Consider the following 115343-nt stretch of genomic DNA (forward strand, 5'->3'; position numbering starts at 1 on the left):
GACAACTCGACGTACGACGTGGAGACCACCGCCCGGGTCCTGGACGACGTGCTCGCCCGCTCCATCGCCTCCCCGCCCGCCTGGTAGCGACCGCCGCCACGGCGCCGCAGTGCCCGTCCCCCCGGTCGGCTGCGCTGGCCGGGCGGGGAGCCGCCCCCGCTCGTACGCTCGGAGCATGTCTGAGGTGCACGCCGTCCGACGCGGGCTGCTCCGCGACCGGTGCGCCGCCGCGGGGTCCGCGGCCGCCCTGGTCTCCCGCCCCGCCAACGTCCGCTATCTCGCGGGCGGAGCGCCTCCCGGCGCCGTGCTGCTGCTCGGCCCCGGCGAGGCCGTCCTGCTCTGCCCCCGCGCCCCGACCGGTGAGTCCGGCCACGGGCGGCCCGACGAGGCCCTCCGGGTCGATGTCCTGCCCGTCCCGGACGAGGACCCGGTGGTGGCCGCCGCCGGCCTCGCCGCCGCCTCGGGCGCCGATTCGCTCGCCGTGGAGGAGCACGACCTGACCGTGGCCCGCCACCGTGCCATGGGGCAGGCCGCCCCGCGCCTGCGCCTGGCCGATCTGGGCTTCACCGTCGAGCAGCAGCGGATCGTCAAGGACGAGGAGGAGATCGGCTGTCTGCGGATCGCCGCGGAGATCACCGACCAAGCCCTCGGCGAACTCCTCGAATCGATCCTGGTCGGCCGCACCGAGCGCCATCTGGCGCTGGAGCTGGAACGCCGCCTGGTCGACCACGGGGCGGACGGCCCCGCCTTCGCCACCTCCGTGGCCACCGGCCCCAACTCCGGCCAGGGACGCCACCGGCCCTCCGACCGCAGGGTGGAGGAGGGGGATTTCCTCTCCGTCCGGCTGGGCGCCAGCTACCACGGCTACCGGTGCGAGATCGGCCGGACCTTCGTCATCGGCACGGCCCCCGCCCAGTGGCAGATCGAGCTCTACGACCTCGTTTTCGCCGCTCAGAGGGCAGGGAGGGAGGCATTGGCGCCGGGCGCCGCCTACCGCGACGTGGACCGTGCGGCCCGGCATCTGCTGGAGTCCGCGGGACACGGAGAGGGCCTCCAGCCGAGGACCGGGCACGGTGTGGGGCTCGAAATCGAGGAGGACCCGCAACTGGCACCGACAGCCATGGGTAAACTGGACGCTTGTGTGCCGGTCACCGTCGAACCGGGGGTCCACCTCCCGGGCCGGGGCGGTGTCCGGATCGATGACACGCTCGTCGTGCGCCCCGAGGCGGACGGCGGACCCGAGCTACTCACCATGACGACCAAGGAGCTGCTCGCGCTCTAGCGCGCGTTCCCGGTCGTTCCACCAGCTTCAGTCCAGGAGATTCCGCAACCGTGGCTTCCACGAACGACCTCAAGAACGGCCTGGTGCTCAAGCTCGACGGAGGCCAGCTCTGGTCCGTCGTCGAGTTCCAGCACGTCAAGCCCGGCAAGGGCCCCGCCTTCGTGCGCACCAAGCTCAAGAACGTGCTCTCCGGCAAGGTCGTCGACAAGACGTTCAACGCCGGCGTGAAGGTCGAGACGGCCACCATTGACCGCCGCGACATGCAGTTCTCGTACATGGACGGCGAGTACTTCGTCTTCATGGACATGGACACGTACGACCAGCTCATGGTCGACCGCAAGGCCGTCGGCAACGCCGCCAACTTCCTGATCGAGGGCTTCACCGCCTCCGTCGCCCAGCACGAGGGCGAGGTGCTCTACGTCGAGCTGCCCGCCGCGGTCGAGCTGAACATCCAGCACACCGACCCGGGCGTCCAGGGCGACCGCTCCACCGGTGGCACCAAGCCCGCCACCCTGGAGACCGGTTACGAGATCGGCGTGCCGCTCTTCATCACCACCGGCGAGAAGATCAAGGTCGACACCCGCACGGGCGACTACCTCGGCCGGGTGAACAGCTAACCGTGGCTGCTCGGAACAAGGCCCGCAAGCGCGCCTTCCAGATCCTCTTCGAGGCCGACCAGCGCGGTGAGTCCGTGCAGAGCGTCCTCGCGGACTGGGTCCGGCACTCGCGGACCGACGACCGTCAGCCGCCGGTGGGCGAATTCACGATGGAGCTCGTCGAGGGGTACGCGCAGTACGCGGACCGGATCGACGACCTCATCGTCACCTATGCCGTGGACTGGGAGATCGACCGCATGCCGGTCGTCGACCGCAGCATCATCCGGCTCGGCGCGTACGAGCTGATCTGGATGGACGAGACCCCGGATGCCGTGGTGATCGACGAGGCGGTCCAGCTCGCCAAGGAGTTCTCCACCGACGACTCCCCGTCGTTCGTGAACGGCATGCTGGCCCGTTTCAAGGACCTCAAGCCGAACCTCCGCCGGGAGCAGTGACCTCCTGGCCGGAGCCGCTCGGCCCGCACGCCACGAAGGGCCCACGGTCAGCCGACCGTGGGCCCTTCGGCGTACCCGGTCCATCGACAGGTCCGCGGTCCGAGGTCCTGGGCGACGAAAACGCCGGGCCGGCGGGAACCCGAAGGCTCCCGCCGGCCCGGCGGCACGTTTCTGCTGTGGGGTCCGCGGCGGCGGGCTGCCCGGACCCCGGCAGGTCTCAGCTCTCGTCGTGGGAGACCGCGCGGCGCGCGTCCGCGTCCAGCACGCCCCAGCTGATCAGCTGCTCCGTGAGCACGGACGGCGACTGGTCGTAGATCACGGCGAGCGTGCGCAGGTCGTCCTGGCGGATCGAGAGCACCTTGCCGTTGTAGTCACCGCGCTGGCTCTGGATGGTCGCCGCGTAGCGCTGCAGCGGACCGGCCTTCTCCGGCGGGACATGGGCGAGGCGCTCCAGGTCCAGGACGAGCTTCGGCGGCGGCTCGGCGGCCCCGCCCGGAGTCGTACCGGGCAGCAGCTCCTGCACCGGGACCCCGTAGAAATCCGCCAGCTCGGCGAGGCGCTGTACGGTCACGGCACGGTCGCCGCGCTCGTACGAACCGACCACGACGGCCTTCCAGCGACCCTGTGACTTCTCCTCCACGCCGTGGAGGGAGAGGCCCTGCTGGGTGCGGATGGCACGGAGTTTGGCCCCGAGCTGTTTTGCGTATTCGCTGGACATATGGCTCCCCGGACGCTGGAACAGTGTGCGGCTCCGCCGCGTGGCTGGTAACTCACTGTGAGGTTACGCAGCGTTACTTGGATGCGTCAAGCCGAATGGTCCGGACCGGCACCTCCAGGGGGCGGGGCCAGGGCCGTACGCAAGCCCTGGTAACGTGGATGACGTAATTTCGACGTCCTTTAAGGTCCGTCCCGTGAGGCGGAGAAGGAGGTCCGTTTCTTATGGACGCACAGCACGACGACACCGGCAACGCGGCACGCCCCGTTCTCGAGGCACCCGACATCGCCCGTGTTCTGACCCGTATCGCCCACGAGATCGTCGAACGCGCCAAGGGCGCCGACGACGTGGTGCTGCTCGGCATTCCGACGCGGGGCGTCTTCCTAGCCCGCCGGCTCGCCGACAAACTCGAAGAGATCACCGGCCGGAAGATGCCGGTCGGCTCCCTCGACATCACCATGTACCGCGACGACCTGCGGCTGCGCCCCGCACGGGCCCTGGCCCGTACCGACATCCCCGGCGAGGGGATCGAGGGAAAGCTGGTCGTCCTGGTCGACGACGTGCTCTTCTCCGGCCGCACGATCCGCGCCGCACTCGACGCGCTCGGCGACATCGGTCGCCCGCGCGCCGTGCAGCTCGCGGTCCTCGTCGACCGCGGTCACCGCGAACTCCCGATCCGCGCCGACTACGTCGGCAAGAACCTCCCCACGTCGCTGCGGGAGACGGTCAAGGTCCAGCTCGCCGAGGAGGACGGCCGCGACGCCGTGCTGCTCGGCGTCCAGCAGGCCGCTCCCGCGGACGCGCAGTAGCCCGAGCCCTCCCGTACGCCCTTCCGGGGGACCGTACGGCTGCTCCCGCGCGCCCGCACGCCTGAACGCACGCCCTCCAGCCACCGGAGAACCCCAGATGAAGCGCCACCTCATCTCGGCCGCCGACCTCACCCGCGACGACGCCGTCCTGATCCTCGACACCGCCGAGGAGATGGCCCGGGTCGCGGACCGGCCGATCAAGAAGCTTCCGACCCTGCGCGGCCGTACCGTCGTCAACCTCTTCTTCGAGGACTCGACCCGGACCCGTATCTCCTTCGAGGCCGCCGCCAAGCGGCTCTCCGCCGACGTCATCAACTTCTCCGCCAAGGGCTCCTCCGTCTCCAAGGGCGAGTCCCTGAAGGACACCGCGCTCACCCTGGAGGCGATGGGCGCCGACGCCGTCGTCATCCGGCACGGCGCCTCCGGCGCCCCCTACCGGCTTGCCACCTCCGGCTGGATCGACGGGGCCGTGGTCAACGCCGGCGACGGCACCCACGAGCACCCCACCCAGGCACTGCTCGACGCCTTCACCATGCGCCGTCGGCTCGTCGGCGCCGACACCGGCCTCGGCCGCGACCTGGACGGCCGCCGGATCACCATCGTCGGCGACATCCTGCACAGCCGCGTCGCCCGCTCCAACGTCCACCTGCTCACCACCCTGGGCGCGCACGTCACCCTGGTGGCCCCTCCCACCCTGGTGCCCGTGGGCGTCGAACAGTGGCCCTGCGACGTCAGCTACAGCCTGGACGACGTGCTGGCGAAGTCCGATGCGGTGATGATGCTGCGTGTGCAGCGCGAACGGATGAACGCCGCGTACTTCCCGACCGAGCGCGAGTACTCCCGCCGCTACGGCCTGGACGGCCAGCGCATGGCGAAGATGCCCGAGCACGCCATCGTCATGCACCCCGGGCCCATGGTCCGCGGCATGGAGATCACCGCCGAGGTCGCCGACTCCGACCGCTGCACGGTCGTCGAGCAGGTCGCCAACGGCGTCTCCATCCGGATGGCCGTCCTCTACCTGCTGCTCGGCGGCTCCGACACCGCCCTGTCAGTCCCCACTCGTACCGAGAGCCCCGCCCGTACCGAGGCCACCGCCCGTACCGAGGAGACCAAGTAACCATGAGCAAGATCCTTATCCGCGGTGCGCGGATCCTCGGCGGCGAGCCGCAGGACGTGCTGATCGACGGCGAGACCGTCGCCGAGGTGGGCACCGGCATCGAAGCCCCCGACGGCACCACCGTCATCGAGGCGGCCGGCCAGATCCTGCTGCCCGGCCTCGTCGACCTCCACACGCACCTGCGCGAGCCCGGCCGCGAGGACTCCGAGACCGTCCTCACCGGCACCCGGGCAGCGGCGGCGGGCGGCTTCACCGCCGTACACGCCATGGCCAACACCTTCCCCGTCGCCGACACCGCCGGCGTCGTCGAGCAGGTCTGGCGGCTCGGCAAGGAGTCCGGCTACTGCGACGTCCAGCCCATCGGTGCCGTCACCGTCGGCCTGGAGGGCAAGAAGCTCGCCGAGCTCGGCGCGATGCACGACTCGGCCGCAGGAGTAAAGGTCTTCTCCGACGACGGCAAGTGCGTGGACGACGCGGTGATCATGCGCCGCGCCCTGGAGTACGTGAAGGCCTTCGACGGCGTCGTCGCCCAGCACGCCCAGGAGCCCCGCCTCACCGAGGGCGCCCAGATGAACGAGGGCATCGTCTCCGCCGAACTCGGCCTCGGCGGCTGGCCCGCCGTCGCCGAGGAGTCGATCATCGCCCGCGATGTCCTCCTCGCCGCCCACGTCGACTCGCGCGTCCACATCTGCCACCTCTCCACCGCCGGGTCCGTGGAGATCGTCCGCTGGGCCAAGTCCAAGGGCTGGAACGTCACCGCCGAGGTCACCCCGCACCACCTCCTCCTCACCGACGAGCTGGTCCGCTCCTACAACCCCGTCTACAAGGTGAACCCGCCGCTGCGCACCGAGGCCGACGTCATGGCCCTGCGCGAGGCGCTCGCCGACGGCACGATCGACTGCGTCGCCACCGACCACGCCCCGCACCCGCACGAGGACAAGGACTGCGAGTGGGCGGCGGCCGCCATGGGCATGGTGGGCCTGGAGACCGCGCTCTCCGTCGTCCAGCAGACGATGGTGGACACCGGCCTGATCGACTGGGCGGGCGTCGCCGACCGCATGTCGTTCCGCCCCGCGGCCATCGGCCGCCTCGAAGGACACGGCCGTCCCGTCTCGGCGGGTGAGCCCGCCAACCTCACCCTGGTCGATCCGGCATACCGTGGAGCAGTGGACCCCGCGGGCTTCGCGTCCCGCAGCCGAAACACCCCCTACGAGGGGCGTGAGCTGCCGGGCCGCGTCACCCATACCTTCCTGCGGGGCCGTGCCACGGTCGTCGACGGGAAGCTCGCGTGACAACACTGACCCCCCTGTACCTCCTGGCCGCCGAGCAGAAGTCGGCGGAAGTGACGGACTGGTCCGCCCGCATCGCCTGGGTGATCGGCCTGCTGGTCTTCGTCGCCCTCGTCTACTGGCTGATGCGCCAGGGCTGGAAGTGGCGCGAAAGCCTCCAGTCCGACCTGCCCGAGCTCACGGCCACTCCCGAAGGCTTTGGCGACGGTGAGGCGCTCCTCACGCTCACCGGGCGCTACCACGCCTCCACCACCGCCGGGCAGTGGCTCGACCGGATCGTCGCGCACGGCCTCGGCACCCGCAGCCGGGCCGAGCTCACGCTCACCGCACGCGGCCTGGACGTCGTACGCCCCGGCGCCAGCGACTTCTTCATCCCGGCCGAGGCCCTGCGAGAGGCCCGTCTCGACAAGGCACTGGCGGGCAAGGTCCTCCCCGAGGGCGGCCTGCTGATCATCACCTGGGCACATGGCGAGACCCTGATCGACTCCGGCTTCCGCTCCGACCACGCGGCCGAGCACCAGGCCTGGGTCGACGCGGTCGACCACCTCACCAGCACCACTACGGAAGGCACCGCACGATGACGATCTCCACCCGGGGAGCCCAGGCTCCCGCCGTACTCGTCCTGGAGGATGGCCGTGCGTTTCGTGGCCGTGCTTACGGGGCTTTGGGGGAGACCTTCGGGGAGGCGGTGTTCTCGACGGGCATGACCGGTTATCAGGAGACGCTGACCGATCCGTCGTACCACCGTCAGGTGGTGGTGATGACGGCTCCGCATGTCGGGAACACCGGGGTGAATGACGAGGATCCGGAGTCGGCGCGTATCTGGGTGTCGGGGTATGTGGTCCGTGATCCTGCGCGTAAGCCGTCCAACTGGCGTTCGCGGCGGTCGTTGGATGAGGAGCTGGTGGCGCAGGGGGTGGTCGGGATCAGTGGTGTCGACACGCGTGCGTTGACCCGTCATCTGCGGGAGCGGGGTGCGATGCGGGTCGGGATCTTCTCCGGCGAGGCGCTGGCCGACGAGGCTGCGCTGCTGGCCCGCGTCCAGCGGGCTCCTCAGATGGTGGGTGCGGACCTGTCTGCCGAGGTGGCGACGAAGGAGGCGTACGTCGTTCCGGCGATCGGGACGAAGAGGTTCACGGTCGCGGCGGTGGACCTGGGGATCAAGGGGATGACGCCGCGCCGGATGGCGGAGCGTGGCATTGAGGTGCATGTGCTGCCCGCGACGGCGACGCTGGAGGAGGTGTACGCGGTCCAGCCGGATGGTGTGTTCTTCTCCAACGGTCCCGGTGACCCGTCGACGGCCGATCATCCGGTCGCCCTGATGCGGGGTGTTCTGGAGCGGTCGACTCCGTTGTTCGGTATCTGCTTCGGCAATCAGATCCTGGGCCGGGCGCTGGGTTTTGGTACGTACAAGTTGAAGTATGGGCACCGGGGGATCAATCAGCCGGTGCAGGACCGCACCACGGGCAAGGTCGAGGTCACGGCACACAACCACGGCTTCGCTGTGGATGCGCCGCTGGACCAGGTCTCGGAGACCCCGTTCGGGCGTGCCGAGGTTTCCCACGTGTGCCTGAACGACCAGGTGGTGGAGGGTCTCCAGCTGCTGGACCGGCCGGCGTTCAGTGTTCAGTACCACCCTGAGGCGGCGGCCGGTCCGCATGACGCCGCGTACCTGTTCGATCGTTTCGTTTCTCTGATGGAGGGCCAGCGTGCCTAAGCGCTCCGATATCCAGTCCGTCCTGGTCATCGGCTCGGGTCCGATCGTCATCGGTCAGGCTGCCGAGTTCGACTATTCCGGGACCCAGGCCTGCCGTGTTCTGAAGGCGGAGGGCCTGCGGGTCATCCTGGTGAACTCCAACCCGGCCACGATCATGACCGACCCCGAGATCGCGGATGCCACGTATGTGGAGCCGATCACCCCGGAGTTCGTGGAGAAGATCATCGCGAAGGAGCGCCCCGACGCTCTGCTCCCGACTCTGGGTGGTCAGACGGCGCTGAACACGGCGATCTCCATGCATGACAACGGTGTGCTGGAGAAGTACGGGGTCGAGCTGATCGGTGCGAATGTCGAGGCGATCAACAAGGGTGAGGACCGCGAGCTGTTCAAGGGTGTCGTCGAGGCGGTGAAGGCGAAGATCGGGTACGGGGAGTCCGCCCGCTCGGTCATCTGCCACACCATGGACGACGTCATCGCCGGGGTGGACACCCTCGGTGGCTACCCGGTTGTCGTGCGCCCCTCGTTCACGATGGGCGGTGCGGGTTCCGGTTTCGCTCACGACGAGGAGGAGCTGCGCCGTATCGCCGGCCAGGGTCTGACTCTGTCTCCGACCACCGAGGTGCTCCTGGAGGAGTCGATTCTGGGGTGGAAGGAGTACGAGCTGGAGCTGATGCGGGACCGCAACGACAATGTGGTGGTCGTCTGCTCGATCGAGAACTTCGACCCGATGGGTGTCCACACCGGCGACTCCATCACCGTCGCCCCCGCCATGACCCTCACCGACCGGGAGTATCAGCGGCTGCGGGATGTCGGGATCGCGATCATCCGTGAGGTGGGTGTCGACACCGGTGGCTGCAATATCCAGTTCGCGATCGACCCCACCGACGGGCGGGTCATCGTGATCGAGATGAACCCGCGTGTCTCCCGCTCTTCCGCTTTGGCGTCGAAGGCGACGGGGTTCCCGATCGCCAAGATCGCTGCGAAGCTGGCCGTGGGCTACACGCTGGATGAGATTCCGAACGACATCACGGAGAAGACGCCGGCTTCGTTCGAGCCGACGCTCGACTATGTGGTGGTGAAGGCGCCGCGGTTCGCGTTCGAGAAGTTCCCCTCCGCCGACTCGACCCTCACGACCACCATGAAGTCGGTGGGCGAGGCGATGGCGATCGGCCGGAACTTCACCGAAGCCCTCCAGAAAGCGTTGCGCTCGCTGGAGAAGAAGGGCTCGCAGTTCGCCTTCACCGGTGAGGTCGGTGACAAGGCCGAACTCCTCGCGGAAGCGGTCCGGCCGACGGATGGCCGGATCAACACGGTGATGCAGGCGATCCGGGCCGGGGCGACGCAGGAGGAGGTCTTCGACGCGACGAAGATCGACCCGTGGTTCGTGGACCAGCTGTTCCTGATCAAGGAGATCGCGGACGAGCTGGCCGCTGCTGACAAGCTCGGCCCTGAGTTGCTGGCCGAGGCCAAGCGGCACGGGTTCTCGGACGCGCAGATCGGTGAGATCCGGGGCCTGCGTGAGGACGTGGTCCGCGAGGTGCGCCACGCGCTGGGGATCCGTCCCGTCTACAAGACGGTTGACACGTGTGCGGCGGAGTTCGCGGCGAACACGCCGTACTTCTACTCCTCCTACGACGAGGAGTCCGAGGTCGCCCCCCGCACGAAGCCGGCTGTGATCATTCTGGGCTCGGGTCCGAACCGGATCGGGCAGGGCATCGAGTTCGACTACTCCTGCGTCCACGCCTCCTTCGCGCTGTCCGACGCCGGGTACGAGACGGTGATGGTCAACTGCAACCCGGAGACGGTCTCCACGGACTACGACACCTCCGACCGGCTGTACTTCGAGCCGCTCACCCTGGAGGACGTCCTGGAGATCGTCCACGCCGAATCGTTGGCGGGCCCGATCGCCGGGGTGATTGTGCAGCTCGGCGGCCAGACTCCCCTCGGCCTCGCCCAGGCGCTGAAGGACAACGGGGTCCCGATCGTCGGGACCTCCCCGGAGGCGATCCACGCCGCCGAGGACCGTGGGGCTTTCGGCCAGGTCCTGGCCGAGGCCGGGCTCCCGGCGCCGAAGCACGGGACGGCGACCGCCTTTGCCGGGGCGAAGGCGATCGCGGACGAGATCGGCTACCCGGTTCTGGTCCGCCCCTCCTACGTTCTGGGCGGGCGGGGTATGGAGATCGTCTACGACGAGACCCGCCTGGCGTCCTACATCGCCGAGTCCACCGAGATCAGCCCCACCCGCCCGGTCCTGGTCGACCGGTTCCTCGATGACGCGATCGAGATCGATGTCGACGCCCTCTACGACGGCACGGAGCTGTACCTCGGCGGCGTGATGGAGCACATCGAGGAGGCCGGGATCCACTCCGGCGACTCGGCCTGTGCCCTGCCGCCGATCACGTTGGGCGGGTTCGACATCAAGCGGCTGCGGGCCTCGACCGAGGCCATCGCCAAGGGTGTCGGTGTGCTCGGGCTGATCAACATCCAGTTCGCGCTGTCCGGGGACATCCTCTACGTCCTGGAGGCCAACCCGCGCGCCTCCCGCACGGTCCCCTTCACCTCGAAGGCGACCGCTGTGCCGCTGGCGAAGGCTGCCGCCCGTATCTCCCTGGGTGCGACCGTCGCCGAACTCCGGGCGGAGGGTTTGCTGCCGAAGACGGGTGACGGGGGGACGCTGCCGCTGGACGCGCCGATCTCCGTCAAGGAGGCCGTCATGCCCTGGTCGCGTTTCCGGGACATCCACGGCCGGGGCGTCGATACCGTCCTGGGCCCGGAGATGCGCTCCACCGGTGAGGTCATGGGCATCGACTCCGTCTTCGGTACGGCGTATGCGAAGTCGCAGGCCGGGGCCTACGGGCCGCTGCCCACCAAGGGGCGGGCGTTCATCTCGGTCGCGAACCGGGACAAGCGCTCGATGATCTTCCCGGCCCGTGAGCTCGTCGCCCACGGTTTCGAGCTGATGGCGACCTCCGGGACGGCCGAGGTCCTCAAGCGCAACGGGATCAACGCCACCGTCGTGCGCAAGCAGTCCGAAGGGGAGGGGCCGAACGGGGAGAAGACGATCGTCCAGCTCATCCATGACGGGCAGGTCGACCTCATCGTCAACACCCCTTACGGCACCGGCGGCCGGCTCGACGGTTACGAGATCCGCACCGCCGCCGTCGCCCGCTCCGTCCCCTGCCTCACCACCGTCCAGGCCCTCGCCGCGGCCGTCCAGGGCATCGACGCCCTCAACCACGGCGACGTCGGCGTCCGCTCCCTCCAAGAACACGCGGAACACTTGATCGCGGCCCGCGACTAGCAGCCCAGCAGGGGGACACCGGAAACGGTGTCCCCCTCTCTGTGAGGACATCTCCCCATGTACAAGCTCTTCTTCCGGCTGGTCTTCAAGCGGATGGACCCGGAGCGGGCCCACTACGCCGCCTTCCGCTGGATTCGCCTCGCCGCCCGCATCCCCGTCCTGCGCACCTTCGTCGCGGCTGCTCTCGCGCCCCGCTACAAGGAGCTGCGCACCGAGGCGCTGGGCCTGCGGATGCACGGCCCCTTCGGGCTGGCCGCCGGCTTCGACAAGAACGCGGTCGCGATCGACGGCATGACGATGCTCGGCTTCGACCACATCGAGGTCGGTACCGTCACCGGTGAACCGCAGCCCGGCAACCCCAAGCAGCGCCTCTTCCGCCTCGTCGCGGACCGCGCGCTGATCAACCGCATGGGCTTCAACAACGAGGGCTCCGCCGCCGTCGCAGCCCGTCTCGCCGCCCGCAACCCGGTCTTCCGCACCACGGTCGGCGTCAACATCGGCAAGACCAAGGTCGTGCCGGAGGCCGAGGCGGCCGCCGATTACGTGAAGTCCACCGAGGCCCTCGCCGCCCACGCGGACTACCTGGTCGTCAACGTCTCCTCGCCCAACACGCCCGGCCTGCGCAACCTCCAGGCCACCGAGTCGCTGCGCCCGCTGCTGACGGCCGTCCGCGAGGCCGCCGACCGTACCGTGACCGCCCGCCGCGTACCGCTGCTCGTCAAGATCGCCCCGGACCTCGCGGACGAGGACGTCGACGCGGTCGCCGACCTCGCCGTGGAGCTGGGGCTCGACGGGATCATCGCCACCAACACCACCATCGCCCGCGAGGGCCTGGGCCTGACGTCCGACCCCGCTCTCGTCGCGGAGACCGGCGGGCTCTCCGGGGCACCCCTCAAGGCGCGCTCCCTGGAGGTCCTGAGCCGTCTGTACGCCCGTGTGGGGGACCGGATCACCCTGGTGGGGGTCGGGGGTGTCGAGAGCGCCGAGGACGCCTGGCAGCGCATCCTGGCCGGTGCCACCCTCGTACAGGGCTACAGCGCCTTCATCTACGAGGGTCCTTTTTACGCCCGCGCGATTCATAAGGGCCTCGCCGCCCGGCTGGCCGCATCCCCGTACGCCACCCTCGCCGAGGCCGTCGGCGCCGAGACCCGGAAGAAGGCCGCCCTGTGACACCCGAACCCTTCGGCGCACGACTGCGCCACGCCATGGACACCCGCGGGCCGCTCTGCGTCGGCATCGACCCGCACGCCTCCCTGCTCACCTCCTGGGGGCTGAACGACGACGTCGCGGGCCTTGAGCGCTTCACCCGGACCGTCGTGGAGGCGCTGGCCGACCGGGTCGCCGTCCTCAAGCCGCAGTCGGCGTTCTTCGAGCGGTTCGGGTCGCGCGGCATCGCCGTACTGGAGAAGTCCGTCACGGAGGCACGGGCCGCCGGGGCGCTGGTCCTGATGGACGCCAAGCGCGGTGACATCGGCTCCACCATGGGCGCCTACGCGGCGACCTACCTGGACAAGGACTCCCCGCTCTTCTCCGATGCGGTCACCGTCTCCCCGTACCTCGGGTTCGGCTCCCTGCGCCCGGCGCTCGACGCGGCCGCCGTCTCCGGTTCGGGCGTCTTCGTCCTGGCCCTCACCTCCAACGCGGAGGGCGCCGAGGTCCAGCGCGCCACCGCCGCCGACGGCCGCTCGCTGGCCCAGCTGATGCTCGACCACATGGCCGCGGAGAACGAGGGGGCGACCCCGCTCGGCTCGGTCGGCGCGGTGGTCGGAGCGACGCTCGGCGACGCGGGGGTGAACCTGGCGATCAACGGACCGCTCCTCGCGCCCGGCATCGGCGCCCAGGGGGCGACCGCCGCCGATCTTCCGGCGCTCTTCGGTGACGCGGTCGACAACGTGGTGCCGAGTGTGAGCCGGGGCGTGCTGCGCCACGGCCCGGACGTGTCAGGGCTGCGCGAAGCGGCCGGACGGTTCGCGGACGAGGTCCGCAGCGCCGTCTCCGGCAGTTGACCCTGGCACGTTTACAGGCCGTTGACGAATTACTGACCGGAAACCCGGTGGTTATGCGGCAAATGTCCTGGTCGGCCAAGGCTGACCAGGACTTTTCGTCTGTTCTCGCTGACTAGAGCGGCCTTGGCCGCTAGTCTCCGTCGAGAGCAGCCGAGCACAGTGTGTTCGTCGCTCACCTGGTGGAGGGCGTCCAGCTTCCCCACCGGTCCGTATCCGACAGATCGACATCCGAGGTGACGTAGGCGTGGCTCTTCCGCCCCTTACCCCTGAACAGCGCGCAGCCGCGCTCGAAAAGGCCGCCGCGGCTCGCCGGGAGCGGGCCGAGGTCAAGAATCGACTCAAGCACTCCGGCGCCTCCCTCCACGAGGTCATCAAGCAGGGCCGGGAGAACGACGTCATCGGGAAGATGAAGGTCTCCGCCCTCCTGGAGTCCCTGCCAGGCGTCGGCAAGGTCCGCGCCAAGCAGATCATGGAGCGTCTCGGCATCTCCGAGAGCCGCCGGGTCCGGGGGCTCGGCTCCAACCAGATCGCATCCCTGGAGCGTGAGTTCGGCGGCGGCGCCGCCTGAGGTTCTCAGGCACTCCTGAGAACCTGGATAATCGCCTCATGGCTGCAACATCCCGGGGGACGTCCCCCGTACCCCCGGACGTACGTCCGCGGCTGACCGTGCTCTCCGGCCCCTCAGGGGTCGGCAAGAGCACGGTCGTCGCTCATATGCGCACCGTGCACCCCGAGGTCTGGCTCTCCGTGTCGGCGACGACCCGCAAGCCCCGCCCCGGGGAGCGCAACGGTGTCCACTACTTCTTCGTCGACGACGAGGAGTTCGACAAGCTCATCGCCAACGGTGAACTGCTGGAGTGGGCCGAGTTCGCGGGCAACCGCTACGGCACACCGCGCCGCGCCGTGCTGGACCGCCTGGAGGCCGGTGAGCCGGTTCTGCTGGAGATCGACCTCCAGGGGGCCCGGCTGGTCCGCCAGTCGATGTCCGACGCGCGCCTGGTCTTCCTGGCCCCGCCGAGCTGGGAGGAGCTGGTGCGCCGGCTCACCGGCCGGGGCACCGAGGCGCCCGATGTGATCGAGCGCAGGCTCGCCGCCGCGAAGGTCGAACTGGCCGCCGAGGCCGAGTTCGATACGACGCTCGTCAACACCTCCGTCGAGGACGTGGCCCGTGAGCTGCTAACGTTGATGCTGCAGGCTTCCGACCACCCTGACAGCAGCGGCTGAACCCTACGCCGCGGCTGGCCCGGAGTCCGACCAGCAGTCCGACTCACCGGAATCCGCACTATCAAAGATTTCTTTGATCTTTACCCCCTTCGGAAGGCAGAGAGTGTCCTCTTCCATCACCACGCCCGAGGGCATCATCAACCCGCCGATTGATGAGCTCCTTGAGGCCACCGACTCGAAGTACAGCCTGGTCATCTACGCCGCCAAGCGCGCGCGTCAGATCAACGCGTACTACTCGCAGCTCGGCGAAGGTCTCCTTGAGTACGTCGGTCCGCTCGTCGACACCCACGTGCACGAGAAGCCGCTGTCGATCGCGCTCCGCGAGATCAACGCGGGCCTGCTGACGTCGGAGCCCATCGAGGGCCCCGCTCAGTAGCAGGACAGCACCTCGTTCCTCCTCTCAGGCCCGGCGGCTTGTCCGCCGGGCCTGAGGCGTGTCCGGGGCCGGGTGAACGCGTTCCGTGCGGTGAGGCAGCATGGGAGTCACGTTCTTACACAGCCGAGTTCTTACGTAGCCGAGTTCTTACGTTGCCGAATGCGGGGAGACGCAGTGGACAAGCCGAAGGTCGTCCTGGGGGTCAGCGGAGGCATCGCCGCCTACAAGGCGTGCGAGCTGCTGCGCCGGCTGACCGAGTCCGGGCACGATGTACGGGTCGTCCCGACCGCCTCGTCGCTGCACTTCGTCGGCGCGGCCACCTGGTCGGCGCTCTCCGGCCACCCCGTCTCCGACCAGGTCTGGGACGACGTGCACGAGGTCCCGCACGTGCGGATCGGGCAGGGTGCCGACCTCGTCGTCGTCGCTCCGGCCACCGCTGACATGCTGGCCAAGGCCGCCCACGGGCTCGCCGACGACCTGCTCACCAACACGCTCCTGACCGCCCGCTGTCCGGTGGTCTTCGCCCCCGCCATGCACACCGAGATGTGGGAGCACCCGGCCACCCGGGAGAACGTGGCGACCCTCCGCCGTCGCGGCGCGGTCGTCATCGAGCCCGCGGTGGGGCGGCTCACCGGCGTCGACACCGGCAAGGGCCGGCTGCCCGACCCGGGCGAGGTCTTCGAGGTCTGCCGCCGGGTGCTGGCGCGCGGGGTCACCGGGCCCGACCTCGCGGGCCGCCATGTGGTGATCAGCGCGGGCGGCACCCGTGAGCCCCTGGACCCGGTGCGCTACCTCGGCAACCGGTCCTCCGGCAAGCAGGGGTACGCGCTGGCCCGCACCGCCGTGGCCCGGGGAGCCCGCGTCACCCTGATCGAGGCCAACACCGGGCTGCCCGACCCGGCCGGGGCCGACGTCGTACGGATCGGGACGGCGATCCAGCTGCGGGAGGCCGTCCTGAAGGCGGCCGCCGACGCGGACGTCGTGGTGATGGCGGCGGCGGTGGCCGACTTCCGGCCAGCCGAGTACGCCCCTGGCAAGATCAAGAAGAAGGACGGCGAGGAGGCGCCCGTCGTCCCCCTGGTCCGCAACCCCGACATCCTCGCCGAGGTCGCCGCCGAGCGGGCCCGGCCGGGGCAGCTCGTGGTGGGTTTCGCCGCCGAGACCGACGACGTCCTCGCCAACGGCCGGGCCAAGCTCCGCCGCAAGGGCTGCGATCTGCTCGTGGTCAACGAGGTGGGGGAGCGCAAGACCTTCGGCTCCGAGGAGAACGAGGCGGTCGTCCTCGCCGCGGACGGATCGGAGACCCCGGTGCCGTACGGACCCAAGGAAGCGCTTGCCGACACGGTCTGGGATCTGGTTTCGGGAAGGTTCCAGGAGATGTGACAATCAACCCCCTGGGCGAGCCAGAACGGTACATAACGTGATGGAACAACCGCCCGGAAGGGTGGATTATCCTTCAGGTGTCCGCCGTGTCACGGGCTGTCGCGCTCCAAAGGGCGAGACGCATGCCCCGGCCGCCGGGTGTGACCGATAAACTGGTCGACGGTACGTACCGAGCGCAGCTCTCGGCCGTGCCACCCATGATCAGCCAGCAGCCGCTGCAACCCCAGGGAGCGATGTGTCCCGCCGTCTCTTCACCTCGGAATCTGTCACCGAGGGTCACCCCGACAAGATCGCTGACCAGATCAGCGACACGATTCTCGACGCGCTCCTGCGCGACGACCCCGCCTCGCGCGTCGCCGTCGAGACCTTGATCACCACCGGTCTGGTGCATGTCGCGGGCGAGGTCACGACCAAGGCCTACGCCGACATCCCCAACCTCGTGCGCAACAAGGTGCTGGAGATCGGCTACGACTCCTCCAAAAAGGGCTTCGACGGTGCCTCCTGTGGCGTCTCGGTCTCCATCGGCGCGCAGTCGCCGGACATCGCGCAGGGTGTCGACACCGCGTACGAGAAGCGGGTCGAGGGCGACGAGGACGAGCTCGACAAGCAGGGCGCCGGCGACCAGGGCCTGATGTTCGGGTACGCCTGCGACGAGACCCCGGAGCTCATGCCGCTCCCGATCCACATCGCGCACCGCCTCTCGCGGCGCCTGTCCGAGGTGCGGAAGAACGGGACCATCCCCTACCTCCGCCCCGACGGCAAGACCCAGGTCACCATCGAGTACGACGGTGACAAGGCGGTCCGCCTGGACACCGTGGTCGTCTCCTCGCAGCACGCCAGCGACATCGACCTGGACTCCCTGCTCGCGCCCGACATCCGCGAGTTCGTCGTCGAGCACGTGCTCACGCAGCTCGTCGAGGACGGCATCAAGCTGGACACCGAGGGCTACCGCCTCCTGGTGAATCCGACCGGGCGTTTCGAGATCGGTGGCCCGATGGGCGACGCCGGTCTGACCGGCCGCAAGATCATCATCGACACGTACGGCGGCATGGCCCGCCACGGTGGCGGTGCCTTCTCGGGCAAGGACCCGTCCAAGGTCGACCGTTCCGCCGCGTACGCGATGCGCTGGGTCGCCAAGAACGTGGTGGCCGCCGGGCTCGCCACCCGCTGCGAGGTCCAGGTCGCCTACGCGATCGGCAAGGCCGAGCCGGTCGGACTCTTCGTCGAGACCTTCGGCACCGCCGCAGTCGACACGGAGAAGATCGAGGACGCGATCGGTGAGGTCTTCGACCTCCGCCCGGCCGCGATCATCCGCGACCTCGACCTGCTCCGCCCGATCTACGCCCAGACCGCCGCGTACGGGCACTTCGGCCGCGAGCTCCCCGACTTCACCTGGGAGCGCACCGACCGCGTGGACGCCCTCCGCGCGGCCGCCGGTCTCTAGCAGCACCGCACAGTTCTCCAGCAGGACCGCACAAGTCATGACAGCGGGGCCCGGACACCGAACGTGGTGGCCGGGCCCCGCTGCTCTGCGGGCCGCCGCCGCTGTCAGTGCCGTCTGGTAGGAATTTGGCTGTGAGCAGCGAGAACGAGCAGTCCGCCGAACCCGGTGCCGGGGCGCCGGAGCAGCTTGCGCTGATCCGGGAGACCGTGCGCCAGGCCAAGGTGCCCCGCGCCAAGCCGCGCACCTGGCGGGGCGCCCCGCTCGCCGAGGAGCTGCCCGTGGCCCGGGTGCTGGTCAACAAGGGGGTCCTCCACCTCGACCAGTACTTCGACTACGCGGTCCCCGAGGAGCTGGACGCCGAGGCCCAGCCGGGCGTGCGGGTGCGGGTGCGGTTCGGCGCCGGGCGCCACAACGTCCAGGGCGGGCGGCGCGAGGGGGGCGGCCTGATCGACGGGTTCATCATCGAGCGCCGCGCCGAGTCCGACTACCAGGGCACGCTGGCCGCCCTCGCCTATGTGGTCTCCCCGGAGCCGGTCCTCGGGCCCGAGCTGCTCGCCCTCTCCCGCGCCGTGGCCGACCGGTACGCGGGCAGCCTCGCCGACGTCCTCCAGCTCGCCGTCCCGCCCCGCAACGGACGCGCCGAGTCCAAGCCCTCCCCGGAGCCCCTGCCGCCGCCCCCGCCCCCGGAGCCGGGCACCTGGGAGCGGTACGGGCAGGGCCCCGCCTTTCTCCGCGCCCTGGCCGAGGGCGGCGCCCCCCGGGCGGTCTGGACGGCCCTCCCCGGACCCCACTGGCCCGCCGAGATCGCCAGGGCCGTCGCGGCGACGCTCTCCTCGGGGCGCGGTGCGCTCGTCGTCGTCCCGGACGGACGGGTCGCCGGCCGCATCGACGCCGCCCTGACCGAGGTGCTCGGCGCGGGCCGGCACGCCCTGCTCACCGCCGACTCCGGGCCGGAGAAGCGCTACCGCCAGTGGCTCGCGGTGCGCCGGGGCTCGGTGCGGGCGGTCGTCGGGACCCGCGCCGCCATGTTCGCCCCCGTCCGGGACCTCGGCCTGGTCGCCGTCTGGGACGACGGGGACTCCAGCCACAGCGACACCAACGCCCCCTTCCCGCACGTCCGCGAGGTCCTGGAGCTGCGGGCCGCCCAGGGCCGGTGCGCCTTCCTGCTCGGCGGGACGAGCTGCACGGTCGAGGCCGCCCAGCTGGTCGAGAGCGGCTGGGCGCTGCCCCTCCTCGCCGACCGGGAGCAGCTGCGGCGGGCGGCACCCCTCATCCGTACGGTCGGCGACGGGGAGCTGGCCCGGGACGGCGCCGCCCGCTCCGCCCGGCTGCCCAGCCTCGCCTGGCAGACCGTGCGCGACGGCCTGCGCAGCGGTCCGGTGCTGGTCCAGGTGCCCCGGAGGGGGTACGCCCCCCGGCTCGCCTGCGAGCGCTGCCGCACCCTCGCCCGCTGCCGGCACTGCGCGGGCCCCCTGGAGGCCCCGGACCAGCAGGAACTGAACTGCGCCTGGTGCGGGCAGGCCGAGCGGGCCTGGCACTGCGCGGAGTGCGGCTCGAACCGGCTGCGTGCCCAGATCGTCGGCGCCCGCCGCACCGCCGAGGAGCTGGGCCGGGCCTTCCCCGCCGTGCCCGTCCGCACCTCGGGGCGCGACCACATCCTGGACGCGGTGCCCGCCGCCCCCGCCCTGGTCGTCTCCACCCCCGGCGCCGAGCCCGTCGCCGAGGGCGGCTATGCGGCGGCGCTGCTCCTGGACGGCTGGGCGATGCTCGGCAGGCCCGACCTGCGGGCGGGGGAGGAGGCGCTGCGCCGGTGGACGGCGGCGGGGGCGCTGGTGCGGGGGCAGGACGAGGGCGGCACGGTGGTGATCGTCGCCGAGCCGACGCTGCGTGCGGTGCAGGCCCTGGTCCGCTGGGACCCGCCCGGCTTCGCCCGCCGGGAGCTGGCGGACCGGGCCGAGCTGCGCTTCCCGCCGGTCTCCCGGATGGCGTCGGTGACCGGCCCCGCCGAGGCCCTGGCATCCTTCCTGGCCGCTGCCGGGCTGCCGCCGGAGGCGGAGATCCTGGGCCCGGTACCGGTCGCGTCGGCCGAGCCGGGGCGCCCGCGCAGACCGTCGGACGCGCCGCCGGGCGAGAGCTGGGAACGGGTCCTGATCCGGGTGGTGCCGGGGCGCGGAGCGGCCCTCGCGGGTGCTCTGAAGACGGCACAGGCGGCGCGCACGGCCAAGGGCGCCAAGGGCGGGGGAGAGCAGGTGCGGATCAGGATCGATCCGCCGGACATCGGCTGACGCATCGGCCGCGAGTTCGGCCGGGGGAGGTCGGCTGACGCATCGCCGAGTTCAGCCGAGAGACCGGCTGACACATCGCGGGGATCAGCCCAGAGACCGGTTGGTCCATCGGCCGGGATCAGCCGGGAGATCGGTCGGCCCTTCGGCTAGGCCGAGAGGTCAGCCGGGAATCCGTCCGGCTCCGGTCGAGGGTGGGGCGGCGGGCCGGGGAGCCCGCCGCTCCGGCGTCCCGCGCCCGGGCGCGGGGCTGCCCCGCCGTGCGACCGCCACGGTGGGGCAGAGGGACGTGCGTACGGTCAGCCGTTGCGCGGGCCGGGGAAGGCTCCGGGGCGCAGCTCCTCACGTACCGGCGGCTGGTTCACCGACGGCTGCGGCGGCATCGAGCGGGCCGCGGGCACCGAGGGCACCGGGGAGATGGCACCGCTGGAGGGCGACCCCGGCAGGCCGGTGCCCATGGAGACCGGGCGGGGCGTCGCGGGGGTGTCGGTGTTCGTCTCGGCGGCCGAGGACTGCGCGGTGGCCCGGCGCGATCCGTAACGGCGGTGCACCGCCTGCTTGGTGACGCCGAGTGCCGAGCCCACGGCGTCCCAGGAGAAGCCGAGCGAGCGGTCGAAGTCCACCGCCGCGGTGACCAGGGTCTCGACGCTGTCCCGCAGCTCCTGGGCGAGGCGGACGGTGGGGGCCGGGGCCCTGCCGTAGACGACGAAGCCCGCGGAGGGGCCGGAGCGGCGCGGGCGGTAGACGTTGCCCAGCTGGGCGGTGAGTGTGCGCAGCGCGTCCACCTGCCGCCGGACCCGCTCGATGTCCCGCACCAGGAGATGCAGGCTGGCCCGCGCTTGGGCGTCGTGGGTTGCGTGGTCGGCCATGAAGAAGCCTCTCGAACCGGCGTTGAAAGGGATCGGGCCGCATCGGGGCGGCCCGCTTCGGTCAATCTCCTTTGACCAACGCCCGAGCCGGGTATGTGGTCACGCTATCGGGGCGTATGTGCATATGCACGGGGCGTGCGCGGCGCGCGTGCGCCCCCTGGCCGCCGTGCGATCGCAGCAGGTGGAGAGGGTGCCTTCCGGGGTGAGCCCAGGGTCTGTCGCCGTACAGCCCCTAGACTGGTGTGCTGCTCGTCACCGTACGTCCTGGCCCCTCGCAGGGCCCGAGAGTCCGAGAAGCCCGAGAGGCAGTCAGCCACCCATGAAGCTCGTCTTCGCCGGCACCCCCGAGGTCGCCGTCCCCGCCCTGGACGCCCTGATCGCCTCCGACCGCCACGAGGTGGCCGCCGTCGTGACCCGTCCCGACGCCCCAGCCGGGCGCGGCCGCCGGCTGGTGGCCAGTCCGGTGGCCGAGCGGGCGGCGGAGGCCGGGATCGAGGTCCTCAAGCCGGCGAAGCCCCGGGACGAGGAGTTCCTCGCCCGGCTGCGGGAGATCGCCCCGGACTGCTGCCCGGTCGTCGCCTACGGCGCCCTGCTGCCCAAGGTGGCCCTGGACGTGCCCGCCCGTGGCTGGGTCAACCTGCACTTCTCGCTGCTGCCCGCCTGGCGGGGTGCGGCGCCGGTGCAGCACGCGGTGATGGCCGGGGACGAGGTGACCGGCGCCTCGACCTTCCTGATCGAGCAGGGCCTTGACTCCGGCCCGGTCTACGGGGTCCTCACCGAGGAGATCCGCCCCACCGACACCAGCGGCGACCTGCTCACCCGGCTCGCCTTCGCCGGTGCCGGGCTGCTCGCGGCCACCATGGACGGCATGGAGGACGGCACCCTGCACGCCGTGCAGCAGCCGCACGACGGCGTCACCCTGGCCCCGAAGATCACCGTGGAGGACGCCCAGGTGAACTGGTCGGTCCCCGCCCTGCGCGTCGACCGGGTGGTGCGCGGCTGCACCCCCGCGCCGGGCGCCTGGACCCTGTTCCGGGGCGAGCGGCTCAAGCTCGTCCAGGCGACGCCCGTCCTGGACCGCACCGACCTGGCGCCCGGCGAGCTGTCGGCGGCGAAGAACAACGTGTACGTGGGCACCGGCTCGCACGCCGTCGAGCTGCTCTGGGTCCAGCCGCAGGGCAAGAAGCCGATGAAGGCCGCCGACTGGGCGCGCGGGGTCCGCATCGTCCACGGCGAGCTGCTGGGGTCGTAGAACCTCGCGTACGAGGGGCCGGGGGCGGCCGCGTGCACCGTCCCCGCCTCCCGTTCGGGCGCCCGGGGACGGCGACGTACGCTGGGAGGGTTCGCCCTCTCACCATCTGCGGAGCACCTTTCACGTGAACGACCAGCCGCGTCGCCGTCCTGCCAAGCCCCACCGCCGCCCCCAGAAGGACCCCGTCCGGTTCCTCGCCTTCGAGGCGCTGCGGGCCGTCGACGAGCGGGACGCGTACGCCAACCTCGTGCTGCCCCCGCTGCTGAAGAAGGCCCGCGCCAAGGGCGACTTCGACGGCCGGGACGCGGCGCTGGCGACCGAGCTGGTCTACGGGACGCTGCGCCGCCAGGGCACGTACGACGCGATCGTCGCGGCCTGCATCGACCGGCCGCTCCGCGAGGTCGACCCGCCGGTCCTCGACGTCCTCAACATGGGCGTCCACCAGCTGCTCGGCACCCGCATCCCCACCCACGCGGCCGTCTCCGCCAGTGTGGAGCTGGCCCGGGTGGTGCTGGGCGAGGGGCGCGCGAAGTTCGTCAACGCCGTGCTGCGCAAGGTCTCCGCGCACGACCTGGACGACTGGGTGGAGAAGGTCGCGCCCTCCTACGAGGAGGACGCCGAGGACCATCTCTCCATCGTCCACTCGCACCCGCGCTGGGTCGTCTCGGCGCTCTGGGACGCGCTGGGCGGGGGCCGCGCCGGCATCGAGGACCTGCTCGAAGCCGACAACGAGCGGCCCGAGGTGACCCTGGTGGCCCGCCCCGGCCGCTCCACCACCGACGAGCTGGAGAAGGCCCTCGGCGACGAGAACTCGCTGCCGGGCCGCTGGTCGCCGTACGCCGTCCGGATGGCGGAGGGCGGCGAGCCCGGCGCCCTGACGGCGGTCCAGGAGGGCCGGGCGGGCGTCCAGGACGAGGGCAGCCAGCTGGTGGCCGCCGCGCTCGCCGCCGCCCCCGTGGAGGGCCGTGACAGCCGCTGGCTGGACGGCTGCGCCGGCCCCGGCGGCAAGGCCGCGCTGCTTGCCGCCCTCGCCGCCGAGCGGGGCGCCGCCCTCCTCGCCGCCGAGAAGCAGCCGCACCGCGCCCGGCTGGTGGAGCGGACGCTCGCCGGCAACCCGGGCCCGTACCAGGTGGTCACCGCCGACGGCACCCGCCCGCCGTGGCTGCCCGGCACCTTCGACCGCATCCTGATGGACGTGCCGTGCTCCGGTCTGGGCGCGCTGCGCCGCCGCCCGGAGGCCCGCTGGCGGCGTCGCGCCGCGGACCTGGAGAGCTTCGCCCCGCTTCAGCGCGGTCTGCTGCGCGAGGCGTTGAAGGCCGTACGGGTCGGCGGCGTCGTCGGCTACGCGACCTGCTCGCCGCACCTCGCGGAGACCCGCGTGGTCGTCGAGGACGTACTGAAGGGCCGTGGCGGGGAGCCGGTGGAGGCCGAATGGGTCGACGCCCGCCCGCTGATGCCCGGGGTGCCCGCGCTGGGTGAGGGGCCCGACGTCCAGCTGTGGCCACATCTGCACGGGACGGACGCCATGTATCTCGCTCTGCTGCGCAGGACCGGCTGAATATCGCTCCGACAGTCGTTCTCCCCGTACAGCAAAAGAACAGTAAAGCGCTGGCAAAATGCGCAGAATGTGCGAACTGTGATGGCCGGGTGAGGCTTTGGCGACCACCGAGGCGGGGAACCGGCGCGGAACGTGGCAGGCTTGGGTCATGGCGCAGATCAACCCCAGCATCCTGTCCGCCGATTTCGCGCGTCTCGCCGAGGAGGCGAAGGCCGTCGAAGGCGCGGACTGGCTCCATGTCGACGTGATGGACAACCACTTCGTGCCCAACCTGACGCTCGGCGTGCCGATCGTCGAGGCACTGGGCAAGGCCACGGACACCCCGCTGGACTGCCACCTCATGATCGAGGACCCGGACCGCTGGGCCCCGCAGTACGTCGAGGCGGGCGCCGGCTCGGTCACCTTCCATGTGGAGGCCGCGGCTGCGCCGGTGCGCCTCGCGCGGGAGATCCGGGCGAAGGGCGCGCGGGCGTCGATGGCGCTCAAGCCCGCGACGCCCATCGAGCCGTACGAGGACCTGCTCCCCGAGCTCGACATGCTGCTGATCATGACGGTCGAGCCGGGCTTCGGCGGCCAGGCCTTCCTGGACATCATGCTCCCGAAGATCCGCCGCACCCGGGAACTGATCGGCAAGCACGGCCTCGAACTCTGGCTCCAGGTCGACGGCGGGGTCTCCACCTCCACGATCGAGCGGTGCGCGGAGGCTGGCGCCGATGTCTTCGTCGCGGGATCGGCGGTGTACGGGGCCGAGGACCCGGCGGCGGCGGTGCGGGGTCTGCGGGCGCAGGCGGAGGCGGTCACGGCCGCCGCGCCCTGGGCATGCGGCCACTGAACAAAGGGCAGATGAACGCGGCCCGACGGGGCCGATCAAGGATCGCCGGATCTGACAGGATGAAGGCGTATCGGGGCGTGTGAACAGCAGTGAGGAGATCGCGGTGTCTGGCATCTCGGCGGGTCGGTCAGCCATGCGGATGGGACCCGCGGAGCTGGTGCAGGCGGCGGCCATGGCCCGCCGGTTCTACCTGGAGGGCAAGTCCAAGATCCAGATCGCCGAGGAGTTCGGCGTCAGCCGCTTCAAGGTGGCCCGGGTCCTGGAGACGGCCCTGGAGCGTGATCTCGTACGGATCGAGATCCGGGTGCCGGCCGAGCTGGACGCCGAACGCTCCGACGCGCTCCGGGCCCGCTACGGGCTGCGCCACGCGGTCGTCGTCGAGTCGCCGGCCGAGGAGCAGGAGGACGCCCCCGACCCGGAGAACCTGGGCGAGGTCGCGGCCGACCTGCTCGGCGAGCTGGTGGCCGAGGGCGATGTGCTGGGACTGGCCTGGGGCCGCTCCACCATCCATATGGCGGCGGCGCTCGACCGGCTCCCGCCCTGCACGGTCGTCCAGCTGACCGGTGTCTACGACGCGGGCACCGCCGAGCGCGGCTCCGTCGAGGCGGTCCGCCGGGCCGCCCAGGTCTCCGGCGGCGAGGCCCACCCCATCTACGCCCCGATGCTGCTGCCCGACCCGGCGACGGCTGCCGCGCTGCGCGAGCAGACGGGCATCGCCCGCGCCTTCGAGTACTTCGACAAGGTGACGGTCGCCGCGGTCTCCATCGGCTCCTGGGAGCCGGGTATCTCCACGGTCCACGACATGCTCTCCGACGGGGAGCGCGCCCACTACGCCTCCCTCGGCGTCGCCGCCGAGATGTCCGCGCACCTCTTCGACTCCGACGGCCGTCGCGTCGGCCGTGACCTGGGCGAACGCTGCATCACCGTGGAGGCGGACCGGCTGCGCCGGATCCCCGAGGTGGTGGCGATCGCGGGCGGCCTGCGCAAGGCGGCGGCCATCGGCGCCGTACTGCGCTCGGGCCTGGTCACCAGCCTGGTGACGGACACCGCCGCAGCCGACTACCTGCTGACCGAGTCGGCGGCCGGAGTCCGCCCGGCGCTGGAGCGGGCCGACCCGGACGGGGAGTGACCCGGACCGGAAGCTGACGCAAGGAGGCCGGGCACCCCTGGGGGTGCCCGGCCTCCTTGCGTCACGGCCTCAGACCTTGCGTCACGGCCTCAGACCTTGCGTCACGGCCTCAGCCTTGGCGCGGGGCTTCCGCCGCGCAGGGCGTGGCCTCCGCGTGGTCGGGCGCTATGCCCAGCACGGTCTCCTCCAGATACTCCTGCGGCTCCTCGTACTGCCCCACGTCGGCCGGGTTGTAGCGCGGGGTCTGGCGCGACCAGTCCAGGTTCCCGCGCATCCAGCTGCGCATCCCTTCGAGATAGGGCACCAGCAGACCGGTCAGCTCGGGATACAGCTCCAGCAGCTCGTCCTCGGCGGTCAGGAACCGCTCCGTCTCCAGCGCCAGCCGCTCCGCGACATGGTCCAGCGCCTGCTGCTCGCCCAAGCCCCGGTGGTGGCGGACCAGGTGGACGAGGTTGTGGATCTCGCCGAGCACCTGCTCCTTCTCGAAGGAGTACACGTCGTTGGCCCAGCACACGTGGTTGCAGGAGGCTTCCAGGGCGGTGATGAACCGGGGGTCGTTGTGGAGCGACTCCGGGGCCTCGATGCCGGTGACGATCTCTATGAGGTCCATGCAGACGTGGATGGCCCCGGTGTGCCGCCGCTTGGCGATGTACGTCTCCTCGGACGGCACCACGTCGTTCGCGCGGTTGCCCGCCTCCCAGGTGGTGGCCGTCGTGAGGTAGGTGATCAGATGCCAGGCGAACCGGGTCCGCCAGTGGGGCGCCGCGTTCGGCGTCGTACGTTCCCACAGGTCGGCCAGGGCGATCACGGCGGCCGGCAGCTCCTCGCCCGGCAGGGGGCCGGGGGCGGTGCCGGCCACGACGGCGCGCATCCGCTCGACCACGGCGCGTACCCGTTCGGGGGAGCGGCCGAGATGGCCGTCGTCGAGCTGGTCGTCGACGAGGAAGAGCCAGACGAACCAGTCGGCCACCAGATCGAGGTGTTCAGGATCGGCCGTCGGGTAGACCATGCCGACGAACGCGCCGAAATCGGCTTGTTCGAAGCGGTTCATCGCGGACTCGCGGTGCACCAGACCCGTCTGTCTGATCCAGGTGGCCAGGTGACCGCGTGTGTGCCCGACGTGCGGGTTGGTCCGCTGGGGGAACGGGCAGTAGATGTCCGGCAGTTCGCTGTCCACGGGCGGATCTGGATCCTCTCCGGTCAAACGGTGTGCCGAGGCTGCCGATGTGCCGGAGCGGCACCTCGGACACCCCCGAGACCTGCGGCTTTGAAGCTACCTGACCCCTTGTCACCGGGTCCAGGGATGATGATCACGAATGAATCGAATCCCGTTCGGGTAGGGTCCGTGGGTAAGGCAGGTTCCACTTGCCCGGGACCCCCCGACCGCCTCCCTGGAGGCCTCCAAGACCCATTTGGAGGAACAGACGAACGCGGGGGTCTTTTGCTGTGTCTTCGTGGAAACGACCTGCACCGTTTCGTATGAAAAAATGAGTGTTATGCGCTTTCTTGAGCCGGGCACCGGTCGCTACACAGACTCCTCCGTGGTTCCGTACGACCTCACGTACGACGACGTCTTCATGGTTCCGGGCCGCTCCGCCGTCGGCTCCCGCCAGGCCGTGGACCTCTCCTCGCCCGACGGCACGGGGACGACCATCCCGCTCGTGGTCGCCAACATGACCGCCATCGCGGGCCGGCGGATGGCTGAAACCATCGCCCGCCGCGGCGGGCTCGTCGTCATCCCCCAGGACATCCCGATCGAGGTCGTCACCGACGTCATCACCTGGGTCAAGACGCGCCACCTCGTCCTGGACACCCCGATCGAGCTGGCCCCCGGCCAGACCGTTGCCGACGCCCTGTCCCTGCTGCCCAAGCGGGCGCACGGCGCGGGTGTCGTCGTGGACGAGGACCGGCGCCCCGTCGGCGTCGTCACCGACCACGACCTGACCGGCGTCGACCGCTTCACCCAGCTCTCCGAGGTCATGTCCAAGGACCTGGTGCTCCTGGACGCGGACATCGACCCGCGCGACGCGTTCAACAAGCTCGACGGCGCCAACCGCAAGCTCGCCCCCGCCGTGGACAAGGACGGCCGTCTCGTCGGCATCCTCACCCGGAAGGCCGCCCTGCGCGCCACCCTCTACACCCCCGCCACCGACGACCGGGGCCGGCTGCGCATCGCGGCCGCCGTCGGCATCAACGGCGATGTGGCGGGCAAGGCCAAGCAGCTCCTGGACGCGGGCGTCGACACGCTCGTCGTGGACACCGCCCACGGCCACCAGGAATCCATGATCAGCGCGGTCCGTGCCGTACGGGCGCTGGACCCGCAGGTGCCGATCGTCGCGGGCAACATCGTCGCCGCCGAGGGCGTGCGGGACCTGATCGAGGCCGGAGCCGACATCATCAAGGTCGGCGTCGGCCCCGGCGCCATGTGCACCACCCGGATGATGACCGGTGTCGGCCGGCCGCAGTTCTCCGCCGTCCTGGAGTGCGCCGCCGAGGCGAAGAAGCACGGCAAGCACGTCTGGGCGGACGGTGGCGTCCGCCACCCGCGCGATGTAGCCATGGCGCTCGCCGCCGGCGCGTCCAACGTGATGATCGGCTCCTGGTTCGCGGGGACGTACGAGTCGCCGGGCGACCTCCAGCAGTCCGCCGACGGCCGTTACTACAAGGAGTCCTTCGGGATGGCCTCCGCGCGTGCCGTGAAGAACCGTACGTCGGACGAGTCCGCGTACGACCGGGCCCGCAAGGCGCTCTTCGAGGAGGGCATCTCCACCTCGCGGATGTTCCTCGACCCGACCCGTCCGGGCGTCGAGGACCTGATCGACTCGATCATCGCGGGCGTCCGCTCCTCCTGCACCTACGCGGGTGCGGCCTCCCTGGAGGAGTTCGCCGAGAAGGCGGTCGTCGGCGTCCAGAGCGCGGCCGGCTACGCCGAGGGCAAGCCGCTGCACGCCAGCTGGAGTTGATACCGGCGCTTCGTAACGCCCCCGCCCCTTCCGGCGATTCATACCGGGAGGGGCGGTGTCGTATACGGAGCCTTGTATCAGGGGTTGTATGACACCTTGTATACGGCCTTCCGAGGTGGCCGGGATCCCGCTTCAACTCTGTTCAAACATAAGTAATATGAAGCGCAATCAGCTGCCTCCCTCTCTGCGGTAAGGGATCTCATGTCCTTCTTCACTGACCTGGCCCATCAGTACATCGACGGCGAGTGGAGGCCGGGGAAGGGGTCCTGGGACATCATCGACTTCAACCCCTTCAACGGCGAGAAGCTCGCCTCGATCCCCGTCGCCACCGCCGAAGAGGTCGACCAGGCCTACCGTGCCGCCGAGCGCGCCCAGCAGGCGTGGGCCGACACCAACCCGTACGCCCGGCGCACCGTTCTGGAGAAGGCGCTGCGCATCGTCGAGGAGCGCGAGCCGCAGATCGCCGAGGCCATCGTCGCCGAGCTCGGCGGCACCCACCTGAAGGCCGGCTTCGAGCTGCACCTGGCCAAGGAGTTCCTGCGCGAGGCCATTCAGCTCGCCCTGCGCCCGGCCGGCCAGATCCTTCCCTCGCCGACCGAGGGCAAGGAGAACCGCGTCTACCGGGTGCCCGTCGGGGTCGTCGGTGTCATCAGCCCCTTCAACTTCCCCTTCCTGCTCTCCCTCAAGTCCGTCGCCCCCGCCCTCGCCCTGGGCAACGCGGTCGTCCTCAAGCCGCACCAGAACACCCCGATCTGCGGCGGCACCCTGCTGGCCAAGGTCTTCGAGGACGCCGGGCTCCCCGCCGGACTGCTCAACGTCGTCGTCACCGACATCGCCGAGATCGGCGACACCCTGCTGGAGCACCCCGTACCGCAGGTCATCTCCTTCACCGGCTCGGACAAGGTCGGCCGGCACGTCGCGACCGTCTGCGCCGCCAACCTCAAGCGCGCCGTCCTCGAACTCGGCGGCAACAGCGCCCTGATCGTGCTGGACGACGCCGATGTGGACTACGCGGTCGACGCGGCGGTCTTCAGCCGCTACATCCACCAGGGCCAGGTCTGCATGGCCGCCAACCGGATCCTGGTCGACCGGGCGGTCGAGGAGGAGTTCACCGAGAAGTTCGTCGCCAAGGTCGCCTCCCTCACCGTCGGGGACCCGGCCGACCCCGCCACCCAGATCGGCCCGCTGATCAACTCCTCGCAGGCCGAGTCCATCTCCCGGCTCGTCGACCAGACCGTCGAGGCCGGTGCCACCGCCCTGCTCCACGGCCGCGCCGACGGCAACCTGGTCAGCCCCTCCATCCTGACCGGCCTGGCCCCCGACTCCCCCGTCCTCCAGCAGGAGATCTTCGGCCCGGTCGCCCTGCTCGTCCCCTTCGACGGTGAGGACGAGGCCGTCCGCATCGCCAACGACACCCCGTACGGCCTCAGCGGCGCCGTCCACACCGCCAACATCGAGCGCGGCGTGCGGGTCGGACAGCGCATCCACACCGGCATGATCCACATCAACGACGGCACCGTCCACGACGAGCCGATCGTCCCCTTCGGCGGCGAGAAGAGCTCGGGCCTCGGCCGGCTGAACGGCGAGTCGATGGTGGAGGCCTTCACCACGCAGAAGTGGATCTCCGTCCAGCACGGCCGCTCGCAGTTCCCTTTCTGACCCACGGGCCACCTACTGCCACTGCGCCGGGCGCGCCCGCGACGGCGGCTCATGGTCTACTGCGGGAGGCGGCACCCGCCGCCTCCCGCCGGCCAGACCCACCGCAGAGAAGTGAACCGCCCGACGTGCGCCTGAACGACCTGGACGAACGCATCGTCCACGCCCTCGCCGAAGACGCCCGGCGCTCCTACGCCGACATCGGCGCGATCGTCGGCCTCTCCGCCCCCGCCGTGAAACGCCGCGTCGACCGGCTCCGCGCCGAGGGCGCGATCACCGGCTTCACCGTGCGCGTCGACCCGGCGGCGCTCGGCTGGGAGACCGAGGGGTTCATCGAGATCTACTGCAGCCGCAACACCTCCCCGGAAGCGATCAAGCAGGGCCTCGCCCGCTACCCGGAGATCGCCGCCGCCTCCACCGTCACGGGCGACGCGGACGCGGTGGTCCAGGTCTTCGCCGCCGACATGCGCCACTTCGAGCAGGTGCTGGAGCGGATCGCGGGGGAGCCGTACGTGGAGCGCACCAAGTCCGTACTGGTGCTCTCACCGCTGCTGCGCCGGTACTCGGCGGAGGCCCCGCCCGCCTAGCAGCAGGTGGCGCACATCACCGCGTTGACCTGCGGTGATGCCCCGACGCAACGTTTCGCCGCCGCAGGCCCTTCCGGCGCAACGAATCGACGGTCGGTGCGCAACACTCGCACCTTGTCCGGGCCCTCGGGCGCCACGTACCTTCGATACGTCTCCCCACCCCGCCCGCACCGTCCGAGGTCAGCCATGCCGCCGTTGCGTACCGCCCTGCTCCAGAGCTCCGGCCGGCCCGGTGCCGTCGCCGAGAACCTGAAGACGCTGGACGAGGCCGCCGCGCGCGCCGCCGGAGCGGGCGCCCGGCTGCTGGTCGCCCCCGAGCTGTTCCTGACCGGGTACGCCATCGGCGACGCCGTCCCCGAGCTGGCCGAGCCCGTCGACGGCCCCGGCGCGCAGGCCGTTGCCGAGATCGCCGTACGCCACGGCCTCGCCGTCCTGTACGGCTACCCGGAGCGCGACGGCGAGCGGATCTTCAACGCCTCCCAGCTCATCGGCCCCGACGGCGCCTCGCTGGCCAACTACCGCAAGACCCACCTCTTCGGCTGCTTCGAGCAGGAGTGGTTCACCCCCGGCGGGCAGACCGTCGTCCAGGCCGACCTGGACGGCATCCGCATCGGGCTGCTGATCTGCTACGACGTCGAGTTCCCGGAGAACGTCCGGGCGCACGCCCTCGCCGGCACCGACCTGCTGCTGGTGCCCACCGCGCAGATGCACCCCTTCCAGTTCGTCGCCGAATCCGTCATCCCCGTACGGGCCTTCGAGAGCCAGATGTACGTGGCGTACGTCAACCGCACCGGCCCGGAAGGCGAGTTCGAGTTCGTCGGGCTGAGCTGCCTGGCCGGCCCCGACGGCACCGTGCGCACCCGCGCCGGCCGCGGCGAGGAGCTCGTCGTCGGCGAGGTGGACCCCGAGTTCCTGGCCGCGTCCCGCGCTGCCAACCCCTACCTGCACGACCGCCGCCCCGGTCTGTACGGCTCCCTCGGCTGAGCCCGCCACCCCCACACCGTCTCCCTTCAGTCATCGCGCAAGGAGTCCGTACCCCATGACGTCCACGGTGCCCAACGCTGTCCAGCACACCGACGCGGCCGCCCCGCCGATCACCATGTTCGGGCCGGACTTCCCGTACGCGTACGACGACTTCCTCGCCCACCCGGCCGGCCTCGGCCAGATACCGGCGACCGAGCACGGCCAGGAGGTCGCCGTCATCGGCGGCGGGCTCTCCGGCATCATCGCCGCGTACGAGCTGATGAAGATGGGCCTCAAGCCCGTCGTCTACGAGGCCGACCGGATCGGCGGGCGGCTGCGCACCGTCGGCTTCGACGGCTGCGACCCCTCGCTCACCGCCGAGATGGGCGCGATGCGCTTCCCGCCGTCCTCCACGGCGCTCCAGCACTACATCGACCTGGCGGGCCTGGAGACCTCGGCCTTCCCCAACCCGCTCTCCCCGGCCACGCCCTCCACCGTCGTGGACCTCAAGGGCGAGTCGCACTACGCCGAGACCATCGACGACCTGCCCCAGGTCTACCGCGATGTGGCCGACGCCTGGAACGCCTGCCTGGAGGAGGGCGCCGACTTCTCCGACATGAACCGGGCGCTGCGCGAGCGCGACGTACCGCGCATCCGGGAGATCTGGGCCAAGCTCGTCGAGCAGCTCGACAACCAGACCTTCTACGGCTTCCTCTGCGCCTCCGACGCCTTCAAGTCCTTCCGGCACCGCGAGATCTTCGGCCAGGTCGGCTTCGGCACCGGCGGCTGGGACACCGACTTCCCCAACTCCATCCTGGAGATCCTGCGGGTCGTCTACACCGAGGCCGACGACCACCACCGGGGCATCGTCGGCGGCAGCCAGCAGCTCCCGCTGCGCCTGTGGGACCGCGAGCCGCAGAAGATCGTCCACTGGCCGCTGGGCACCTCGCTGGCCTCCCTGCACGGCGGTGAGCCGCGAGGCGCCGTGACCCGGCTGACCCGTACGGCGGGCAACCGCATCACGGTCACCGACGCCACCGGCGACATCCGCACCTTCCGGGCCGCCGTCTTCACCGGCCAGTCCTGGCTGCTGCTCTCCAAGATCGACTGTGATGACGCGCTCTTCCCGATCGACCACTGGACGGCGATGGAGCGCACCCACTACATGGAGTCGTCCAAGCTGTTCGTGCCGGTCGACCGGCCGTTCTGGCTGGACAAGGACGAGACCACCGGCCGTGACACCATGTCGATGACGCTCACCGACCGGATGACCCGGGGGACCTACCTCCTGGACGACGGGCCGGACAAGCCCGCCGTCATCTGCCTCTCCTACACGTGGTGCGACGACAGCCTGAAGTGGCTGCCGCTCTCCCCGAAGGAGCGCATGGAGGTCATGCTCAAGTCGCTCGGGGAGATCTACCCGAACGTCGACATCCGCGGCCACATCATCGGCAACCCGGTCACCGTCTCCTGGGAGAACGAGCCCTACTTCATGGGCGCGTTCAAGGCGAACCTGCCCGGCCACTACCGCTACCAGCGGCGGCTGTTCACCCACTTCATGCAGGACCGGCTGCCCGCCGACAAGCGGGGCCTGTTCCTCGCGGGCGACGACATCTCCTGGACGGCCGGCTGGGCCGAGGGCGCCGTACAGACCGCGCTCAACGCGGTGTGGGGCGTCATGCACCAGTTCGGCGGGGCGACCGACCCGACCAACCCGGGCCCCGGCGACGTCTTCGACGAGATCGCTCCGGTGGAGCTTCCGGAGGACTGAACCGGAAGACCGGGGATCAACGCGGGCGTCAGCGGCACGGGGTGAGCAGGAAGCGCACCACCAGCCCGGCGCCCGCGTCGGTCTGCTGCCGGAACTCCTCGGCCGACGACGGGAATCCGCGCAGCCGCCAGAGCACCCGGGCCGCCGACCAGGCGGCCTCACGGGCCCGCTCCAGGCTCCAGGAACTCACCAGGTGGGTCAGCGGATCCGCGAGCCGGAGCAGATCGGGGCCCGGCATCAGATCGTCGTGGATCCGCTCCTCCAGCAGCGTGAGGAGATCACCCACCCGCTCGTACTCCCCTTCCAGCTCCGGCGGGGCGCAGCCGAGCGTACGACAGCTGTCCACCACGGCCAGGGCGAGGTCGTGAGCGATGTGCGCATGGAGACCGCCGAGGGCGAACTGCACCGGGCGTACGCCGGGGTGGTGCCGGTACTGGAACAGCGGACGCCGGCACTCCGGCGGACGCCCGCCCGCCTCCGCCACACCGAGGGCCGACAGATAGCGCTCCGCGAGCCGCACCTCCAGCGTGCCGGCGGTCTCCCGGACGGTCGTCAGGCAGACCTCGTGGAAGACCCCGACACCGTCCCCGGGCGGCCACCGGTCGCGGAACGCACGCATCCGCTCGAACACCGTGTCCACCTCCGCCACGAGGGTGCCGGGAGCAGCCGGTTCCGCGAACTGTTCGATCTGCGCCATGTGCGGAGCGTGGCAGCCATAGGCTCGGCACGGCGCCGACCGGCCGAAGGTTCATCGGAACGGACGAACGACGGTGCCGGAAATGGGGTTCGAGGAGTGCCGGGCATACACGCACAACGCCGCATCACCCGCCGGGCACGCCGTCGGGCCGCCCGTCGGCACGGCCTGCTGGCCGTCGCGTCGGCCGTCGTGGCGATCGGAGCCACGGCCGGCCTGATCGAGGCCGGGCAGGACGGGCGCCGGACCACGGCCGTTCCGGAGCCGACGCCTCCGCCGGTCCTCCAGCCGCTGCCCGCGGTCCCGACCCCCACCACCGCGCCGCCGACCGCGTCTCCCCCCACCGCCCCCACGACGGCCCCGCCGCCATCACCGCGGCCCAGCGCCTCCCGTACGAGCGCCGCCCCCACCGCGACATCCGCGGCTCCCGCCCCGGCCCCCAGGAACAGCCTCTTCCGCGACCCGGGGTCCCAGGTCGTCCAGTGGGTGCGTGCCAACCCCGACGACCCGCGCCGCCCGCTGATCGAGTCCCGGATCGCGGCGCAGCCGGCGGCGGTCTGGTTCGCGCAGTACAACCCGGGGCAGGTCGCCGCGGAGGTCCGCGCCGTCACCCGGGGCGCGGCCGCCGCCGGGCGGACCCCGGTGCTCGTCCCGTACGCCGTACCCGACCGGGACTGCGGCGGCGCCTCGCAGGGCGGGGCGCCGGACGGCGCGGCGTACGACGCCTGGATACGGGAGTTCGCCAAGGGGCTCGGCGCGGGCCCGGCGATCGTGATCCTGGAACCGGACGCCATCGCCCTCTCCGACTGCCTCACCGCCGGGGCGCGCGCGGCCCGCTTCGCCTCACTGGCCCGCGCCGGAGCCACCCTGCGCGCCGCCAACCCGAAGGCCCGGGTCTACTTCGACGGAGGCCACTCCGGCTGGCACCCCGCCCCGAAGCAGGCGGCCGCGCTCCGGGCCGCGGGGGTGACCACCAGCGGCGACGGCATCTTCACCAACGTGGCCAACTTCCGCACCACCGCCGACGAGCGGGCCTACGCCCGCCAGGTGCTGGCCGCACTCGGCGGCCCCTCCGGCCTCGGCGCCGTCATCGACACCAGCCGCAACGGCAACGGCGCGCCCCCGCCCGGCCAGTGGTGCGACCCGCAGGGCCGGGCGCTGGGGCAGACCCCGACGACGCGGACAGGTGAGGACCGGATCGACGCGTACCTGTGGGTGAAGCTGCCGGGGGAGTCCGACGGCTGCTCGGGCGCGCCGGGCTCCTTCTCCCCGGAGTACGCCCACGGACTGGCCACCGGCTGAGCCCCGTAAGGGCGTTGAGGCCCTGCCGGTCCTGCGGCGGGCTCAGGACTTCCCGGGCCCGGGGTCCGTGTCGCCGGACTCCTCGTCGTACGCCGACGTGCCTGAGTCCAGCAGGGGTTCCTGGGTCTTCAGGTGCGCCGGGGCGAAGGCGCGCAGCACGTGGTAGCCGGTGATCACGACGAGGGTGCCGAGCGCGATACCGCCCAGCTCGAAGTTGTCGCCGATCTTCAGGCTGACCCCGCCGACGCCGATGATGATGCCCGCGGCGGCCGGGACGAGGTTGAGCGGATTGCGGAGGTCCACCCGGCCGTTGAGCCAGATCTGCGCACCGAGCAGGCCGATCATCCCGTACAGGATCACGGTGATCCCGCCGAGCACTCCGCCCGGGATCGCGGCGACGACCGCGCCGAACTTCGGGCAGAGGCCGAAGAGCAGGGCGAAGCAGGCCGCCGCCCAGTAGGCGGCCGTGGAGTAGACCCGGGTCGCGGCCATCACGCCGATGTTCTCGGAGTACGTGGTGTTGGGCGGGCCGCCCACGGCGGTGGAGAGCATCGACGCGGCGCCGTCCGCCGCGATGGCGGTGCCGAGCTTGTCGTCCAGAGAATCGCCGGTCATCTCGCCGACGGCCTTCACATGGCCCGCGTTCTCCGCGACCAGGGCGATCACCACGGGCAGGGCGACCAGGATCGCGGACCACTCGAAGGCCGGGGCGTGGAAGGACGGCAGACCGATCCAGTCCGCAGCGCCCACGCCCGACAGGTCCAGGCGCCAGTGGTCGACGGCCTCCGCGCCGCCCGCCGGGGAGTGGATCTTCCCGAACACCAGGTCCAGCACCCAGGAGAGCAGATAGCCGAAGACCAGTCCCAGGAAGATCGCGATCCGGGAGAGGAAGCCGCGCAGGCACACCACGGCCAGTCCGGTGAAGAGCATCACCAGCAGCGCGGTCCACTGGTCCTGCGGCCAGTACGTCGACGCGGTCACCGGCGCCAGGTTGAAGCCGATGAGCATCACGACCGCGCCGGTCACCACGGGCGGCATCGCCGCGTGGATGATCCGCGCGCCGAACCGCTGCACCGCGAGGCCCACGAGGAACAGCGCCGCGCCGACCACCAGCACCGCACCCGTGACGGTCGCGCTGTCACCGCCGCTCGCCCGGATGGTGGCCGCGACCCCGACGAAGGAGAGCGAGCACCCCAGATAGCTGGGCACCCGGCCCTTGGTGGCCAGCAGGAAGATCACGGTCGCGACCCCGGACATCATGATCGCGAGGTTCGGGTCCAGACCCATCAGGACCGGAGCGACGAACGACGCCCCGAACATCGCGACCACGTGCTGCGCGCCGAGGCCGAAGGTGCGGGGCCAGGAGAGCCGCTCGTCGGGGCGCACCACCGCCCCGGGCGCGGGGGTCTTCCCGTCGCCGTGCAAGGTCCAGCGCACGCCGAGGCTCATGGTTGCTCCCTGAAGGTCTGCTCGGTGTGCCGGCCGGTATGCGACCCGGTAATCGGTGTTCACCTGCGGAAAAGATCAGCGCCATGGTAGTGGTGCGGCGGGCGGCGGGCGTACAGAGGCCGCCCGCCGTACCGCCGCGTCCAGGGCTCAGCTCCCCGACGGGCTCTTCGCCGGCGCACCGCCCACCGCCGAGCCGGTCACCTTCCGGTCGCCCGCCCGCAGCACCCCGGCGCCCAGCACCAGGCCGAACGCCAGCACGGTCACCACGCCGAAGGACACCACCAGCGAGGTCGCCTCCGCCAGCGAACCGATCGCGGAGGGGGCTATCAGCCCCGAGGTGTACGTGATGGTCGCGACGCCCGCGATGGCCTGGCTCGGGTTCGGCCCGCTGCGCCCGGCCGCCGCGAAGGCCAGCGGCACCACGACCGCCACGCCGAGGCCCAGCAGCCCGAAGCCGCACATGGCCGCCGCCGGGGCGGGCGAGAACACCACCAGCAGCCCGCCCGTGGTGGCCAGTACCCCTCCCGCCCGTACGGTCCGCACCGCGCCGAACCGGTCCACGATCCGGTCCCCGGCCAGCCGCGCCACCGCCATCGTCAGCGCGAAGGCCGTGGTGGAGGCGGCCGCGACCCCGTCCGAGCTGCCCAGGATGTCCCGCAGGTAGACCGCCGACCAGTCGAGGCTGGCGCCCTCCGCGAACACCGCGCAGAACCCGACGGCCCCGATGATCAGCGCCGACTTCGGCGGCAGGGTGAAGCGCGGCGGCGGCTCCTCGTCCGGTTCGCTGCGCAGGTCCAGCACGCCCCGGCAGGCGAGCAGCCCCAGCGCCGTCAGCACCAGCGCGGCGAGGGTGTGGTGGAGGCGGGCGTCGGCGCCGATGTGGGCGGCGACCGTGCCCGCCGCCGAACCGATCAGCGCGCCCACGCTCCACATCCCGTGCAGCCCCGACATGATCGACTTGTCGAGACGGTTCTCCACCTCCACGCCCAGGGCGTTCATCGCCACGTCGGACATCCCGGCCGTGGCCCCGTAGACGAAGAGGACGGCGCACAGCGTCAGCAGGTTCGGCGCCAGGGCGGGCAGGACCAGCGCCAGCGTCCACAGGGCGAGCAGTCCGCGCAGGGCGGTCCGCGCGCCGAATCGGTGGCTGATCCGGCCCGCCAGCGGCATCGTGATCGAGGCGCCGATCGCCGGGAAGGCCAGCGCGAGGCCGAGCTGGCCCGCGCTCACCCCGGCGTGGTCCTGGATCCAGGGCACCCGGGTCGCGAAGCTGCCGGTCACCGCCCCGTGCACCGCGAAGACGGTGGCGACGGCGACCCTGGCTCGCTTCACCTGCTCCGTGCTGTAGACCGCGGCGGTCGGTTCCTTCGTCATGCGGTTGTGCCCTCCCCTGAGGAATCCGGTGCGCAGGCCTGTCCCGGCGCTGCCGCTCCCCATCGCGTCGCGTAAACTATCAGGAACCCTGCCTGATAAATAGTTCTTTCGGGAAACGCTCGCCGCCGACCCGGGAAAGAGGCACCGCAGTGGTCTGGAAGGATCCCGGTATGCCCGCATCACCGAGCACGGCTCGGGCCATCAACGACCGGCTCGCCCTGCGACTGCTCCAGCAGGACGGCCCGTTGACGGCCACCCAGCTCAAGACCCTCACCGGACTCTCCCGCCCCACCGTCGCCGACCTGGTCGAGCGGCTCCAGGGCGCCGGGCTGATCCATGTCGTCGGCGAGTCCGGAGCGGTCCGCCGGGGCCCCAACGCGAAGCTGTACGGGATCGTTGCCGACCGGGCCCATCTCGCCGCCCTCGACGTGCGCACCGGAAGCGTCTCCGTGGTGGTCGCCGACCTGCTGGGGGCCACGCTCGCGGAGGCCACCCTGCCCATCGCCGACGACACCGGGACCGGACCCGCCGTCGAACAGGCCGTCGCCCTCCTGGAGCGCACGGCCCGTCGGGCGGGGTCCGTACCGCTGCACAGCGTCGGCATCGGGGCCCCGGGCCTGATCGACCCGGCCACCGGCGAACTGCGCGACAGCTCCGGCCTGCCCGCCTGGCACCGGGGCCTGGTCCGGGTGCTCCAGCGGCGGCTGCCGGCGACCGTGCTCGTCGAGAACGAGACCAACCTCGCCGCCGTCGCGGAACACCGGGCCGGGGCCGCCATCGACCGCGAGACCTTCGTCCTGATCTGGCTGGGCCAGGGCATCGGGGCCGCCGTGATGCTCGACGGCAAGCTGCGGCAGGGCGCCTCCGGGGGCGCGGGAGAGATCGGCTTCCTGCCGGTGCCCGGGGTGGCCGGGCTGCCCTCGGCCGTCGACTGCGAGGGAGGCTTCTACTCCCTGGCCGGCTCGGCGGCCCTCTGCGAACTCGCCGCCCGGCACGGCATCGAGCCTCCTCCGGGCGCGGCCCAGGAGGCGACCGCCGTGGCCGCCGTGCACACGGCCCTGGATGCAGGGGAGCGCGGGCAGCCGTTCCTGAACGAGCTGGCCGACCGCCTCGCCCTCGGGGCCGCGGCCGTCGTCTCGGTCCTGGACCCCGGCTGCGTACTCCTGGCGGGCGCGGTCGGTGAGGCCGGCGGAGCCCAGCTCGCCGCCCGCGTGGAGGAGCGCCTCGCCCTGATGTCACCGCTGCGCACCGAGGTCCGGGCGGGGTCGCTGGGGGACGGGGCCGTACTGCGCGGGGCGCTGATCGCGGCCCGGGACGCGGCACAGGAGGCGCTGTTCGCACCGGGGGGCTGACCCGCATCACCGGACCGCCGCGTGGCGCTCAGCCCGTACGCCGGTGGTGCCGGGCCAGGAACTCCTCGAACGTCACGGTCCCCACCGCGTGCTCCGGGCTCAGATGGCCGCCGCCCCGGTATGCCGCGTACGCCTTCCCCGCCAGCCGCACCGGCACCACCCGCCGCTTGCGTCCCGTCGGACGGAGGTAGGCCGCGGCCACGCCGGTCAGCTCCCGGACCTCGGGCCCGCCCATGTCCGGCACCCGGCCCGCCGGCGGACCGGCGGCCAGGGCGGCCGGCCGGTCGGCGACCTCGCCGCTGTCGACGGGCTGGACCGACACCCCGGCGGGCACCGGCAGCACGGGGAGCTTCGCCGCGCCGGAGACGATGGACAGGACCAGGTCGTGGAACTGGGTGGTCCGCTGGGTCGTCGCGCCGATCCCGGAGTCCTCGATCATCCGCTCGACCCGGTGCTTGACCGTGTAGTAGCCGAGCGGCACCCGGTCCACGCCCACGATCGAGATGCAGACCAGATGGGGCACCCGGGCCCGCTTCGCGGCCTCGATGAGGAACCCCGCCGCCCGGTCGTCGCCGCCGCGGGGGGCGCCGGCGCAGTGGATGATCGCGTCCACCCCGTCGACCGCCGCGTCCAGCCCCCTGCCGTCGCGCAGATCGACGGCGTACGACGGGGAGCGCCGGCTGAGACCGCGTACATCGGCGCCTTGGCCGCGGAGCCGTTCGGCGACCTGACGGCCGAGCGTTCCGGTGGCGCCGGTGACCAGAATCGTCGTCATGGGGCCAGCCTGCCAGAGGCGGGATCCGGCCGCGGCAGGAGCGCGGGAAGCCCCGGCGGGGGACGCCGGGGCTTCGCGGTGCGGTGATTTCACGGTACGGCAGTGGGTTCTGGCCGTCCGCTCACCGCCGGACAGGTACTAGCAGGCGCCGAGGTCCTTCCAGACGCCCCATTCGCCGGTGGTGCCGGGCTTCTCGCCCTTCGTCCACCACGAGGCCTTCCACTGGTGGCCGTCCTGGCTGACGGTGGAGCCGCCGCCGTACTCGGTGGCCGCGTTCCACGCCGGGGCCGAGCAGGTGCCGCCCGGCTGCGTCGGGGTCGGCGTCGGAGTGGGGCCGGTCGGGTCCGGGGTCGGCGTCGGCGTCGGGTTCGTGCCGGTGCCGGGCTCGACCAGGGTGGTGCCACGGGCCAGGTCACCGGCGAGGGAGTAGGACTTGCCGCCGAAGGTCACGGTCCAGTTGGACGGCGTGGAGGTCGGCAGGTAGTAGACGAAGTCCAGCTCCACCGAGGCGCCGGGGGCCACCGTCTGCCAGGCCGGGAGCTTCAGGGAGACCCGGTTGTAGGGGCCCTTGAGCCCGCCGACGTTGTTGGCCGCCGTGTGGTCGCTGCGGATGATCGACGTACCGAAGCCGGACTGGTCCTTGGCGTTGGCCGGGGCGGAGGTGGAGTAGTCGAACTGGAACTCCGTACCGCCGGGCAGTGTGGCCTTGGTGCGGTTGGTGATCTTCAGCTTGGGGCTGATCGGGTAGTTGGAGTCACCGAGGGCGAACTGGTTGAACGAGACGTCGATGTCGACGGCCTGGGTCGGCAGGTCGACCGTGGAGCGCTTCGCGCCGTACGGGGTGGCCGACTTGAACGCGTCGTACATCGCCGTGGTCAGCGTGTTGCCGGTCTCGTACTGGCCCTTGGCCGCGTTCCACTGGTAGTCGCCCGCCAGCTCCCAGATCATCGTGCCGCCGATGCCCTTGTCGACCACGTAGTCGGCCTTGGTCTTGACGGACTGCTCGTCCTCGGTGGAGAGGAAGACCTTCTTCTGGGCGTTCCACAGCCACGGGGCGACCAGCGTCGAGTCGTACTTGCGGACGTAGGTGCCGGTCAGCTGGGTTCCGGCGGGGAAGCCGTAGTCGGTGAGGTAGTCGCCGACGATGCCCTTCTCCAGGTTCTTCGCGTGCCACATCGGGTTGGAACCGGCCGGCGACTCCTGGCCGTTGGTGTCCTTGTCGTGCCACAGGTTGTCGATGCCGACCGCGCCGTCACCGCACTTGGTCAGACCCGCGCCCGCCGGGCAGGTGGTCGTGGCGGCCTTGCCCCACAGGCCGTCGGTGCCGCCCTGGACGTTCTTGAAGCCGCGGGTGTAGTACGGCAGGCCGATGTTGATCCGGCCGGCCGGCATCGAGCCGCGGAAGTAGTGGTAGGCCCAGTCGGTGTTGAGGTAGCCGACCCCGCCGTACTGCGAGGTCGAGTACACGCCCGCCTGCGCCAGCTCGTTGTCCTTGCCGTCGTCGAACAGCTGGGCGTTCGGACCGACGTACTCGTTCCAGGCGCCGTGCAGGTCGTAGGACATGATGTTGACGTAGTCCAGGTACTTCTGCATCTGGTACGTCTCCATGCCCCGCAGCAGGTAGCCGGAGGAGGGGGCGGCGACGGTCAGCAGGTAGTGCTTGCCGTCGGCGGCGCCCGCGCGGTCGAGCTTCTCGCGCAGGGTCTTCATCAGGGCGTCGTACCCCTTGACCAGACCGGCGCGGCGGCCGTTGGCCAGCGTGTGGTCCATGGGGTTGCCCGCGTCCTTCATGGACGTCGCGTACTCGTAGTCGATGTCGACGCCGTTGAAGCCGTACTTCTTGATGAAGGAGACGGCCGAGTCGGCGAAGGTGTTGATGCCGTTCTGGTTGACCGAGCCGTCGGCGTTGGTCGCCATCGAGTAGAAGCCGCCGGAGTTGACGCGCTCGCCGTCGGGGCCGAAGTAGCCGCCGGTCTCGGCCCAGCCGCCCACGGAGACGAGGGTCTTCACGTCCGGGTGCTGCTTCTTGTACTTGGTCAGCAGGTTGAAGTGCCCCTTGTAGGGGAGCGTCGGGTCCATCTCGGCGCCTGCGACACCGGGCCAGGTCATCCCGGTGGAGGCGTTGTCGGCGCTGTCGGGGCCGACCGAGAGCTTGTTGGAGCTGTCGACGTGCGCGAAGGCGTAGTTGAGGTGCGTGACCTTGTCCCAGGGGATGTTCGGGACCAGGTAGGCGTCCTTGCCGTCCTTGCCGGTACGCCAGTTGGTGAAGTAACCGATGACGCGGCGCTTGTGGTCCGCGCCCATCTTCTCGCGTCCTTCACCGTCGTAGACGGAGCAGTAGGGGACGTCGACACCGGGGGTCTTGTAGAGGCCGTCGGGGCGGCAGGACTCCTGGTCGACGGCGGCGGCCGACGGGGTGGCGGCGAGGGAACTCATCAGCAGGCCGGCGACAGCGGCGCCGGCGGCGAGCAGCGTGGCTCTCGCTCTGGTGGGGGACAGCATGTGGACGTTCCTCCTGGGGAGGTCGGCAGAACACAACTGGCAAAAGGGGGTGGGTCGTGTCGGGGTCCCGGTGTGCGCACACCGTGGGACCGAACCTCGGAGGTGACGCAGAGATTAAGAGGACTAGACCAGTGCGTCAATAGGTCTGGACCTTTAGTGGTCAACTTTCTCGATGACTACGTTGTCGGCTTATCGCGGACTTCCCGCCGACATGCCGCCGACTTCCCCCGGGCCCGCCGCCGGCTTCCCCCGGACCTGCCGTCGGCTTCCCGCCGACGGGAACGCGCCAGGCGATCTGTGACCCAGCCCACAGGGCTCACCCGCATGGCCGAGGGGCGTCCGTGGCAGACTGGTTCCGTACCAGTAGCAGCGCACTCCGGGGTCGGTGCAATTCCGAACCGGCGGTTATAGTCCGCGACCCGTCCGCAGCCAGCGGCCGGTTGACCAGGTGGGATTCCTGGACCGACGGTTAAAGTCCGGATGGGAGGCAGTGCGCGGCGGGTCTTCATCGGTACGCCGCCGTAGGCGGACGCATGGCCGGGACTCTCCGGACCTCTGCGTCCCTTCTTCGGTTTTCGGCGTTTCCCCTGGTGAGCCGCTTCATCTGTCGTCATCGACAGGCCCCGGAGTCCGTGCCCGAAGAGGCAGGAGGACCCGGTGGCCACCGCAGCCGACATCACCGCCATGAGCCGAGCCATCACGCTCGCCGCTCGCGGTCTCGGCTCCACCAGCCCCAACCCGGTCGTCGGATGCGTCATCACCGACGCCGCCGGAGCCCTGGCCGGCGAAGGCTTCCACCAGCGCGCCGGAGGGCCGCACGCCGAGGTCCACGCCCTGCGCGCGGCCGGCGAGCGGGCCCGGGGCGGCACCGCCTACGTCACCCTCGAACCCTGTAACCACACCGGCCGCACCGGCCCCTGCGCCCAGGCCCTCCTGGATGCCGGGATCAGCCGTGTCGTGTACGCGGTCGGCGACCCGAACCCGCAGGCCACCGGGGGTGCCGACACCCTGCGCGCGGCCGGGGTCCAGATCGAGCAGGGCCCCCTCGCCGAAGAGGCCGAGGCGGGCAACGCCGCCTGGCTGACCTCGGTGCGCCTGGGCCGCCCGTACGTCCTGTGGAAGTACGCCGCCACCCTCGACGGCCGCATCGCCGCGGCCGACGCCACCAGCCGCTGGATCACCTCGCCCGAGGCCCGCGCCGACGTCCACCGGCTCCGCGCCGAGGCCGACGCGGTGATCGTGGGCTCCGGCACCGCCCGCGCCGACGACCCCCAGCTGGGCGTACGCGGCATCGACGGGGCCACCCAGCCGCTGCGGGTCGTGGTCGACACCGACGCCACCGCCGTCCAGCCCGGCGCCCGCGTCCTGGACGACACCGCGCCCACCCTGGTCGCGGTCGCCGACGGCGCCCCCGCGGACCACCTCCCCGAGGGCGCCGTACTTCGGCTGCCCCGCGCAGCCACGGGCTCCGGCCTGGACCTCGCCGCCCTCCTCGCCGCCCTGCACACCCGCGGCGTCCGCTCCGTACTCCTCGAAGGCGGGCCCACCCTCGCCGGTGCCTTCGTCGCCGCGGGAAAGGTCGACAAGGTCGTCGGCTATCTCGCCCCGGTACTGCTCGGCGCGGGCCCCGCGGCCCTCGGCGACGCCGGAATCACCACGATCTCGCGGGCGTTGCGCCTCGATGTGACCGAGACCGTCCGACTCGGCCCCGATCTGCGCATCACCGCCGTCCCCGCCCCTGCTCGGAAGGGAAACTGAGTGTTCACCGGAATTGTCGAAGAACTGGGTGAAGTCACCGCCGTCGAGGAACTCGCCGACGCCTCCCGCTTCCGGCTGCGCGGCCCCGTCGTCACCGACGGCGCCAAGCACGGCGACTCCATCGCGGTGAACGGCGTCTGCCTCACCGTCGTGGACACCGGCGAGGGCGAGTTCACCGCCGACGTGATGGCCGAGACGCTGCTGCGCTCCAGTCTCGGCGCCCTCACCACCGGCTCCCGGGTCAACCTGGAGCGCCCGATGGCGCTCGGCGGCCGGCTCGGCGGGCACATCGTGCAGGGGCACGTGGACGGCACCGGCACCATCGTGGAGCGCACCCCCTCGGAGAACTGGGAGATCGTCAAGGTCTCCCTGCCGCCCGAGCTGACCCGGTACGTCGTGGAGAAGGGCTCCATCACCGTCGACGGTGTGAGCCTCACCGTCGTGGACGCCGGACCGGACTACTTCACCATCAGCCTCATCCCCACCACCCTCGCGTTGACCACGCTCGGCCACAAGCAGCCCGGCGACCCGGTCAACCTGGAGGTGGACGTCATCGCCAAGTACGTCGAGCGGCTGCTCGGGGACCGGTCCGGGCAGGACCCGCGATGAACGCCGCCTCCTGGCTCAACTCCGAGGCCTTCACCGTGTTCGGCCAGCACATCAGATGGTCGGACATGATCGGCAACATCATCGGCCTGATCGCCCTTGCCCTCGGCTGGCGGCGCTCCATCTGGACCTGGCCCGCCCAGCTGCTCTCCGGCGCTATCCTCCTGGTCGCCTTCGCCTCCGCGCACCTCTCCGGCAGCGCGGGCAAGCAGCTGGTCGTCATCGTCGTGGCCCTGTGGGGCTGGTGGTCCTGGAACCGAGGCAGGCAGCAGGCCCAGGACGGCTCCATCGCCGTCCGCTTCGCCACCTGGCGCGAGCGCGGTGTGCTGATCGGCGCGGCGGCGCTCGGCACCCTCGCCGTCGGCGGACTGTTCACCGCGTTCCCGTCGCTCTCCTGGGACCCGTGGCCGGACGCGTACATCTTCGTCGGCACCGTCGTCGCGATGTACGCCCAGGCCCGCGGCATGGTCGAGTTCTGGTTCGCCTGGCTCCTGGTCGACCTCGTCGGCGTCCCCCTGAACTTCGCCAACGGCTTCGCCTTCTCCGGCTTCGTCTACATCATCTACGGCGCCCTCGTCCTGTGGGGCATGCGCGACTGGTGGCTGCGTACGCGGACACCCGCTCTGGAAGGAGCCACGGCATGACTGCTCAGCACACCTGGCTGCACCCCGGCCACGACCCGCTCGCCGAGAACCTCTCCCTGGACCCCGTCGAGCAGGCCATCCGTGACATCGCCGCCGGCCGGCCCGTCGTCGTGGTGGACGACGAGGACCGCGAGAACGAGGGCGACCTCGTCATCGCCGCCGAGATGGCGACCCCCGAGATCGTCGCCTTCATGATGAGCGAGTGCCGCGGCCTGATCTGCGCACCCATGGAGAGCGACGAGCTGGAACGCCTCGAACTCCCGCAGATGGTCGAGGACAACACCGAGTCGATGCAGACCGCCTTCACGGTCTCCGTCGACGCCTCCGCCGCCCACGGCGTCACCACCGGCATCTCCGCCGCCGACCGCGCCACCACCCTGCGGATGCTCGCGGGCGGCACCGCGGGACCCGGCGACTTCGTCCGCCCCGGCCACATCTTCCCGCTGCGCGCCCGCTCCGGCGGCGTCCTCGTCCGCAACGGCCACACCGAGGCCGCCGTCGACCTCGCCCGGCTCGCCGGACTCCGCCCCGCCGGGGCCATCGTGGAGATCGCGGGGGAGGACGGCACCATGCTCCGGCTGCCCGAGCTGGTCCCCTTCGCCCGCAAGCACGGCCTGACGATCATCTCCATCGAGGACCTGATCGCCTACCGCCGCAGCGCCGAGCCGACCGTCCGCCGCGAGGCGGCCACCCGGCTGCCCACCGCGTTCGGCGACTTCACCGCGTACGGCTACCGCTCCACCGTCGACGGCGTCGAGCACGTCGCCCTCGTCCACGGCGATGTCACGGAGGGCGGCGGCGAGGACATCCTGGTGCGCATCCACTCCGAGTGCCTGACCGGCGACATCTTCCAGTCCCAGCGCTGCGACTGCGGCCCCCAGCTGCACGCCTCCATGCAGCGCATCACCGAAGAGGGCCGGGGCGTCGTCGTCTACCTCCGAGGCCACGAGGGGCGCGGCATCGGCCTGCTCTCCAAGCTGCGCGCGTACGAACTCCAGGAGCGCGGCGTGGACACCCTCGACGCCAACCTGGAGCTCGGCCTGCCCGCCGACGCCCGCGACTACGCGGCGGGCGCCCAGATCCTCAAGGACCTCGGCGTACGCAGCCTGCGGCTGATGACCAACAACCCCGACAAGACCGCGGCGGTCCTGCACCACGGGCTCGCCGTCACCGGCCGGGAGCCGATGCCCGTACAGGCCGGCGAGCACAATCTGCGGTACCTGCGCACCAAGCGCGACCGCATGGGCCACGACCTGCCCTGGCTCGACGGCGCCCCCGCGTCGCCCTGCGCCAACCAGTAACGACCGACTACCACCACCACGCAACGAGCTTCAGGAGAACCATGAGCGGCAAGGGTGCACCCGAACTGTCCGTACGCAACTGCGCCGACCTGCGGGTGGCCGTCATCGCGGCCCAGTGGCACGAGAAGGTCATGGACGGCCTCGTCGACGGTGCCCTGCGCGCCCTGCACGAGCTGGGCATCGACGAGCCGACCCTCCTCCGGGTCCCCGGCTCCTTCGAGCTGCCCGTCGTCGCCAAGGTGCTCGCCGGCCGTGGTTACGACGCGATCGTCGCCCTCGGCGTGATCATCCGGGGTGGCACCCCCCACTTCGAGTACGTCTCCCAGGGCGTCACCCTCGGCCTCACCCAGGTCACCGTCGACACCGGCGTCCCGGTCGGCTTCGGCGTACTGACGTGCGACACCGAGGAGCAGGCGCTCGACCGGGCGGGCATCGAAGGGTCCAACGAGGACAAGGGGCACGAAGCGGTCACCGCCGCCGTGGCCACCGCGGCCACGCTGCGGACCGTCAGCGAACCCTGGCGCTGAGTACGCCCCGGCGACCCCGTATTCTGAGGACCATCATGGGACACAAAACCTTCGAAGAGCTCTTCGCCGAGCTCCAGCTCAAGGCCGCCGAAGGCGACCCCTCCACCTCGCGCACCGCCGAACTGGTGGACAAGGGCGTGCATGCCATCGGCAAGAAGGTCGTCGAGGAGGCCGCCGAGGTCTGGATGGCCGCCGAGTACGAGGGCAAGGAGGCCGCTGCCGAGGAGATCTCGCAGCTGCTCTACCACGTCCAGGTGATGATGGTCGCCCGCGGTATCTCCCTCGACGACGTCTACGCCCATCTCTGAGCCCGGCCCGAGCACCGTACGTCCCCCCGTTCTCCCTCCGCACAAAGGAACCTGACCTCATGCTGCGCATCGCCGTCCCCAACAAGGGTGCACTCTCCGGCTCTGCGATGGCGATGCTCCATGAGGCGGGCTACCAGCAGCGCAAGGAGTCCAAGGAGCTCGTCCTGGTCGACCCGGGGAACGAGGTGGAGTTCTTCTACCTCCGCCCCCGGGACATCGCGATCTACGTCAGTTCCGGCAAGCTCGACATCGGCATCACCGGCCGCGACCTGCTCCTGGACTCGGGCGCCGACGCCGAGGAGATCCTCCAGCTCGGCTTCGCCCGCTCCACGTTCCGCTACGCCACCAAGCCCGGCACCGCCGCGGGCCCGCAGGACTTCGACGGCATGACGATCGCCACCTCCTACGAGGGCATCGTCGCCGCCCACCTCACCGAGGTCGGCGTCAAGGCGTCGATCGTCCACCTCGACGGCGCGGTCGAGACCGCCATCGAGCTCGGCGTCGCCCAGATCATCGCCGACGTCGTCGAGACCGGCACCAGCATGCGCAACGCCGGACTCGAAGTGATCGGCGACCCGATCATGACCTCCGAGGCCGTCGTCATCCGCCGCAACGGCGCCCCCACCGACGACCCGAAGGTCCAGCAGTTCCTGCGCCGCCTCCAGGGCGTCCTGGTCGCCCGGTCCTACGTGATGATGGACTACGACTGCCGCGTCGAGCACCTGGAGCGCGCCGTCGCCCTCACCCCCGGCCTGGAGTCGCCGACCATCTCCCCGCTGCACCACGAGGGCTGGGTCGCCGTCCGCTCCATGGTCGCAGCCAAGGAGGCCCAGCGGATCATGGACGACCTGTACGAGCTCGGCGCCCGCGCCATCCTCACCACGGCCATCCACGCCTGCCGCCTCTGAGCGCCCCGGCCACCGCACCCCCGGCCACCGCACACCCCGAGAGAAGACCCCGATGTCCGCGCCCCGGCCCGAACTCCCCACCCTCCCGGTCACCTTCCGGCCCACCCTCACCCGGGTGGTCCTGCTGAGCGTGGGCCTGGCGATGTTCCTCGTCATCACGGTCATCGCCCTGATGCTGGAGCGGCTCAACCCGGGGGAGCGGGTCACCTTCATCTTCGTCGCCGCGCTCTTCCTCGGCGTCCTGACTCTGCTCAGCAGGCCCAGGGTCACCGCCGACGACACCGGGGTCACCGTCGTCAACATCACCCGGACCCGCAGGCTGGCCTGGGAGGAGATCCTCCGCGTCAACCTGCGGTCCGGCGACCCCTGGGTCTTCCTCGACCTCAGCGACGGCACCAGCATGCCCGCCCTCGGCATCCAGCCCGGCATGGCCAAGCAGCAGGCCATCCGCGACGCCCGCTCCCTGCGCGCCCTCGCCGAGTCCCGGTCCGCCGCCGGCGACGACACCCCCTGACCGGCGGAGCACCCGCGCCGCACGCGGCCGCGTTGTCTACTCTGGTGGACGGCGGCGCCCCGTGCGCCCCGCCCCGCCCGTTCCACGGCCCCCCACCCGGGGCCCGCGGGGCCTTCCTGCGACCCAAGGAGTGACTCCCTCCAGCAATGGACGGATCGTCCGGTAGTACCTGCGCCGCCCCTTCCCCGGAGGCGGCGGCCTCATGACCACCCCCCTGCTGCTCCTCGCGGCGGCCTTCCTCCTCATCCTCGCCAACGGATTCTTCGTGGCAGCCGAATTCGGGCTCGTCACCGTGGACCGGCCCGACGCCGAACGCGCGGCCGCCGAGGGCGACCGGCGGGCCCGTACCGTCGTCGAAGCCCTGCGCGAACTCTCCTTCCAGCTCTCCGGCACCCAGCTCGGCATCACCATCACCTCGCTGGTCGTCGGCATGCTCGCCGAACCGGCCCTCGCCCAGCTGCTCGCCGGTCCCCTCACCGCCACCGGACTGCCCGCGGGCGCGGTCCCCGGCGTCGGCATCGTCATCGGGATGCTCCTCGCCTCCGCCGTCCAGATGGTCGTCGGCGAACTCGTCCCCAAGAACTGGGCGGTCTCCCGGCCGCTCCAGGTCGCCCGCTTCGTCGCCGGACCGCAGGCCCGCTTCGCCACCCTGCTGCGGCCCGTCATCATCGCGCTGAACACGCTGGCCAACCGACTGGTCCGGCTCTTCGGCGTCGAGCCCATCGACGAGCTGGCCTCCGCCCGCACCCCGGGCGAGCTGGTCTCCCTGGCCCGCCACTCCGCCGAGGCCGGAACCCTGGAACAGGACACCGCCGACCTCTTCGTACGGACCCTCTCGCTGGCCGGACTCACCGCCCAGCACGTCATGACCCCCCGGGTGAAGGTCAGCGCCCTGCACTCCTCCGCGACCGCCGAGGACGTCCTCAACCTCACCCGCGCCACCGGCCTCTCCCGCTTCCCGGTCTACCGGGACCGCATCGACGAGGTCATCGGCATGGTCCACCTCAAGGACGCCCTCGCCGTCCCCGCCCACGAGCGCCTGCGCACCCCGGCCGGCACGATCGCCGTCGCCCCGCTCCTGGTGCCCGAGACCCTGCCCGTGGAGCTGCTGCTCCGGCGGCTGCGCCACGAGCAGCCGATAGCCGTCGTCGTCGACGAGTACGGCGGCACCGCCGGGGTCGTCACGCTGGAGGACATCATCGAGGAGCTCGTCGGCGAGGTCCGCGACGAACACGACGCGGAGGGTTCCGACCGCCCCGAACTCAGCCCCGCCACCGGTGAGGACGGCCGCCCGGCCTGGGACGCCGAGGGCAGCTGCCGGATCCCCACCCTGCGCCGGACAGGCCTGGAGCCGCCGGAAGGGCCTTACGAGACCGTCGCCGGGCTCGTCGCCGACCTGCTGGGCCGCATCCCCGCCCCCGGCGACCTGGCCGAACTCCCCGGCTGGCGGATCTCCGTCCGCCGGGTCGGCCACTACCGTGCCGAACGGGTCCGCTTCACCCGCACCGCCGACCCGCTGCCGGACCCGGCCGCACGACGCGGGCTGCCGAAGGCGTCCGGGCAGGGCACACCGGACGCATCCGCGCACGCCCTGCTGGAGGCCGTGCGATGAGCATGCTCCAACTCCTCTTCGCCGCCCTCCTCGTGCTGGCGAACGGCTTCTTCGTCGGCGCCGAGTTCGCCCTGGTCTCCGTCCGCCGCAGCCAGGTCGAACCGCTGGCCGCCCAGGGGTCGAGCCGGGCCCGCACGGTTCTGTACGGGCTGGAGAACCTGCCGCGGATGATGGCCGCCGCCCAGTTCGGCATCACCATCTGCTCGCTCACCCTCGGAGCCGTCGCCGAGCCGACCGTGGCCCGCCTCCTGGAGCCGGTCTTCCACGCGGCGCACGTACCCGAAGGGCTCATCCACCCGCTAGGCTTCGCGCTGGCGCTCGCCCTCGTGGTCGCCGCCCACCTGGTCATCGGCGAGATGGTCCCGAAGAACCTCGCGATGGCCGCCCCGGAGCGCACCGCGCTCTGGCTCAGCCCCGGCCTGGTCGGCTTCGCCCGGCTCTGCCGTCCGGTCACCACCGCGCTGGGTGCCTGCGCGACTCTGGTGCTGCGTCTCTTCGGCGTCGAACCGAAGGACGAGGTGGAGGCCGTCTTCACCAGCGAGCAGCTCAACCGGCTGGTCGAGGACTCCGGCCAGGCCGGGCTGCTCGGCCCCGAGGCCCAGGAGCGCCTGGAGGACGCCCTGGTCCTGGGCAGCCGGCCCGTCACCGACGTCCTGCTGGAGCGGGCCTCCCTGGTGACGGTGGACCCGTCGGTGACCCCGCGCCGGATCGAGGAGCTGACGGTACGGACCGGCTTCTCCCGCTTTCCCGTCTGCGCGGAGGGCGGCGGCCCCTTCATGGGCTACCTGCACGTCAAGGACGTCCTGGACCTGGAGGACGCCGACCGGCCGGTCCCGCAGCAGCTCTGGCGCCCGATGGCCGCCGTACGGGCCGAACTCCCGCTCGACGACGCCCTGACGGTGATGCGCCGGGCGGCGACGCACCTGGCCCAGGTCGCGGACGGATCGGGCCGCATCCTCGGCCTGGTGGCGATGGAGGACGTCCTGGAGACGCTGGTGGGCGAGGTCCGCGACCCGGCCCACCGGGTGGTGTCGGTGCCCCTGCGCACGGTGGACGTACCGGCGCCGGACGCCAGGGCGGGCAAGACCCTGGTGTCCTGAGGCGTACGGGGCCGGGCGGTCCGGAGAAGTCTCCGCCCCGCCCGACCCCGTACAGACCTTGCGTCCTCAGGCCCCGGCTCGGCCCCGTAAATGCCCCGCGTCCTCAGGCCCCGCCCGGCTCCTGCTTCCCCCGGCCCACCGGCCCGCGCCCGGACAGCACCTCGCCGTACGCCTGCATCAGGTCCGGCAGCCGCAGCGTGGACAGGTCGTCCCGGGTCAGCGTCCCCGCGTACCCCGAGAGCCGCAGATCGCGGTAGGCGCAGCTCTTCTCGTACAGCGTGCGCAGGAAGCGGCCGTTGCCCAGCTCGTCGATCCAGCCCTGGTCCACCACATGGCCGCTGATGGAGCGCAGCTCGTCCACCGCCTCCTCGTCCCACACGTCGTCGTTCTCGGCGGCCAGCACCGAGCCGATCGCGGTGAGTTCGAGCGGGCGGTAGCTGGGGAAGTCGACCCGGCTGGTGAAACGGGAGGAGAGCCCCGGGTTGGTGGAGAGGAGGCGGTCCATGCCCTCCGGGTAGCCCGCGAGGATGACGACGAGATGATCCCGGTTGTCCTCGGCCCGCTTCAGGAGGACCTGGAGGGCCTCGTCCCCGTACGCATCACCCTTGCTGTAACCGGAGTTGGCCAGGCTGTACGCCTCGTCGACGAAGAGCACCCCGCCGAGCGCCGAGTCGATCAGGTCATTGGCCTTCACCGCCGTCTGTCCCAGGAACTCGCCCACCAGGTCCGAGCGTTGGGCCTCGATCAGATGGTCGCCGCCGAGCAGCCCCAGGGCGTAGAACACCCGGCCCAGGATGCGGGCCACCGTCGTCTTGCCGGTGCCCGAGGGCCCCGAGAAGACGAAGTGCCGCTTGGGCGGCTGGACCGGGAGCCCCTGCTCGGCGCGCAGCCGGGCCATGTTCAACTGCGCGGAGAGCGCCCTCACCTGCCGCTTGACGGGCTCCAGGCCGACCATGCGCTCCAGCTGGGCCAGCGCCTCGGCCAGCAGGACCGGATCGCTCGGTCCGGCCGGGAAGGGGGGCGGCTTCCGGGTCCTCGTGCGACGTGCACCCTCGACGGGGACGGCCGGCGGTGGCGGCGGGTCCTCGCTGTCGCCGAGCAGTCCGGCGTCGCCCACCGCCCACGACTCACGGCCGTCCGCCAGCTCCGTGCCCAGCGCCGCGTCGCCGTCCACCAGCGCCTCCGCCCCCGAACCCGCCGCACCTCCCGAGCCGAAGCCGGTCAGCATCACGGCGGCCAGATCGGCGGACTCGTCGTACCCGTCGCCCTCGGAGATCGCCGCGAGGCGGGCCGAGGTGTCCATGAACGCCGGGTCGACCCGGTGCACCGCCCGGTACAGCGGCAGGGCGGCCGCACTGCGCCCGGTGCCCTCGTGGGCCCGCGCCAGCCAGTAGCGGAGCTCCTTGCGCTGCGGCTGCTCGCTGCGACAGCGCATCAGGGCTGCCGAGAGCAGGGGTTCCGCCTGCCCGTACATCTCCAGCCGGACCCGGGCCATACCGCCGAAGAGCCCCGCCTCTATGCCCAGCATCGGATCGTCGACGAGCTGCTCGGTGTACCGCACGAGCTGCTCCCAGTCCTTGACCAAATACGAGCGGCAGGCGTGCAGGAACCGCACCTGCGGGTCCGCGTCCACCGGCGGCAGCCCCGCCAACGCTCGGTCCAGCTCCGGCACATGGCGTCCGTCCAGCCAGTGCGAGGCGTGGGCGAGCAGCAGATCGCGCGGACTCTCCAGCAGCGGCTGCACCCACCAGCCCAGCCAGTACCAGGAGTTGAGCGGCCGCCGGTGCCGGGTCCGCTGTTCGCCGAAGCGGTCGCGGTGCCGGTACATGCGTAACAGAGCCGTGGCGGTGTCGATGCGCAGCGCATGGAGGCCGAGCCAGCCGTCCGCCATGCCGGGATCGATCCGTACCGCAGCTCTGAACTCCTCCTCCGCCTGCGGGTAGGCGCCCATCGTGTAGGCGTCCATGCCACGCAGCCAGGCGAGGTCGGCGGGGGCCTGTGCGCCCTGTGTGCCGATGTCCATCAGGTCCCCCACGCCAACCGTTCCCCCAGGATGTCCCGCCCGCACAGCATGCCCACCGGAGCGTGCCGAATCACTGCGCGGAGGAAGGGAATTGACCGCACCGAGGTGCATCGTACCTGCGCAGGTGGGAGTGGACGGGCGGAGGCGGATCATGCGGGCGGTGACCGAGGGTGAACGGGTCGCTCTGCGTGGTCGCCAGGCGGCGGTGCGCGCACAGGACGAAGCCCCCGATCACGGGGGAACAACCGGGGGCTTCGCGTCTGCGGGGGCTCCGAAAAGCCGCACAATGAGAACGTAAGACCAGTACGGCCCCCCGGTCAAGCCGAGTTGAGGCACTTCCCGGTCGATTTCCGACTGCTCAGTACGGGGGAGCGGCGCGCCTACCGTCGGTGACGAAACGGTTCGCTCCCGCTGTCGCCCCGGGCCCCTCCTGCCACGCGTACCCCTCCGTCAACTGGCGTACCAGGACATCGGCGTAGGGGCGCGAAGGGTCCTCGGCGAAGTGCGCCTCCTCGGCGGCGGTCCACCCGTCCCAGAACTCCGTGAGCCCCGCGCCGTCCCGCGCCCTGCCGCGCCCCCAGGAGACCGACCGCCCCAGCTCCATCCAGCAGAGCGCCGCCAGCCACGGCCGCACCTCCGCGCGGCCCGCACCGACGCCCTCGACCAGCACCACCGGGGCCGGCTCCAGGGTCCGCGCCGGGCCGAAGCGCCGCTCGGTCCAGTCGTACGGGGCGTACCGGGCCTCCTCGCCGCGCGAGAGGGGCAGGAGCACCTGCTCCCGCAGCCGCCCCACCCAGCCGAACAGCTCCTCGTGGGTGGCGAGATCGTCCAGATGGAGCACCGGCGCACTCCCGAGGGCCGCCGCGACCCGGGCGGCGAAGGTGCTCTTGCCGGACCCCGCGTGCCCGTCCACCGCGACGAGCCGGACCGGTCCGCAGGACGTCGGGAGCGAGCGCAGGGCGTCGGCGTGGCGGGCCAGGTCGTTCATGGCCCCAGGGTACGGGCCCGGCGCCGGCGGTCCCGGCCCGCCGCAGGTCATGCCAGTGGTCCAGACCCATATTGGTGGCGCGGCGCAGGTCGAATCACTGGCCCGACCGAGTCGGGAGGCGGGATAGTTGGCACACCGATCGGCATCCGCAGCCCTACTCCCCACCCATGACCGGGGGTCTCGCCCATGACCAGTCCGACCTCACGCAGGACCGTCCTGAACGCCGCCATCGCGGCGGCGGCAGGCGCGGGCGCCGCGTCATCCGCCGGACCCGCGGCGGCCGCGCCCGCATCGACGTCTTCCGTCCGGCCCTCCGCACCCCAGGCGGCAGCACGCCTCGTGGACAACCGTTTCTGGCACACGTACACCGACTGGCGCTGGGGCTCCGGCGACGGCACCCGGGTCCTCGCGGGTGTCCGCCCCGGTCTGCAGATCGCCACCCCGGCCGGCCGCACCGACTACACCGACCCGCACACCGGGGAGACGGCCGCCTGGGAGTACGCCACCTGGACCTCGCCCGTCCACCGCTCCGCGGTCCCCGCCACCGAGCTGATCACCTCCTGGAACGCCCGTACGCCCGCGGGCACCTGGATCGCGGTCGAGCTGAGCGCCACCTACGCGGACTCCACCGCCACCCCCTGGTTCGTGATGGGCCGCTGGGCCTCGGGCGACGGAGACATCCGCCGCACCTCGGTGGACGACCAGGGCGACCCGCACAGCTCCGTCTGGACCGACACCCTCTCCGTGGACGACGCGGCGAGCGGCGTACGGTTCGCCTCCTGGCGGCTGCGGCTGACGCTGTACCGCACCCCGGGCAGCCGCCTCACCCCGACCGTCTGGCGCGCCGGCGCGATGGCATCCGACGTCCCCGACCGCTTCACGGTCCCGGTGAGCACCCCGGTCCACGCCCGGGAACTGCGGGTCCCGCGCTACTCGCAGAACGTCCACATCGGCCAGTACCCGGAGTACGACAACGGCGGCGAGGCGTGGTGCAGCCCCACCTCCTCGCAGATGATCGTCGAGTACTGGGGCCGCCGGCCCAGCGCCGAGGACCTCGCCTGGGTCAGGCCGGGCCTGCCCGACCCCCAGGTCTGCCACGCCGCCCGGTACACGTACGACCACCAGTACGGCGGCTGCGGCAACTGGCCCTTCAACGCCGCCTACGCCGCCGCCTACCGGGACATGAACGCGGTCGTCACCCGCCTCGGCTCGCTCACCGACCTGGAGCGGCTGGTCCATGCCGGAATCCCCGTCATCACCTCGCAGTCCTTCCTTCAGGAGGAGCTGCCCGGAGCGGGCTACGGGACGGCGGGCCATCTGATGACGGTGGTCGGCTTCACCCCCGAGGGCGATGTGATCGCCAACGACCCCGCGTCCCCGGACAACGAGGCGGTGCGCCGCGTCTACGGGCGGCGGGCCTGGGAGAACATCTGGCTGCGCACCAAGCGCTACGACGCGAGCGGCCGGGTCAGGAGCGGTACGGGCGGGGTCTGTTACGTGTTCTGGCCGTCGGGTCCGACGCCCGGACAGCGCCGCGTCCTGCGCTCGCTCGGTCTGCTGTGAGCGAGTGCGGCCCCACGGCCGTCGCGACGGCCTGACGGCAGGGCTCAACCGGCCCACGGATCGTCGACTCGCAGGTCCCGAGCCTGGCGGTGGACACCGAGCCGTTGCGTGTACTCGTGCATCAGTCGCAGACCGAGCATCTGCCGTACCTCCTCGCCCAACTGGGGATAGGCGAACCGCACCACGCCGGCCGTACGTGCCTCAGCGTCGGAGAAGACGAACAAGCGCCCGAGCGGCCCCTTCAACAGCTGCGCCAGCTCGTACGGTGCCAGGTCGGCCATTTCCGCCAGTTCAGGCAGTGCGGGCGGCGGTCTGTCGCCGGCGGCGGCGATCAGGCCCAGGATGTCGCGATGGGCTTCGGAAAGGGTGAGCATGTTCAGCAGCTCACGTCTGACCTCGCGGGGCCATGCCGGAGCGGCGGAGGCGGGAGCGAGGAGTACGTCGGCACCGTGGCGCAACGGATGCCCCGCAGGCACGTCGTCCGGCAGCGGCACCTCCCGGCTGGTCACCAGAACGCGCAGGCCGGGCGGAGGGTTGCCCGGCAGCAGGGAGGCAATGCTCGGCAGGCCGGACGACGGTCCCCGGTCCTCGTCGATACCGTCCACGACGAGCAGCAGCCTCCGGCCTTCCAGGTGTGCTGTGCGGGCCGCGGTGTCCAGCAATCGGCGACGGAGCGTATCCACCGCTCCCGACGCTGTCGAGGAAGCGGCACGATCCTGGCCCAGGTACCAACTGAGCTCGTCCACGACGGCGTCCGTGAACGCGGCGGCGTCACCCCGGCCCGCCAATCCGCCGTTGACGAAGAAGGAGACCACATCCACATCGTGAGGAGGGTGGAGCGCGAACCACGCCGTCAGCGCGGTCTTGCCGGACCAGGGCCCACCCCGCCACATCGCATACGGCACATCACCACGGCAGAACTCCGCGAGTGCGGCCAGCTCCTCCTCCCTGCCGGTGAGGCGCTGGGGGGCGATGTCGTGCACATAGGTCATCTGAGGTGAGCCGGGATGGAACTCAGGGGCCGGGACCTGGGGCAGGTCGAGCGGTTCGGGGATACCCAGCAGTCCGAGGACGGGACCGGTGAGGAAACTGTCGATGCGGACAGCGCCCAGCGTTCCCGGACCCTCGGCCGGCAGGACCCTGTTGATGACCCCGATGAGCAGCCCGTCCGACCAGACGGGGCCACCGGACATGCCTACCCACGGATTCGCGCCGGCCGACTCAGGATGCGGCGTCGCGTCGAATCGGATGCTGAGCGTGCCACTGCTGATGTTCGTCAGACTCGATGTCGTTCCTTGCAGGTGAGCCAGATCCGAGCGGACCCTCTGCCGCTCCGGATGGTGCTTGAACCGGGGAAAGCCGACGGTCTCCACGTCCAGGACGGCGGCTTCGCGCGTCACCCGGCCGAAGCGCACCGGCGGGACGACCTCCGCCTCCGAAGGCGGCGAGAATCGCAGCAGGGCCACATCTGCGGCCTCGTCGAGCATCGTCACTTCGGCAGTGGTTTCCCACCGCACCGGTCCGAACGAGAAGCGGAGGGTGCACTTCTCCTTCTCGGCGACAAGGTGACCTGCGGTCAGCACGGTGTCGTACGACACCCTGTACCCCGTGCCGTAGGCGCTGTACCCCCTGCCGTGGGTGCCGTTCCTGCTCAGCACCTCCGCGATCCGGGCCGGATCGATGCCACCGGACCGCTCCGTCCGTGATGCCGGCGTGACGGTCGCGCCGGATGCCCGAGGTGGCTCCACCGTCCGGTCGCCCAGAGCGAAGAGCGTCACCGTGACCATCCCGTCCCGGAGCCTGACGACCGGCTCGGGGGCCCCCACCGTCCGGCAGTCCGCCACCGATCGCGGCAGCCCCGCGCCTACCGACTCCACGAGCTTCGCCCAGGACAGAACCCGGGCCAGGCGGAAGTTGCGCGGCTGGGACTGGCGTTCGAGTGCTCCGAGCCGCTGCTGGCCGTCCGGCACCGGATGGTCGCGGGTGCCCCACGCCCCCGGACTGATCACCTCGACCCGGTCGTCGTAGACGTGCACGGCGACACACGCGTCCGTGCGGGCGTAATCACGGTGCACCACGGCGTTGGCGATGATCTCCCGCGCCGCGATCATCGGGAAGCGGTACAGCGCGTCGGTCCGGGCGGCCTCGGTCGTCGGCAGTTCACCGATCCGGGCAGTCGAGGCGACGAAGTCACGTGCCTGAACGATCAGTTCGGGCAGAGTCCCGTGAAACTCCGTACTGGTCGTCGGATCCGTCTTGTCCGTACCCCGGAAGCGGACGCAGCGCACCATCGCCGTGGGCTGCACCGCGGTGGGATTCTCGCCGAAGAGCAGCGCCCCGGAGAGGGTCGGCACGCCGTCCTTCACCAGGCCGGAGCGCCCCAGGAACTCACTCGTCGTCAGCTGTGACGGATAGGCGGAGGTGACGTCCTCCCGCAGCTCGGCGCGGAAGTTCTGGACCCGGGTGTGGTCGAGGACGGCCTGCGGAGCAGCAGCTTCGAGCGGATCGACGCCGTCCCGAGGAGGAGTCCTCCGACGCGTGGTCGACGGGGAGGCGTACGGCTGGTGGTGGAGGTCCGGGCCGGACGGCTCCGCGGCAGGCGGCACCTCGTCGGTAGCGGCCTCCGGTGCGCGGCGGGCAAGGGGCACCGCCCCGGCGCCGTCGAACTTGCGTTGCGGCTCATGGCCGTCGAAGCGGGTGCCGGACACATGCCGGAAGAGGTCGTCGAGATCGACCGCGCCGTCCCCGTCACTGTCCCGGGCCTCGGTGAGCAGCCCTTCGACGAGCGCCTTCGTGAACGGGCTCGGCTCACCACGGGCCGACGCGTCGCCGGCCTGGTCCGCGGCGGACGCCGCCGCGATGACGAACCGGCCCTTGCCGGACAACCCGTCGATCAGTTCGCCACCCTTGAAGCCCCCGCCATGGCAACAGTCCAGGATCACCATCTTCACCTGGGCGAAGCTCCGCGTGATCATGCGGGAGAGGGTGCTCGACGCCACGGCGGACGAGTCCAGACGGCTCGTCCTGGTGTTGCCCGCACACAGGAACAACTCCTGGCTCAGGCTGCGTCCGTGTCCGCTGTAGTAGAAGAGCAGGACGTCGTCCGCCTCGGCACCGCTGAAGAACTCGTCGGCCGCCTCGAGGATCTCCGGCGAATCGGCCTCGGGCAGCAAGCTGACCTCGCTGCGGTCGAACAGCCCGGTGTCCGGATCCGTGAGCGCCTCCCGGAGCAGTACCCCGTCCGCCTTCGGTCCGTTCAGCTCCGTAAGTGCGCCGGGGTCCTTGGGATATCGGGAGTTGCAGACAATCAGGGCCCGATACATTCGATCCTGTGCACCCCCCCGGCCACCCATCATCCACACCTGCCGGGGTTCAGCTTAGGCGGGAAGGGGCAACCATGTCGCATGTGAAGGAAGTCGGCGTCGAGGGCCGGCTGGCCGGGCTCGACGGCGACCACGAGGCCGTGCTCGACGCGCGCGCCGAACTGACGGCCGATCTGCGGAGTGTGCCGGGGGCCCGGTTGATGGAGCGGGTCTCCCCGACCGGCGGAACCAAGGGCGTGGTGTCCGAGCTGGTCCTCGGTATCACCGGTGCGGGCGGCCTCACCGCGCTCGCCCAGATCGTGAAGGTATGGCTTCAGCGGGACCGAAGGCGATCGGTGACGTTGACCATCACCGAGACCCGGACGGGCAAGGTGGTCCGGGTCGAGGGCGACGCCGTCTCCAACGACGTTCTGGCGGCAGCCCTGAGCGCGCGGGAGGAGCCGCCGCCGGGAGAGGAAGAGCCAACGGCTCAGGCGTGAGAGCCCCTTTCAACGCCGGGCGGTGACCGAGAACTTCCCGGTCACCGCGAACACCGGCACCGCGGCGAACCGATGACGTGACCGCCAGGCTCTGCACGGCTCCGTTCCAGGAGGCGGCACGGAGAATCACTCGCCCTGTCGCGTCGGTGAGGAGCGCGCTCGCGCGGGGCCCGGCCACCGGGAGCCGCTCGGCCGGGGTGCCCCCGCCCGAGCGGCCCTGAGGACGTCACCGCGACAGCCGTGACACCCCGCGCACCACGACGAGGTGCCGGACCGTCAGGCGGTACGCCGTCGCCGGACCGCCCCGGCCACCACGTCGACCACGAGGAACCCGGCCAGGGTCACCCCCAGGAGCGGCAGCGCCCAGCCCAGGGCGATGACCGCAGGGATGCCCAGGACGAGGACCGGCAGCGGGAGCCGTCGCCACGCCCCGCGCTCGGGTGCCCGGCCGACGAGGGCCCGGCGGTCGTCGCGGGTGGGACGCCGCTGCCACCACATGCGGTAGCCCCGGACGATCACCGCAGTCAGGCCGAGCGCCACGAGCGCCAGCACGATCTGGTTGACGACCCCGAACAGCACGCCCATGTGCCCCTGCACGCCCAGCTTGCTGAGCTTGGACAGGGCCGGGTGGTCGGCCCAGTAGGTGCGCGAGGTGATCTCGCCGCTGGTGGTGTCCACGGCGACCCGGTCGTAGTGCACCGGCCAGACGTTGTCGTTCTGCGCCACGGTCCACGCGCTCGCCGCGTCCGTCGCGGGAGTGACCACCACCGTGCCGCCGAGACCTGCGGCCCGGGCCGCCATGAGGGCGGTGTCGAAGTCGGCCGGGTCGGCGTCGGCCGTCGTATCGCCGGAACCGCCGTGCTCAGCGTGTTCCGAGTGGTCCTCGGCGGGTTCCTGAGCACCCGGGAGTGCTGTGTCGAGGGCAGGGGCGTTGCCGTTCGCCGCGTCCAGCAGCCGCCCGAACCGCTCACCCGCGTAACCCGACCAGGTCAGGCCGGTGGCGCTCAGGAAGAGAAGTGCCAGCGCGAGCCACACACCGGTGGCCGCGTGCCAGCTGCGGGTCCGGCGCACCCCACGGGCCTTGCGGTCCGGAAGCAGCACGCCCCGCGCCGACTTCGCGCGCTGTCCCCGGCTGCGCCCGATCCACAGGACGAGGCCGCCCGCGACGGCCACCCACAGCCAGCTCGCGGCGACCTCGGAGTACAGGCGGCCGGTCTCGCCGAGGTGGAGGTTGCGGTGGAGGTCGTCGAGCCAGGTGGTGAGGGGTGTCGACCCGAACCAGGTCGTCAGCTCACCCCGCACCTCGGCGGTGTACGGGTCCACGAACACCGTGCGCTGGTTCTCGCCCAGCTCCGGCACCGCGAGCACCACCCGGGTGGTGTCCTCCGGGCCCGCCGGGGTGATCACCGACGCCGTGGTGCCCTCGGGGTACGCCGCCCGCGCGGCGGCTATCTGCTCCGCCAGCGGACGGGGCTCGTCCCCGACCCGCTCGACCCGCAGCCGGTCGCCGTACACGAGCTGGTCGAGCTGTGGCGTGAAGGTGTAGGCCAGCCCGGTCACCGCGGCGACCAGCAGGAAGGGGGCGACGAGCACACCGGCGTAGAAGTGGAGCCGGACCAGGAGGTGCCGTACGGCCTCCCAGGAGCGGGCCGGTCGCGGCTGGTCGGAGGCGGGTTTCGTGACGTCGTCGGGTCTGTCGGCGGCCGGTTCGCCGGTCGCGGTGCCGGTCGGATCGTGGTCGTTCTGCGGTATTTCTTCGGTTGTGTGAGACATGGGTGCTCCTCGGAGGGCAGGCCGCAGGGAGACTCCGTGGACCTGCCGGTGGGGGACCGGGTCCTGCCCGGGCGGTGGGAAGCGGTGGCGGCCGCGCCCTGATGGCTCCCGCACGCATGCCTCATGGACGCCCGATCACATCCGGCGTCCGCGGCTGGGTGGGGAGGCCGTCAGGCCACGGCCGCCGACGGCGGCCCACGCCGGTGGCGGGAGCGGGCGAGGAGCGCCCCGAACCGGATCCGCGCGACCACCGGCGGCGCCGGACGCAGCCGGGGAAGGCAGGGGAGCGACGGTGGAGGCCGGAGGGCGACGCGGGGGACGACCAGGGCCGCGAGGCGTCGCAGCACCCGCTCGCCGTGGATCACGCAGAGGGCCGTGCCGAGCGTGGCCGCCCCGTGCGCCAGGGTCATCCCGGCGTTCATGACGTGGCCGGCGCCCGTGCCCGTGCCGTGGCCGCCGGAGTGCCCGGCCATGGGGTGCTCGTGTCCGGCCGGCATGCCGGAGTGCTGGGTTCCGCCGGGCGCCGCCGAGAGGAAGTGGAAGGCGCCGTGCAGGGCGAACTGTGTTCCGCCCAGCACCAGCGTCACGACGTCGAAGCGACGTCGCCGGCCGCCGAAGAGAAGAGCCCCCTGCACGCTCAGGGCCAGGAACAGAAGGGCGAGCACCCCCGCGCCGGGCAGCCGTCCGCCCGCCGCGACATGGCTCACGGCACCGAGAAGCAGGCATGCGGAACCGCAGAGCAGGCCCCTGGCCGCTAGCGTCGGCCAGCCCCCCCGTGCACGCATGGAGACAAGGTAGCCATCCGCCGCGCACGCTCCGACCCGGGGTCCTTCGGCGCTGTCTGTTCCCACGCGGTCTCTTCCCATGGGGCAGTAGTCGGCCAGATGGCCGAAAAAGTTCCCGTACGCATTCCCGTACGGAATTCCCGTACGCATTCCCGTCGGCCGTCGTGTGGCGTCGCCCACAGCGGCCCCGGCCCGCCTCGGCCCCACGGGCCCCGGAACCCTTGCCGTATCAGGGGACCGGGCTGCCCCCGGGCCGGCCGGGCCGTGACCCGGATCTCGTTTCGCGCCGCGCGCTCCGCTGGCACTGTGGTCGGGTCACGGGGGGACCTCAGCCGGAGCCCGACGAACAGCGAGACGCCATGACCGCGACCACCGCCGCACAGAACGCCCACCACGCCCGCCGCGCCCGTACCGGGGGCCCGGACGACGACGGCCCCGGGCTGCTGGAGCACCTCGCGGGCTGGGCCCTCGTGGTCGTGCTCGCCATGTTCGTCACCCAGGCCGGGCTGATGTGACCCCGCCCCGGCCCCCGGAGCCGCGAAAGGGGTGGGGTGCCCGGCCGGCACCCCACCCCTGCGGTCCGCGTACTTCCGTGACCGGCTAGTCGATCGCCTTGATCAGCTCGCCGTTCTGGGTGTCACCGCTCAGCTCCCAGAAGAACGTGCCTCCCAGGTTCTGCTCGTTCTTGTACGTCATCTTGGTGCCGATGGTCTCCGGGGTGTCGTAGCTCCACCAGTCGTTCCCGCAGTGGGCGTACGCCGTACCGGCCACCGTGCCCGTGGCGGGGCAGCTGCTCTTGAGGACCTTGTAGTCCTCGATGCCCGCCTCGTACGTGCCCGCCGCCGCGCCGGTCGCGCTGCCACCCGGCTCGGACTGCGTGACACCGGTCCAGCCGCGGCCGTAGAAGCCGATGCCGAGCAGCAGCTTCTCCGACGGGATGCCCAGCGACTTCAGCTTGGAGATCGCGGCGTCGGAGTCGAAGCCCTCCGTCGGGATGCCCGGGTAGGAGCTGAGCGGGGAGTGCGGGGCCGTGGGGCCCTGGGCCGCGAACGCGCCGAAGAAGTCGTACGTCATCGGCAGGTACCAGTCGAGGTGGGCCGCCGCCCCCGCGTAGTCCACCGCGTCGATCTTGCCACCGTCGGAGCCGTCCGCGGTGATCGCCGAAGTGATCAGGTTGTCGTTCCCGAAGCTCTTGCGCAGCTCGCCGAGCAGCTCGCCGTAGGCGTCCCGGCCGCTCGTGTCACAGGTCAGACCGCAGGCGTTGGGGTACTCCCAGTCGATGTCGATGCCGTCGAAGACATCGGCCCACCGCGGGTCCTCCACCAGGTCGTAGCAGGACTGCGCGAAGGCGGCGGGGTTCTGCGCGGCCTCACCGAACCCGCCCGACCAGCTCCAGCCGCCGAAGGACCAGAGGATCTTGAGGTCCGGGTGGAGCTCCTTGAGCTTGCGCAACTGGTTGAAGTTGCCGCGCAGTTCCTGGTCCCAGGTGTCGGCGACCCCGTCGACGGACTGCTCGGCGGTGTAGGCCTTCTCGTAGTCGGCGTACGCGTCACCGATCGTGCACTTGCCGTTCTGCACGTTGCCGAAGGCGTAGTTGATGTGGGTGAGCTTGTCCGCGGAACCCGACGTCTCGATGTTCTTGACGTGGTAATTGCGTTCGTACGTGCCCCAGTTGGTGAAGTATCCGATCACCTTGTCGCCGGCCGCCGTGGGGGCGGCCTCGGCGGCGGCGGGGGCCGCGGCCGGCTGTGCGGCGGGTGCCGCGCCGGCCGGGGATGTGCCCGCGAGGCCGAGCAGGGTGGCGCCGAGCGCCGCCGTACAGGCGGCCGCGGCGAGCGCCCGGAGCCGGGCGCGGGGGCGGTGCGGTGTGAGCATCGTGGCTCCTCGTGGGGGAGGGCTGGTGCGTGGGGGGTGCTGGCCGAACTCCGGCCCGTACGTGCCCGGTTTGGCATGAACGCGGTAACGCGTCCGTAGAAGGACTAGACCAGTCGGGTCAATGGTTCGGACCAATTCGCCGATCTTCGGACCCCCTCCATCCCCTCCGACCAGGCCGTTACCCCGTGACGGAAGGCATCCGATCGGGCATACTCAACCCGCCACAGCCGCTGACCCGCGCCCCCCGAGACCCGGGAGGGCAGGATCGGCTGGGCAGTCTGTTTTTCCCGGCTCCGTTCCGGGAGATCACCCGGCGGCGCCTCTCACACCCGGAGCGCGCGACCGTCGCAACGCCCGACAGGGAGGAGAGCGCCGTCATGTCCGACCGTGCCCCGCAGCCGGTGGAACGCCGTCTGCCCACCGAGGAGTCCCGGCAGCTCGTCGCGCTCGTCCGCGACATCGTGTCCAAGGAGATCGCTCCCCGGGCGGCCGAGGAGGAGGACGCGGGCCACTTCCCGCGCGAGGTGTTCACCCTCCTCTCCGAATCCGGCCTCCTCGGACTTCCCTACGGCTCCGCCCACGGCGGCGGCGACCAGCCCTACGAGGTCTACCTCCAGGTGCTGGAGGAGCTGGCCGCGGCCCGCCTGACCGTCGGCCTCGGCGTCAGCGTCCACTCCCTCGCCTGCCACGCACTCGCCGGATACGGCACCGAGGAGCAGCAGGCCGCGCACCTCCCGGCGATGCTCTCCGGGGGCCTGCTGGGCGCCTACTGCCTCTCCGAACCCGCCTCCGGATCCGATGCCGCCTCCCTGCGCACCAAGGCCGTGCGCGACGGTGAGGACTGGGTCATCACCGGGACCAAGGCGTGGATCACCCACGGCGGCGTCGCCGACTTCTACACCGTGCTCGCCCGCACCGGCGTCGACGGCCCCCGCGGCATCACTGCCTTCCTCGTCCCCGGCGACGCCGAAGGTCTGAACGCGGCCCTCCCCGAGAAGAAGATGGGGATGAAGGGCTCGCCCACGGCCCAGCTCAACTTCGACGGCGTACGGGTCGGTGACGACCGCCGCGTCGGCGAGGAGGGCCAGGGCTTCGCCATCGCCCTGTCCGCGCTCGACTCCGGGCGCCTGGGCATCGCCGCCTGCGCGATCGGGGTCGCCCAGGCGGCCCTGGACGAGGCCGTCCGGTACGCCACCGACCGCCGCCAGTTCGGCCGCCCCATCGCGGACTTCCAGGGGCTGCGCTTCATGCTCGCCGACATGGCCACCCAGATCGAGGCGGGCCGGGCGCTCTATCTGGAGGCGGCACGGCTGCGCGACGCGGGGGAGCCCTTCTCCCGCCAGGCGGCCATGGCGAAGCTCTTCTGCACGGACGCGGCGATGCGGGTGACCACCGACGCCGTCCAGGTGCTCGGCGGCTACGGCTACACGCTCGACTTCCCGGTCGAGCGGCTGATGCGCGAGGCCAAGGTGCTGCAGATCGTGGAAGGCACCAACCAGATCCAGCGCATGGTCATCGCGCGCCACCTCGCGGGTCCGGAGACCCGCTGACCCGCAGCGGCCGGTCCGACCAGACGGGAAGCGCGGCGGCCTGGGTCCACTCCGGGTCGCGGTAGCCCGGCACGGTTCGGCCGCTGCTCCGCCAATGCCGCAGCAGGGCGCTGTAGATGGGCGGGTCGACGGGGGAGGCCATCGGCGAGTTCCCCGTCGACCGGGGCAGCGGCTGCGGCTGCGGAACCGATTCTTCGGGGGCCGGTGGAGCGAGACGGCGGCGACCCGAGCCGACTGGTGAATGCAGCGTCGTCATACGGGGTGAACGCGCCGGGGCGGGCCCGGGTCACTGCCGCGCCGATCCGAGTGCCAGTTCGGCGGGTGCCCGCAGGGGTGCCGGCCCCGGAGAACCGCACCGCCCGCACCACGCCGGACGGGCCGTCGTGGTGCGGGCAGAAGTGCACAGAGGGCCAGGAGCGGTTACGTACGGGCCGGGGGCGCGCCGCGCGAGTCCGTACGTACGGGGCCGGGGGCCGACGGCTCAGGCGGCCTCTCGCCGTATCCGGTCCACACGCAGCGGGCGGGAGCCCGGGCCCCCGGCGTGCGAGAAGGGCTGCATCCGCCAGTCGAGTCCCTTGGGGAGCGTCAGCAGCAGCGCCGCCTCCTGCTCCTGGGGCTCCAGCGTCTCGTCCGCGGGCCGGGCGTCCGCCACGACACGGCCGGTGCCGGAGCAGACGGTGAGCACGAACGGGTTCCACGGAGTGGGGCACCGGGCGTGCTCCGGCAGGACATCCTCGTCGGCCAGCAGCGCGATGGGCCGCGCGCAGTCCGGGCAGATCACCCGGAACATCTCGAACATGTCGTACACATCGGCGCCGTCGTCCTCGTCCGGATCGACAGGCTCCGGTTCGGTACGTCCGGTGAGCTTCAGGCTCTGCATGGGAATTCCCCCCTCGGGTGGGCCGGCAGGGCGCCACGGCCTCGACCACAGCAAGCACTTCCCTCCGTGCGTGGCCGGTAACCGCGAGGGACCCCGCTACCGACCCGTAGGTCTGTGGTGTTCGTCACATGCCCCCCGCAGGTGCCGTTCCGTGACCCGCACGACTGTGCCGACAGGCACCCGGGGCCATAGGTTGATCCGCATGGAGGAGCTGGACCGTCAGATTGTGGAGTTGCTCGTCAAGGACGGGCGGATGAGCTACACCGACCTGGGCAAGGCCACCGGCCTGTCCACCTCGGCCGTTCATCAGCGCGTGCGCCGGCTCGAGCAGCGCGGGGTGATCCGCGGCTATGCCGCGGTCGTCGACCCCGAGGCCGTCGGGCTGCCCCTCACCGCGTTCATCTCGGTGAAGCCGTTCGACCCCAGCGCACCCGACGACATCGCGGAGCGGCTCGCCGGGGTGCCGGAGCTGGAGGCCTGTCACAGCGTCGCGGGGGACGAGAACTACATCCTCAAGGTGCGGGTCGCGACCCCGCTGGAGCTGGAGCACCTGCTCACCAGGATCCGTACGCTGGCCGGCGTCTCGACCCGGACCACCGTCGTCCTGTCCACCCCGTACGAGGCCCGGCCCCCACGCGTCTGAGGGGCCGTCGGGCGCCCCGCGAGGGGGGTGCGGGCCGAGCCGCCTCCGGCAGGCGCGAGACTGGTCCCATGACCGAGAGCACCGCCCCCCAGAGCGCCCCCGAACACCGCACCCTGCTGCTGCGCGGGGGAGACGTCCACAGCCCGGCCGACCCCTTCGCGACCGCGATGGTCGTCGAACGCGGGCATGTCGCCTGGGTGGGATCCGAAGGGGCCGCCGACGCCTTCGCCACCGGCGTCGACGAAGTCGTCGACCTGGAGGGCGCCCTGGTCACCCCGGCGTTCACCGACGCCCACGTCCACACCACAGCGACCGGCCTGGCCCTCACCGGACTGGACCTCTCGGGCGCCCGTACGCTCCCCGAAGCCCTCGGCCTCGTCCGTGCGTTCGCGAACCGGCACACCGCCACCGACGTCCTGCTCGGGCACGGCTGGGACGCCGCACGGTGGCCCGAGCAGCGCCACCCCTCGCGCGCCGAGCTCGACGAGGCGTCCGGCGGCCGCGCCCTGTACCTGCCCCGGATCGACGTGCACTCGGCCGTCGTCACGACCGCCCTGCTCGACCTCGTCCCGGGCGTCACCTCGATGGCCGGACACCACCCCGACGCGCCGCTGACCGGCGACGCCCACCACGCCGTACGCGCCGCCGCGCACGCCGCGCTCACCCCCGCGCAGCGGACCGCCGCCCAGCGCGCCGCGCTCGATCACGCGGCCTCCCTCGGCATCGGCGCCCTGCACGAGTGCGGCGGACCCGAGATCTCCGACGAGGAGGACTTCACCTCCCTCCTGGCCCTCGCGGCCGAGCGGCCCGGACCCCGGGTCTTCGGCCTCTGGGCCGAGGAGATCGCCGACGGGAAGGGCGCCCGCCGGATCCGGGAGCTCGGCGCGATCGGCGCGGCCGGAGACCTCTTCGTCGACGGCTCCCTCGGCTCGCACACCGCCTGCCTCCACGAGCCGTACGCCGACGACCCGCAGACCGGCACCGCCCACCTGGACGCCGCCCGGATCGCCGCGCATGTCACCGCCTGCACCGAGGCCGGCCTCCAGGCGGGCTTCCACGCCATCGGCGACGCGGCCGTCACCGCCGTCGTGGAGGGCGTCAGGGCCGCCGCCGGGACGCTCGGCCTGGCCAGGATCCGCGCCGCCCGCCACCGGGTCGAGCACGCCGAGATGCTCACCCCCGAGACCGTCGCCGCCTTCGCCGAGCTGGGCCTCACCGCCTCCGTCCAGCCCGCCTTCGACGCAGCCTGGGGCGGCCCCGAGGGCATGTACGCCCGGCGCCTGGGCGTCGAGCGGGCCGCGACCCTGAACCCGTACGCGGCACTCCTGCGCGCCGGAGTGCCGCTCGCCTTCGGCTCCGACAGCCCGGTCACCCCCCTCGACCCCTGGGGGACCGTGCGGGCCGCCGCCCACCACCGCACCCCCGAGCACCGCATCTCCGTCCGGGCCGGCTTCACCGCCCACACCCGGGGCGGCTGGCGCGCCATCGGCCGCGACGACGCGGGGCTCCTGGTGCCGGGCGCACCCGCCGACTACGCCGTCTGGCGGACCGCCGAACTCCTGGTCCAGGCCCCCGACGACCGGGTCGCCCGGTGGTCCACCGACCCCCGCTCCGGCACGCCCGGGCTGCCGGATCTGACGCCCGGGGCCGAGCTGCCGGTCTGCCTGCGGACGGTGGTCTCCGGACAAACGGTCTACGTACGGCCGAACGAGTGACGTCGGAAGATTCCGTACCGCCGATCGATGGCCCGGGCACGCGTTCACGACCTGCGCAACCCCGGCACTGACCAGGCAATTTGGGCAAAAGCCGCAGGTCGCGCGGGTGTTGACAGAACGCGCCCACGGGCCGGTAGGTTCGGCCGGGTCCACCACAGGACGTCCGACCGGTTAAACCTCCACGCAGTCGTCGAACGCCGCTGGGTCATGGGGTGGTGTGCCGCACCGGCCCACCACCACTGACAGCCAGGTTCAGCGCCCGCGCCTCGGGGGCGAGGGAAGGTTTCAGCCGGACGGAGGGTGCGACCCGGGTGGGGCCCGGACGTTCAGTAGACAACGGCTTTCGGTCGACCCGCAGCCAGCGGGTCCCAGGTCGGCCCGAAGGGCGCCGGGCCCCGATCCGCAGTCCCGCACGGGTCGTCACGTGGATCCGTACGTGCTTCTGTCCGCAGTTCCGTCCATCTGCCCGGCCCGTGCCACGCGCCCACGCGACCGCAGCGGACTCCGGGGGCGGTCCGCTGGATATGGTGTCCCCCTGTGTACGGACTTTAAGGGGCAGCAGTGAACGACGGCGGTCAGAGGCAGTTCGGCCCGCTCGGCAAGGTCCTGGTGATCATTCCGACCTACAACGAGGTCGAGAACATCAGGCCGATCGTCGACCGGGTGCGCACGGCCGTGCCGGATGCCGACATCCTGGTGGCCGACGACAACAGCCCCGACGGCACCGGGAAGGCCGCCGACGAGATCGCGGCCGCCGACGAGCAGGTCCACGTCCTGCACCGCAAGGGCAAGGAAGGGCTCGGCGCCGCCTACCTCGCGGGCTTCGCCTGGGGCTCCGAGCACGGCTACGGCGTCCTCGTCGAGATGGACGCCGACGGCTCCCACCAGCCCGAGGAGCTGCCCCGGCTGCTCACCGCGCTCAAGGGCGCCGACCTCGTTCTAGGCTCCCGCTGGGTGCCCGGCGGCAGGGTCGTCAACTGGCCCAAGAGCCGCGAGGTCATCTCCCGAGGCGGCAGCCTCTACTCCCGCCTCGCTCTCGGCCTCTCCGTCCGCGACGTCACCGGCGGCTACCGCGCGTTCCGGACCGAGACCCTGGGGGGCCTCGGACTCGACGAGGTCGCCTCGCAGGGGTACTGCTTCCAGGTCGACCTGGCCCGCCGCTCGGTGGAGGCCGGCTACCACGTGGTCGAGGTCCCCATCACCTTCGTGGACCGCGAGATCGGCGACTCCAAGATGAGCCGGGACATCCTGGTCGAGGCGCTGTGGCGGGTCACCGGCTGGGGCATCACCTCCCGCGCCAACAAGGTCCTGGGCCGCAGGAAACCCTGACCCTCCACGGACGTACGGGCCGGTCCATGATCACCCCCTTACGCCGCTTCCACCTCCGTACGGGCACACTGGGTGCATGACGACCGGCACTCCGCCCCCGACCCGTCCCCGGCGCTCGCGCGCCCGTAGATTCCTGCCGCTGGCCCTCGCCGCCTGGCTGGTCCTGGAGATCTGGCTCCTGACCATGGTCGCCTCGGCGGCCGGCGGGCTCACGCTCCTGCTGATCCTGGTGGCCGGGGCGGTGCTCGGCACCGTGGTGATCAAGCGCGCCGGACGCCGCGCCTTCAAGAACCTGACCGAGACCCTCCAGCAGATGCCGGGGCAGCCCGGCGCCACCGAAGCCCCCCAGGTCACCGGAGGCAAGGGCGCCAAGGGCAACGGGCTGCTGATGCTCGGCGGGCTGCTGCTCCTGATCCCCGGCCTGATCTCGGACGCGGCCGGTCTGCTCCTGCTGGTGCCGCCCGTGCGCACCCTGATCAGCCGGCGGGCGGAGCGGTCCCTGGAACGCCGGATGCGGGCCGCGTCCCCCGGGAGCCTGTCGGACGCCTTCCAGCAGGCCCGGATGCACCGCCCGGACGGAAGGGTCGTCCAGGGGGAGGTCATCCGCGAGGACGGCACGCAGTCCCCCTCCGGCCCCGACGACGACCCCCGGGGTCCGCGCCCGCCGCTCACCCCCTGAAGCCGGACGCGCCAGGAGCCTGACGCCGGACATGCCAAGAGCCGCGGGGGGGCGCCCCCCCCCCCCCCCCCCCCCCCCCCCGCGGCTCTTGTGCTGTGCTGTTGTCGCGCTCAGTGCGGTGATACGCGGTGCGGTGGTGTCTCGCGGTCAGGCAGACTTCCTGCTGTCCCGCGGGTGCACGGCGATGTTCATGGCTCCGGAGCGCAGAACCGCCAGCCTCTCGGCCAGCACCTCCTCCAGCTCCTCGCGGGTGCGCCGCTCCATGAGCATGTCCCAGTGCGTGCGCGCAGGCTTGCCCTTCTTCTCCTCGGGGCCATCCCCGTCCACCAGGAGTGCCTGGGCGCCGCACGCCTTGCACTCCCACTCCGGCGGAATTTCCGCCTCTACCGAGAACGGCATCTCAAATCGATGTCCGTTCTGGCATGCGTACTCCACCGCCTGGCGCGGGGCCAGATCGATGCCGCGGTCCGTCTCGTAGCTGGTAACCACAAGTCGCGTGCCGCGAAGAGCTCGCTCACTCATGAATCGTGCCTCCCGGGCTTGTCGCCCACAGGACAAAATGTCGCTGTCGTCGTCATCCGGTCAACGTCCGGTCGCTGGCAAAGATTCCCGTCGCCGGTCATGCGTCGCCCGTTCGTGCCGCTGCTTTATCTGGGTTGAGTACCCAACCCTGCCCGGTTTGTCACCTCTGGTGGGCTTTGTCACCCAACGGTTGAGCTGCTTCCACTCGCAGTAACGGTCCTCCGGGCAGGCCAAAGGCGTACACTACCGGCCTTTGACTTCAACGTCTAAATCCGTTCCGGTAGGGGATTGCCCGCGGCCGCGATCGCACGCTGTACCGGGACCCGCGCGAGCAGCACGGCGCCGAGGGCGAAGAACACGATCAGGGAGATGATCGCCTCCCGGTAGCTGCCGGTCAGCTGGTACGCCAGACCGAACACCAGGGGCCCCAGCCAGCTCAGTCCGCGGTCGCTCATCTCGTAGGCCGAGAAGTACTCCGCCTCCTTGCCGCGCGGCACCAGATGGGAGTACAGCGACCGGGAGAGGGCCTGGCTGCCGCCCAGCACCAGTCCGATGGCCGCCGCGAGAACGAAGAAGAAGACGGGCGCGTCGGCGGGCAGCAGATAGGCGGCGATCAGGATCGCGGTCCATACGACGAGCGAGCCCAGAATCGTGCGCTTGGCGCCGTACACCCGGGCGAGCCGGCCCATACCGAGCGCCCCCGCCACCGCCAGGATCTGGACCAGCAGCACGGCGACGATCAGGGTCGTCTGGTCCAGGCCCAGTTCCTCGGAGCCGTACAGCGAGGCCTGGGAGATCACCGTCTGGATGCCGTCGTTGTAGACGAGGTAGGCGAGCAGGAACGAGAGCGTCAGTGGGTGGCGCCGCATGTCCTTGAGGGTCGCCACCAGCTGCTTCCAGCCGGAGCCGACCGCCCCTTCGCCGTCCGGTGCCACCCGTCGGTCGCGCAGCCGGCGCAGCGGTACGAGGGTGAACGCGCCCCACCACACACCGGCCGAGGCCAGACAGATCCGTACCGCGTCCGACTCCGCGAGCCCGAAGGACTCGTGGCCGGTGTAGAGGATCAGGTTGAGGACGAGGACCAGGGCGCCCGAGGTGTAGCCGAAGGCCCAGCCGCGCGAGGAGACTGCATCCCGCTCCTCGGGCTCGGCGATCTGCGGCAGATAGGCGTTGTACAGGACCATCGACACGGAGATCGACGCGTTCGCCACGATCAGCAGGAACGCGCCCAGCAGATAGCGGTGGCCGTCCAGGAAGAACATCCCCGCCGTCGCCGCGGCACCCGTATAGGCGGCCGCCGCCAGCAGTGGCTTCTTGCGTCCCGTACGGTCCGCCGCCGCGCCCACGATCGGCATCAGGATGACGGCCACCACGATGGAGGCCGAGACGGAGTACGCGAACAGCGAGCCCGCGCGCACCGGTATGCCCAGCGGGTGGACGAAGCCGTCGGGATCGGCCGCCGCCTTGGCGATCGACGTCAGATACGGACCGAGGAAGACGGTCAGCACGCTGGTGGAGTAGACGGAACAGGCGAAGTCGTAGAAGTACCAGCCGTGCTGCTCGCGCTTGCGGGCGGCCGCCGTCCCGTCGGCCGGCGGCTTTCCGGCCGGATCGGCCCATCCTGTGGTCCCGGTGCTCAACCCGCGCCCCCTCGATCGTCGCGTGCGGACGCGGACGGGCCCGGCGTCAGGCCCAGGCCCCTCGCTCGCTCAGCACCGTACGCAGCGTCTCGATGTGATCGGTCATGATGCCATCCACCCCGAGGTCCAGGAGGGCCGCCATCCGTTCGGGTTCGTTGACCGTCCAGACGTGCACCTGGAGCCCGAGCGCGTGCGCGGTGCGGACGAAGCGGGCGTCGACCACCGGGATGCCGCTCTGGCGCTCCGGAACCTGCGCGCAGACCGCGCCCGAGCGCAGCGCCGCCGGGATCCCGTACGAGCGCAGCCGCAGCCCCAGGACCCCGCGCACCCCGTACGAGGTGGCCAGGCGCGGGCCCGCCAGGCGGTGCGCGCGGGCCACCCGGGCCTCCGAGAACGAGCCGACGCAGATCCGGTCCCAGGCGTCGGTCCCGCGGATCAGCTCCAGGAGGGGTTCCAGCGCCGGTTCCGCCTTGACGTCCACGTTCCAGCGGGCCTCGGGGAACTCCTCCAGCAGTTCCTCGAAGAGGGGGAGCGGTTCGGTGCCCCCGACCCTGGCCCGGCGGACCTCGCTCCACGGCAGTGCGGAGATCCTGCCCCGGGCGTCGGTGACCCGGTCCAGCGTCGGGTCGTGGAAGGCGACGAGACGGCCGTCCGACGTGGTGTGCACATCCGTCTCGAAGTAGCGGTAGCCCGCGGCGGCGGCCCGGCGGAAGGCGGCCGCGGTGTTCTCCACACCGTCCGCCGCCCCGCCGCGGTGGGCGAAGGCGATCGGCGTCGCGTGGTCGAGATAGGGGTGGCGGCTCGGTTTCACTGCGGCAGTATGGCCTGCCCGGATGGAGGGGTGGCAACGGGGTCGGGTCCGGCGGGAGGCGTGGTGGTGGCCGGTTCGGCGGTCGCCGCGTCGGGCGTCGGGGCCGCCGGTCCGGTGACGGTCGCCGTCGCGGGTGCCGGGAGTTCGAAGACCCGGAGGAAGAGCTGGGCCAGCGGGCCGATCGCCAGGGCGTAGAGGACCGTACCGGCCCCGAGCGAGCCGCCCAGCAGGAAGCCGGTGACCACGACGGCCACCTCGATCGCGGTGCGGACCAGCCGGATGGAGCGGCCCGTGACCCGGTTCAGCCCAGTCATCAGCCCGTCGCGCGGCCCGGGGCCGAAGCGGGCCGAGATGTACAGGCCGGTCGCCACCCCGTTGAGCACGATGCCCAGGACCATCACCGGGATCCGGATGCCGAAGCCGTCGAGTCCGCCGACGAGGGCGAGCGTCCCGTCCATCGCCAGACCGACCACGAAGACGTTCGAGACGGTGCCGAGCCCCGGGCGCTGCCGCAGCGGGATCCACAGCAGCAGCACGATCGCGCCGACGATGATCGAGACGACGCCGATCGAGATGCCGGTCAGCTCCGTGAGGCCCTGGTGCAGGACGCCCCACGGCTCCAGACCGAGTCCGGCGCGGACCAGGAGCGCCGAGCTCGCCCCGTACAGCGCCAGACCGGCGTAGAGCTGGGCCAGCCGCCTGGTGAGGTGGGTGGTGCTCCGGGCGGTGGTGTCGGACACGTGCTGCCCCCTGGTGTGGTGGTAGTGGACTGCTCCATGTCACCCTGTGGCAGGGGATCGGCCACCAACCATGGCCAATTCGAGGAAGGTGGACTGATTTCGATGGCGCAGTGGACTTCGACGGTGGGGGCTGCTCAGCTCGCCCGGCAGCTCCAGGCCCAGCAGCCCCGGCCCACCGGCCCGGCCGGCCGGAAGCCGCCTGCCTACCGCGCGCTCGCCGACGGGGTCCGGCTGCTCGTGCTGGAGGGCCGGGTCCCGGTCGCCGCCCGGCTGCCCGCCGAACGCGAACTGGCCCTCGCCCTCTCCGTCAGCCGCACCACCGTCGCCGCCGCCTACGAGGCGCTGCGGGCGGAGGGGTTCCTGGAGTCGCGGCGCGGCGCGGGCAGCTGGACCGCGGTCCCGGCCGGGAACCCGCTGCCCGCCCGGGGTCTCGAACCGCTGCCCCCGGAGTCGCTCGGCTCGATGATCGACCTGGGCTGCGCCTCCCTGCCCGCGCCCGAGCCCTGGCTGACCCGCGCCTTCCAGGGGGCGGTGGAGGAGCTGCCGCCGTACGCCCACACCCACGGCGACTACCCGGCCGGGCTGCCCGCCCTGCGGCAGACGATCGCCGACCGTTACACCGCGCAGGGCATCCCGACGATGCCCGAACAGATCATGGTCACCACCGGCGCGATGGGCGCCATCGACGCCATCTGCCACCTCTTCGCGGGCCGCGGCGAACGGATCGCGGTCGAGTCCCCCTCGTACGCCAACATCCTCCAGCTGATGCGCGAGACGGGCGCCCGTCTCCTCCCGGTCGCGATGGAGGAGGGGCTCGGCGGCTGGGACATGAACCGGTGGCGGCAGGTGCTGCGCGACTCGGCGCCCAGGCTCGCCTACGTGGTGGCCGACTTCCACAACCCGACCGGTGCGCTCGCCGACGAGCAGCAGCGGCGGGACCTGGTCGACGCCGCCCGCTCCGCCGGCACCGTGCTGGTCGTCGACGAGACGATGAGCGAACTCCGGCTGGACGTCGACACCGCCATGCCGCGCCGGGTCTGCGCCTTCGACCCGGCGGGCAGCACGGTGCTGACCGTCGGCTCGGCCAGCAAGGCGTTCTGGGCCGGGATGCGGATCGGCTGGGTGCGGGCGGCCCCGGACGTCATCCGCTCCCTGGTGTCCGCCCGCGCCTACGCGGACATGGGCACCCCGGTCCTCGAACAGCTCGCCATCAACTGGCTGATGGGTACGGGCGGCTGGGAGCAGGCCGTCGAGATCCGGCGGGACCAGGCGCGGGAGAACCGCGACGAGCTGGTCGCGGCGGTGCGCAGGGAGCTGCCGGACTGGGAGTTCGCGGTGCCGCGCGGCGGGCTGACCCTCTGGGTGCGCACGGGCGGCCTCTCCGGCTCCCGGCTGGCGGTGGCGGGCGAGCGCGTCGGCGTACGGGTGCCGTCGGGCCCGCGGTTCGGGGTGGACGGGGCGTTCGAGGGCTATGTGCGGCTGCCCTTCACAGTGGGCGGCCCGGTGGCGGACGAGGCGGCGGTGCGGCTCGCGGCGGCGGTGGAGCTGGTCCGGTCCGGCGCGGGTGCGGGGGCCGACGCACCGCGCAGCTTCGTGGCCTGAGGGGCGCGTGAGCCGGGGGACGCCTGCGGGCGGGGAGCCGACCGCCCGGTCCGCTCCCCGCCCGCCCGCACAGAGTCACGGCTCTCCCGCTCACCCCTCGGCGATCGCCGCCTGCGCCCTGGCCGGCGGCTCGACCGGGCGGGACTCCGAGGCCATCGCCTCCACGGCGACGGGAACCTGCGCCGTGTCCGCGTCGTCGCGGGCATCAGCATCAGCATCTGTGGCGGTGTCGGCCGGTCCGTCGGGCACCGCGGCCGGTTGCGGGGAGGTGCCCGGCCGCTCCGGCAGCACATCGAGGACTGCCCGCCGGAGGGCATCGCTCGTGGCGTCGTCGTACGGGTCCGGGGTCGCCGGGACCTGGAGGCGCAGGACCGGTCCGGTGCCAAGGCGTGCGTAACCCCGGCCCGCCGGGACCTCCGGCGGCGGGGTGGTGTTGGGCTCGGCGCCCAGCACGGCGGTGATCTGCTCGCGGGACGCGGGGCCGAGGACGACGCGGGCCCGGGTGTGGGTCCGTACGGTCTCGGTGAGGGTCTCCAGGGCGTCGAACTGGTCGGCCAGGACGACGGTGACCCCGGCGGCCCGCCCGTGCCGCAGCGGCACCTGGAGCAGCTCCTGCGGGTCGGTCCTGCCGTCGGCCGCCGCGAGATGGCCTAGGACGGCGGGACGGTCCAGCAGGATCCAGAGGGGGCGCTTGACGTCCTCGGGAACGGGGTGCCCGCCCTGCCGCGCCCGGTTGGTGAAGATCAGCCGCCGCTCCGTCTCGTGCGCCGCCCACTCCAGGGTGGCCAGCGCCCCGCCCAGGCCGGACTCGACGGCGAGGACGCCGGTGCGCCCGGTGAGGGTGCCGTACTCACCGGTCCCGCTGCCGTCGATGACGAGGACATCGCCCTGCTGGAGGGCCTGGACGGCGATGGAGCGGATCAGGGTGGTGGTGCCGCTGCCGGGCTGTCCGACGGCGAGCAGATGGGGTTCGGTGGAGCGGTTGCCGGTCCGCCAGACGACGGGGGAGGCGTCCACGGTCGTGTCGCCGTCGCGGACCGGGACGGTGCGCCGGACCGCGTCGGGGTCGGTGAACCCGAGGACCGTCTCACCGGGGGCGGTGACGAAGCGCTGGGCGGCGATCGAGGTCGACAGGGGGGCCGGGACGGTCATGACCAGTCGGTTGGCCTCCTCGTCCCAGGCGAAGTGGTACTCGCGGCCGCGGCCCGACTTGGTGTGCAGCAGCTGCTCGATCCGGGACCGTGCGGCGGCCTCGCCGTCGGTGAAGTACGCCGGGTAGGAGACCTGGAGGCGGGTGAGCCGCCCGTCGCCGTCGAAGGCGTACCCGTCGAAGGCCTTCTCCCAGTCGCCGCCGTGGGCGAAGAGCGGGTCGGGGTCGTCGGGCACCGAGAAGTACGGCACGAGCGCCTCGTACAGGGCGCGCAGGCGGGTGGATTCCGCCTCGTCCGGGCCGGTCTTCACGGGGGTCCGCTCCCGCCCCTTCCAAGCGGCGGCGCCCATCACCGTGATCAGGGCCAGGATCGGCCCGTACGGGACGAGCGCCACTGCCGATACGCAGGCCGCGGCCAGGAACAGCTTGGGACCACGCCGTTCCTTCGGTGTCGCGGCCCACTTATGCCGGCCGGACACGGCCAGCAGCCGCAGACCACGGAGGATCGTGATCAGCGGATGGAGCACATCGGTGGCACTGTCGGCGGCCGTGCGCGCGATCTCTCTGCTGCGAGTGATCGAAGCGCTGCCGCTGCTCAGAATGCGGGGGAGTGGTCGCCGGGCCACAGCTGTCTCCTGAAGGGGTGGGAGCGGTTGCGGAGCGTCAGAACTTGATCCCGCCCAGCAGACCGGCGAGGCTCGCCCCGCCTGCCGTGATGCTCGGCGCGATCGCGGTGCCGGCCAGGTAGAAGCCGAACAGCGCGCAGACGATGGCGTGGGACGCCTTGAGCCCGTCCTTCTTGAAGAACAGGAAGACGACGATGGCGAGCAGTACCACGCCCGAGATGGAAAGGATCATGAGCGGATCTCCTGGTTGAGGGGACAGTCACCATGAGTCCTTCCAGGATCACGCGAAGTATCTATACGATAAAAGGTGCAATTGAGTGAATAAGTAGCATTTTCACTTGACTGGCGGAGTGAAGCCGGTGCCCCGCGCGCGGTATTTCGGAGTCCGTGCCGGGCAGGAGTCACCCGCGGTGATCTTTTGCCGTATCCGGGCCCGGTCATGTCCGTCCCGGAGCAGTACCCTGTCGATTCACTCGTACGGCCCCGTGCCGTACACCCCCCGGTGACAGCGGCAGCGCCGGCTGCGGCAACGGTCAAGGAAGGCGGCCCGCGCGATGAGCGAAACTCCCGATCCCGAGGTGGTCGAGCTGGCGACCAAGGTCTTCGACCTGGCCCGCACCGGCGAGACCGAGGCGCTCGCCGCGTATGTCGACGCCGGCGTCCCCGCCAACCTCACCAACGACCGGGGCGACTCGCTGCTGATGCTCGCCGCCTACCACGGGCACGCCGAGGCGGTCACCGCCCTCGTCGCCCGCGGCGCCGACCCGGACCGGGCCAACGACCGCGGCCAGACCCCGCTGGCCGGAGCCGTCTTCAAGAGCGAGAACGGCGTCATCGACGCCCTCCTCGCCGCGGGCGCCGACCCCGCCGCCGGTACGCCGTCCGCGCGGGACACGGCCCGGATGTTCGGCAAGGCCGACCTGCTGGAACGCTTCGGTGCCCGCTGAGGCGGCGGCGGGCGCACCCGCGGGGGTGTCCGCCGAAGGCTCCGCTGACCGGTCCGTCGTAAATGTGGTCGCGGTGGCGAAATGGCTGGGTCATCATGACGTCGCGGGTCCGTTTCGGGCCACCGACGAGAGGCAGAGGAAGATGCTCTACACCAGGCGGAAGACGGCGGTCGGCCGATCATGTTGCTGCGCGGCGTAGGGGTGTCCCCCGTACACCCCCTCGTGCCCACGGGCACGGGGCACTGCACAGTCCCGGTTGCGTCGACAGCTTGATGTGAGGCTTTCTCCCATGTTCGATCCGTTCATAGCGCCGAGCGGCACCCTGCTCGGCCTGCTGCAGAGGGGCCGCGGCGACGGCACGCTCCACGCGCTCGCCGCACCGCGCCCCGAGGCCCTCGCGGCCCTCAACCACTGCGTCGTGAGCGACCCCCGTCACGACTGGCAGGTGGAGAACCGCTCCCTCTACTACGCCCGCCTGTACCTGGATCTCGACGGCGGCATCGAAGAGATCGAGCGCCATCTCGGTGACCCCGACGACCGCACGGACACCGACGACTCCCGTACCGGCCTCGCGCTCTCCGTCCTCGGCCACCTCGCCTCCTACGGACGCGACGACGCCCTGGCGCTGCTCCGCCGCTATGCGGCCACCGGCTCCAACTGGGCCTGGGCCCTGGACGAGCTCGCCCTGCGCGACGACGACGCGGGCCTGCGCTCACTCGCCCTGCCCGTCCTGGGTCGTTTTCCGGCCACCGAGGAAGGCACCGCCGAGCTCGCCGCTGCCGTACGCGACTCCTTCGAGCCGCGCCCCTGGCGGCTCTGGGCCGACGACCCGCGCGCAGCGGTCGGCGCCCGGGTGCGGGCCGCCACCGAACAGGGCTCGTTCGACCGGTGGCAGCGCCAGATGCGCCCCGGCGGCCCCCGCCCCGGCTGGAGCGTCCAGGCCGTCTTCGACTGGGCCCAGCAGGCCCTGGAACGCGGTAGCGAACTGCACGTCCCCGCGGCCCGCTGCCTCTCCGCCGTCGCCGGACCCGACGACCGTCCCCAGATCGTCGAGGCCGCCCGCGACGGCTCCGAAGGCGCCCGCTGCGCCGCCCTGCACTACCTCGCCGAGGCGGCCGACCCCGCTGTCCTCGACCTCATCGAGTCAGCCGCCCTCAGCTCCTCCCGTACGGTCGCCGACGCGGCCGTCGCCGCCTTCGAGCGGATGTGCGGCGACGACGCCGTGGAACGCGCCCGGCGCTGGGCCCGGCGGCCCGACGCCCTCGGCGCGTCCGCCGCCGGAATCCTCGCCTGCCGCGGCACCTCCCAGGACGCTCCCCAAGTCCTCGGCGCGCTGCGGGAGGCCGTACGCGGCGACGGACCCGACGCTCCCCGGCTGTGGACCCTCGTGGACGGCACCGGCCGCCTCGGCATCGCCTGCGCCGCCCCCGTACTGCGCCACATCTACCGCGAGACGTCCTCCTCCCACCTGCGCGGCCGGGCCGCCCGAGCCCTCGCCGCCACCGACCCCACCTTCGCGACCGGCTTCGCGGTGGAGTGCCTGTGGGACTGCGAGGAGACCACCCGTGAGGTGGCCGCCCTGCACGCCGAGACCGGAGACATCCGCGTCGCCGAGCGCTTGCGTCGCCTCGCCGCCGACCCGGCCGAGGAGGCCGAGGTGCAGACGGCGGTACGGAGCCGGATCGGACCGGACGCGCCGGCCCTCTGACCGTGCGATTCGAGTAGGAGGGGGCGTTGTCAGACCCCCCTCCTACGCTTCTCACCATGGACATCAACGAGTGGTGGGGGCTCGTCGGGCGGGCACGTGAGGCGGCCGGGGACCGGGCGGACGACCGGGACCTGCCCGACGACCCGCTGCCGGGCGCCCTGACCGACGTGCTCGCGGCGCTGGAGCCCGACGAGATCGTCGATTTCGCCGTGACGGCGTACGAGGTGACCGCGTCGGCCTACCGGTGGCCCCTGTGGAACGCGGCCTATCTCATCGAGGGCGGCTGCGGTGACGACGGATTCATGGACTTCCGCGACGGGCTCGTCCTGCTCGGGCGGGAGGTCTTCACCCGCGCGGTGGCCGACCCCGACACCCTGGCCGGGCTGCCCGTCGTGGTCCGGATGAGCTGCGGGGAGAGCGGCTGGATCGGTTACGAGTCGCTGGACGGGCCGGTGAAGGAGGCGTACGTGCGGGCCGGGGGCGAGGCTGACGGGTTCCTCGCAGCCGTGGAGGCGGCCGACCGGGGCCGGACACGGGCCCGGGAGCCGGGCGGCGAGACCTGGGATGCGGAGGACGCCGACGCAACGCGCCTCCACCTGCCCCGGCTGGCGGCACTCTTCCTGGAGTGAAGGGGTGGCCTTCTCTCCCTGCGGGTTGGCTCCAGCCGGAACAGAATGGCGCCATGACCGGACGCTGGGAGTTCTGGATCGACCGGGGCGGCACCTTCACCGACGTGGTGGGCCGCCGCCCCGACGGCCGACTGGTCACCCGCAAGCTCCTCTCGCACGACCCCGGCCGCTACGACGACGCGGCCGTGGCCGGAATCCGGCTGCTCCTCGGCCTCGGCCCCGGCGAGCCCGTGCCCGCCGACCGGGTCGCCGCCGTCCGGATGGGCACCACCGTCGCCACCAACGCCCTGCTGGAGCGGCGGGGCGAACCGACCGTCCTGCTGATCACCGAAGGATTCCGGGACGCGCTGCGGATCGCCTACCAGAACCGCCCCCGCCTCTTCGACCGGCACATCGTCCTGCCGGAGGCCGTCCACGAGCGCGTGATCGAGGTCCCGGAACGTATCGACGCCCGGGGGCACACCGTACGAGCCCTCGAACTCGGCTCCGTACGTGAGCAGTTGCGCGCCGCCCACGCCGACGGACTGCGCAGCGCGGCCGTCGTCCTGATGCACGGCTACCGCCACCCCGCCCACGAACGGGCCGTCGCCGAGACGGCCCGCGAGGCGGGGTTCACCCAGGTGAGCACCTCCCACGAGGTCAGCCCCCTCATCAGGCTCGTCCCCCGCGGCGACACCACCGTCGTCGACGCCTACCTCTCACCCGTGCTGCGCCGGTATGTCGACGAGGTCGCCGCCCGGCTCGAAGGCATCCGGCTCCTGTTCATGCAGTCCAACGGCGGACTGCGCGAGGCCGCCCGGTTCCGCGGCAAGGACGCCGTCCTCTCCGGCCCGGCCGGGGGTGTCGTCGGCATGGTCCGTACGTCGCGGCAGGCCGGACACGACCGGGTCATCGGCTTCGACATGGGGGGCACCTCCACCGACGTGTCCCACTACGCCGGTGAGTTCGAACGGGAGCTCGGCACCCAGGTCGCCGGGGTGCGGATGCGCGCCCCGATGATGAGCATCCACACCGTCGCGGCGGGCGGCGGCTCCCTGCTCCACTTCGACGGCCGCCGCTACCGCGTGGGCCCCGACTCCGCGGGCGCCGAACCGGGCCCCGCCTGCTACCGCCGCGGCGGCCCCCTCACCGTCACCGACGCCAACGTCATGCTCGGCCGCATCCAGTCCGCCCACTTCCCCGCCGTGTTCGGACCGGACGGCGACCTGCCGCTCGACGCCGGCCTCGTACGCGAGCGGTTCACGGACCTCGCCGACGAGATCGGGCGGGCCACCGGGCACCGGCCCGCCGAGGCCGAAGTGGCGGCGGGCTTCCTGGAGATCGCCGTGCTCAACATGGCCAACGCCGTCAAGAAGATCTCCGTGCAGCGCGGCCACGACATCACCCGCTACGCCCTCACCGGCTTCGGCGGCGCCGGCGGCCAGCACGTCTGCGCCGTCGCCGACGCGCTGTCCATCGACACCGTCCTCGTACCGCCGCTCGCCGGGGTGCTCTCCGCGTACGGCATCGGCCTGGCCGACGCCACCGCGATGCGGGAACAGTCCGTGGAGGCGGAGCTCGACGAGACAGTACGGGAGCGGGCCGAGCAGCTCTGCGCGGAGCTGGCCGACCGGACCCGGGACGACCTGCGCGCCGACGGAGTGCCCGATTCCGCCATCAGCACGCGCGCCCGGGTCCTGCTGCGGTACGCGGGCACCGACGCGGCGCTCGCCGTGGCGCCGGCCTCCGTGGCCGCGATGGGCGAGGAGTTCACCGCCTCACACCGCACCCGGTTCGGCTTCACGATGGACAAACCGCTCGTCGTCGAGACCGTCTCGGTCGAGGCCACGGGGACGACCGGCGAACACGCCTCCCGCCCCCGCGATCCCGCACCCCGCGAGGGCCCGCTCCTGCCGCGCGCCACCGTGACCATGTACGCCGACGGGCGGGAGCAGCAGGCCCCCCTCCACCGCCGCGAGGACATCCACCCCACCGACACCGTCACCGGGCCCGCCGTCGTCGCGGAGGACGACGCCACCACCGTCGTCGACCCCGGCTGGCAGGCGGCGGGCAGCGCCACCGGGCACCTGGTGCTCACCCGGGCCCGCCCCCGGCCGGACCGGACGGCCGTCGGCACCCGCGTGGACCCGGTGATGCTCGAGGTCTTCAACAGCCTCTTCATGTCGATCGCCGAGCAGATGGGGGTCCGCCTGGAGAACACCGCCCACTCCGTCAACATCAAGGAGCGCCTCGACTTCTCCTGCGCCCTCTTCGACGCCGGGGGCAACCTGATCGCCAACGCCCCGCACATCCCGGTGCACCTCGGCTCCATGGGCGAGTCCATCAAGGAGGTGCTCCGGCGCAACGAGGGCACCCTGCGCCCCGGTGACGTGTACGCGATCAACGACCCCTACCACGGCGGCACCCACCTCCCGGATGTCACCGTCGTCACGCCCGTGTTCCACGAAGGGGAGCTTCAGTTCCTCGTCGCCTCGCGCGGCCACCACGCCGAGATCGGCGGTACCACCCCCGGCTCCATGCCCGCCTTCAGCCGGACGATCCACGAGGAGGGGGTGCTCTTCGACAACTGGCTCCTGGTCCGCGACGGCCGCCTCCGTGAGGCCGAGACCCGCGAACTGCTCACCTCCGCCCCGTACCCCTCCCGCTCCCCGGACACCAACCTCGCCGACCTCCGCGCCCAGATCGCCGCCAACGAGAAGGGCATCGCGGAACTCCGCCGCATGGTCGAGCAGTTCGGGACCGACGTCGTGGAGGCCTACATGGGGCACGTCCAGGACAACGCCGAGGAGTCCGTACGCCGGATCGTCGCCCGCCTCCACGACGGCGGCTTCCGCTACGAGACCGACGGCGGGGCCGTGATCCAGGTGACACTCACCGTCGACCGGGACGCCCGCAGCGCCGTCCTCGACTTCACCGGCACCTCACCGCAGCAGCCCGGCAACTTCAACGCCCCCCGCTCCGTGGTGACGGCCGCTGTCCTGTACGTCTTCCGCACGCTGGTAGGGGAGGACATCCCGCTCAACAGCGGCTGTCTGAAGCCGCTGGACGTGCGCATTCCGCCCGGCTCGATGCTCGACCCCACCTACCCGGCGGCGACCGTCGCGGGCAATGTGGAGACCTCCCAGGCCGTCACCGGAGCCCTGTACGGGGCGCTCGGCGGCCAGGCCGAGGGGTCCGGCACCATGAACAACCTGACCTTCGGCAACGACCGCGTCCAGTACTACGAGACGGTCGCCAGCGGCTCCGGGGCGGGCGACGGCTTCGACGGCACCGACGCCGTACAGACCCATATGACCAACTCCCGGCTCACCGACCCGGAGATCCTGGAGTGGCGGCTGCCCGTACTCCTGGAGAGCTTCGCGGTCCGGGAAGGCAGCGGGGGCGCGGGGCGATGGCACGGCGGCGGGGGTGTGGAGCGCCGGATCCGCTTCCTGGAACCGGTCACGGTGGCGCTGCTCTCCGGGCACCGCAAGGTCCCGCCGTACGGGGCGGAGGGCGGGGAGCCGGGGGCGCTCGGGGAGCAGCACATCGAGCGGGCGGGAGGCGGCCTCGACCGGCTGGAGGGGTGCGACACCGCCGAACTGGACGCTGGTGACGTGCTGGTGCTCCGTACGCCGGGCGGCGGCGGGTACGGGCCCGCAGGGGCGTGACCGGGGGCGCGTGGGGTCACCCGGAAGCCGTGGCGTGGCCGCCCGGCACCGGTCGCATAAACGCCGTTTCGACCGTTGTCGGTGCGAGGACCTAATCTGTCCCACGTGACTTCGCCTGCCGACACGGAAAACGCTGCGCCGCAGCTCAGCGCGGGGCCGAGGCCTGCCCCGGGCCCCGCCGCCGACGAGGGGCTCTCGCGTCGGCTGCGCGCGCTCGCGTGCACGGCGCCGCTGCACGACCTCGACGTGCGCAAGGCCAATCTGGCCGGCGAGTACACGGTCTACGCCATGGCGGAGGTCGCCCTCGCGGCGATCGACCACGTCACGCTCAACATGGACTTCGACACCGGTGCCGACCACGACCAGATAGTGGCCAGGCTGCTGCCCCGCGTCGGCGCCCAGGCCCCGGACCGCCCCGTCGCCGAGCACGAACGGGTCGCGCGCTGGGTCCTGGAGAACCTGATCAACGTCGGCAGCGTCGACCGCGGCTTCCGCGCGGTCTACGGCACCTTCGGACCCGACGGGGTCTACGTCCGCCGGGACTACGACTTCAAGCTGATCGAGGAGGTCCCGGGCTACGGCGGCATGGTCTACCTCCGCGCCACCGACGAAGCCGTCAACGTCCTCGTCGGCGCCCTGGACACCGATGTCACCAGCGCCCAGATCGCCGCCGAGGTCAAGCTGGAGGTCCTGATCAGCCGGGGCCGCCTCGCCGACGCCCAGCTCGCCGCCGAACAGGCCCGCTACCGCACCGTGCAGTACGCCGAGACGCTGCGCCGCACCCTGGAAGCCACCCGGCGCAACGTCCGCGCGGTCGACTGGCTCACCACCGTCCCGGACATGATCGCCGAAGCCCTGGACCACGTGGCCGACCGCTACCGCCACGAGAACGCGATCCTCACCAACATCCGCAAGGCGCGCGACGAGGCCGAGGACCCCGAGCACAAGCGCCGGGCCGCCGAGCTCGTCGACATCGTCAAGGACTGCATCCGCCGCCACACCCAGCTCCAGTCCAGGCTGCTGGAGGCCGGACCGCTCTTCCGCGCCGAGCAGGACCGGCAGGCGTTCGCCACCCCCGCCGCCCACGCGGGCCTCGATCTGTACGGGCAGCTCCTCGCCCCGCTCCTCCCGCTCCCCGTCGAGCAGTCCCTCCGGGCCACCGACGCGTTCTTCGCCCACGGCACCGGACTGCGCACCCCCACCTCCGTCCGCGTCGGCGACCTCGTCGATCTGCTCCTGACCCCGCCGCTGGAGCGGGAGCACCTCGGCATGGAGATGCCCGAGCCCGACCTGATCGCCACCCCGGACGACAGCCGGTTCAGCGACGCCCAGCTGAGCAGCGCCATGGCCCTGCTCGACCTGGAGCACGACGCGCCCCGCAGGCTCTCCGGACTGCTCGCCGAGGCCCGCCGCAGCGACCCCGAGCTGCCCTACCTGGTCGCCCTGCTCGCCGTCCACGCCGCAAGCCCGCCGGTCGGCACTGCCTACCGCCAGGGCGAGCGGCGCCTGCTGTTCGCGGTGGACGACGGTACGGAGCTGGACGACCCGGAGTTCGGCGGCGCCGACCTGATCGTGGGCATGGCCCTGCTGGACGCCGCCGGAATGGCCGCGGACCGCAAGGAGGCCTCATGACCGGCCCCGTACGTTCTGCGCACCCCCACCTTTTCCGTACCGAGGAGTCCCAGCCGTGAGCGACCACGACGCCGAGCACCCCGACGCGTGGACCGAGCCCTCCGCGTACGCCGGTCCCTCCACCGCGTACGCCGGTGACTCCGCGCACCCGCAGGGAGCCGGACCCGCCGGCCCGCCGGCCGTCACCCCGGCCGACGCTGCCGACGCGGCCCGGCTGGTCTCCTTCGGGCTCCAGCCCAAGCTGCTGCCCGCCCGCGACGCCGAATACGCCGACCTGCTGCGCCGCTACCGGGAGGAGAGCGCCTTCGCCCGGCTCGCCGACGCCGTCGCCACCGGGCTCGGCCTCATCGTCCTGGAGGTCTCCCCGCGCGCCGGGATGGCCGTCACCGCGGGCGAGGACTCCGTCTTCGCCGTCCGCATGGGCGACTACGCCCGCCGCGCCTCCTCCGACGCCGCCGACCGCTTCCTCCACGGCCTGGCCCACCTCGCCGTCGCCGCCCTCGCCTTCCCCCGCCCCGAGGACCTCGCCGACGACGCGTACATCGGCCGCATCACGGTCAACGGCGTCGACGCCTTCGTACGCCAGGCCTGCCGGCGGCTGGAGGAGCGCGCCGAGGAGCAGGGCGACAACACCGACCCCGCCAGCGACACCCCCGGCCTCGAATCCGGCTGGCGGATCTACGCCCGCCGCAGCTCCACCGGCGCCACCAAGGACGCCCGGCGCCTCGCCGGATCCACCACCGGCATCATCGGCAAGGCCGTCGCCTTCCTCACCGACTCCGGCTTCCTCCAGCGCACCGGCGACGACGCGGGCGGCGCCTACCGCACCACCGCCCGCTACCAGCTCCAGGTCCGCGACATGGCGGGCAGCGCCGCCATGGCCGAGCTGCTGGAGCTCGGCGTCGTCCCCGTCACCGACGGCTCCGCCACCCTGCTGCCACCGTCCGACCCCGACGACCTGGAGCTGGCCGCCGACGCGGGCCTGCCCTTCCACTCCTGACCCGCCCGCACGCTCCGCCAGCCACCTGCCGCTCCGCACCCGCTCACCGAACGACGAGAGTCCGCCGCCATGTACGAGTTGTCCCGGGTCCGCCTCTACTCCATCGGGCCTGCCGGTGCGCGCTACGCCGACACCGTCCTCGACCTGCGCGGCGTCGGTGAACCCGTCCCCAGCCCCGCCCCCGCCCAGGCGGAGTTCTTCGAGGACGAGCCGGTCGGACCACCGCGCCGGCCCGCCCCGGCGGGCGTGCTCTTCCTGGAGAACGGCGGCGGCAAGTCCGTCCTGCTCAAGCTGATCTTCTCGGTGATGCTCCCCGGCCACCGCAACACCCTCGGCGGCGCCAGCTCCGGCGTACTGCGCAAGTTCCTGCTCGCCGACGACTGCGGTCACGTCGCCCTGGAATGGCAGCACACCCTCACCGGCGAATGCGTCGTCGTGGGCAAGGTCAGCGAGTGGCGGGGCCGGCAGGTCTCCAACGACCCGCGGAAGTTCGCGGAGGCCTGGTACTCCTTCCGCCCCGGTCCCGGGCTCAGCCTGGACAGCCTCCCCGTCGCGGAGGCCACCGCCGTCGGCCGCCCCGCCGAAGGAGTCTCCGGAGCCCGGGGCAGGCGCCGCACCATGAAGGGCTTCCGCGACGCCCTGGTGGACGCGGGGAAGTTCTACCAGCACCTCGACGTGCACTGGGAAGAGATCCACGACCGCTGGAACGAACACCTCGGCGACCTCGGACTCGACCCCGAACTCTTCCGCTACCAGCGCGAGATGAACGCCGACGAGGGCGAGGCCGCCGGACTCTTCGCGGTCAAGAAGGACTCCGACTTCACCGACCTGCTGCTGCGCGCCGTCACCGACACCCGCGACACCGACGGCCTCGCCGACCTGGTCAGCGGCTTCGGCAACAAGCTGGGCCGCCGCGCCGAGCTGACCGCCGAACGCGACTTCACCGCGGGCTCCGTCGACCTGCTCAACCGGATCGTCGAAGCCACCGGGGCCCGCGCCCGCAGCCGCGACATCCACACCGCGGCCGAACGCCGCACCCGCACCCTGGCCCGCCGCCTCTCCGCCCGCGCCGCCGAGGAGCGCGGCCGCACCGCCGAGCTGGCCGAGCGCGTCACCGCCGCCGCCCACACCGTCACCGAGGCCGAGTCCGCCCGCGGCCGCCGCTCCCTGATCGCCGCCGAACTCGCCTACCGGCACGCCTCGCTGGCCCTGGCCGGAGCCGAGAAGAGGGCCGCCGCCGGCCGCAAGGAGCTGGCCGAGGCCCGCACCCTGCACGCCGCCTGGCAGGCCGCCGAGGCCGTCCTGCGCCACCGTGCCGCCGCCGACCGCTCCGCCAGGGTCGCCGTCGCCATCCGCGAGGCCGAGCGCGACGCCGCCCCCGCCCTCGCCGCCCGCGCCACCGCCGCCGCCGACCTCGTACGGGCGCTCCACACCGCCGCCGAGGACGGCGAGCGCGTCGCCAACGAGGAGGAGGAGCGCTCCGACACCCTCCAGGCCACCGGCGAGCGTGCCCACCGCGACGCCACCGTCGCCGCCACCGAGGCCCAGCGCGCCCGCAGCGAGGCCGGCCACCTGCGCCAGCGCCTCGCCGAGGTCGAGCAGGAGACCAGCGAGGCCGTCCAGGCCGGCTGGCTCGACAACACCGCGCCCGACGCCGACCCGGCCCGCGCCGCCCTGGCCGCCAGCGACGCCGAACAGTCCGCCGTCGCCGCCTGGGACACCGCCCGCGAGGCCGCCCGCACCGCTGCCGACCACGCCCGTGACGCGGCGGCCACCGAGAGCCGTGCCGAGCTGGCGGCCGCCCGCGCCGCCGACGGAGCCAAGGCGGCGGAGCAGAGTTACGAGGACGAGCTCAGGGCCACCGAGTCCATCGCCGCCGACCCCCGCCTCGCCGAACTGCTCGGCCTGCCCTCCGGCACCGGCGTCCCGCACCCCCGCCGGGGAGCGGGCGCGGAAACGTCGGGCGGGGCACAGCGGGACACCGCACGCACCGGTCCCCAGAGCGACGGCACCGCCCCCGAGGCCGCCCCGGAGGGCGCGGTCGCCCTTGCCGACCAGCCGGCCTCGGCCCACCAGCCGCTGAGCGCGCAGGAGTTCGACCGCAGCGCCGACGAGCTGCGTGAACTTCTCGACCAGTCCGTCACCGCCGCCGAACGCCGTCTCTTCGACCTGCGCACCGCCGCCGCCGACGACGCCCGCATCCTCGGCGCCCTCGGTGAGGGCGGACTGCTGCCCCCCGGCCCCGACGTCCTCGCCACCGTCGAGTATCTGGGCGAGCACGGCATCCCCGCCCTGCCCGGCTGGCGTTACCTCGCCCAGGCCGTCGACCCGGCCGACCACGCCGCCGTGCTCGCCGCCCGCCCGGAGCTGGTCGACGGGGTCGTCATCACCGACCCCGACGCCCACACCCGCGCCCGCGAAGTCCTCGCCGGTGCGGCCCTGCTGCCCCGCTCGGCCGTCGCCGTCGGCACCGCGGCGGCCCTCCTCGCCCCCGTCCCGGACCCCGGCACCGGCTCCGACGCACAGCACGACGGCGTCTTCCTCGTCCCGCCGAACCCGGCCATGCACGACGAACACGCCGCCGACGAGGAGCGCCACGCGCTGCGCTCCCGCGCCGCCGCCCGCGACGAGGACATCAGGACGCTCGCCGCCCGCCTCTCCGGGGACCGCTCACTCGCCGCCCGCATCGGCTCCTGGCGCGCCGACTGCCCGCCCGGCATGCTCGCCGAACTGGCCGAGGCCGCCGCCACCGCCCGTACGGCGGCCGAGAGCGCCGAAGCCGTCCTCGCCGAGGCCCGCACCGCGCGCGCCGAGGCCGACGAGGCCGCCGCCGACACCGCCCGGGTCCGCGACGAGCGCCAGGAGGCGGCACAGCGCGCCCGCCGCGTCGCCGACGCGCTGGCCGGGCTCGCCCACCGGCTGCGCGAGCGGGCCCGCTGGCAGGTCCGGCTGCGCGAACTCGTCGACGAGGCCGCCGAGTCCGAGGCCCGCGCCGCCGTCTGCCTCGACCTGGCCCGCTCCGCCGACGAGGACCGCCGGGCCGCCCAGCGCGCCGGCGACGACGCCCGCCGCACCGCCCGCGCCCTGCGCGCCGAGCGCGCGGAGATCGCCGGCGCCCCGGAGATCCTCCCGGAGCCCGACGAGACCAGGCCCCGCACCGCGCTGCCCACGCTGCGCGAGGCGTACCGGGCCGCCTCCCAGCTGTACGAGAAGGTCGGCGTCGGCGCCGACCTGCGCGCCGAACAGGCCCGCGCCGAGAGCGACGAGAGCGCCGCCCTCGCCGAGCTGGACCGCCTCACCAACAAGGTCCGCAGCCGCGCAGCCCAGCTCCTTGAGGGCACGGACGGTGCCGACGGACCCTCCCGTCAGGCGGCCGCCGCCCGCGCCGAATCCCACGTCCAGCTCCTGGAGACCCGCGCCTCCACCGCCAGCGAGCAACTGGGCCGGTTCCGCGGCGAGGCCGAGCGGCTCGCACCCGACGACGAGCGCCCGCACCACACCGAGCTGCCCGACGAGCTGGTCCCGGCCGGCGCCGAACAGGCCCAGGCCCTCCTGCGTACGGCCACCGCCGAACTCGCCTCCGCCACCGCCGCCCTGGACACCGCCCGCGCCGCCCACAGCGAACTGCTCCACGCCCACCGCACCGCCGAGGACTCCGCGGGCGGCTTCGACGAGACAGCCGCCCTCCTGCGCGACCTGCTCCGCGACCACGGCACGGAGGACGGCACCGAAGCCCCCGACCCGTACCCCGGCACCCTGGAGGAGGCCCGGCAGTCCGCCACCGAGGCCCGCCGCTCCCTGCGCGGCTGCACCGCCGACCTCTCGGCCGCCGAGAGCGCCGTCCGGGAAGCGAGCGACATCCTCGTCCGGCACGCCAACTCCACCCGCTACGAGCAGGTCCGTACCCCGGCCCGCCAGCAGATCCGCGAGCTGCCCGCCTCGGCGCTGCCCGAGCACGCCCAGAAGTGGGCCGACGCCTTCGCCCCCCGGCTGCGCGTCCTGACCGACGAACTTATCCAGCTGGAGCGCAACCGCGACTCCATCGTCGACCGGCTGCGCGGCCTGGTCGAGTCGGCCCTCGCCACACTGCGCTCCGCCCAGCGTCTCTCCCAGCTCCCCGAGGGGCTGGGGGAGTGGTCGGGGCAGGAGTTCGTCCGGATCCGCTTCGAGGAGCCCGACCAGGCCACCCTCACCGAACGCCTCGGCGAGGTCATCGACGAGGCGACGCGCGCCGCCCTCAAGAAGAACTCCGACCTGCGCCGGGACGGTGTGTCGCTGCTCCTGCGGGGCGTCGAGGCGGCCCTGCGGCCCAAGGGCATCTCCGTGGAGATCCTCAAGCCGGACGCGGTGCTCCGCGCCGAGCGGGTCCCGGTCGGGCAGATGGGCGACGTCTTCTCCGGCGGCCAGCTGCTCACCGCCGCCATCGCCCTCTACTGCACGATGGCGGCGCTGCGCAGCAACGACCGGGGCCGCGACCGCCACCGGCACGCGGGCACTCTGTTCCTGGACAACCCGATCGGCCGCGCCAACGCCACGTATCTGCTGGAGCTCCAGCGCGCGGTCTCCGACGCCCTGGGTGTGCAGCTGCTCTACACGACCGGTCTCTTCGACACGACCGCGCTCGCCGAATTCCCCCTGGTCATCCGGTTGCGCAACGACGCCGACCTGAGGGCGGGGCTGAAGTACATCAGCGTGGAGGAGCACCTGCGCCCCGGCCTGCCCCAGCAGGACCCGGACGGTGAGACGGTCCACGGCGAGATCACGGCGACCCGCATGTTCAAGCGCAGCACGCAGCAGGCCGCGGAGCAGGGGCCGGAGGCATAACCCCCGGCTCCCGCGGGCCCGATGAGGCATCGGGTCCGCGGGCCGGCCTCAGGCCCGGGAAAGATCGCCCGTCCGGGAAAGATCGCCGGCGTTCCGGCGGCCGCGTATGCTGCCGCCCGCCTCGTCCCGCTCGGCCGCTCGCGCCGCCCGCTGGGCCCGGCGCCGCTGCCGGCGCATCTGCCGGGCGGTGCTGCTCGGCTCGGACACCACGCCGTGGCGCTGGTTCCACACCTGCCGGGTGACCCAGACGTCGAGCACCGCCCACGTGGCGACCACCGTGCTGGCCACACTGCTGAGCACCATCGGGAAGGCCAGCCAGGAGCCGGTCAACGTGCTCAGGAAGGCGACCATCGCCTGGATGATCGTCAGCGACATGATCAGGACGGCGCGCACGGCGGCCGTCCGCACCGCATCCGGCATCCGCCGCTTCCTGGCCGGCTCCTCCACCCACAACTGCCGCGGAATCCGCGCTCCGTCCGCGGCGTCCGCTCTCGCGGTGCCGGCCGGTGCTCCGGCGCTCCCGCGCTCCTGCGTACTCAAGATCCTTCAACTCCCCACCACTGTCCGACTTCAGGGTGGCTGCCCGGCTTGCGCCGGTTCTACGCGGGCGGATGGGCTCCCAACTGCTGCGCGCGCCCCCGCCCTGCGTCTACCCCGTACATATGGACGAACCACTCGCTCAGAAGATTCCCCCTGAAAGCCACCGCAGGGCCCAGAAGGCTACGGAACGAATAATTCCAGCCAACTGATATGGGCCCGCAGTTGGGGGATCGGTGGGGATCCTCTGTCGCTTTCGCGAATTTCATCTCCGGGAATACCGGGACAACTCATGATCAAATCCCGACCGGACGGCTGAAAATCATCCGGACGTGTCTTCGAGTTGTCTCTGTGTCAGTAGTAGGCTCGCGCCGTTTATTGACGCAGGACGGACCCTCGCTCCCGTCGGTCCGATGCGCGCCGGTGTACACACGGCGAACGTCGGGGCAGGGTCGAGGGACGACCGAGACAAGACCACCCCCGCCGTGCGGGGCCGATCTGGGGGAGGCCATGCGCTTTCGCGGGAAGTCCATCCGCAGGAAGATCGTGGCGTTGCTGCTGGTGCCGCTCGTCTCCCTCACGGGCCTCTGGGTCCTCGCCACGTACGTCACCGGCCGTCAGGCGACCGAGCTGATGAGCGTCAGCACCACCGTGGACAAGGTCGCCGGTCCACTGGAGGAAGCCGTCCGGGTCGTACAGGCGGAACGACGGCAGACCCTCGTCTTCCTTGCCGACCCCCGCGCCTCCGACGCCCTTCCGCTCCTGCTGAGCCAACGCGCCGACACCGACCGGATCGTGGCCGAGGTCCGGGACAGCGCCCGGCAGAACGACGTCCGCGAGGCGCTCGACGCGGAGGCCCGCACCCGTCTCGACGCCATCCTGAGCGCCGTCGACGGCCTGGGTTCCCTGCGCGAATCGGTCGAGAAGCGCACCATCGGCCGGGCGAAGGCGCTGGACTTCTACAACGGCCTCGTCGACCCCGCGTACCGCTTCCTCAACGGTCTCCACACCACGGAGAACGGCTCGATGGACAAGCAGATGCGGGCGCTGGTCGGGATATCCAGGGCCCGCGAGATGCTGTCGCGCGAGGACGCGCTGGTCGCCTCGGGCCTCATCGCGGGCCGCTTCACCACCTCCGAACTGCGCCAGATATCCGGTCTGGTGGCCCAGCGCCAACTGCTCTACGAGGTCAGCCTCGAAAACCTCCCCGCCACCGAACGCCGACGCGTCGAGCAGTTCTGGGGCAGCCCCGACGCCGAACCGCTGCGCACCGCCGAGGACACCCTGATCGCCGCCGGGCCCACCAAGCGCCCGGGCGCCGTCGACACCGAGCGCTGGCAGCAGGCGGCCCCGCCCGTCCTCGACCGGCTCGCCAACGACTCCACGGGGATGGGCAACCGCTTCCAGGACCGTGCGGAACCGGCCGGATACCGGGTCCTCGCCCAGGCCGGGGTCGCCGGAGTCCTCGGCTTCCTGGCCCTGATCGTCTCGATCTTCGTCTCCGTACGCATCGGCCGCGAACTCGTCCGCGACCTCTCCCGGCTGCGCAAGGACGCCCACGAGGTCTCCGGCGTCCGGCTGCCGAGCGTCATGCGCCGACTCGCCGCCGGGGAGCAGGTCGACGTCGAGACCGAGGCGCCGCACCTCACCTACGAGCGCGACGAGATCGGCCAGGTCGGCCAGGCACTCAACACCCTTCAGCGCGCCGCGGTCGAGGCCGCGGTCAAGCAGGCGGACATGCGCCGCGGCGTCTCCGAGGTCTTCGTCAACCTCGCCCGCCGCAACCAGGTCCTCCTGCACCGCCAGCTGACCCTGCTGGACACCATGGAGCGCCGCACCGAGAACAGCGACGAACTCGCCGACCTGTTCCGCCTGGACCACCTCACCACCCGCATGCGGCGCCACGCCGAAGGGCTCGTGATCCTCTCCGGCGCCGCCCCCTCCCGCCAGTGGCGCAAGCCCATCCAGCTCATGGACGTGGTGCGGGCCGCCGTCGCCGAGGTCGAGGACTACGAACGCATCGAGGTCCGGCGGCTGCCCCGGATCGGCGTGGGCGGCCCCGCCGTCGCCGACCTCACCCACCTCATCGCCGAACTCCTGGAGAACGCCACCGTCTTCTCACCCCCGCACACCGCGGTCCAGGTGCTCGGCGAACGCGTCTCCAACGGCTTCACCCTCGAGATCCACGACCGCGGCCTCGGTATGCCCCCGGAGGTCCTCCTCGACGCCAACCTGAGGCTTGCGGAGACCCCCGACTTCGAGCTCTCCGACACCGACCGCCTCGGCCTCTTCGTGGTCAGCCGGCTGGCCCAGCGCCAGAACGTCCGGGTCTCCCTGCAGAAATCGCCGTACGGAGGCACCACCGCGGTCGTCTTCATCCCCGCCGCCCTCCTCACCGACGCCCCGGACACCCACGGCACGGGCTTCCGTCTCGACCGCCGCGCAGAGCGGGCGATCGGCAGCGGTCGCGGCGCCGACGCGTCCCCGGGCACCGGGAGCACCTCGCCGGGCGGCGACCGCAGGGCCAACGGCCGGTCCGCCGTCCTCTCCCCGGTCCCCACCGGGCTCACCGGACCGGCGGTGCTCGACGGCCCGGTCGAGCTCGAAGGCCCGGTCGGCCCCCTGGACCTCGCCGGCGACCCCCTGGACCGCGCCTCGGACCCGGCTCTCGATCCGGCCCTGGGTCCCGTGCTCGACGGCGTCTCCGACCTGGAGGACACCGAGAGCGAGCGCGGCGGCATCTTCCGCGCCCGCGACCTGCGCCGCGACGACGGCCGGGACCCGCGCGGTGACGACGGCCGGGACCGGCGCCGAGCCAATGACCGCGAACAGCACCAGCAGGCCCGCGACCACGGCGAGGGCCCCACGGCCGAGGTCCGCCCGATGCGCCCCACGGGCCCGGTACCGCTGCCGCGCCGCACCCCGCCGACGCTGGTCACCGACCGGGGCCGCCGGGTGGACGACGAGGACCAGGCCGCCGCCGAGCCGCCCGCAGTCGCTCCCCGCACCCCGACCGGCCCGGTCGCGCACACCACCCCCTGGGCCGCCCGCGCCGCACACCGCACACCCGCACCACTGAGCACCACCGCAGCACTGAGCGCCACAGACCCACGCAGCACCACCGAACCACGCACCACCACCGCACCACGCACCACAGACGCAGCACAGCACACCCCAGAACCACCGAACACCCCAGAACCACCCCGCACCACCGAGGCGCGCTCCGAGAACCCCCCGGCGCCGAACGGCCCGACCGCCCCCGACACCGTGGGCGGCCTGCCCCGCCGGGTCCGGCAGGCCAGCCTCGCCCACCAGCTCCGTGAGGAATCCGCAGACCGGACTCCGCACCGGGCGCCCGTGGACACGTTCGACGACGTCGAGCGCGACGCGGACGAGGTACGCAATCGCATGGCTTCACTCCAGCGCGGCTGGCAGCGCGGTCGTCGGCAGAACGCCGAGGACGCACAGGACGCGGCCGGCTCCGAGGGAACAGCACCAGGAACCACTCCGGGAGGGGACGGTCGATGACCGCACCGAACGCCGCAGCACCCAACCCCGCACGCCACGGCTCGGGCGAACTGAACTGGCTGCTCGACGAACTCGTCCAGCGTGTCGCCAGCATCCGCAAGGCGCTGGTGCTCTCCGGCGACGGGCTGGCCACCGGCACCTCGCAGGATCTGACCCGCGAGGACAGCGAGCATCTGGCCGCCGTCGCCTCCGGGTTCCACAGCCTCGCCAAGGGCGTGGGACGCCACTTCGACGCGGGCCGGGTCCGTCAGACCGTCGTCGAACTGGACGAGGCGTTCCTCTTCGTGACCGCGGCCGGGGACGGCAGCTGTCTCGCCGTCCTGGCCGATGCCGACTCCGACGTGGGCCAGGTGGCGTACGAGATGACGCTGATGGTCAAGCGCGTGGGGGCCCACCTGGCCAACGCCCCACGGACGACCGGTCTGCCCGCCGGAGGGTGAGTGGCGGGCATGAGCGCTGACTCCCCCCGGGGCACGGACCCCGGATCCCCGGACGGGACCACCGACCCGCAGTCCTCGCGTTGGTACGACGCGGAGGCCGGGCCGGTGGTCCGCCCGTACGCCATGACCCGGGGGCGTACCAGCAGCGCCTCCAGGCACCGGCTCGACCTCATCGCCCTCGTCGTGCCCGAACCGGCCGCCGAGGATCCCGGCCGGGACCAGACGCTCGCGCCCGAACACGTCACGATCGTCGAACTCTGCAGCGACATGCCCCAGTCGATCGCCGAGCTCGCCGCGGAACTCGACCTGCCCGTAGGGGTGGTACGGGTCCTGGTCGGCGATCTCGTCGAGGACGAGCTGGTGCACGTCACCCGACCCGTTCCGCCGGCCGAGCTGCCGGACGTGAACATTCTTCGCGAGGTAATCAATGGCCTTCGGGCGCTCTAGCCGCGTCAAGCAGCGGCCCGTCGAGCCCGTCACCCTGAAGATCCTGGTGGCGGGAGGATTCGGCGTGGGCAAGACGACCGCGGTCGGCGCGGTCAGTGAGATCAGACCGCTGCGCACGGAGGAGCGTCTCAGCGAGGCGGGCCGTCCGGTGGACGATCTGGAGGGGGTCGAGTCCAAGACCACCACCACGGTCGCCATGGATTTCGGCCGGATCACGCTCCGCGAGGACCTCGTCCTCTATCTCTTCGGCACACCGGGCCAGGACCGCTTCTGGTTCCTCTGGGACGAACTGGCCCAGGGCGCCCTGGGGGCGGTCGTCCTCGCCGACACCCGGCGGCTTGAGGACTGCTTCGCGGCGGTCGACTACTTCGAACGCCGGCGGATCCCGTTCACCGTGGCCGTCAACTGCTTCGACGGAGCAGGAGAGTTCCCCGCCGAGACCGTGCAGGCCGCCCTCGATCTCGACCCCGAGGTCCCGGTGCTGCTGTGCGACGCGCGGGACCGGTCCTCGGTACGTGACGTCCTGGTCGCGGTGGTCGAGAACGCCCTGGAGCGCGCGGCCCGGGACCGCCGGCCCGTCGCCACCTGACAGCGGTACGCGTACGGCCCGAACCCCCGCCGACAGGGGTACGGGCCGTACGTCGTCCGGCAGGCCGGGCTGTGAGTGTTCTGCGGCCATGACGATCCGTCAAGTCCTCCGGTGAGGTCACCGGTTCGGACCGGGCTCAGCGGACCGCCACCACCGCCGAACCGTGCCCGAACAGCCCCTGGTTGGCCGTGATCCCCACCCGGGCGCCCGGCACCTGCCGGTCTCCGGCCTGCCCGCGCAACTGCCAGGTCAGCTCACAGACCTGAGCGATCGCCTGCGCGGGCACCGCCTCGCCGAACGAGGCGAGACCCCCGCTCGCGTTGACCGGGACCCGGCCGCCCAGCGCGGTCACCCCTTCCCGCACCAGCTTCGCGCCCTCACCCGGACCGCACAGCCCGATGTCCTCGTACCACTCCAACTCCAGTGCGGTGGACAGGTCGTAGACCTCCGCAAGCGACAGATCCTCCGGCCCGATCCCCGCCTCCTCGTACGCGGCCCGGGCGATCGAGGACCGGAAGCTCTCCGCCGACGGCTCCACGGCCACCGCCGAGTCGGTGCCGATGTCCGGCAGATCGAGGACGGTCCTCGGGAACGTCGGCGTCACGGTGGAGACGGCCCGGATCCGCACCGGATCGGCCACCCCGCGCAGTCGCGCGAACTCCATGCTGCACAGCACCAGCGCGGCGGCCCCGTCGGAGGTGGCGCAGATGTCCAGCAGCCGCAGCGGATCGGCGACCATCGCGGAGGCGGCGACCTCCTCGGCCGTCACCGGCGTCCGGTAGCGGGCATACCCGTTCATCGCCCCCGCCGCCGCGTTCTTCACCTTGACCAGGGCGAAGTCCTCCGGGGTATCCCCGTACAGTGCCATCCGGCGGCGCGCGTACAGCCCGAAGTACGCAGGGTTCGTCGCCCCGAGCACCCGGAACCGCAGCCAGTCCGGGTCGTCCGGCCGGTCCCCGCCCGCCGGGGCGAAGAACCCCTTGGGCGCCGCATCCGCCCCCACCACCAGGACCACGTCCGCCATGCCCGCCAGAATCTGGGCCCGCGCCGTGTTGACGGCCAGCGCCCCGGACGCGCACGCGGCGTACACGGAGGTCACCCGCGCCCCCTGCCACCCCAGCGCCCGCGCGAACGTCGCCCCGGCCACGTACCCCGGATAGCCGCCCCGGACCGTCTGCGCGCCGACCACCGAGCCCACCTCGGGCCACCCGATGTCCGCGTCGTCGAGCGCGGCGCGCGCGGCGACCCGCCCGTACGAGACGAAGCTGCGCCCCCACTTGCCCCACGGGTGCATCCCGGCCCCGAGAACGGCCACATCGCCGGTCACGACAGAGCCCCCTTCGCCGTCTCCTCCACCGCGACGGGCCGCCAGTGCCAGGTCGTACGCACGGTGTCCGCCGCCGGATCCCCGTCCAGGACGCCCGGCACCACCTCCACCACCGAGCCGACGGGCAGATCACCCACGCCCACCCCGGGCGCGGCCTGCCCCAGGACCACCATGCGCTCGGCCGCCAGCTCCACGGCGACGAGGGTGTACGGCACCCAGGGCACCGCGGGGTCGCTGACGTACGGGGGAGGGGGCCGGTAGCGCCCGTCGGTACAGGACCACACGGTGCCCCGCTTCGACAGCGCCACCTCCGCCAGCTCCCCTCCGGGGCAGCCCGGATTGCGGCAGTGGTCGTCCTCGCGGGGGAAGTGGACCGACCGGCAGCCCGAGCAGAGGGTGCCCAGCAGCCGGAACTCCTCCTCCGTGGTGTCCTCGGTGAACCAACCGGCCACCACGGGTATGCGCGTACGCGGCAAAGCCCCTCCCCGGCACTGGATCTGACAGAACGTCAGAAGTGTGCCACGGGTGGCCGCCCCCGGCGAGAGGGGCGGCCCGGCGTCCTCAGCCGCGCTCGTCCCCGCCGTGCTCGGCCAGCCACTTCGCCGCGGTCTCCGCCAGTTCGGCGTCCCGGCCGGCCAGCATCATCCCGATCATCTGCGCGTCCCCACGCAGCGACCACGCCGGATGCCCGAACGTCGCCGGGTTGTTCTTCTCGATCAGGAAGTGCGCGGGCCAGGCCGTGCCGTACCCGATCAGCGGCAGGGCCGCGAGGTAGCGCTTCCGGCCCCGCGCCAGCCCGTAGGCGGCGATCGTGAGACCGGTGAGGGTGCCGGTCAGATGGACCCAGCGGGTGGCGGCACGGGAGTGCATCGCGACGTAGTACGGCCAGAATTCCTCGAACGAATCGAACGTCTGCTGTGACATACGGGCACCGTATCGGCCCGGCCGGCAACCGAACACGCCGCTTTCGCGTCCGAATTGAAGAACGGGCGGCCGGAGCCCACGGGGGTGGTCCCGGGCGCCCGTTCTCTCCGCCCCGTTTTCCGCGCTCCGCGCCCCGCTGCTCAGCGCCCGGCGACCGAACTGCGATCCACCGGGAAGTCGAAATAGGTGTCGGGGAACAGCTCGGGCTTGTGGGTGAAGTGCCACCACTCCTCGGGCAGGTTCACGAACCCCACGTCCGTCAACGTCCGTTTCAGGAACTGCCGGTTGGCGCGCTGCACCCCCTGTATCCGGGGATCGTCCGTATGCGACAGCGTGTCGAAGCAGTCGTAACCGGTGCCCATGTCCACCGAGTTGTCGGGGAACCGCTCACCCTTCGGCGCGAAGCAGGGCCTCAGCCGCTCACCGGGACGGTACGGCCTGGTCGGCAGGGCAGGCAGCTGGACGAGCGTCAGGTCCACCGTGCTTCCCCTGCTGTGCCCGGACTTCTCCGCGATGTAACCGTCGTCGAAGAGCCGGGACTTGTCGACCAGCGGATAGAACTCCCCCTTCATGGCCTGATCGTCGAGATCCTTCGCCCAGCGCACGAAGTGGTCCACCGCCCGCTGCGGCCGATAGCAGTCGTACACCTTCAGCGAATACCCCTGACGCAACAGGCGCTTCTGCGCCAGGTGTAGTGCGCGGGCGGCGGGCCGGGTCAGTATGCAGACCGGCTGCAGGTATCCGTCGACGCGCTCGCCCAGGAAGGTGTGCGCCGTGGTGTAGCGCATCTCCTGGATGATCGTCGGATCCACCGACCGCAACGCCACGAACCCTTCAGGCGCCTTCGGTTCGGGATGCCCCTGCGCCGGCGCGGCTCCGGGACGGGCCTGCGCCGGAGCGGGGGAGGCGGCCGTGGCGACGAGCAGGGTGGCGGCAGCGGTGGCCAGAGCGCGGAGAGCGGTACGCATTCCTGTCATGGGCACATCGTCCACCAGCTTCGCGGCCCCCGCGGAAGGACGATCGGATAAAGTCCGCCCGTGTCCGAGCCCACCAGCAGCCCCGCCCCGACGACCGGTCGGCAGCCGTCCCCGTACGTCAGGGACTCCCACTGCTCCACCTGCGGAGCCCCGTACACCGCCCCGGCCGCCCCTGACACCTGGCCCCGCACCTGCGCACGCTGCGGAACCACCGCCTACCGCAACCCGCTCCCGGTGGCCGTGGCCCTCCTCCCCGTGACCGGACCGAGCTCGGCCGGACTCGTCGTCATCACGCGCACCATCCAGCCGCAGAAGGGCGGCACGGCCCTGCCCGGCGGCTTCATCGACCATGCCGAGGACTGGCGCCACGCGGTCGTCCGCGAACTGCGCGAGGAGACCGGCATCGAAGCCGCCGAACAGGACGTCCGCCTCGCCGAAGCCCTCAGCGCCACCGGCGGCCACCTCCTGCTCTTCGGGCTCCTCCCACAACGGCCCCTGTCGAGCCTGCCGCCCTCCGTCCCCACCGACGAGACGTCGGGGTACGAGATCCTGTACGCCCCCCGCCCGCTGGCGTTCCCGCTGCACACGGAGGCCGTGAACGCCTGGTTCGCGGGCCGCTACGGCTGACCCCCCGGGCGTACGGGGCTCAGCCCGAGGAGCCCCGCCACCCCGGTGTACGGGGCTCAGCCCGAAGAGCCCCGCCACCCCGGCGTACGGCGCTTCCGCCCGAAGGGCCCCGCTACCCCGCCACCCCCCGCACCCGCACCGGAAGCCCGACCGCCGCCGCCCCCTCCTCACCTTCCCGCTCCACCACGACCCGCTCGCCCTCCCACCGCGCCACATACCGCTCGATCTCCGCCGCGGCCCACCCGTCACCCGGGTCCCGCACCACCAGCCCGCCCCCGGTACGCCCCGGCGCAGGAGCCCACACCTCAAGCTCCAGCTCACCGTCCGCGTCCCGCACCGGAATGACCGCCCCCGCCCGGGCCAGCACCGGGATCCGGGACAGCGGCGCGTCGACCACCACCGGCCCCGGCCCCTCGTACGCCCGCCCGGTCGCCGTGTCGTACCAGCGCCCCCGGGGCAGCCGCACCACCCTCCGCTCCGCCCCGCTCTCCATAACCGGCGCGACCAGCAGCGCGTCGCCCAGCAGGAACGCGTCCTCGCACCCCCGCAACGCCCGGTCGCCCGGCTCCGCCCACCACAGCGGCCGCACGTAGGGCGCCCCCGACAGCCGCGCCACCTGCGACAGCGTCACGAAGTACGGGTGCAGCCGCTCCCGCTCCACCAGCGCCGCCCGCGCGTGCTCCAGCACCTCGGGCCCGAACTCCCACGGCTCCCGCCGCCCCGCGTCGATCGCCGAATGGGTCCGGAACAACGGCAGGTACGCGCCCAGCTGGAACCACCGCAGATACAGCTCCGGCGACGGGAACCCGTCGAAACCGCCCACATCCGGACCCGAGTACGGCACCCCGCACAGTCCGAGACCCAGCACCAGCGAGAGCGAGGCCCGCAGCCCCGGCCACCCGGTCGACACATCACCGGACCAGGTCCCCCCGTGCCTCTGCATCCCCGCCCACCCCGACCGCGAGAACAGGAACGGCCGCTCCTCGGGACGCAGCCGGAGCAGCCCCTCGTACCCCGCACGCGCCATCGCCAGCCCGTACACGTTGTGCGCCTCGCGATGGTCGCCGCCCGCCCCCTCCAGGACATGCCGGGCCGAACGCGGCAGTGACGGATCCCCGAACGCGGCGAACGACACCGGCTCGTTCATGTCGTGCCAGACCCCCGAGAAGCCCTGCGCAAGCCGCTCCTCGTACAGAGATCCCCACCATTCCCGCACAACCGGATCAGTGAAATCCGGATAGACGCAGGCCCCGGGCCACACCTCGCCCACCACCACCCGCCCCCGCGCGTCCCGGACGTACGCCCCGCGCTCCCCGAGCGCCACGCCCGCGTCGAACACCGCGTCGCCCGGCGCCGCCTTCACCGCCGGATCCACGATCGACACCAGCCGCACGCCTCCCTCGCGCAACTCCTCCGCCAGCGCGGGCAGCGCGGGGAACCGCCCCCGGTCGACCGTGAACACCCGGTGCGCGTCGTAGTGGTCGATGTCCAGATGCAGCACCGACAGCGGAAGCCCCCGCTCCCGGTACCCGGCCACGACCCGCCGCACCTCCCGCTCACTGCCGAACCCCCACCGGGCGTGCTGCGGACCCAGCGCCCACGACGGCGGCACCGCCGGCGCACCCGTCAGCGCCGTCCACCCCCGCAGCACGCGGGCCGGCGTCCCCGCCACCACCCAGCAGCGCAGCGGACCGCCCTCCATCCGCACCTCACAGGTCCCCGGCCGGTCGTGCCCGGAGCCCGCACCCTCCTCGCCCTCCCGCACCAGCACCCGGCCCGCCCAGGTGTTGTCGTGGAACGCCAGATGTGTCCCCGCGTCCGACACCACCACCTGCACCGGCATCGTCAGATACAGCGGATCGTCCCCCGGACCGAACCGCCCGCCCGGGTCCGTGTTCCACAGCCCGTACGACCCGTCCCGCAGCCGTGGCCCCGACGCCCGCCCGCCCAGCCCGAAGAACCGCGCGTCCGCCGGCACCTCCGACCGCTGCACCCACCGCACCGCACCCCCGCCCACCGGCTCCCACCAGCGCGGCGGCAGCTCCCGCCGCAACAGCACCCCGCCCGGCGTCCGCAGCTCCACCCCACCGGTACGCGACACCACCACCGTCAGCCGCTCGGAGACCACCTGCCAGCCACCGTCCTTGTCCGGCTCCAGCACCGCCCGCGGATCCGGCCCCGGCACCTCACCCGCCAGCGCGTACGACGGCAGCGGATCGGCCCCGTCCCACGCCCAGAACACCGCACCCCCCACCGCCACCCGGATCCGCAGCTCCGAACGGGCGAACCGCACCACACCCCCGCCAGGACCCGGCTCCGCCCCCACCAGAGCACCGGGCACCCGGGCCCGCTCCGCACCGCGCGCGGGCAGCGCACGCGCATCCGCCGACCGGCGCCGCCACGCCGCACGCACCGTGCGCAGCCCCTGTACCGAACCGACCAACCTCACCCGACGCACCAGGTCACGACCGTCCATGGCGCACACCCTGCCACCCGCCCGGACCGCAGAACCCCCCGTTCAACTCCCGTTCACCCACCCCGGCCGACCGACAGGGCCCCGCCTCACGCCGGCCCACCCTGGTGCCGAAGACGATCACATGGCATCGTCCGTGTCAGCCGCTCACGCGCACACCCCAGCCCGTGCGCGCCGACACGCCACCCGCGTACCCGTCCAGCCAGGGAGCCGCCCGATGACCGCAGCCACGCCCGACGCCCCCCTCTGGCAGCCCGGCCCCGACCGCATCGCCGCCGCCGCCGTCACCCGCTTCCAGAGCTGGGCCGCGAGCCGCTTCGGAGCCCCGGCCGACGGCGGGTACGCGGCCCTGCACCGCTGGTCCGTCGACGAGCTCGACACCTTCTGGCAGGCCGTCGCCGAGTGGTTCGACATCCGCTTCTCCACCCCGTACGAGAGCGTCATCGGCGACCGCACCATGCCCGGCGCCACCTGGTTCCCCGGCGCCACCCTCAACTACGCCGAACACGCCCTGCGCACCGCCGAGGACCCGGCCCGCGCCGACGGCCCCGCCCTCCTGTACGTCGACGAGACCCACACCCAGGTCCCCGTCAGCTGGTCCGACCTCCGCCGCCAGGTCGGCGCACTCGCCGCCGAACTCCGCGCCCTCGGCGTCACCCCCGGCGACCGCGTCAGCGGCTACCTCCCGAACATCCCGCAGGCCGTCGTCGCCTTCCTCGCCACCGCGGCCGTCGGCGGCGTCTGGACCTCCTGCGCCCCCGACTTCGGCGCCCGCAGCGTCCTCGACCGGTTCCAGCAGATCGAACCCGTCGTCCTGTTCACCGTCGACGGCTACCGCTACGGCGGCAAGGAGCACGACCGTACGGAGACCGTCGCCGAACTCCGCCGCGAACTGCCCACCCTGCGCGCCGTCGTCCACATCCCGCTGCTGGGCACCGACGCCCCCGAAGGCGCCCTCGCCTGGGCCGCCCTCACCTCCGCCGACACCGAGCCGGTCTTCGAACAGGTCCCCTTCGACCACCCGCTCTGGGTCCTCTACTCCTCCGGCACCACCGGCCTGCCCAAGGCCATCGTCCAGTCCCAGGGCGGCATCCTGCTCGAACACTTCAAGCAGATCGGCCTCCACTGCGACCTCGGACCCGAGGACCGCTTCTTCTGGTACACCTCCACCGGCTGGATGATGTGGAACTTCCTCGTCTCCGGCCTCCTCACCGGCACCACCGTCGTCCTGTACGACGGCAGCCCCGGCTACCCGGACATCAGCGCCCAGTGGCGGATCGCCGAACAGACCGGCGCCACCCTCTACGGCACCTCAGCCGCGTACGTCATGGCCTGCCGCAAGGCGGACATCCACCCCGGCCGCGACTTCGACCTCTCCCGCGTCCAGTGCGTCGCCACCACCGGCTCCCCGCTCCCGCCCGACGGCTTCCGCTGGCTCCACGACGAGGTCGCCGAGGACCTCTGGATCGCCTCGGTCAGCGGCGGCACCGACGTCTGCAGCTGCTTCGCCGGGGCCGTCCCCACTCTCCCGGTCCACATCGGCGAGCTCCAGGCGCCCTGCCTCGGCACCGACCTCCAGTCCTGGGACCCGTCCGGCAAGCCCCTCACGGGCGAGGTCGGCGAACTCGTCGTCACCAACCCCCTCCCGTCCATGCCGATCCGCTTCTGGAACGACCCCGACGGCAGCCGTTACCACGACAGCTACTTCGACATGTACCCCGGCGTCTGGCGCCACGGCGACTGGATCACCATCACCGACCGCGGCTCGGTGATCATCCACGGCCGCTCCGACTCCACCCTCAACCGCCAGGGCGTCCGGATGGGCTCCGTCGACATCTACGAGGCCGTCGAACGGCTCCCCGAGATCCGCGAGTCCCTCGTCATCGGGATCGAAGAGCCCGACGGCGGATACTGGATGCCGCTCTTCGTCCACCTCGCCGACGGCGCGACCCTCGACGACGACCTGCGAGCGGCGATCAAGGCGACCATCCGCGAGAACCTCTCCCCGCGTCACGTACCGGACGAGGTCATCGAGGTCCCCGCCATCCCGCACACCCTCACCGGCAAGCGCATCGAGGTCCCGGTCAAGCGCCTGCTCCAGGGCACCGAACTAGCCAAGGCGGTCAACCCGGGCTCGGTCGACAACCTCGACCTCCTCCACTTCTACGCCGAACTGGCCGCGAACCGCCGACGCTAGGCCGCTTGTCAGTCCCCCTGGTTACGCTGAGTGAGCAAGGATTCACCGCGCACAGGGGGACACATGGCGCAGACGGAAAACACCAAGCGCACCACCAAGCACAGCTCGAAGCAGAACAAGAGGCACGGCACCACCGCACACGGCACAACCCTGCGACGCACACTGCGCCGCGAAGCCCCCAGCACCGTCGGCCTCCTGGTCGACGAGCAGGACTTCGCGGCCATGCGGCGCTACCGCACCTTCCCCTTCGACGACCACACCGCCTATCTGCACCAGGTGGAGGGCCTGCTCAAGGCCCTGGCCGCCCAGGGCATGCACACCACGATCGCTCTCTTCGACCCCGAGGACTACGCAGAGTTCTGCGCGGAGTCCGGACTCGACGCGGACACCGGTGCCAACCGCAGCCGCTTCACCGCCGAGATCGCCGCCGCGGGAGCCACCGTCGCCTACACCGGCCAACGCCTGACCGACGTCATCCCGGTCCTGGTCTCCCGCGCCGTCCGCCAGGCCACCTGGGAGTACGCCACGCTCCTCCTCGCCGACCTCGGAGCCTGCGTGGATTGCGGCCAGGACATCGGACGCGCGGCCTTCGACCGGGCATCCCACCTCCTCATGCGCCTGCTGGAAACGGCCGGACCAGGCACCCACCACCTGGTCTGCTCCACCCCGACGGAGAACGACCAGCTCCTGGCGGTGCTCCACACCCACCGCGACACCACGGGCCCGGCCCGCCTGGACACCTCGGAAGGAGCGGAGTTCGCCACCGTGCTCGCGGTGGCGATCGCCCTGGAGTCACCCGGGGGAGTGGTGCTCCGCACCAGCGCCCCCGACAGCCCGGACCGCGTCCACGGCTGGCGACTGGCCCACGGCACCCTTGTCCCGCTCACCGCGGGCGAGGTCTTCAACGCCTACTGCACCGACGCCGAGACCGGAGAGCCCGTCTCCCCGGAATCCGGCGTGGAGTACTGCGCGGGATTCGACATCGGGGCCGACGAAGCGGAGAGGCACCACTGACACGGGCACACAGCAGGAGGGGCTTCCCGCCACAAGGCGGGAAGCCCCTCCGACAAACAACTCACCCTGGCTACTCGCCCGACAAAACAGCCTGAGCGGCGTTGCGCGCCTCTTCGGCGGAGTCGGCCGAACGGGCGGCGTTAGCGGCACGCTCGCACTGGGCCAGCGTGTACTTGGCCAGCGTGGCGCGCACGTAGGGAATGGACGCGGCACCCATGGAGAGCGAGGTGACACCCAGCCCCGTGAGCACACAGGCCAGCAGCGGATCCGCGGCGGCTTCACCGCACACACCACAGCTCTTGCCCTCGGCACGAGCCGCCTCGGCGGACAGCGCCACGAGATCCAGCAGCGCCGGCTGCCACGGGTCCTGGAGCCGCGACACCGCGCCCACCTGACGGTCGGCGGCGAAGGTGTACTGCGCCAGGTCGTTGGTGCCCAGCGATAGGAACTCGACCTCCTGGAGGATCGACCGCGCCCGCAGAGCGGCGGACGGAATCTCCACCATCGCACCGAACTTCGCCTGCAGCCCGGCCTCACGGCACGCGTCCGCGAACGCCTTGGCGTCGATGCGGTCGGCCACCATGGGCGCCATGACCTCCAGGTACACCGGCAGACCCTCGGCGGCCTTCGCCAGCGCGGTCAGCTGGGTACGCAGCACGTCGGGGTGGTCCAGCAGGCTGCGCAGCCCCCGGACACCGAGCGCCGGGTTCGGCTCGTCGGCCGGCGTCAGGAAGTCCAGCGGCTTGTCGGCCCCGGCATCCAGTACGCGTACGACGACACGCCCCTCCGGGAACGCCTCCAGCACCGCACGGTAGGCCGCGACCTGCTTCTCCTCGGAAGGAGCCTGCTTGCTGTCGTCCAGGAAGAGGAACTCGGTGCGGAACAGCCCGACACCCTCGGCCCCCGCCTCGACCGCCGCGGGCACATCGCCCGGACCGCCGACATTGGCGAGCAGCGGCACCTTGTGCCCGTCCGAAGTCGCACCCGGACCGGTCGAGGAGGACAGCGCCGCCTTACGAGCGGCAGCGGCAGCCTCCATCTCGGCACGCTTCTCGGCGCTCGGGTCGACGAAGATCTCACCCGTGCTGCCGTCCACCGCGACGACCGTGCCCTCGGCCAGCTCACCGGCGCCCGGCAGAGCCACCACGGCGGGGACGCCGAGCGCCCGCGCCAGGATCGCGCTGTGGCTGGTCGGCCCGCCCTCCTCGGTGACGAAGCCGAGCACCAGGGTCGGGTCGAGCAGCGCGGTGTCGGCCGGCGCGAGGTCGCGCGCGATCAGTACATACGGCTCGTCGCTGTCCGGAACCCCGGGCATCGGGACACCGAGCAGCCGCGCCACGATCCGGTTCCGTACGTCGTCGAGGTCGGCGACCCGCCCCGCCAGGTACTCCCCGGCATTGGCGAGCAGCGCCCGGTACGCGGCGAACGCGTCGTACACAGCGCGCTCGGCGGTGCTGCCCACGGCGACGCGCCGGTCGACATCGGACATCAGCTCGGGGTCCTGGGCCATCATGGCCTGCGCCTCGAGCACGTGCTGTGCCTCGCCGCCGGCCAGGTTGCCGCGCGCGATCAGGTCGGCCGCGACCGCCTCAACCGCCTGCCGGGCGCGCCCCTGTTCGCGACCGGCCTCCTCGGCGGGAATCGATTTGGCGGGCGGCTCCAGCACCGCCGTCCCCATGTGCCGAACCTCGCCGATGGCCACACCGTGGCTCACGCCGACGCCTCGCAGCGTTGTCTCCATTTCACCCGTCTCCGGTTGTGCGGCGACCGAGTCACCGCGGTGGTTGTGCAACTGGCTTGTCACTGCGCCCGAGGCGTTACTGCCAGCCGAACAGCGTGTCGCCGATCTTCACGTCCCCGTCCTCACGGACATCGGAGAGCGACTCGGCGGTGGCCTCCAGGGCCACGATCGGGCAGATGGGTGACTTACCGGCCGCCTCGACGCCGGCCGGGTCCCAGCGCACGATGCTCTGGCCCCGGGTCACCGTGTCCCCCTTGTTGACGAGAAGCTCGAAGCCCTCGCCGTTGAGCTGGACGGTGTCGATGCCCAGGTGCGTCAGTACCCCGTGCCCGTGCTCGTCGACGACGACGAACGCGTGGGGGTGGAGGGATACGACGATGCCGTCGACCGGGGACACGGCCTCGGAGGGCTCACGCACGGGGTCGATGGCGGTGCCGGGACCGACCATCGCGCCGGAGAAGACCGGGTCGGGAACCGCGGTGAGTCCGATGGCGCGTCCAGCAAGAGGGGACGTCACGTTGGTCATGGGGAGCCTCCCAGGGGGTGGAGATTCAGGTGTCGCCGCCGCGGCTGATGAGGGACGGCGTACTGCTCAGCAGAGTAAGTCATATGAAGTCCCGGTTCCGCCCGAGACCGCCCGGTTGACAGGTCTAGGGGTGCACCGCAAGCGATTTGCCTCGATCCCCGGCTGCCTGTACTGTCGTACTCCTGCCTGACCCCAACGCGACTTTGAGTCGGGGGTCGGCGGCGACCTTTAAGCCCAGATCCTAACCCTGAACCTTCTTTCGGCATGCCCGCAGGACGTGGTCAGGGAGACGGAAAAGGCCTGATAGAGTCGGACTCGCCGAAAGGGAAAACGCGAAAGCGAATTACCTGGAAGTGAAAATCAGCAAAACCGCTTGACCCGCTTCGACCGGGAATCGGACACGAAAGAGTCTGATAGAGTCGGAAACGCAAGAACGAAGGGAAGCGCCCGGAGGGCCCCGGTGAAACGGGACCGAAGGAAGCGTCCGTTCCTTGAGAACTCAACAGCGTGCCAAAAGTCAACGCCAGATATGTTGATACCCCGGCCTGCTTCGGCAGGTTGGTGGTTCCTTTGAAAAGTCCTGCACGGATCACTTCGGTGACACCGGGCAGGCAATTACACAGCGAGGACGCTGAGAGCAACGGGTCTTATTCCGACCGGTTGTTCCGCTCTCGTGATGTGTGCACCCGATTACGGGTAAACATTCACGGAGAGTTTGATCCTGGCTCAGGACGAACGCTGGCGGCGTGCTTAACACATGCAAGTCGAACGATGAAGCCTTTCGGGGTGGATTAGTGGCGAACGGGTGAGTAACACGTGGGCAATCTGCCCTTCACTCTGGGACAAGCCCTGGAAACGGGGTCTAATACCGGATAACACTCTGTCCTGCATGGGACGGGGTTAAAAGCTCCGGCGGTGAAGGATGAGCCCGCGGCCTATCAGCTTGTTGGTGGGGTAATGGCCTACCAAGGCGACGACGGGTAGCCGGCCTGAGAGGGCGACCGGCCACACTGGGACTGAGACACGGCCCAGACTCCTACGGGAGGCAGCAGTGGGGAATATTGCACAATGGGCGAAAGCCTGATGCAGCGACGCCGCGTGAGGGATGACGGCCTTCGGGTTGTAAACCTCTTTCAGCAGGGAAGAAGCGAAAGTGACGGTACCTGCAGAAGAAGCGCCGGCTAACTACGTGCCAGCAGCCGCGGTAATACGTAGGGCGCAAGCGTTGTCCGGAATTATTGGGCGTAAAGAGCTCGTAGGCGGCTTGTCACGTCGGATGTGAAAGCCCGGGGCTTAACCCCGGGTCTGCATTCGATACGGGCTAGCTAGAGTGTGGTAGGGGAGATCGGAATTCCTGGTGTAGCGGTGAAATGCGCAGATATCAGGAGGAACACCGGTGGCGAAGGCGGATCTCTGGGCCATTACTGACGCTGAGGAGCGAAAGCGTGGGGAGCGAACAGGATTAGATACCCTGGTAGTCCACGCCGTAAACGTTGGGAACTAGGTGTTGGCGACATTCCACGTCGTCGGTGCCGCAGCTAACGCATTAAGTTCCCCGCCTGGGGAGTACGGCCGCAAGGCTAAAACTCAAAGGAATTGACGGGGGCCCGCACAAGCAGCGGAGCATGTGGCTTAATTCGACGCAACGCGAAGAACCTTACCAAGGCTTGACATATACCGGAAAGCATCAGAGATGGTGCCCCCCTTGTGGTCGGTATACAGGTGGTGCATGGCTGTCGTCAGCTCGTGTCGTGAGATGTTGGGTTAAGTCCCGCAACGAGCGCAACCCTTGTTCTGTGTTGCCAGCATGCCCTTCGGGGTGATGGGGACTCACAGGAGACTGCCGGGGTCAACTCGGAGGAAGGTGGGGACGACGTCAAGTCATCATGCCCCTTATGTCTTGGGCTGCACACGTGCTACAATGGCCGGTACAATGAGCTGCGATGCCGCGAGGCGGAGCGAATCTCAAAAAGCCGGTCTCAGTTCGGATTGGGGTCTGCAACTCGACCCCATGAAGTCGGAGTTGCTAGTAATCGCAGATCAGCATTGCTGCGGTGAATACGTTCCCGGGCCTTGTACACACCGCCCGTCACGTCACGAAAGTCGGTAACACCCGAAGCCGGTGGCCCAACCCCTTGTGGGAGGGAGCTGTCGAAGGTGGGACTGGCGATTGGGACGAAGTCGTAACAAGGTAGCCGTACCGGAAGGTGCGGCTGGATCACCTCCTTTCTAAGGAGCACTTCTTACCAGGCTTCGGTTTGGTCAGAGGCCAGTACACCGGCGAATGTTCGGTGCTGGTTGCTCATGGGTGGAACGTTGACTATTCGGCACGGTTCGTTGGTTTCTGTGAGTACTGCTTCGGCGTGGAAAACAGAAACGGATGGGCTGTGCCGGGCACGTTGTTGGGTATCTGAGGGTACGGGCTCGTTTGAGTCTGTCCTTCGGTTGCCGGCCCCAGTGAACTCGTCCTAGGACGGGGTGATGGGTGGCTGGTCGTTGTTTGAGAACTGCACAGTGGACGCGAGCATCTGTGGCCAAGTTTTTAAGGGCGCACGGTGGATGCCTTGGCACCAGGAACCGATGAAGGACGTGGGAGGCCACGATAGTCCCCGGGGAGCTGTCAACCAAGCTTTGATCCGGGGGTTTCCGAATGGGGAAACCCGGCAGTCGTCATGGGCTGTCACCCGCTGCTGAACACATAGGCAGTGTGGAGGGAACGAGGGGAAGTGAAACATCTCAGTACCCTCAGGAAGAGAAAACAACCGTGATTCCGGGAGTAGTGGCGAGCGAAACTGGATGAGGCCAAACCGTATGTGTGTGATACCCGGCAGGGGTTGCGCATGCGGGGTTGTGGGATCTCTTTTTCATAGTCTGCCGACTGTGAGACGAGTCAGAAACCGTTGATGTAGGCGAAGGACATGCGAAAGGTCCGGCGTAGAGGGTAAGACCCCCGTAGCTGAAACATCAACGGCTCGTTTAAGAGACACCCAAGTAGCACGGGGCCCGAGAAATCCCGTGTGAATCTGGCGGGACCACCCGCTAAGCCTAAATATTCCCTGGTGACCGATAGCGGATAGTACCGTGAGGGAATGGTGAAAAGTACCGCGGGAGCGGAGTGAAATAGTACCTGAAACCGTGTGCCTACAAGCCGTGGGAGCGTCGCTGTATGTGCTTGCACATGCAGTCGTGACTGCGTGCCTTTTGAAGAATGAGCCTGCGAGTTAGCGGTGTGTAGCGAGGTTAACCCGTGTGGGGAAGCCGTAGCGAAAGCGAGTCCGAATAGGGCGATTGAGTTGCACGCTCTAGACCCGAAGCGGAGTGATCTAGCCATGGGCAGGTTGAAGCGGAGGTAAGACTTCGTGGAGGACCGAACCCACCAGGGTTGAAAACCTGGGGGATGACCTGTGGTTAGGGGTGAAAGGCCAATCAAACTCCGTGATAGCTGGTTCTCCCCGAAATGCATTTAGGTGCAGCGTCGTGTGTTTCTTGCCGGAGGTAGAGCACTGGATAGGCGATGGGCCCTACCGGGTTACTGACCTTAGCCAAACTCCGAATGCCGGTAAGTGAGAGCACGGCAGTGAGACTGTGGGGGATAAGCTCCATGGTCGAGAGGGAAACAGCCCAGAGCATCGACTAAGGCCCCTAAGCGTACGCTAAGTGGGAAAGGATGTGGAGTCGCAGAGACAACCAGGAGGTTGGCTTAGAAGCAGCCACCCTTGAAAGAGTGCGTAATAGCTCACTGGTCAAGTGATTCCGCGCCGACAATGTAGCGGGGCTCAAGCGTACCGCCGAAGTCGTGTCATTCATACACATAGGGCCAACGCCCGTATGGATGGGTAGGGGAGCGTCGTGTGCCGGGTGAAGCAGCCGCGGAAGCGAGTTGTGGACGGTTCACGAGTGAGAATGCAGGCATGAGTAGCGATACACACGTGAGAAACGTGTGCGCCGATTGACTAAGGGTTCCTGGGTCAAGCTGATCTGCCCAGGGTAAGTCGGGACCTAAGGCGAGGCCGACAGGCGTAGTCGATGGACAACCGGTTGATATTCCGGTACCCGCTTTGAAACGCCCAGTACTGAATCAGGCGATGCTAAGTCCGTGAAGCCGGCCCGATCTCTTCGGAGTTGAGGGTAGTGGTGGAGCCGATGAACCAGACTTGTAGTAGGTAAGCGATGGGGTGACGCAGGAAGGTAGTCCAGCCCGGGCGGTGGTTGTCCCGGGGTAAGGGTGTAGCCCGTGTGGTAGGTAAATCCGTCACACGTTAAGGGTGAGACCTGATGCCGAGCCGATTGTGGTGAAGTGGATGATCCTATGCTGTCGAGAAAAGCCTCTAGCGAGTTTCATGGCGGCCCGTACCCTAAACCGACTCAGGTGGTCAGGTAGAGAATACCGAGGCGTTCGGGTGAACTATGGTTAAGGAACTCGGCAAAATGCCCCCGTAACTTCGGGAGAAGGGGGGCCATCACTGGTGATTGGATTTACTCCATGAGCTGGGGGTGGCCGCAGAGACCAGCGAGAAGCGACTGTTTACTAAAAACACAGGTCCGTGCGAAGCCGTAAGGCGATGTATACGGACTGACGCCTGCCCGGTGCTGGAACGTTAAGGGGAC

Annotated in this window: 91 protein-coding genes, 2 rRNA genes and 1 riboswitch (2 of these 94 running past the window's edge); of the genes, 64 read left to right on the forward strand and 29 right to left on the reverse strand. The window is 71.5% G+C overall.

Annotation, left to right across the window (positions count from 1 at the left end; translation table 11 throughout):
- The 4 genes from ACK8N7_RS31355 to nusB all read left to right on the forward strand — a co-directional run.
- Positions 1-87, forward strand: partial view of a Pro-rich N-terminal domain-containing protein gene (locus tag ACK8N7_RS31355; protein WP_403212227.1) — the final stretch only. It extends 750 nt beyond the left edge of the window; 87 of the gene's 837 nt are visible here — the last part of the coding sequence; its start codon lies beyond the left edge, outside the window; it ends in the stop codon at positions 85-87.
- 88 nt (positions 88-175) lie between these two features.
- Positions 176-1282: a M24 family metallopeptidase gene (locus tag ACK8N7_RS31360; RefSeq protein WP_403212229.1), complete on the forward strand. Its 1107-nt coding sequence runs from the start codon at positions 176-178 to the stop codon at positions 1280-1282.
- Positions 1283-1332: 50 nt separating this feature from the next.
- Entirely contained in the window at positions 1333-1899 is a 567-nt protein-coding gene (gene efp / locus ACK8N7_RS31365; protein WP_015607360.1) for an elongation factor P, read from the forward strand.
- A gap of 2 nt (positions 1900-1901) precedes the next feature.
- Entirely contained in the window at positions 1902-2333 is a 432-nt protein-coding gene (gene nusB, locus ACK8N7_RS31370) for a transcription antitermination factor NusB (protein WP_015607359.1), read from the forward strand.
- Positions 2334-2550: 217 nt separating this feature from the next.
- Here the strand turns inward: nusB and bldD are convergent, their stop codons facing one another.
- On the reverse strand, positions 2551-3051 hold the full coding sequence (bldD, locus tag ACK8N7_RS31375) for a transcriptional regulator BldD (RefSeq protein WP_006123181.1): 501 nt from the start codon (positions 3049-3051) through the stop codon (positions 2551-2553).
- Between the two features lie 221 nt (positions 3052-3272).
- Here bldD and pyrR point away from each other — a divergent pair, with 221 nt between their 5' ends.
- The 14 genes from pyrR (at position 3273) to ACK8N7_RS31445 (ending at position 19999) form a co-directional block, all read left to right on the forward strand.
- On the forward strand, positions 3273-3857 hold the full coding sequence (gene pyrR, locus ACK8N7_RS31380; protein ID WP_018515203.1) for a bifunctional pyr operon transcriptional regulator/uracil phosphoribosyltransferase PyrR: 585 nt from the start codon (positions 3273-3275) through the stop codon (positions 3855-3857).
- A gap of 97 nt (positions 3858-3954) precedes the next feature.
- Entirely contained in the window at positions 3955-4974 is a 1020-nt protein-coding gene (locus tag ACK8N7_RS31385) for an aspartate carbamoyltransferase catalytic subunit (protein ID WP_403212231.1), read from the forward strand.
- 2 nt (positions 4975-4976) lie between these two features.
- Positions 4977-6266 carry a dihydroorotase gene (locus tag ACK8N7_RS31390; RefSeq protein ID WP_403212233.1) on the forward strand — a complete coding sequence of 430 codons (1290 nt, stop codon included), beginning with the start codon at positions 4977-4979 and terminating at the stop codon, positions 6264-6266.
- Complete coding sequence (locus tag ACK8N7_RS31395) at positions 6263-6844, forward strand: PH-like domain-containing protein (protein WP_500444649.1); 582 nt, start codon at positions 6263-6265, stop codon at positions 6842-6844. Before ACK8N7_RS31390 ends, ACK8N7_RS31395 begins: the two co-directional genes overlap by 4 nt.
- The gene (gene carA, locus ACK8N7_RS31400) at positions 6841-7980 is read left to right on the forward strand and encodes a glutamine-hydrolyzing carbamoyl-phosphate synthase small subunit (RefSeq protein WP_500444650.1); all 1140 of its coding nucleotides are present in this window, start codon (positions 6841-6843) and stop codon (positions 7978-7980) included. Before ACK8N7_RS31395 ends, carA begins: the two co-directional genes overlap by 4 nt.
- A complete protein-coding gene (carB, locus tag ACK8N7_RS31405) occupies positions 7973-11281 on the forward strand; it encodes a carbamoyl-phosphate synthase large subunit (protein ID WP_500444651.1) in 3309 nt (1102 codons plus the stop codon). Before carA ends, carB begins: the two co-directional genes overlap by 8 nt.
- Before the next feature lie 57 nt (positions 11282-11338).
- Positions 11339-12451: a quinone-dependent dihydroorotate dehydrogenase gene (locus tag ACK8N7_RS31410; protein WP_500444652.1), complete on the forward strand. Its 1113-nt coding sequence runs from the start codon at positions 11339-11341 to the stop codon at positions 12449-12451.
- The gene (pyrF, locus tag ACK8N7_RS31415) at positions 12448-13287 is read left to right on the forward strand and encodes an orotidine-5'-phosphate decarboxylase (RefSeq protein ID WP_403217809.1); all 840 of its coding nucleotides are present in this window, start codon (positions 12448-12450) and stop codon (positions 13285-13287) included. Before ACK8N7_RS31410 ends, pyrF begins: the two co-directional genes overlap by 4 nt.
- Before the next feature lie 244 nt (positions 13288-13531).
- Positions 13532-13855, forward strand: a complete 324-nt coding sequence (locus tag ACK8N7_RS31420; protein WP_015607350.1) for an integration host factor — start codon at positions 13532-13534, stop codon at positions 13853-13855.
- Positions 13856-13893: 38 nt separating this feature from the next.
- Positions 13894-14511, forward strand: a complete 618-nt coding sequence (gmk, locus tag ACK8N7_RS31425) for a guanylate kinase (RefSeq protein WP_015607349.1) — start codon at positions 13894-13896, stop codon at positions 14509-14511.
- 103 nt (positions 14512-14614) lie between these two features.
- Entirely contained in the window at positions 14615-14887 is a 273-nt protein-coding gene (rpoZ, locus tag ACK8N7_RS31430; RefSeq protein ID WP_015607348.1) for a DNA-directed RNA polymerase subunit omega, read from the forward strand.
- A 174-nt stretch (positions 14888-15061) separates the two neighbouring features.
- Positions 15062-16270 carry a bifunctional phosphopantothenoylcysteine decarboxylase/phosphopantothenate--cysteine ligase CoaBC gene (gene coaBC, locus ACK8N7_RS31435; protein ID WP_500444653.1) on the forward strand — a complete coding sequence of 403 codons (1209 nt, stop codon included), beginning with the start codon at positions 15062-15064 and terminating at the stop codon, positions 16268-16270.
- Between the two features lie 235 nt (positions 16271-16505).
- Positions 16506-17714, forward strand: a complete 1209-nt coding sequence (metK, locus tag ACK8N7_RS31440; protein ID WP_403217807.1) for a methionine adenosyltransferase — start codon at positions 16506-16508, stop codon at positions 17712-17714.
- Positions 17715-17845: 131 nt separating this feature from the next.
- Entirely contained in the window at positions 17846-19999 is a 2154-nt protein-coding gene (locus ACK8N7_RS31445) for a primosomal protein N' (protein ID WP_500444654.1), read from the forward strand.
- 296 nt (positions 20000-20295) lie between these two features.
- Here ACK8N7_RS31445 and ACK8N7_RS31450 read toward each other — a convergent pair whose 3' ends face one another.
- Positions 20296-20865, reverse strand: coding sequence for a hypothetical protein (locus ACK8N7_RS31450; RefSeq protein ID WP_500444655.1), 570 nt, complete (start codon positions 20863-20865; stop codon positions 20296-20298).
- A 319-nt stretch (positions 20866-21184) separates the two neighbouring features.
- On the opposite strand from ACK8N7_RS31450, the gene fmt reads away from it, so the two are divergent.
- The 4 genes from fmt to ACK8N7_RS31470 all read left to right on the forward strand — a co-directional run bounded on the left by fmt (position 21185) and on the right by ACK8N7_RS31470 (position 25636).
- A complete protein-coding gene (fmt, locus tag ACK8N7_RS31455; protein WP_500444656.1) occupies positions 21185-22117 on the forward strand; it encodes a methionyl-tRNA formyltransferase in 933 nt (310 codons plus the stop codon).
- 124 nt (positions 22118-22241) lie between these two features.
- Positions 22242-23675, forward strand: coding sequence for an RsmB/NOP family class I SAM-dependent RNA methyltransferase (locus ACK8N7_RS31460; protein ID WP_500444657.1), 1434 nt, complete (start codon positions 22242-22244; stop codon positions 23673-23675).
- Positions 23676-23823: 148 nt separating this feature from the next.
- Positions 23824-24507 (forward strand): ribulose-phosphate 3-epimerase, encoded by a 684-nt coding sequence (gene rpe / locus ACK8N7_RS31465; RefSeq protein ID WP_364787260.1) that lies wholly within the window; start codon positions 23824-23826, stop codon positions 24505-24507.
- A 133-nt stretch (positions 24508-24640) separates the two neighbouring features.
- A complete protein-coding gene (locus ACK8N7_RS31470; protein WP_403217802.1) occupies positions 24641-25636 on the forward strand; it encodes a sugar-binding transcriptional regulator in 996 nt (331 codons plus the stop codon).
- A 109-nt stretch (positions 25637-25745) separates the two neighbouring features.
- Here the strand turns inward: ACK8N7_RS31470 and ACK8N7_RS31475 are convergent, their stop codons facing one another.
- Positions 25746-26813, reverse strand: coding sequence for a terpene synthase family protein (locus ACK8N7_RS31475; RefSeq protein ID WP_403217801.1), 1068 nt, complete (start codon positions 26811-26813; stop codon positions 25746-25748).
- A 319-nt stretch (positions 26814-27132) separates the two neighbouring features.
- Here ACK8N7_RS31475 and ACK8N7_RS31480 point away from each other — a divergent pair, with 319 nt between their 5' ends.
- The 5 genes from ACK8N7_RS31480 (at position 27133) to ACK8N7_RS31500 (ending at position 33576) form a co-directional block, all read left to right on the forward strand.
- Positions 27133-28599: a GuaB1 family IMP dehydrogenase-related protein gene (locus ACK8N7_RS31480; RefSeq protein WP_403217800.1), complete on the forward strand. Its 1467-nt coding sequence runs from the start codon at positions 27133-27135 to the stop codon at positions 28597-28599.
- Between the two features lie 201 nt (positions 28600-28800).
- Positions 28801-30258 (forward strand): aldehyde dehydrogenase family protein, encoded by a 1458-nt coding sequence (locus ACK8N7_RS31485; RefSeq protein ID WP_403217799.1) that lies wholly within the window; start codon positions 28801-28803, stop codon positions 30256-30258.
- A 125-nt stretch (positions 30259-30383) separates the two neighbouring features.
- A complete protein-coding gene (locus tag ACK8N7_RS31490; protein WP_015607336.1) occupies positions 30384-30842 on the forward strand; it encodes an Lrp/AsnC family transcriptional regulator in 459 nt (152 codons plus the stop codon).
- Positions 30843-31028: 186 nt separating this feature from the next.
- Positions 31029-31826 carry a carbon-nitrogen hydrolase family protein gene (locus ACK8N7_RS31495; protein WP_403217798.1) on the forward strand — a complete coding sequence of 266 codons (798 nt, stop codon included), beginning with the start codon at positions 31029-31031 and terminating at the stop codon, positions 31824-31826.
- Positions 31827-31881: 55 nt separating this feature from the next.
- Positions 31882-33576 carry a flavin monoamine oxidase family protein gene (locus ACK8N7_RS31500; RefSeq protein WP_403217797.1) on the forward strand — a complete coding sequence of 565 codons (1695 nt, stop codon included), beginning with the start codon at positions 31882-31884 and terminating at the stop codon, positions 33574-33576.
- 28 nt (positions 33577-33604) lie between these two features.
- On the opposite strand, the gene ACK8N7_RS31505 is transcribed toward ACK8N7_RS31500, so the two are convergent.
- Positions 33605-34273, reverse strand: a complete 669-nt coding sequence (locus ACK8N7_RS31505) for a DUF5995 family protein (protein ID WP_403217796.1) — start codon at positions 34271-34273, stop codon at positions 33605-33607.
- Positions 34274-34369: 96 nt separating this feature from the next.
- On the opposite strand from ACK8N7_RS31505, the gene ACK8N7_RS31510 reads away from it, so the two are divergent.
- Positions 34370-35572, forward strand: a complete 1203-nt coding sequence (locus tag ACK8N7_RS31510; protein ID WP_500444658.1) for a glycoside hydrolase family 6 protein — start codon at positions 34370-34372, stop codon at positions 35570-35572.
- Between the two features lie 42 nt (positions 35573-35614).
- Here ACK8N7_RS31510 and ACK8N7_RS31515 read toward each other — a convergent pair whose 3' ends face one another.
- Together ACK8N7_RS31515 and ACK8N7_RS31520 are read right to left on the reverse strand one after the other, a co-directional pair.
- Entirely contained in the window at positions 35615-37021 is a 1407-nt protein-coding gene (locus ACK8N7_RS31515; protein WP_403217794.1) for a uracil-xanthine permease family protein, read from the reverse strand.
- Between the two features lie 147 nt (positions 37022-37168).
- Complete coding sequence (locus tag ACK8N7_RS31520; protein ID WP_403217793.1) at positions 37169-38395, reverse strand: MFS transporter; 1227 nt, start codon at positions 38393-38395, stop codon at positions 37169-37171.
- A 170-nt stretch (positions 38396-38565) separates the two neighbouring features.
- On the opposite strand from ACK8N7_RS31520, the gene ACK8N7_RS31525 reads away from it, so the two are divergent.
- Positions 38566-39747: an ROK family transcriptional regulator gene (locus ACK8N7_RS31525; protein WP_403217792.1), complete on the forward strand. Its 1182-nt coding sequence runs from the start codon at positions 38566-38568 to the stop codon at positions 39745-39747.
- 28 nt (positions 39748-39775) lie between these two features.
- Here ACK8N7_RS31525 and ACK8N7_RS31530 read toward each other — a convergent pair whose 3' ends face one another.
- Both ACK8N7_RS31530 and ACK8N7_RS31535 read right to left on the reverse strand, forming a co-directional pair.
- Entirely contained in the window at positions 39776-40522 is a 747-nt protein-coding gene (locus tag ACK8N7_RS31530) for an SDR family oxidoreductase (protein WP_500444659.1), read from the reverse strand.
- A gap of 138 nt (positions 40523-40660) precedes the next feature.
- Positions 40661-43024, reverse strand: a complete 2364-nt coding sequence (locus ACK8N7_RS31535) for a chitinase C-terminal domain-containing protein (RefSeq protein WP_403217790.1) — start codon at positions 43022-43024, stop codon at positions 40661-40663.
- A gap of 367 nt (positions 43025-43391) precedes the next feature.
- Positions 43392-43522: riboswitch (FMN riboswitch) on the forward strand.
- 159 nt (positions 43523-43681) lie between these two features.
- On the opposite strand from ACK8N7_RS31535, the gene ribD reads away from it, so the two are divergent.
- The 10 genes from ribD to ACK8N7_RS31585 all read left to right on the forward strand — a co-directional run bounded on the left by ribD (position 43682) and on the right by ACK8N7_RS31585 (position 52302).
- The gene (ribD, locus tag ACK8N7_RS31540; protein WP_403217789.1) at positions 43682-44782 is read left to right on the forward strand and encodes a bifunctional diaminohydroxyphosphoribosylaminopyrimidine deaminase/5-amino-6-(5-phosphoribosylamino)uracil reductase RibD; all 1101 of its coding nucleotides are present in this window, start codon (positions 43682-43684) and stop codon (positions 44780-44782) included.
- Positions 44783-45391 (forward strand): riboflavin synthase, encoded by a 609-nt coding sequence (locus ACK8N7_RS31545; protein ID WP_015607325.1) that lies wholly within the window; start codon positions 44783-44785, stop codon positions 45389-45391.
- On the forward strand, positions 45388-46032 hold the full coding sequence (locus ACK8N7_RS31550) for a nicotinamide mononucleotide transporter family protein (RefSeq protein ID WP_403217788.1): 645 nt from the start codon (positions 45388-45390) through the stop codon (positions 46030-46032). The genes ACK8N7_RS31545 and ACK8N7_RS31550 overlap by 4 nt, the downstream gene beginning before the upstream one ends.
- Complete coding sequence (locus ACK8N7_RS31555; RefSeq protein WP_403217787.1) at positions 46029-47333, forward strand: bifunctional 3,4-dihydroxy-2-butanone-4-phosphate synthase/GTP cyclohydrolase II; 1305 nt, start codon at positions 46029-46031, stop codon at positions 47331-47333. Before ACK8N7_RS31550 ends, ACK8N7_RS31555 begins: the two co-directional genes overlap by 4 nt.
- A gap of 41 nt (positions 47334-47374) precedes the next feature.
- Complete coding sequence (gene ribH / locus ACK8N7_RS31560; RefSeq protein WP_018512495.1) at positions 47375-47860, forward strand: 6,7-dimethyl-8-ribityllumazine synthase; 486 nt, start codon at positions 47375-47377, stop codon at positions 47858-47860.
- Positions 47861-47895: 35 nt separating this feature from the next.
- The gene (locus ACK8N7_RS31565; RefSeq protein WP_161268897.1) at positions 47896-48168 is read left to right on the forward strand and encodes a phosphoribosyl-ATP diphosphatase; all 273 of its coding nucleotides are present in this window, start codon (positions 47896-47898) and stop codon (positions 48166-48168) included.
- A 59-nt stretch (positions 48169-48227) separates the two neighbouring features.
- Entirely contained in the window at positions 48228-49076 is an 849-nt protein-coding gene (hisG, locus tag ACK8N7_RS31570) for an ATP phosphoribosyltransferase (RefSeq protein WP_403217786.1), read from the forward strand.
- A gap of 52 nt (positions 49077-49128) precedes the next feature.
- Positions 49129-49590: a PH domain-containing protein gene (locus ACK8N7_RS31575; RefSeq protein WP_403217785.1), complete on the forward strand. Its 462-nt coding sequence runs from the start codon at positions 49129-49131 to the stop codon at positions 49588-49590.
- A 202-nt stretch (positions 49591-49792) separates the two neighbouring features.
- Positions 49793-51202 (forward strand): hemolysin family protein, encoded by a 1410-nt coding sequence (locus tag ACK8N7_RS31580; protein ID WP_500444660.1) that lies wholly within the window; start codon positions 49793-49795, stop codon positions 51200-51202.
- Positions 51199-52302, forward strand: a complete 1104-nt coding sequence (locus tag ACK8N7_RS31585) for a hemolysin family protein (RefSeq protein WP_403217783.1) — start codon at positions 51199-51201, stop codon at positions 52300-52302. Before ACK8N7_RS31580 ends, ACK8N7_RS31585 begins: the two co-directional genes overlap by 4 nt.
- 103 nt (positions 52303-52405) lie before the next feature.
- On the opposite strand, the gene ACK8N7_RS31590 is transcribed toward ACK8N7_RS31585, so the two are convergent.
- Together ACK8N7_RS31590 and ACK8N7_RS31595 are read right to left on the reverse strand one after the other, a co-directional pair.
- The gene (locus ACK8N7_RS31590) at positions 52406-54325 is read right to left on the reverse strand and encodes an AAA family ATPase (RefSeq protein WP_500445881.1); all 1920 of its coding nucleotides are present in this window, start codon (positions 54323-54325) and stop codon (positions 52406-52408) included.
- A gap of 358 nt (positions 54326-54683) precedes the next feature.
- On the reverse strand, positions 54684-55313 hold the full coding sequence (locus ACK8N7_RS31595) for a uridine kinase family protein (protein WP_500444661.1): 630 nt from the start codon (positions 55311-55313) through the stop codon (positions 54684-54686).
- A 186-nt stretch (positions 55314-55499) separates the two neighbouring features.
- Between ACK8N7_RS31595 and ACK8N7_RS31600 the strand changes: the two genes are divergently transcribed.
- A complete protein-coding gene (locus tag ACK8N7_RS31600; protein WP_500444662.1) occupies positions 55500-56876 on the forward strand; it encodes a C39 family peptidase in 1377 nt (458 codons plus the stop codon).
- Positions 56877-56920: 44 nt separating this feature from the next.
- On the opposite strand, the gene ACK8N7_RS31605 is transcribed toward ACK8N7_RS31600, so the two are convergent.
- On the reverse strand, positions 56921-60199 hold the full coding sequence (locus ACK8N7_RS31605) for a caspase, EACC1-associated type (protein WP_500444663.1): 3279 nt from the start codon (positions 60197-60199) through the stop codon (positions 56921-56923).
- A 74-nt stretch (positions 60200-60273) separates the two neighbouring features.
- Between ACK8N7_RS31605 and ACK8N7_RS31610 the strand changes: the two genes are divergently transcribed.
- On the forward strand, positions 60274-60678 hold the full coding sequence (locus ACK8N7_RS31610) for an effector-associated constant component EACC1 (protein WP_500444664.1): 405 nt from the start codon (positions 60274-60276) through the stop codon (positions 60676-60678).
- Positions 60679-60954: 276 nt separating this feature from the next.
- Here ACK8N7_RS31610 and ACK8N7_RS31615 read toward each other — a convergent pair whose 3' ends face one another.
- Together ACK8N7_RS31615 and ACK8N7_RS31620 are read right to left on the reverse strand one after the other, a co-directional pair.
- Positions 60955-62451, reverse strand: coding sequence for a PepSY-associated TM helix domain-containing protein (locus ACK8N7_RS31615; RefSeq protein ID WP_500444665.1), 1497 nt, complete (start codon positions 62449-62451; stop codon positions 60955-60957).
- A gap of 170 nt (positions 62452-62621) precedes the next feature.
- The gene (locus tag ACK8N7_RS31620; RefSeq protein ID WP_500445883.1) at positions 62622-63116 is read right to left on the reverse strand and encodes a hypothetical protein; all 495 of its coding nucleotides are present in this window, start codon (positions 63114-63116) and stop codon (positions 62622-62624) included.
- Between the two features lie 479 nt (positions 63117-63595).
- Between ACK8N7_RS31620 and ACK8N7_RS31625 the strand changes: the two genes are divergently transcribed.
- Positions 63596-63751 carry an SCO1431 family membrane protein gene (locus ACK8N7_RS31625; RefSeq protein ID WP_106973160.1) on the forward strand — a complete coding sequence of 52 codons (156 nt, stop codon included), beginning with the start codon at positions 63596-63598 and terminating at the stop codon, positions 63749-63751.
- Between the two features lie 85 nt (positions 63752-63836).
- Here ACK8N7_RS31625 and ACK8N7_RS31630 read toward each other — a convergent pair whose 3' ends face one another.
- On the reverse strand, positions 63837-65111 hold the full coding sequence (locus ACK8N7_RS31630; protein ID WP_403217777.1) for a glycoside hydrolase family 18 protein: 1275 nt from the start codon (positions 65109-65111) through the stop codon (positions 63837-63839).
- A 377-nt stretch (positions 65112-65488) separates the two neighbouring features.
- Between ACK8N7_RS31630 and ACK8N7_RS31635 the strand changes: the two genes are divergently transcribed.
- Positions 65489-66661, forward strand: coding sequence for an acyl-CoA dehydrogenase family protein (locus ACK8N7_RS31635; protein WP_403217776.1), 1173 nt, complete (start codon positions 65489-65491; stop codon positions 66659-66661).
- A 481-nt stretch (positions 66662-67142) separates the two neighbouring features.
- Here ACK8N7_RS31635 and ACK8N7_RS31640 read toward each other — a convergent pair whose 3' ends face one another.
- Positions 67143-67541 (reverse strand): hypothetical protein, encoded by a 399-nt coding sequence (locus ACK8N7_RS31640; RefSeq protein ID WP_403217775.1) that lies wholly within the window; start codon positions 67539-67541, stop codon positions 67143-67145.
- A gap of 202 nt (positions 67542-67743) precedes the next feature.
- On the opposite strand from ACK8N7_RS31640, the gene ACK8N7_RS31645 reads away from it, so the two are divergent.
- The 4 genes from ACK8N7_RS31645 (at position 67744) to fxsA (ending at position 71907) form a co-directional block, all read left to right on the forward strand.
- A complete protein-coding gene (locus tag ACK8N7_RS31645; protein ID WP_015607305.1) occupies positions 67744-68184 on the forward strand; it encodes an Lrp/AsnC family transcriptional regulator in 441 nt (146 codons plus the stop codon).
- Positions 68185-68252: 68 nt separating this feature from the next.
- Positions 68253-69899 carry an amidohydrolase gene (locus ACK8N7_RS31650; protein WP_403217774.1) on the forward strand — a complete coding sequence of 549 codons (1647 nt, stop codon included), beginning with the start codon at positions 68253-68255 and terminating at the stop codon, positions 69897-69899.
- 561 nt (positions 69900-70460) lie between these two features.
- On the forward strand, positions 70461-71228 hold the full coding sequence (locus ACK8N7_RS31655; protein WP_403217773.1) for a polyprenol monophosphomannose synthase: 768 nt from the start codon (positions 70461-70463) through the stop codon (positions 71226-71228).
- A 76-nt stretch (positions 71229-71304) separates the two neighbouring features.
- Positions 71305-71907: an FxsA family membrane protein gene (fxsA, locus tag ACK8N7_RS31660; protein WP_403217772.1), complete on the forward strand. Its 603-nt coding sequence runs from the start codon at positions 71305-71307 to the stop codon at positions 71905-71907.
- A 147-nt stretch (positions 71908-72054) separates the two neighbouring features.
- Here the strand turns inward: fxsA and ACK8N7_RS31665 are convergent, their stop codons facing one another.
- The 4 genes from ACK8N7_RS31665 to yczE all read right to left on the reverse strand — a co-directional run bounded on the left by ACK8N7_RS31665 (position 72055) and on the right by yczE (position 75620).
- A complete protein-coding gene (locus ACK8N7_RS31665) occupies positions 72055-72429 on the reverse strand; it encodes an RNA polymerase-binding protein RbpA (protein ID WP_003959706.1) in 375 nt (124 codons plus the stop codon).
- Positions 72430-72695: 266 nt separating this feature from the next.
- Positions 72696-74069: an MFS transporter gene (locus ACK8N7_RS31670; RefSeq protein ID WP_403217771.1), complete on the reverse strand. Its 1374-nt coding sequence runs from the start codon at positions 74067-74069 to the stop codon at positions 72696-72698.
- A gap of 46 nt (positions 74070-74115) precedes the next feature.
- A complete protein-coding gene (locus ACK8N7_RS31675) occupies positions 74116-74880 on the reverse strand; it encodes a glycerophosphodiester phosphodiesterase family protein (protein WP_403217770.1) in 765 nt (254 codons plus the stop codon).
- On the reverse strand, positions 74877-75620 hold the full coding sequence (yczE, locus tag ACK8N7_RS31680) for a membrane protein YczE (protein WP_403217769.1): 744 nt from the start codon (positions 75618-75620) through the stop codon (positions 74877-74879). The genes ACK8N7_RS31675 and yczE overlap by 4 nt, the downstream gene beginning before the upstream one ends.
- Before the next feature lie 102 nt (positions 75621-75722).
- On the opposite strand from yczE, the gene ACK8N7_RS31685 reads away from it, so the two are divergent.
- The gene (locus ACK8N7_RS31685) at positions 75723-77222 is read left to right on the forward strand and encodes an SCO1417 family PLP biosynthesis transcription factor (protein WP_403217768.1); all 1500 of its coding nucleotides are present in this window, start codon (positions 75723-75725) and stop codon (positions 77220-77222) included.
- Positions 77223-77312: 90 nt separating this feature from the next.
- On the opposite strand, the gene ACK8N7_RS31690 is transcribed toward ACK8N7_RS31685, so the two are convergent.
- Together ACK8N7_RS31690 and ACK8N7_RS31695 are read right to left on the reverse strand one after the other, a co-directional pair.
- Entirely contained in the window at positions 77313-78998 is a 1686-nt protein-coding gene (locus tag ACK8N7_RS31690) for a hypothetical protein (protein WP_500444666.1), read from the reverse strand.
- 37 nt (positions 78999-79035) lie between these two features.
- The gene (locus tag ACK8N7_RS31695) at positions 79036-79230 is read right to left on the reverse strand and encodes a hypothetical protein (RefSeq protein ID WP_003970432.1); all 195 of its coding nucleotides are present in this window, start codon (positions 79228-79230) and stop codon (positions 79036-79038) included.
- Positions 79231-79552: 322 nt separating this feature from the next.
- On the opposite strand from ACK8N7_RS31695, the gene ACK8N7_RS31700 reads away from it, so the two are divergent.
- The 7 genes from ACK8N7_RS31700 to ACK8N7_RS31730 all read left to right on the forward strand — a co-directional run bounded on the left by ACK8N7_RS31700 (position 79553) and on the right by ACK8N7_RS31730 (position 93388).
- Positions 79553-79945: an ankyrin repeat domain-containing protein gene (locus tag ACK8N7_RS31700; protein WP_032760547.1), complete on the forward strand. Its 393-nt coding sequence runs from the start codon at positions 79553-79555 to the stop codon at positions 79943-79945.
- Between the two features lie 289 nt (positions 79946-80234).
- Entirely contained in the window at positions 80235-81653 is a 1419-nt protein-coding gene (locus ACK8N7_RS31705; RefSeq protein WP_403217766.1) for a HEAT repeat domain-containing protein, read from the forward strand.
- 56 nt (positions 81654-81709) lie between these two features.
- The gene (locus ACK8N7_RS31710) at positions 81710-82282 is read left to right on the forward strand and encodes a DUF4240 domain-containing protein (protein ID WP_403217765.1); all 573 of its coding nucleotides are present in this window, start codon (positions 81710-81712) and stop codon (positions 82280-82282) included.
- Between the two features lie 53 nt (positions 82283-82335).
- Positions 82336-85932, forward strand: coding sequence for a hydantoinase B/oxoprolinase family protein (locus ACK8N7_RS31715; RefSeq protein ID WP_500444667.1), 3597 nt, complete (start codon positions 82336-82338; stop codon positions 85930-85932).
- Between the two features lie 105 nt (positions 85933-86037).
- A complete protein-coding gene (locus ACK8N7_RS31720) occupies positions 86038-87564 on the forward strand; it encodes a hypothetical protein (protein WP_500444668.1) in 1527 nt (508 codons plus the stop codon).
- A gap of 55 nt (positions 87565-87619) precedes the next feature.
- The gene (locus tag ACK8N7_RS31725; protein WP_403217763.1) at positions 87620-88564 is read left to right on the forward strand and encodes a hypothetical protein; all 945 of its coding nucleotides are present in this window, start codon (positions 87620-87622) and stop codon (positions 88562-88564) included.
- 69 nt (positions 88565-88633) lie between these two features.
- Positions 88634-93388 carry a hypothetical protein gene (locus ACK8N7_RS31730; protein WP_403217762.1) on the forward strand — a complete coding sequence of 1585 codons (4755 nt, stop codon included), beginning with the start codon at positions 88634-88636 and terminating at the stop codon, positions 93386-93388.
- A 48-nt stretch (positions 93389-93436) separates the two neighbouring features.
- Here the strand turns inward: ACK8N7_RS31730 and ACK8N7_RS31735 are convergent, their stop codons facing one another.
- A complete protein-coding gene (locus ACK8N7_RS31735; protein WP_403217813.1) occupies positions 93437-93808 on the reverse strand; it encodes a hypothetical protein in 372 nt (123 codons plus the stop codon).
- A gap of 627 nt (positions 93809-94435) precedes the next feature.
- On the opposite strand from ACK8N7_RS31735, the gene ACK8N7_RS31740 reads away from it, so the two are divergent.
- From ACK8N7_RS31740 to ACK8N7_RS31755, 4 genes are read left to right on the forward strand one after another with little or no spacing between them, the layout of a single operon-like run.
- Positions 94436-97453 (forward strand): sensor histidine kinase, encoded by a 3018-nt coding sequence (locus ACK8N7_RS31740; RefSeq protein WP_500444669.1) that lies wholly within the window; start codon positions 94436-94438, stop codon positions 97451-97453.
- On the forward strand, positions 97450-97893 hold the full coding sequence (locus ACK8N7_RS31745; RefSeq protein ID WP_403217760.1) for a roadblock/LC7 domain-containing protein: 444 nt from the start codon (positions 97450-97452) through the stop codon (positions 97891-97893). The genes ACK8N7_RS31740 and ACK8N7_RS31745 overlap by 4 nt, the downstream gene beginning before the upstream one ends.
- Positions 97894-97902: 9 nt before the next feature.
- Positions 97903-98340 carry a DUF742 domain-containing protein gene (locus ACK8N7_RS31750; protein ID WP_032760586.1) on the forward strand — a complete coding sequence of 146 codons (438 nt, stop codon included), beginning with the start codon at positions 97903-97905 and terminating at the stop codon, positions 98338-98340.
- The gene (locus ACK8N7_RS31755) at positions 98321-98929 is read left to right on the forward strand and encodes a GTP-binding protein (protein WP_403217759.1); all 609 of its coding nucleotides are present in this window, start codon (positions 98321-98323) and stop codon (positions 98927-98929) included. The genes ACK8N7_RS31750 and ACK8N7_RS31755 overlap by 20 nt, the downstream gene beginning before the upstream one ends.
- A gap of 136 nt (positions 98930-99065) precedes the next feature.
- Here ACK8N7_RS31755 and ACK8N7_RS31760 read toward each other — a convergent pair whose 3' ends face one another.
- The 4 genes from ACK8N7_RS31760 to ACK8N7_RS31775 form a co-directional block, all read right to left on the reverse strand.
- Positions 99066-100256, reverse strand: coding sequence for a lipid-transfer protein (locus ACK8N7_RS31760; RefSeq protein WP_403217758.1), 1191 nt, complete (start codon positions 100254-100256; stop codon positions 99066-99068).
- Positions 100253-100708: a Zn-ribbon domain-containing OB-fold protein gene (locus ACK8N7_RS31765; RefSeq protein ID WP_403217812.1), complete on the reverse strand. Its 456-nt coding sequence runs from the start codon at positions 100706-100708 to the stop codon at positions 100253-100255. The genes ACK8N7_RS31760 and ACK8N7_RS31765 overlap by 4 nt, the downstream gene beginning before the upstream one ends.
- 109 nt (positions 100709-100817) lie before the next feature.
- Positions 100818-101180 (reverse strand): Mpo1-like protein, encoded by a 363-nt coding sequence (locus ACK8N7_RS31770; RefSeq protein WP_403217757.1) that lies wholly within the window; start codon positions 101178-101180, stop codon positions 100818-100820.
- Positions 101181-101320: 140 nt separating this feature from the next.
- Positions 101321-102148: a M15 family metallopeptidase gene (locus ACK8N7_RS31775; RefSeq protein ID WP_500445885.1), complete on the reverse strand. Its 828-nt coding sequence runs from the start codon at positions 102146-102148 to the stop codon at positions 101321-101323.
- A 69-nt stretch (positions 102149-102217) separates the two neighbouring features.
- On the opposite strand from ACK8N7_RS31775, the gene ACK8N7_RS31780 reads away from it, so the two are divergent.
- A complete protein-coding gene (locus tag ACK8N7_RS31780) occupies positions 102218-102784 on the forward strand; it encodes an NUDIX domain-containing protein (protein ID WP_403217756.1) in 567 nt (188 codons plus the stop codon).
- 112 nt (positions 102785-102896) lie between these two features.
- On the opposite strand, the gene ACK8N7_RS31785 is transcribed toward ACK8N7_RS31780, so the two are convergent.
- Complete coding sequence (locus tag ACK8N7_RS31785; RefSeq protein ID WP_500444670.1) at positions 102897-105260, reverse strand: glycoside hydrolase family 31 protein; 2364 nt, start codon at positions 105258-105260, stop codon at positions 102897-102899.
- Between the two features lie 214 nt (positions 105261-105474).
- Between ACK8N7_RS31785 and ACK8N7_RS31790 the strand changes: the two genes are divergently transcribed.
- Both ACK8N7_RS31790 and ACK8N7_RS31795 read left to right on the forward strand, forming a co-directional pair.
- Positions 105475-107454: an acetoacetate--CoA ligase gene (locus tag ACK8N7_RS31790; protein ID WP_500444671.1), complete on the forward strand. Its 1980-nt coding sequence runs from the start codon at positions 105475-105477 to the stop codon at positions 107452-107454.
- A gap of 63 nt (positions 107455-107517) precedes the next feature.
- On the forward strand, positions 107518-108468 hold the full coding sequence (locus tag ACK8N7_RS31795; RefSeq protein ID WP_403217753.1) for a DUF8829 domain-containing protein: 951 nt from the start codon (positions 107518-107520) through the stop codon (positions 108466-108468).
- Positions 108469-108538: 70 nt separating this feature from the next.
- On the opposite strand, the gene ptsP is transcribed toward ACK8N7_RS31795, so the two are convergent.
- Positions 108539-110209, reverse strand: a complete 1671-nt coding sequence (gene ptsP, locus ACK8N7_RS31800) for a phosphoenolpyruvate--protein phosphotransferase (protein WP_031127713.1) — start codon at positions 110207-110209, stop codon at positions 108539-108541.
- Positions 110210-110285: 76 nt separating this feature from the next.
- On the reverse strand, positions 110286-110735 hold the full coding sequence (locus ACK8N7_RS31805) for a PTS sugar transporter subunit IIA (protein WP_015607275.1): 450 nt from the start codon (positions 110733-110735) through the stop codon (positions 110286-110288).
- 703 nt (positions 110736-111438) lie between these two features.
- On the opposite strand from ACK8N7_RS31805, the gene ACK8N7_RS31810 reads away from it, so the two are divergent.
- Positions 111439-112964 (forward strand): 16S ribosomal RNA (locus ACK8N7_RS31810).
- A gap of 303 nt (positions 112965-113267) precedes the next feature.
- Positions 113268-115343, forward strand: a 23S ribosomal RNA gene (locus ACK8N7_RS31815) (it continues 1050 nt past the right edge of the window).
- The 16S and 23S rRNA genes sit together here, the layout of an rRNA operon.

Origin of the sequence: Streptomyces griseobrunneus, from assembly GCF_046713465.1 — a bacterium.
Lineage (GTDB): Bacteria > Actinomycetota > Actinomycetes > Streptomycetales > Streptomycetaceae > Streptomyces > Streptomyces microflavus.

Bases quoted from the DNA above. Each gene is read 5' to 3' on its own strand.
- ACK8N7_RS31360 (WP_403212229.1), top strand. From the start codon at position 176: ATGTCTGAGGTGCACGCCGTCCGACGCGGGCTGCTCCGCGACCGGTGC.
- bldD (WP_006123181.1), bottom strand. From the start codon at position 3,051: ATGTCCAGCGAATACGCAAAACAGCTCGGGGCCAAACTCCGTGCCATC.
- pyrR (WP_018515203.1), top strand. From the start codon at position 3,273: ATGGACGCACAGCACGACGACACCGGCAACGCGGCACGCCCCGTTCTC.
- ACK8N7_RS31385 (WP_403212231.1), top strand. From the start codon at position 3,955: ATGAAGCGCCACCTCATCTCGGCCGCCGACCTCACCCGCGACGACGCC.
- ACK8N7_RS31390 (WP_403212233.1), top strand. From the start codon at position 4,977: ATGAGCAAGATCCTTATCCGCGGTGCGCGGATCCTCGGCGGCGAGCCG.
- carA (WP_500444650.1), top strand. From the start codon at position 6,841: ATGACGATCTCCACCCGGGGAGCCCAGGCTCCCGCCGTACTCGTCCTG.
- ACK8N7_RS31410 (WP_500444652.1), top strand. From the start codon at position 11,339: ATGTACAAGCTCTTCTTCCGGCTGGTCTTCAAGCGGATGGACCCGGAG.
- gmk (WP_015607349.1), top strand. From the start codon at position 13,894: ATGGCTGCAACATCCCGGGGGACGTCCCCCGTACCCCCGGACGTACGT.
- ACK8N7_RS31450 (WP_500444655.1), bottom strand. From the start codon at position 20,865: ATGGCCGACCACGCAACCCACGACGCCCAAGCGCGGGCCAGCCTGCAT.
- fmt (WP_500444656.1), top strand. From the start codon at position 21,185: ATGAAGCTCGTCTTCGCCGGCACCCCCGAGGTCGCCGTCCCCGCCCTG.
- rpe (WP_364787260.1), top strand. From the start codon at position 23,824: ATGGCGCAGATCAACCCCAGCATCCTGTCCGCCGATTTCGCGCGTCTC.
- ACK8N7_RS31470 (WP_403217802.1), top strand. From the start codon at position 24,641: ATGCGGATGGGACCCGCGGAGCTGGTGCAGGCGGCGGCCATGGCCCGC.
- ACK8N7_RS31480 (WP_403217800.1), top strand. From the start codon at position 27,133: ATGCGCTTTCTTGAGCCGGGCACCGGTCGCTACACAGACTCCTCCGTG.
- ACK8N7_RS31485 (WP_403217799.1), top strand. From the start codon at position 28,801: ATGTCCTTCTTCACTGACCTGGCCCATCAGTACATCGACGGCGAGTGG.
- ACK8N7_RS31495 (WP_403217798.1), top strand. From the start codon at position 31,029: ATGCCGCCGTTGCGTACCGCCCTGCTCCAGAGCTCCGGCCGGCCCGGT.
- ACK8N7_RS31500 (WP_403217797.1), top strand. From the start codon at position 31,882: ATGACGTCCACGGTGCCCAACGCTGTCCAGCACACCGACGCGGCCGCC.
- ACK8N7_RS31505 (WP_403217796.1), bottom strand. From the start codon at position 34,273: ATGGCGCAGATCGAACAGTTCGCGGAACCGGCTGCTCCCGGCACCCTC.
- ACK8N7_RS31515 (WP_403217794.1), bottom strand. From the start codon at position 37,021: ATGAGCCTCGGCGTGCGCTGGACCTTGCACGGCGACGGGAAGACCCCC.
- ACK8N7_RS31520 (WP_403217793.1), bottom strand. From the start codon at position 38,395: ATGACGAAGGAACCGACCGCCGCGGTCTACAGCACGGAGCAGGTGAAG.
- ACK8N7_RS31525 (WP_403217792.1), top strand. From the start codon at position 38,566: ATGCCCGCATCACCGAGCACGGCTCGGGCCATCAACGACCGGCTCGCC.
- ACK8N7_RS31530 (WP_500444659.1), bottom strand. From the start codon at position 40,522: ATGACGACGATTCTGGTCACCGGCGCCACCGGAACGCTCGGCCGTCAG.
- ACK8N7_RS31535 (WP_403217790.1), bottom strand. From the start codon at position 43,024: ATGCTGTCCCCCACCAGAGCGAGAGCCACGCTGCTCGCCGCCGGCGCC.
- ACK8N7_RS31550 (WP_403217788.1), top strand. From the start codon at position 45,388: ATGAACGCCGCCTCCTGGCTCAACTCCGAGGCCTTCACCGTGTTCGGC.
- ACK8N7_RS31555 (WP_403217787.1), top strand. From the start codon at position 46,029: ATGACTGCTCAGCACACCTGGCTGCACCCCGGCCACGACCCGCTCGCC.
- ribH (WP_018512495.1), top strand. From the start codon at position 47,375: ATGAGCGGCAAGGGTGCACCCGAACTGTCCGTACGCAACTGCGCCGAC.
- ACK8N7_RS31565 (WP_161268897.1), top strand. From the start codon at position 47,896: ATGGGACACAAAACCTTCGAAGAGCTCTTCGCCGAGCTCCAGCTCAAG.
- hisG (WP_403217786.1), top strand. From the start codon at position 48,228: ATGCTGCGCATCGCCGTCCCCAACAAGGGTGCACTCTCCGGCTCTGCG.
- ACK8N7_RS31575 (WP_403217785.1), top strand. From the start codon at position 49,129: ATGTCCGCGCCCCGGCCCGAACTCCCCACCCTCCCGGTCACCTTCCGG.
- ACK8N7_RS31580 (WP_500444660.1), top strand. From the start codon at position 49,793: ATGACCACCCCCCTGCTGCTCCTCGCGGCGGCCTTCCTCCTCATCCTC.
- ACK8N7_RS31585 (WP_403217783.1), top strand. From the start codon at position 51,199: ATGAGCATGCTCCAACTCCTCTTCGCCGCCCTCCTCGTGCTGGCGAAC.
- ACK8N7_RS31590 (WP_500445881.1), bottom strand. From the start codon at position 54,325: ATGGACATCGGCACACAGGGCGCACAGGCCCCCGCCGACCTCGCCTGG.
- ACK8N7_RS31595 (WP_500444661.1), bottom strand. From the start codon at position 55,313: ATGAACGACCTGGCCCGCCACGCCGACGCCCTGCGCTCGCTCCCGACG.
- ACK8N7_RS31600 (WP_500444662.1), top strand. From the start codon at position 55,500: ATGACCAGTCCGACCTCACGCAGGACCGTCCTGAACGCCGCCATCGCG.
- ACK8N7_RS31605 (WP_500444663.1), bottom strand. From the start codon at position 60,199: ATGTATCGGGCCCTGATTGTCTGCAACTCCCGATATCCCAAGGACCCC.
- ACK8N7_RS31610 (WP_500444664.1), top strand. From the start codon at position 60,274: ATGTCGCATGTGAAGGAAGTCGGCGTCGAGGGCCGGCTGGCCGGGCTC.
- ACK8N7_RS31615 (WP_500444665.1), bottom strand. From the start codon at position 62,451: ATGTCTCACACAACCGAAGAAATACCGCAGAACGACCACGATCCGACC.
- ACK8N7_RS31625 (WP_106973160.1), top strand. From the start codon at position 63,596: ATGACCGCGACCACCGCCGCACAGAACGCCCACCACGCCCGCCGCGCC.
- ACK8N7_RS31630 (WP_403217777.1), bottom strand. From the start codon at position 65,111: ATGCTCACACCGCACCGCCCCCGCGCCCGGCTCCGGGCGCTCGCCGCG.
- ACK8N7_RS31635 (WP_403217776.1), top strand. From the start codon at position 65,489: ATGTCCGACCGTGCCCCGCAGCCGGTGGAACGCCGTCTGCCCACCGAG.
- ACK8N7_RS31640 (WP_403217775.1), bottom strand. From the start codon at position 67,541: ATGCAGAGCCTGAAGCTCACCGGACGTACCGAACCGGAGCCTGTCGAT.
- ACK8N7_RS31645 (WP_015607305.1), top strand. From the start codon at position 67,744: ATGGAGGAGCTGGACCGTCAGATTGTGGAGTTGCTCGTCAAGGACGGG.
- ACK8N7_RS31650 (WP_403217774.1), top strand. From the start codon at position 68,253: ATGACCGAGAGCACCGCCCCCCAGAGCGCCCCCGAACACCGCACCCTG.
- fxsA (WP_403217772.1), top strand. From the start codon at position 71,305: ATGACGACCGGCACTCCGCCCCCGACCCGTCCCCGGCGCTCGCGCGCC.
- ACK8N7_RS31665 (WP_003959706.1), bottom strand. From the start codon at position 72,429: ATGAGTGAGCGAGCTCTTCGCGGCACGCGACTTGTGGTTACCAGCTAC.
- ACK8N7_RS31685 (WP_403217768.1), top strand. From the start codon at position 75,723: ATGGCGCAGTGGACTTCGACGGTGGGGGCTGCTCAGCTCGCCCGGCAG.
- ACK8N7_RS31695 (WP_003970432.1), bottom strand. From the start codon at position 79,230: ATGATCCTTTCCATCTCGGGCGTGGTACTGCTCGCCATCGTCGTCTTC.
- ACK8N7_RS31700 (WP_032760547.1), top strand. From the start codon at position 79,553: ATGAGCGAAACTCCCGATCCCGAGGTGGTCGAGCTGGCGACCAAGGTC.
- ACK8N7_RS31705 (WP_403217766.1), top strand. From the start codon at position 80,235: ATGTTCGATCCGTTCATAGCGCCGAGCGGCACCCTGCTCGGCCTGCTG.
- ACK8N7_RS31710 (WP_403217765.1), top strand. From the start codon at position 81,710: ATGGACATCAACGAGTGGTGGGGGCTCGTCGGGCGGGCACGTGAGGCG.
- ACK8N7_RS31715 (WP_500444667.1), top strand. From the start codon at position 82,336: ATGACCGGACGCTGGGAGTTCTGGATCGACCGGGGCGGCACCTTCACC.
- ACK8N7_RS31730 (WP_403217762.1), top strand. From the start codon at position 88,634: ATGTACGAGTTGTCCCGGGTCCGCCTCTACTCCATCGGGCCTGCCGGT.
- ACK8N7_RS31735 (WP_403217813.1), bottom strand. From the start codon at position 93,808: ATGCCGGATGCGGTGCGGACGGCCGCCGTGCGCGCCGTCCTGATCATG.
- ACK8N7_RS31740 (WP_500444669.1), top strand. From the start codon at position 94,436: ATGCGCTTTCGCGGGAAGTCCATCCGCAGGAAGATCGTGGCGTTGCTG.
- ACK8N7_RS31745 (WP_403217760.1), top strand. From the start codon at position 97,450: ATGACCGCACCGAACGCCGCAGCACCCAACCCCGCACGCCACGGCTCG.
- ACK8N7_RS31750 (WP_032760586.1), top strand. From the start codon at position 97,903: ATGAGCGCTGACTCCCCCCGGGGCACGGACCCCGGATCCCCGGACGGG.
- ACK8N7_RS31755 (WP_403217759.1), top strand. From the start codon at position 98,321: ATGGCCTTCGGGCGCTCTAGCCGCGTCAAGCAGCGGCCCGTCGAGCCC.
- ACK8N7_RS31770 (WP_403217757.1), bottom strand. From the start codon at position 101,180: ATGTCACAGCAGACGTTCGATTCGTTCGAGGAATTCTGGCCGTACTAC.
- ACK8N7_RS31775 (WP_500445885.1), bottom strand. From the start codon at position 102,148: ATGCGTACCGCTCTCCGCGCTCTGGCCACCGCTGCCGCCACCCTGCTC.
- ACK8N7_RS31785 (WP_500444670.1), bottom strand. From the start codon at position 105,260: ATGGACGGTCGTGACCTGGTGCGTCGGGTGAGGTTGGTCGGTTCGGTA.
- ACK8N7_RS31790 (WP_500444671.1), top strand. From the start codon at position 105,475: ATGACCGCAGCCACGCCCGACGCCCCCCTCTGGCAGCCCGGCCCCGAC.
- ACK8N7_RS31795 (WP_403217753.1), top strand. From the start codon at position 107,518: ATGGCGCAGACGGAAAACACCAAGCGCACCACCAAGCACAGCTCGAAG.
- ptsP (WP_031127713.1), bottom strand. From the start codon at position 110,209: ATGGAGACAACGCTGCGAGGCGTCGGCGTGAGCCACGGTGTGGCCATC.
- ACK8N7_RS31805 (WP_015607275.1), bottom strand. From the start codon at position 110,735: ATGACCAACGTGACGTCCCCTCTTGCTGGACGCGCCATCGGACTCACC.